Genomic DNA, 114453 nt, shown 5'->3' with positions numbered 1-114453 from the left:
CCGGCTGATGCCGAACATCGACTGCACATCGCCGGCAATGAAGGGGAAGCTCAGGGTGCCGTCCGCTTCGCGGCGGGCCTGGTAGACGATGGCAGGCAGGTTGTCGGTCACCTCGGCCAGGCGCTGCTCCAGCTCGCGACGGCCAGCCACTTCGCGGCGCAACCGCCAGTGCCCCAGCCCATGCATTGCCACAGCAGTGGTCAGCACCAGCAGCAGGGGAAGGCCCCAGCGCAGCAGGGTGCGCCAGTCCACTCCATCGCGGTATTCCACCGACAACCAATCGCCGCGCAGGGCCTCGCGCCGGCGCGGCCCCATCTGCAGCAGCAGGCGGTCGAAGGTGGTGGCCAATGCCGCATGGCGACGCTCCACCGCCAGCGCCAGCTGGTCGTTGAACCCGGCTGGCGCGGCCAGTTGCAGGCGCCCCGGGAAGCGGTTGCGCAGCAGCTGGTCGACCAGCGCCAGGTTGCCCACGTAGGCATCAGCCTCGCCATCTGCCAGGCGTTGCAGGGCCTGCTCGGCGCTGCGCGCGGCGACGATCTTCACCGACGGTGCCTGATGCTGCACGTAGCCACGGATGCGCTCGGGATCGGACAACAGCACGCGCTTGCCGTCCAGGTCCGACAGACCCAGCATCGACGGACTGTCAGTGCGGGTGACAATCACATTGGGAACGGTGATGAAGGGCTGGCTGAACACCCATTCCGGCCCGAGATAGTTCGAATCGGAGGGAATGCCGATCACCGCCTGCAGTTCTCCGCGACGCGCCTTCTCGCGCACCTCATACCAGTCATGGCTGTTTTCAACCTGCAGGTTGGCGCCGGCCTGCAGCAGGCGCTGCAGGTATTCGTTGGTCAGGCCACTGGGCTTGCCATTCCTGTCGGCAAACGACAGCGGCGCGGCGTTGGGCGCAAAGCCGATCTTCAAGGGTTGCTGCAGCACGCGTTTCTCGGCCTGGCTCAATGCCAGCTGCGCCGACGCCGACCACTGCGGCGGTGGCAGCCAGCGCTGCGCGAGGGCGTCACGCTGCGCTTCGCTGACGGCGGCAAGCGCCAGGTCCAGTGCTTCGGACAACGGCTGTTTGCTGTTGGGCACACCGAAATGCAACTGCTCCGGGGGCAGATCGCTGGGCCGCAGCAACGCCACACCCTTCAACCCGTTGGAGGCGATCAGTTCCGTCGCCACGTAGGCATTGCCGATGAAAATGTCGGCTTTGTCGTCTCTGACCATACGCAAGGCCGTCAGCGTGTTGTCTGCGACAAGTTGTCGTGCCCTTGGGAACCGCGCACGCACCTGCGGTCCGGTCATGAAGTCCTGCTCGACCACAACGCGCAGGCCATCCAGATCAGGTGCCTCCGAAGCACGCAGGTCCTGAGGACGTCCAACCATGGCCAGCGGTGCTTCGGCATAGGCGGCGGTATAGACCATGCAACGGGTACGCTCGGCGCTGAGCGCGATGTTCATCACCACGTCGATTTCGCCGCGACATGCCGCATCCAGCACGGAGGGCCAGTCCGCAAAACGGCGCGTCTCCACCTTCAGGCCAAGCTGCCGGGCCGAAAGCGTCAGGTAGTCCGGGCCGAGGCCCACCTGCTTCCCGTCCTGGATCGACTCAAAAGGAGGCCAGCCACTGTCATACTGTCCAACAACGACAACAGGATGTGCGGCCAGGTACTCGCGCTGCAGGGGGCTGAGCGGCAACGGCCCCGGCGTGGACGCAGGCTGGGCCAGCGCCGGCAGCGCCAGCAGGGTCGTCAACAGGATCAGTCCACGAGCCGCCCAGCTGCGCATCTGCAACGATCTCCTGGAAGTCCTGCCAGGGACCGCGACGGTCGCGGTCCGGCGTGCCGGTGGCCATACTAGAGCATGACCTTGCGCATCATCATCGCAGACGATCACCCCGTGGTCCGCATCGGTACCCGCGCCGTCATCGAATCCAGCGGCGTTGGCCGAGTCGTTGGCGAGGCCGACAACGCCCAGGCGCTGATGACCCTGCTGACGACCCAGCCCTGCGACCTGCTGGTCACCGACTACTCGATGCCTGGCAGCCCGCAGGCCGATGGCTTCGCCATGATCGGCATGATCCGCCGCCGCCATCCCGACCTGCCGGTGCTCATGCTCAGCGTCTCCAACAACCTGGCGATCCTGCGCATGGTGCTCGACAGCGGCGTGCTCGGCCTGGTCGACAAGAGTTCGTCGATGGAAGAACTGCCGCAGGCGATCCAGGCGGTCTATCGCGGCCAGTCCTACATCAGCCGCAGCCTGCGCGAGCGGGTGGAGGAAGCCGGCAGCTGGCGCATGCGCGAGGGTGACGGCAAGCCGTTGTCGCCGCGCGAAGTGGAGGTGCTGCGGCTGCTCGGCACCGGCATGACGGTCAAGGAAATCTCGCTGCAGCTGCACAAGAGCGTCAGCACCATCAGCCGCCAGAAGGGTGACGCCATGCTCAAGCTCGGGCTGAAGGGCGACGCGGAGCTGTTCGACTACCTGCGCGACGGCAGGATCTGAGACACCGTTCGCAGTTCTCTGACGGGAGGCTCCTCCCTGCCCCCTGTGATCGCCGTCGCATCTGTGCCATCATCCGCGTCGATGGGTTTTCCTATGCGAGGTCGAAGGAATCGACCGGCTCATCACGACGTTCCCCCTCATCGAGGGCGGGGCGTGTTCTGCGTTGGCCTTCCTGCCCGACGCCCGCAAACCATGGAGAGGTGCATGAAGATCCTTCCGGAATCCCGCTTGGCCCGTGTCCGCCCACGCCTGTGTGCGACGTTCGCCGGCCTGCTCGTTGCGCTGCTTGCCAGTGCCTGCACCCCCTCGCCTTCGACCGCGTCACCACAGGGCGCCACCGCGCCACGACAGGATGTTGCCCCGATGCAGAGCTCCGCCACACCCGCCACCACGGCCACCGCCACGCCCCCCGATGCCGGCAGCGTGCTGTATTTCATCTACGACGTCGACGGCGATGGCGCCGTTTCGTATGAAGTAGCCAATGGCAGTGTCGCCACCTTCTGGTTCGGCCATGCCTTCGAACTGGCCGGCACCCGCTATTACACCGGCTTTGCCTGGAACACACCGCAGAAGTACGGCAAGCCCGGCGAAGACGAAGCCGGTCCGGACAGCCAGGTCACCCTGACCGAGGCCACCTTCACCCTGACAGGCGACAAGCCGGATCGTCCCTGGGTGTTCAAGGGCGCCGAACCGTGGATCGGTACCGTCGGCGCCTATGGCACCGCGCCGGACATCGACAGCAAGCGCAAGCCGCTGGAATACCGCACTCCGGCCGGCAAGCTGGTGCTGGCGGTGCCGACCAGCACCTTCGCTACCGGTACCAGCATCGAAAGCTACACCGTGCTGGTATTCAACCCGGACTACGAGAAGTCCGAAGACGGCCAGGTCTGGGCCAGCGCGGGCACGGTGATCACCGGCGAAGACAATTCAGCCGCCTGCGACGAGGGCCAGGTGATGCCGTGCGTCAGCAACCGGGGCGCACTGGCCTTCAGCGCCGTCGCCGGCAGCGACCTGCCCACCATCACCGTCACCGCCACCGGCACCACCATTTCCGGCCCGGGCCAGACCCGTGCGCTGGGTGCGGCCGACGCGCGCCAGTACCACTACGACGCCGCCCGCAAGGCCTACGTCGAAAAGTAAGACGCACCACCCCGCAGCACCTGTTGACCGACATGTTGAAGACTCACGGATGAGTCCGGTTGGCGTATCGCGGCAAAGGCCGCTCCATCAACCCCAGAGGAAGTGTCATGGCACAACGTGACTACAGCAAAAAGGAAGTTCTCGACATCATCGAGCAGGTTGCACAGCGCAAGGGCATCGCCAGCGAGGACTTCCTGCGCTTTGCCCACATCGAGACCGGTGGCCGCTTCAACGAGCGCGCGCACAACGACAAGACCGATGCCAAGGGCCTGTTCCAGTTCCTGCCGTCGTCGGCCAGGCAGTACGGCCTGACCGGCCACGAGTACGACCCGACCCGCAACACCGAAGCGGCAGCGGAGATGTTCAAGCGCAACCTGGTGGACATGGAAAAGCGCCATGACCGCACCGGCCATCCCTACCTGTCCGGTGATGACAAGCCGAGCGGCCTTGACCTGTATCTGGCACACCAGCAGGGTGCCGCCGGCTACGGTTCGATCCAGACCGCGATCGCCACCGGCACGTTCGGCGTGGTGCGCGACGGCCACGGCGATCCGATCAACATGCGCCCGCGCATCATGGGCCAGATCGGCAGTGACGTCGAAGCGCTGACCGGGCATACGCGCGCCGAGATGCGCACGATGAATGATCGTGACCTGGCCAGCACCTTCGCCCAGTACTACGACCGCAAGTACGACGCGATCAGCATCCCGGAAAAGAACATCGCGCCGATCACCGAGGCCCAGGCGCGTCCGGCGCCGGTGCAGGCCGCACCGACGCAGACCGTGACCCCCGCCGCGCAGGCGGCCGTCGCCGCCGGTGCCGCAGCCATCGCCGCCACCGCCACGGCTGCTGCCGCCAAGCCCGATGCACCCGGCATTTCGCTGGATGCGGCCTACAACGCCGGCGTGAAGTACGACAACGTCAAGTACGCGATCAACATCGAATCCAGCCAGTACTACCGTGGCAAGGGTGTCACCGGCAAGAACGTCGAGCAAGGCTACATCGACTGCTCCGGCTGGGTCGGCACGATGCTCAACAAGACCCAAGATGAGATCAACCAGAAGGCCGGCCATGCGGTGTTCGCCGACGCCGACAAGATCAAGCTGGGCTTCGCCGGCTCCGGCGGTATCGTGCATGACGCCTACAAGGACTCCGGCGTGCTGCTCAAGCGCGACGACATCCTCAAGCCGGGTGCGCTGAAGGAAGGCATGGTGATCGGCCTGGATACGGCCAAGACCAAGCACGAGCACTGGAACGGCATCGACCACATCGTGATGGTGGTGCGAGACCCGAACACCGACAAGCTGCTGATCAGCCAGTCCACCGGCAAGCTGGGCGTGCATACCATGCCGGTGGAGGATTACCTCAAGCAGGTAAAGGACCACCCCAACTGGGAGCTGTTCGCCTCCGATCCGCTGCACCAGGCACGCGATCTGCTGGAAAACCGCAGCCAGGCGCACGAGCAGGCGCAGGCCAAGGGCGCCGCCGAGCCGAAGCCGTCCCCGCAGGAAAAGCCGCAGACCAGCAACGAAGTGCATAAGCAGGGTGCGCACGGCGAGGATGTGCGCAGGGCGCAGGAACAGCTGGGCCACCTGGGGTATGTGGGTGCCGACGGCAAGCCGCTGGTCGAGGATGGAAAGTTCGGTCGCAACACCGAGGCTGCCGTGCGCCAGCTGCAGAAGGACAACGGTCTGGCAGTGGACGGCATCATCGGCCCGAAGACGCTGGATGCGATCAAGGACGCGCGCGAGCGCCCGCTGCTCAATGACGGGCGCCATCCGCAGAACCCGATGTACAACCAGGCCGTGAAGGGCATGGAAGGCCTGCCGGCAGGCACCTTCAAGGACCGCCATGCACTGGAGGCCGCCGCCGCTGCACTGACCAAGGAAGCGCAGGCCAGCGGCATGCAGCGCATCGATTCGGTGGTGCCCAGCACCAACGGCGAGCGCATGTTTGCCGTACAGGGCACCGCCGGTGACCCGGCTGCCTGCCGCGCGGCGGTGGACACCCGTGCGGCCAGCGAGCAGAGCATGGCACTCAGCAGTGGTGCGGTGCACGGTGCACCGAATGTCCTGCAGCAGCAGGACGCCCAGCAGGAGCAGGTGAAGCAGGCCCAGCGCGCCATGGGCCACTGAGCCAGGCCAGGCAGGGGAAACCATGGGAAGGGCCGCGTACTGCGGCCCTTTTCCTTTCTGGCAGCTGAGCGGCCGCCGCGCTTTCAGCCTCGCTTCATGCCGCCTGACGCTAGATGAATGCGCAAGCCGCACGGGGATCGCGCGCAATGTTCCGGCAATGTCCGGGCACCAGCGTGGTCCCTACGGCAGCCGGGGCGCCCAGCGCCCTCCCTGCCCACCGTGGCATGCACCTCACAGGAGAACCCAACATGCTCAGCACTTCCGCACTCAGCTTCCGTGGTCTGGCGATGGCCCTGGCACTTCTTGCCGGCGTGGCCGTGGTCAGTGATGCCAGCGCGATGTCGAGGAAGGACAAGCGCACCGTGGTCGGTGCCGTCGTCGGCGGCGTGGCGGGTCACCTGATCTCCAACGGCGACCCGGCTGCCACCGTCGGCGGCGCGGTTGCCGGCGGCGCCATCGGCAACCTGACCACCTCCGACCGCCATGATCGACGCTACGACGGGCGCTATGACCGTCGCTACGATCGCCGTTATGACCGTGGCTACAACCGCGGCTATGGCTACGACCGCCGCGATGACCGTCGCTGGCAGCGCGAGCGCCATGACAACCGCTACTACCACGACCGCGGCCGTCATCGCGGCTGGTAAGCGCGCCGGCCACAGGCCGCACGTGGCGTCCCTGACGGGCGGGTCGATGACCCGCCCGTTTGCGTCTGTGGCGTCCATGGCGTTGAATGCGCAGCCTTGGATGTTCCTCTACTCACCAGCGGCCGTGGCATGACTTCTTCCCCCCATCGCGTGCAGGGCCTCAACAACGACGAGGTCGTCGCCGACTGGCCGGCGATCGACGCGCAGGAGATCACCTGGCTGCGTGGCCACTTTCCGCAGCTGGGCGCGGACAGCACGCTGCGCTGGCACAGCCCGCGTCCGTTGTCGGCCGCGGCCATCGTCGACGGCACCGGCGGTCCGGTCTTCATCAAGCGCCACCACCACAGTGTGCGCAGCGCTGGAAGCCTGGAAGAAGAACACCGTTTCATCGCGCATCTGGCAACTGCCGGCATGCCGGTGGTGCAGGTGCTGGCCAGCAACGACGGCCGCACCGCACTCGAACACGGCCCGTGGACCTACGAACTGCATGCGGTGGGCGCCGGCAAGGACCTGTATCGCGAACTGCCGTCATGGTCACCACTGACCGACATCGCCCAGGCACACCAGGCAGGAAGAATGCTGGCCACGCTGCACCGCGCGGCCGCCAGCTACCACRCCCCGCAGCGCGGCACCCATCTGCTGGTGGCACGCGACGACCTGATCCGCGCCGATGACCCGATCGCCGCGCTGAACGCCGACCTCGGCAACCGCCCCGGGTTGGCCCGCTACCTGGCGCGCATTCCCTGGGAAGAACAGCTGCGCCGCGATGTGCTGCCGTGGCACCACGGCCTGGCCGCGCGCCTGCAGGACGAACCGCGGCTGTGGGCGCACAACGACTGGCACGTCTCCAACCTGCTGTGGAACGACGACGGCACGATTGCCACGGTGCTCGATTTCGGCCTGGCCTCGCCCACCAGCGCGCTGTTCGACCTGGCCACCGCGATCGAACGCAACGCGGTGGCCTGGCTGCAGCTGGAGCGCGGCACCGATGCTGTTCGCATCGACATCGCCCTGGCCCTGCTGGACGGCTATCGGCAGGAACTGCCGCTGTCGCCCACCCGCGTGCACCTGCTGGCCGACCTGCTGCCGATGGTGCATTTCGACTTCGCTCTGTCCGAAGTGGAGTATTTCGAGGGCGTCACCGGATCGACCGCGAACGCCGATGTGGCCTGGCAGCCGTTCATGCTCGGGCATCCGGCGTGGTTCGCCACGGCCCCCGGCCAGGCCCTGCTGGCGGCCCTGCACGCCGCCGCGTGAGCCGCGAGCCACCAAACACCCGGGGTACTCAGTAGACCGACGCCATGCGTCGATGATGCGCTCGGCCGGGGTCAGATCCCTTTCCGCTGGAAAGGGATCTGACCCCGGCTGAAGGGCGGTAGCTCGCAAATCCGTACCATTTGTAGTGAAATGGTCACCTGAAGCGGGGGTGCCTGGATCTGCCAGGCTGAGAGAGTCCCTTGGAACCTGATCCGGTTTGCACCGGCGTAGGGAGCTTTGAGCCGCAGCCACACCCCCGTCATGGGCCGGTGCACCTGCGCGCCGTCGCTTCGTCTCCCTTGTTGTCTGAAGACGAATCGAATGAACCGCTGCCTGCGCCCCACCCTGCTCGCCCTCGCCCTCTGCGCCGCCCTGCCGCTGTACGCCAGCGAGGCAGGCACCGACGCTGCTGATGCGCCCTCCTCGCCCACCGAACTGGCGGCGGTGCGCGTGCAGGCCGGCAAACCGAAGGCCGACACCTCGCGCGTCAACGCCTTCGGCGGCGGCTCCTGGAAGGACACCCCCGCCTCGGTGAACGTGCTGGAGCGCGACTACCTCGACCGCCGCCAGGTGCGTTCGCTGTCCGAGCTGGCCAGCAATGATGCCTCGCTGGGCGATGCCTATGCGCCGGTGGGCTACTACCAGAACATCGCCATCCGCGGCTTCGCGCTGGATGCGGCCACCGGCTACCGCTTCAACGGCATGTCCATCGCCGGCGAGCAGCGCCTGGCGCTGGAGAACATCCAGGAAGTGCAGATCCTCAAGGGCGAAGCCGGCCTCGCGGCTGGCGTGATGGCACCCGGCGGCATCATCAACTACGTGGGCAAGCGCCCGGCGGAAGTGCGTACGGTCACCCTGGGCACCGATTCGGAAGGCTCACGCTATGCAGCCGTGGATGTCGGCCACTGGCTGACCCCGCGCTTCGGCGTGCGTCTGAACGCCGCCTGGGATGCCAGTGATTCCTACGTCGAGCATGCCGACGGTCGCCGCAACTTCTATTCGCTGGCCACCGACTGGCTGATCGGCGAACACGGCAAGCTGGAAGTGGATGCCAACTACCAGACCAGCGCGCAGCGCTCGGTGTCCGGCTTCCAGCTGCTGGGCGCGCGCGACCTGCCACGCGGCGTCGACCGCGAACGCCTGCTCGGCTACCAGCCGTGGCAGCGGCCGGTGGACATTGCCAGCACCAACATTACCGCGCTGCACACCTATGACTTCAACGATGCGTGGCAGTCGCGCGTCTCGGTCGGCCACAGCCGTTCGGTGATCGATGACAACGTCGCCTTCGCCTACGGCTGCTACTACACCGCAGGGTGCGCAGACGGCAGCGTGCCGGGCAACTACTTCGCCCCCAACGGCGACTACGACATCTACGACTACCGCAGCCCGGATGACACCCGCCGCAACCAGCAGGCCCGTGCCGAACTGCGCGGCAGTTTCGAGACCGGCAGCGTCGGCCACCAGCTGAGCGTCGGCGCCGACTACTTCCGCCGCACCATCGACAAGCGCCCGAGCGTCAACGAGTACGTCGGCACCAGCAACATCCACGACGTGCAGGTGCCGGTGTTCGAGCCCTCGCCGAAGATGCCGGGTGCATCGGCACGGCGCCTGGACAGCCGGCAGACCGCGTTCTTCGCGCTGGACCGGATGAGCTTCGGCGATGACTGGCAGTGGCTGGCCGGCGGCCGCTTCGTGCGCCTGGACGAGCGCGCCTACGACAAGCGCAGCACGCCGCAGCGCCACAGCCGCCTGTCGCGCTTCCTGCCGCAGACCGCGCTGGTGTGGAAGGCCACCGACCAGCTCAACGCCTACGCCAGCTACGTGCGCGGCATTTCGCTGGGCCAGGAAGCACCGTTCTGGACGTCCAACGCCGATACCTTCCTGCCGTCGATGCAGTCGCGGCAGCTGGAAGTGGGCGTGAAGTACGTGCCAGTGGACGCCCTCACCCTGGGCGCGGCCGTGTTCCGCACCTCCCAGCCCTACCAGTACGCAAAGCCCGACGGCAGCGACGTTGGCTACACCTTCGTCGAAGAAGGCCAGCAGACCCATACCGGCCTGGAACTGACCGCCAACGGCCAGCTGACCGACGCGCTGCAGATCGTCGCCAGCGCCAGCGTGCTGCAGGCGCGCGCACGCGATACCGGCACCCCGGCCTATGAAGGCCATCAGCTGGTGAACGTGCCCAAGGTGCGCGCCAGCGTGCACCTGGCCTACGCGCTGCCGTTCGTTGAAGGCCTGGATGTGACGGGTGGCTGGCGCTATGCCTCCTCCAACGTGGCCCGCGCCGACGGCGGTGTGCGCGCACCGGACTACTCGGTGTTCGACGCCGGCCTGCGCTTCCAGCACCGCCTGCACGACCGTGCGGTCAGCTGGAACCTGTCGGTGGACAACCTGTTCAACCGCTTCTACTGGCGCGACACCGGCAGCAGCGGCGGTGACTACTACCTGTTCCCGGGTGCGCCGCGACAGGCGCGCCTGTCGGTGACGTTCGCGCTGTGAGCGGCGTCGCGCTCGAGTGGACTGCCGCGCTCTTCAGCATCCTCGGGGTGTGGCTGATGGCAAAGCGACGGCTGGCCGCGTGGCCGGTCGGCCTGCTGTCGGTCGCGCTGTACGGCGTGGTGTTCGCCGAAGCCAAGCTGTACTCGGACACGCTGCTGCAGGTTGCCTTTGGTGGCTTCCTGGTCTACGGCTGGATCAACTGGCGCCAGCACGCCGCCGATGAAGGCAGCATCCGCATCGTGCCGCTGGCGCGCGGCAAGCTGCTGCGCGACCTGGCCATCGGCCTGTGTGGCGGCGTGGCGCTTGGCGCCGGCATGCACACCTTCACCGATGCAGCGTTGCCGTGGCTGGACGCGATGCTGACCGCACTGAGCCTGGTCGGGCAATGGTGGCAGGCACGCCGGCACACGGCCTGCTGGTGGGTGTGGATCGTGGTGGACGTGGTCTACGTGGGCGCCTATCTGTTCAAATCGCTGCACGTGACTGCTGCGTTGTACGTGTTCTTCCTGGGCCTGGCATTGTTCGGGCTGCGGGCGTGGCGCGCCGCCGCGCGCGAGCCGCAGGCAGTACCTGCGCAGTAGAGCCACGCCATGCGTGGCTGCGTTTGGTAGATGCCGACCTTGGTCGGCAGGTGAGCGCCAACCAAGGTTGGCGTCTACCGATGCCCGGCATCCACGCATGGCGTGGATCTACTGGGTAAGGGTCAGCCCCAATCGCAGTGGCTGTCGCATGTCCTTCGGCGGCGCCGCCGGCAACGGCGTGGCCTGCAGCGCCGCACGCAGATCGGCATCGACCCGTGCATCACCCAGGCTGTCGAATTCCAGTTTCGAGATGGCGCCATCGCCGGCGATCCACACGCTCACCACCAACGGCGCCGGCGCATCGGGATGCTCCTGCAGCCAGGCCAGCAGGCGCTGCGCGTGCGGATCCTGCTCCTGCTGCAGACGCTGCTGCAACTCGCCGCTGACGGAGGCGGCATAGGCCATCCAATGCGCAGGCGCGTCCTGTGCGGACACGCTGGCGCTCCCCAGCGCCAACAGGCCCAGCAACCATGCCAACGGGCGCCAGCCACGGCGCGAGGTGCGCTTGTTGCCTGCAGAAGCCATCACCCACGTCTCCACGTCCATCCCAACGCGTCATGGTCGGCGCCGTAGATGACAGGCAGATGGCGGCGCAGTAGAGCCACGCCATGCGTGGCTGTTCCGGGCAACCGGTTGATCCATCCACGCATGGCGTGGATCTACCTGGCTGCCCCCACCCGGCGTGATCAGTCGCCCAGGTCGGCCAGCACCTTGCGCGAGGGCGCAAAGAAGGTGACGCCGGTGGTCGCGGTGGAGAAATCGAGGATGCGGTCATGCAGCGGCGCGGGATTGCCGATGAACATCCGCTCCAGCATCTTCTCGATCACCCACAGCCGACGCGTGTAGCCGATGAAGTAGGTGCCGTACTCGCCGCGCCCCGGATTGGCGAAGGGCATGTTGTCGCGCAGGATCTCGTGCTCGCCGTCGGCATCCTCGATGGTGCACAGCGTCTTGTGCGACTTCTGCGCGTCGGCCGGCGCGTCGTCCAGCTCGATGTTGTCGTGCTTGGTGCGGCCGATGATCGCCTCCTGCGCCTCGGTCTTCTGCGCACGCCAGGCATCGAGGTTGTGCAGGTACTTCTGCACCACCACGTAGCTGCCACCGGCATGGTCGGGATCCTCGTCGCCGACGATGGTCGCCTCCGGCAGTGACAGGCCTTCGGGGTTGGCCGTGCCGTCGACGAAATCGAGCAGGTCGCGGCCGTCGAAGTAGCGGAAACCGGCCACGTCATCCACCGCGCCCACCGCATCGCCGAAGGCCATCATCAGGTTGCGCTCGAAGGCCACGATCAGATCCATCGTGCGTGCACGGATGTGGTACAGCAGGTCGCCCGGCGTGGAGACCGCCGTGTGGGTCGCACCCTTCACTTCCTGGAAGGGCTTCAACTCGCGCGGCGGCGTACTGCCCACCAGCGGCGCCCACACGCGGTGGCCGATGGCCACGTTGCAGGTGAAGGTGCGCTCGATCTCGCGGATGGCGGTGTTCTTGATCAGGTCATCGGTGCTGGCCAGCACCTCGCGTACTTTCGCCAGCGACGCCGCATCGTCCTTCACCGTCAGCACCAGGAACGCAGCCGAATGGGTCAGCGGCGCGGTGATCTGCTGCGGCTCGTTGTCGAGCGTGTGGTTGAGGGCGGTGATGGGTGCGGGCTGGGCGTTCACGATGGTTCCTGCTGGCTTGAGGCGGGCACATCGCCTGCGGCGATGTGCGGGCGATCATAGCGGAACGACCTTGCCGGCGACGGAGCGGTTCTCAGTTCGCGGTGGTCAGCCGACGGGCGCCAGCCACTCATCGGCAAGCACCTGTGCCTGCAGCCCGCTGTCGGTGATCGAGTGCTGCGGCTGCTGCAACCACCACTCTCCGTGCCACTGCGGCCGCATGTGTCCGCGCAGGAACCGCTCGACGCGAAAGCGCTGCCCGACACGAAGGATGCAGGCCAGCCGCATGCGGTCCTGCGAGACCACCGACGCCTGCAGCTGCCAGCCGTCCGCAGCATCGCGCAGCAGATTCGCTCCAGCGATCTCGATCACGTCCATGCTGTGGCTACGCCGTGGTCACGGTGAACTGCTGCGGCGTGCGCCACGCAACCCGCAGGTAGGGTCCCTCCAGCACACCGCCCTCGCGAAGATGCTCGAACACGTCGGCCGGACACCACTCCCTGCCCGCCGAGAAGGCCACGCCGAGATCACGCAGGCGGAGGAAGACGGCGGCCTTGGCTGCATCGTCGGGGACCGGCAGGGTGAGGGTGTCTTCTTCGCCAGCGGTGAATCCCAGCGCCTGCAGCGAGGCCCGCGAGCGGCCATTGAACAGCATCACCTTGATGCAGTTGCCGTCGGCCTGCCTCACATAGGCATCGATGTGCGTTTCCATTGGCGGATTGTAGAGGCAGACGGATCAGCTGGCGTCGCTCCACACCGCCAGCACGTAGCCGTCCAGATCGCGGAAATGGAAGCGACGGCCGCCGGGAAAGGCAAACACCGCCTGCACGATCTCGCCGCCAGCTGCGAGGATGCGCTGCTGCGCGTCGGCAAGGTCCACGCAGTACACGATGACCAGCGCGCCTCCTGAGGGCGTCACTGCCTGGCCGGCGACAAAGCCACCTTTGAGGCGGCCGTCATCGAACTCGGTATAGGCCGGGCCGTAGTCGGTGAAGGACCAGCCGAAGACCTGCCCATAGAACTGCTTGCTGCGGGCGATGTCGGCGACGTTGAATTCGATGTTGTCGATGCGGCGTTCGGCAGTGGTGGTGTCTGCGTGGCTCATGGTGCGGCTCTGTGGTTGGAGCGCCCAGCATCGGTCAGGGTCGGGCCCGGGTCTTGAACGAAACGGCCATCAACGTCCCCACTGCTGGCGCAGCGCGCTTGCCGTCAGGCCGGCAAGCTCGCGGGCGTCGCGGCTGAGGTGGGCCTGGTCGGCATAGCCCGCCTCCACGGCCAGCATCGCCAGACTGTGCGCGGGTTGGGTCTGGCTGCAGCGCAGGAACCGCTGCAGACGCAGGATCCGCTCCAGCGACTTTGCTCCGTAACCGAACTGCGTCTGGCTGAAGCGACGCAGGGTGCGCGGGCTCATGGCCAGTTGTGCGGCGAGTGCGTCGATGCTGGCATCGCCTCTGGCAGCGTGCGCGAACAGCGCATGCGCGCGGCGTGTGTGTTCGTCCAGCACGGCCGCCGGCATGTTCCGCTGCAGGCTGTCAGCCAGGCGCTGCAGGCGCTGGTCGGGCGCGGCGTCACCGATCCAGGCCGCAGCCTGAGTCGCCCAGCGGGTATTGAATTCGATCAGGGGCACGGCTTGGCCGACGATGCCGGACAAGTCGATGCCGAGCGCAGACGATGCCTGCCCAGGCCGGAACCGCGCGCCCAGCACCTGTGCACCGGGGGTCAGTTGCGGGTGTGCGGCGGTACGGTCCGGTCCCACCACGAACAGCGCACCATCACGCCAGAGAATGTCCACGCATCCATCGGGCAGCACGGTGATGCTGCCACTGGCATCAGCAGGCAACTGGCTCTGCCAGAGCTGGCCGAACTGGCCACGCAGCGGCGCAGGCGCCAGGTGTTCCTGGTAGGCCAAGCCGGTGCCAGCGGGAGTGGAGGGATCGCCCATGCCCCATTGTGGCAAAGCGATGCCGGAAAAAGAGAAGCCCGGCACGAGGCCGGGCTTCGCTGGCGTGTGGGAGAGAGATCACACGCCAGTTACACGCACTAACGACAGGCGTTTGTTACCAGCTGAAGCGCGGGCCCACGAACCACTCGCGGTCGCCGGCCTTGGCCAGCTTCACTTCGCCACTCAGGCCCCAGTTCTGGTTGAACTTGGCGGTAGCGCCGACACGGCCGTAGAACTCGCCGTCCGGGTTGATGCCGTGCTTCTTGCTGTAATCCTCGTAACCGGCCAGCGCATAGCCTTCCAGGTACGGGTTGAACGCGGTGCGCACGCCCACTTCAGTGGAGTAGCCGTTGAAGTCCAGGCCGTGCTTCATGTCGAACTTCTGGTACGCAACACGAGCCACCAGGTCGGTGTTCGGTGCGATGCCGTAGTTGTAGCCGGCGCCGATGCGCCACTGGTCGACATCGTTCTTGAAGGTGTCGGTTTCCTGCTTGCTGTAATCACCGAAGATGTGGAAGTTCGGATGCACGGCAACCGAGCCCTTCACGCCCCAGCCATCAGCGTCGCCGCCCTTGGCATCGGTGTTCACGTAGCCGCCTTCAACGTAGTTGTACGACAGGCCATCGGCAGCCGATGCGGCGAACGGCAGCGCGGCCAACAGACCCAGGGCAAGCAGCGAATTCTTGATCATCGGGATACACCTTTCATTATTTTGGTTTCGTCGAACGCCCCTCGGGAGGGGAGGGAGGAGAGGCGTTCGACAGGTGTGAATTATCCGTTTGTTGATGAAATCGGCCCTGAATATTGAACTGACCGGTACATGAATGAGGTTCCTGTTCAGGGAACTCTCGATGCGCCGTGTGGGGCGAACACCATAGTTTGTGCAGCTTTGGACAGACTATGGTGACAGCTGGGGGTGCCAAACTATGGTGTCGACTCGGTTGCCAAGCGCCATGTCTCCACCGGGAGAGTCGTCCCTCCTAGCGCGCCATGTCGCCCACCAAGGCTATGAGCCAATGCAGCCTCACAGTTCGAGCCTCCTTCGATCTACCTACAAGTTGCCGGGCGCGGCTTGCCCTTGAAGGGCGTCTGGCCAGACTTGAGCATCGTCATCTGCACAACGTAGGCCGCTAAGCCCTTGAAGCAAAAGGGCGCAGCTCGCTGGCTGGCTGATATGCGAGTATCCCCGTTTGGTCAGCCAGTTGTAATTGGCTTGACCGGGAGGACGCTCTCTGGATCGGAGTCGCCTGCGGGACATAGAACCTGCGGGACATCGAAAAGTTAGAAGCGCAGATTCCTAGCTTGGGAATGAGGGGATCTAGTGAAGCATCTAACTCTATCGAGACAACTTTACGCTTGACACAGCTTATTACCACAGGCGCACCAAGGACAGGAGCTGGCAGATGGACATCGACTTTGATTTCTACAATAAGAACGCGGTCTACAAGAGCTGGGCTGACCACCGTCTAGTCTTCAGAGTTGCGAACGCGGAGGCGGGCGTAACAGGATTCAGGTTGCCACAAAGGGCAGCTGCCTTCGCAGTCCTGTCTCATCTCGATATCTCGCCTTCAAAGCCAGCAACTGTCGTGATGCCAACAGGGACTGGTAAAACCGACACCATATTCGCGCTAATGCTGGCGGGACTGTTCAAGCGGACGCTTCTCGTTGTCCCATCGGACGCACTACGCTCGCAAATGAGCGAGCGTCTTGAGTCCTTGTCGACGCTAAGGCGGATCGAAGTAGTAACGGACCAGCTTCTGTCGCCTAAAGTTCATTTGGCGGCAGGTCTAAGCGGCGCGCTCGATCTAAGCGCGATAGAAGCAGCAAATGTCACTGTCGCAACTCCGGATACGCTTGCTCAACTGCAACCTGATCAACTGGGGCAAGTCATCGGGCTCTTCACACATGTCGTATTTGATGAAGCTCACCATGTGGTTGCCGATACCTGGGAGCGCATCAGGGCCGCGGCAGATGGCAAGCCGACGCTGTACTTCACTGCAACTCCGTTCCGGCTCGATGACCAGCGGATCAGCGGAAAAATCGTATTCAACTACACGCTAAGACAAGCCCAGCGCGACGGGTACTTCCAAGAAATTGAGTTTCATCCCATACGTGAGTATCGAGAGGAGATGGCTGACGAGGCTATCGCCAGAAAGGCCGTCGCTCTTCTTCAGCAGGACCTTGAGGATGGCTTTGATCACATCCTTCTAGCGAGATGTTCGGCGATAGAGAAGGCTAGAGCGGTCGCGGCGATCTACGCGAGACTGTCGGATGGGACAGACCTCAATCCCGTGCTTCTGCACAGCAAGCTTAAGGGCCTAGCCGAGAGAAGAAAGGATGTAATCGACCGTAAATGCAGGATCGTCATCTGTGTAAACATGCTAGGTGAAGGATTCGATCTACCCGAGCTGAAGCTAGCGGCAATCCATGATCAACACCGCAGTCCAGCAGTGACTCTGCAGTTCATTGGACGCCTAACGCGTGTCTCATCCAAGTTGGGGCCAGCAAAGTTCATAGCCAACATTGCCAACCAACGTATCGACGGAGAGATGCAGGGGCTCTATGCGTCCGATGCGGACTGGGGCATGATCATTCGCGAAGTAAGTGAGAATAAGATCGGAAGAGAAGTAGAACGCCAAGAGTTTGAGGCAAAGTTCGAAGGAAATGACGACGCGGAAAAGATCGTCTCGCTCAACCCGAAGCCAAACACCAGCGCCATTGCTTATCGCGTGAATCCTTCAGGATGGATGCCAAAAAACGTCGCAAAGCTAAGAGGGCGGGGCGAGGCGCTGGAACTAAGCTCGGTGGGTGGTGACGACTCTATCGTTATGGCCGTGACCAAGCAGACCACTCCGGTCGAGTGGACAGATAGCGCTTCCGTCATGACGACAACATGGAATCTCTACCTCGCCTACTACCGTTCCGCGGACAGGACGCTCTTCGCGACTTGCTCAGGCGATGAGACGCAGCTTGCGCGCTTTGTTAGCCTAATTGCTCCAAACGCGCCCAGAATTCGTGATGACGCGGTGTTCCGCATCCTCAGTGGAATTGATCTTCTCAAGCTGCAGAACGTCGGACTCATGCGAGGTGGTCGCGAAGTTCGATTCACAATGCACGTGGGCCAGGACGTCAACTCTGTCATGGAGGATCTTGAGAACGGGACTTCTGCCAAGACGAACGTGTTCGCGGTAGGACATGCCAATGGAGAGAGAACTACAGCGGGATGTTCGACTAAAGGAAAGCTGTGGAGGATGGATGACTCGGCGATTGACGAATGGGTTAGGTGGTGTGACCAAGTTTCAGTCAAGATAAATGATCAAAGCATAGACACATCTGACATTCTCAAGAATGTCCTCCGCAGCGAGAGAATTAAGGAAGCATGGCCTCTAGGACTGTTCTTTGCTGACTGGCCAGATCAGCTCCTGATCGAGACTGAGAACAAGAGCGCGATCACCGTCGACTCAATCTCGTACCCAATCACAGATCTAACACTTGGGGCTCCTGTCTACCAGTCTCCAGCGACCTTAGCAGTACCCCTGATTGCTTCGCAGGATGGCGAGCAAGAACAAGAATTGCTGAGAATAGAAATCAAGCTTGAGACAGACGGATACTCATACTCGGCGCCAAACGCCACCTTCACCGTGGGCAGCAAAGAACAGAGCCTCGAGGAGTACCTCGATAGAACGCGTCTTAGGCTGCTATCCGTTGACGGCTCAGTAGTCATTGGTAACTACCGGATCTACTCCCCTAGCAGTCTCAACGTAAAACTGCCACAGAATCTCTTGGAAAGCTGGCCATGGACTAACGTAGACATCAGCAGGGAGTCGATGCTGAGTCGGAGCGACCTTACGAGTGTTCAGGGATACACCTTTAGCAGAATTGAACATGACTACGACGTTGTTTTCGACGATGACGGTTCCGGTGAAGTGGCAGATCTCGTCGCCGTACGCGTCCTTGAATACTGTATAGAGGTTGACTTTTATCACTGCAAGTATTGCAAATCTGGCTACGCTCCAGGCGGTCGTATTGACGATGCCTACGTGGTGACCGGACAGGCAAGTCGATCTGTGAAATGGCACGGTAGGGGTCAAAAACTGTTCCAGCGCCTGCTAGATCGCTACAGCAAATCTGAAAGTAAGGGAAGGAATCGCATCCTAAAGGGGTCGCCCGAGGCCCTCGACTTGCTGCGTAGGAAGGCTCGAGACATGGAAGTTCGGATTGGCTTTGTCATTGTGCAGCCGGCAATCTCTCTTCGGAGCAATCTAGATGAAGTATTGACGGTGCTCGGCACGAGCTACGTGTACATAAAAAGCATTGTAAATACCAAGCTACGAGTGATCTGCAGTCCATAAATCAGGCTGGTCAATTCCTATCGACCTACGCTGGATCATTGAAGTCGGGGTCTGAGCGGCCGGTCGCGACCATTCACGCCGCACGAAGCGCGCTGGAATCAACCAGCGCGCGTGGTGTCGGCGCGACATCAGGACCGGATGCCTTGAGAACCACCTCTCCAAGTGAAAGGATGGATGATTCTAAAGGTGCATCCCTGAGTATTCCTGTCCATTACCGCTTCTGAGGGCGGCACCGGCGTGATCGCAACGATCACACCCCTGTAGCTCAATTAGCAGAGCAGCGGATTCATATCCCGTCAGCGCCAGATGGGTGGCAAATGCCGGTTCGAGCCGGGCCAGGGGCACCATTATTATGTGGAGGACCACATGGGTGACCTAGCGGGCTTCCTAGATTCGCACTATCGAGAGTGACATGGGTCACCCAATCAGCTGTCATCTCAAGATTTGCGCCCGTCGCGCCGATAGTAGTCAACAAACGACAGTTAGGAACGAGTGAATGACATACAGGACCGAACCCTTGCCAGTCCAGCCCCCCCCGGTAACACAGACGCCCCGAGAGGTAGAGGCCCTAGAGAAGAATGAGCGATTTTTCGTTAACATCAAAGACCAGATAGAACTGACCAAGGGAGTAACGCTGGGCTTGGCCGTCATTGCGGCCTCTCACGCTTTGCTGGGCAGCGGGCTGGACAATTTCACGAAAATCGCGGGCGCACTCGTCTGCATAATTTTGGGCTTCTGGACCATATATTGTGCGGTCGCCCTGTTCTGTCAACACAGGATGAAAATTCGAGGACTGCCAATTAAAGCCAAGATCGCGCGTGTAGCGCAATACACTTTTCTATGTGCTGCCTGCTTGTTCGCCGGCGACTTGGCTCTTCAGATTGGCAAGCACGCGTCTGCTAGTGAACTTCCCACTATCCGAGCGAGCACGCCGGAAGGTCGCACCGCGGGTTGAATGTCATCTGCGCCAGATGCTCTTGAGCGTCAGCCAGAGGCGGGTTGGCCGACTCTTCACTGCTTCTCCGGAAGCAAGCGTGAGCTCGCGCGTGCTGTAGAAATGGCCTACCGGTTCTCGATTGGGCCAGCCATGCTACTGAGTGAAAGAGGACGTAAGTTAGTGCAGCTCATGCCACCTGATGGCGTTCTGACCGAGACTGACGGGCCGTTCGTCCACCTTGATGGGAGAGCATTTCTCCCTGAGACGTCCATTCAGAGTATCCGGTGCTTTCCGACATATGGGCCTGCGAAGCTCGGGACGTAGATCAACGCATTGAATCTAACCTTAGGCGGTTTTCATCAATGATGAGTCACTCCTGATTTCGTGCCCGCGCCATATCACCTTCGCTCCTCGTAGTCCGCATCTAGGCGACCCGTCGCAACCATCCATGCCGCGCGAAGAGCGCTTGCATCTTCGACCTGATCGCCCTGCGCCATGAGGCCTGCACACACGAAACCGCGGTGCCCGCGTCGATGTTGTTGCGCCACGCTCATCGGCGCCCATCGAGAGGAACACCATGAGTCGGCTTCAGGCTTATGAATTGGGGAGATCGAAGTGGCACAAGGACATCAACCGATGCGGCAGAGCTCGCTTGTTCCCGCTTGTTAAGGATTGCTGATTGCCCGACCTTCACAGGCCATCCACGTCTTCCAACTGCAGCTGAAAGCACTTCGCAGCGGCGGGAACAAACGCCGCTATATTCCAGACTCCCCAGACGAAGGAGGGAGTGGAATGTTCCTGACCAAGCAGCAAATCAACGCGGCACGTGCCGTCACCGTAGCCATCGTTGCTACCGTAAGCCTCGGTGCTTGCGCCACCTACAAAGACGAATTTGCAACGATCAACTCGCGTCTCGACCAGCTCGACGTGAAGGTGCAGGGCGCGGCGCAGAGCGCCGAATCCGCCAACCAGTCTGCACAGCAGGCCAACCAGCGTCTGGATCAGATCGAAGGCCGCGTGCAGCAGCTCGAAAGGGTCCCCGGCCGCAAGCCGCGCGGGTAACCGCTCTCCACCCACTTTGATGAACGCTTGAACCAGACACCAGTGGCCTTCACCGGCCACTGGTGTCTTTCAGCCTCTCGGTCGTCATCCGAAGGAGCCGTCCCATTCGTACGTACTCACTCCCTGCACGCCGGGCCGTATCGGCCACGCTGGCCATCGCGCTGGCACTGGCAGGAACCGGCGCAGCCAGCGCCAGGAACGCCAAGGAAGCCAAGGACGCACCCACGGAAACGGCGACCGCCGCCGATGAACTTCCGCAGGGCCAGGAAGTGTCCGATACGGTGATTGAACTGGCCGGCTGGGTCGTGGCCAGCAAGGACAACCAGGGCTATCCGTTCGCGATCATGGACAAGGCGGCTGCGCAGGTCCTGGTCTTCGGCGGTGACGGCAAGCTGCGCGGCGCAGCGCCAGCGCTGTTTGGTTCGGCCATCGGCGATCACTCGGCACCCGGCGTCGCCAAGCTCGCACTGAGCGCGATTCCCGGCCACGACCGCACCACCCCGGCGGGTCGTTTCATTGGCGCCTATGGCCCGTCCGAGGACGCCGGACGCGTGCTGTGGGTGGACTACGATTCCGCCGTTTCAATGCACCCGCTTCCCCCGGGCACCCCGAAAGAGAAGCGCAGCGAACGACTGGCATCGGCCACGCCGGACGACAACCGTGTCACCCACGGCTGCATCAATGTCTCGCCCGGGTTCTACGAGCAGATCGTGCATCCCACGTTCGAGAAAGGCGGCGTGTTCTACGTGCTGCCGGACAAGGATTCGATCGAAGAAACGTTCCCGGAGTTCGCGCAGAGTCGCGCGGCTGCGAAGGACGTGGATGAAAAAGACGCGCGACACGCCCGCAAATGAAACCCGGTTGAAGGCTGCGGACGTGGTCGCGGCAGACCGCTACGGAAGCTCCAGCCTGGGCATCTTGAACGTGAACAAGGTGCCGGCGGCCGCACTGGACTCCACCTCCAACGTGCCGCCATGGGACCGCGCGATCTCCGACGCAATGTAGATGCCGAGGCCGAGACCCGGCCGCGGACGCTCACTCTTTTCACGTGAGAATGGGCTGAAAATCGCGTCCAACCTCGCTGATGGAATGTGTCCCTCGTTGTGTACGTCGAGCGTGAGCATTTCCGGCTCGGAGTGGACGGTCAGCGTAATCGGGGACGAGCGCTCTCCGTGTACCGCTGCATTGGTGAGCAGGTTGGCCAGGAGCTGTGCCAATCTGCTCGGGTCGCAGACCACGTCGTCGTCTATCTTTATGTGGACCTTGATGTCCTGGCGGCCAGTGGCGATTTCCACCTCTTCCACAACCCGCTTCAGGTCTTCTTCCAGCGTGCTTGTCAGCTGCAGCGCGATGGGAATGCCGCCGCCCAGACGTCCCCTGGCGAAATCAAGCACGTCGTTGATCAGTCCGTCCATTCTGGCAACGCCGGAGGTGATGTGCGCGAGCATCCGTTGCTGGCGCTCAGTGCCCGCCTCACATGCCAGCGAATCTGCGGCGATGCTGATGGCCTGCAGCGGACTGCGCAGGTCATGACCCAGCACGGCAATGAACTGGTCGCGCAGGTCGGCGACACGATGCGCGTCGGAGAGCGCCGTTTCCGCTCGCACAAGGCGATCTTCCTTGTCGAGGTAACTTCCTACCAGGTCGGCCAGCAGTTCCATGGAGCGTTGGACGTGGGCTATGTCGAAGTTGGCCGGTGCCGAATCAATCGCGCAGAGCGTGCCGAAGAAGCTCCCGTCTGGCCGATGGATGGGAACGGACGCATAGCTCTCAAGCCCGTAGATCCGTGGCGTGTGATGCTGGGAGTAAATCGGGTGCTCGCTTGCATGCGCAAATACAACTGACGTCGCCGACTGCCTGATCTCGTCACAGATGGTGGTCTCAAGCACCAGTTGGCCACCGGGAACCAGCCCGAACCCCAGGGTGTCGAAGGTGGCGCACGCGGTCCAGGTTGTCTGGGTCACGCGGGCAATGGCCGTGAATCGTGAGCCCGTGATGTGGGCGACGGTCTCCAGGATTCGCGGCACGGCCTGGATTCGACCAATCTCGGCGATGTCGTCCAGCAGATTGGGGTCCGTCAGCTTCTGCATGGTCGCTCGTCCGGTGGGCACCGCATCATCCCATGGAACCGTTGTGTAGGTTGATGCGAGGGTGATTGCGGCCTTTTCAGGCTTGGTCGTGGCGGACACTCGGGCCCCCTGCGGGAGGTGAACGACCGATCTGTCCGAATGCAGACATTGCGCAGGTCAGGCCATCTCCTTGGTCTCGTGGTCGCGCCGATCGTCGATGACCGTTCAGAGCTTGATTTCCAGCGTTGCCCGATACAACAGCGCCGTCTTGCGGCGCCGCTCGATATCCGTCGAGCCGCTCTCGTCGAAGTAGGCGTTCCCCGAAATGATCGCCTGCTGCAGCAGTTGCGCACGCTCACGCGGAGCTTGCTCTTCCTGCTGATGCTCCATCGCACGTCAGGTTGAAGACAGAGGGCACCGAAACCTCCACTGCGGCCGTGACCCAGCTGCTGAAAGGTCTTGTAGGTGCTGGCTACGTGGACAAGCAGGAGGCAACCGACGACCGGCGCAAGTGACGGCTGCCGGTCGAGCGCGCCACCGGCAGCGCGAAGCGAACATCCAGCAGTGGATGCAGCAGGCGCTGGCGCACTCTACGACGCGCTGTAGGCCGCCCAGAGGGCTTTACACCATCGCATCCATATTTATAATCGACCGGATGGTTAAATATGGAATCCGGTGATGGGCCGTCGCAAAAGTATTGATCCGCAGCAGCTCCTTGATGCTGCCGAGCGCGTTGTCGCCCAGGTGGGGGCGGCGCGCCTGACGTTGGATGCGGTGGCCGCCGAAGCCGGGGTCAGCAAGGCCTCGGTGGTCTACGACTTCCAGTCCAAGGCCGGTCTCATCCAGGCCGTGGTCGAACGTGCGGTGGCCCGCGACAACGCCTTCAACCGCGAGGCGGCCAAGGGGTTCAACCAGGATGCGCTGCTGCGCGGTCGTATTGCCGCAGCGGCCCAGCCCTTTCCCGAGGCATTCCAGCCGGTGGCCTTGGCGCTGTGCGCGGCCATGGCCCAAGATCCACAGCTGCGCGCACCCATCCAGCACAACCAGGCGCAGATCCTGGCCGAGATCCAGCAGCAGGCCACGCACCCACGCAGCGCGTTGCTGGCATACCTCGCGCTGGAGGGTATGAAGCTGCTGGAGTCGCTGGACTACGTGCAGTGGCCGGCCGCGCAGCGGCAGCAGCTGCTGCAGGACATTGGCGCGTTGATCGAGACGCCGCCGCGCTGAACCCGTTCTCTCCCCCGAGGTAACCCTGATGAGTTCTTCCACCCTCTTCCTGACCGGAGGAAGCGGCTACGTGGGCCGCAATCTGATTCGCCGCCTGTGTGCAGACGGTCACCACGTGCGTGCGCTGGTGCGCAGCCCCCAGGCGGCGGCGGTGGTACAGGCGCTGGGCGCCCAGCCGGTACACGGCGATCTGCTGGACCCCGACATCGCTTTGGCGATGGAGGGCTGCGCCGCGCTGATCCACGCGGCCGCCGACACCGACCACCGAAATGCTTCACCCAGCCAGTGGCAGACCAACGTGGAAGGCACCCGCAACGTGCTGACGGCCGCCCGTACTGCGGGTGTGTCGGTGGCGATCGTGCTGAGCAGCGAATCGGCACTGACCACCGGTGCGCCTTTGCATCAGGCGCGCGAGAACCATCAGTATCCGGCGCGCGCAGCAGGCATCTACGGCGCGAGCAAGGCTGAAGCAGAACGGGTGGCGATCGCGCTGTCCACACCGCATTTCGCAGTGAAGGTGCTGCGACCAAGATTTGTCTGGGGCCGCGACAACACGACCGCTATGCCCTACTTGCTGCAGGCCGTACGCAGCGGCCGCTTCGCCTGGATCGACGGCGGGCACTACCTCACCTCGTCCACCCACGTGGACAACCTGGCTGAAGCGGTCTGCTGCGCCTTGACGCGCGGTGCGGGCGGCCGTGTCTACCACATCTGCGATGGTGCGCCCGTGCCGTTCCGCCGTCTGATTGGCGCTCAGTTGCTGGCTTATGGCGTACAACCGCCTGAAAAACAGGTGCCGCGTGCGCTGCTGCGTGTTTTCATCGGACTGGATGACCTGTTCCGCAGACTGCGGCTGCCTCTGCGTGCGCCAATGACCCGCCAGGAGTTCGCATCTTCAGCGGTGGAGGTCACGCTGGATGACAGCCGTGCACGCAGCGAGCTTCGCTATCGGCCGGCGGTTACGCTGGAAGCCGGAATCGCGATGCTGCAGCGCCAAGTGGCCGAGCAAGGCTGATACTCATCGAGCGATCAGCGGGAGAGCCTCGCGCGGTGCGTGGCCGAACAGCCGACTGAACTCGCGGCTGAACTGAGAAGGGCTCTCGTAGCCCACGGCGAACGCGGTGGCGGAGATGCTGGTGCCGCCCCCCTGCAGCAGGCGACGTGCCTCGATCAGGCGCAGCTGCTTCTGGTACTGCAGCGGTGACAGGCCCGTTGCCGCACGGAAATGCCGATAGAACAGCGCGCTGCCCATGCCTGCACGGCTGGCCAGCGCGGCCGCATCAAGCGGTTGCCGGAAGCTGCGTTGCAGGGTGCGAATCGCGCCCGCCATCCGCCGTGCCAAGGGAGATGGCTGGGCCATCGCCAGCAGTGCTGGCCCTGCTTCACCCTGCAACAGACGAAACAGCAGCTCACGCTGCAGGGCAGGCCACAGCAGCCGCTGGGCGTCGGGCGTGTCGAGGGCCAGCTCCAGCAGACGCAGCAGACAGCTCAGTACGGGTGAATCCAGCGCTACCACACTGAATGGCGCAGGATGAGGCGCTTGGCCTGTCGGTGGGTTGCCCAACTGGCTCAGCAACTGTCGCAACAAGACGGTGTCCAACTCCACCACCAGCCCCAGAAAATGCGTCTGGTGGTTGCCCCGGGCGGCCATCCCGCGAGCGGGAACGGGCTGACGGGTGAGTAGTGCATCGCCGGCGCGATATTCCAGCACCGCATCGCCCACCCATACCTGTTTGGCCCCCTGTAGCACCGCCGCCACCGCGGGACGGTACAGAGCCGGGGCCGGAGCGCGCGTTGATCCTGTACGCGCCAGCCAAGCGCCGGGCAGAAGTTCCAGCAGCGGCTCCGCGTCCAGGCTGCGTGCGCGCAGCACCGCCTGCGCCTGCAGCGCTAATGCACGCAGCGGGGCTTGGCGATCACAGGTAGCAGGGAAATCGGGCAAGGATCGTGTGCAATTGGGCAAGTGCGGACGGCACCGTGGGCGCAGCATGTCACGCTCCGTTTCACGAGACAAAGCCACCATGAACAGCGTACACACTCCGCGCACCATCGCCCTGGTTACCGGCGGCAGCCGCGGCATTGGCCGCAGCATTGCCCTCCACTTGGCCAGGCAGGGTAGCGACGTGATGATTACCTACCAGCATCAGCAGGTTCAGGCCGCCGAAACCCTGCGCCAGATCGAAGCCTATGGCGTACGCGCCGCGATGCTGCCGCTGGATCTGGATGCGGTTGGATCACTGGAGACCTTCGTATCGGCTGTGCGGGCACAATTGCAGCGCTGGGGTGCATCGTACTTCCAACAGCTGGTGAACAATGCAGGGCTGCACGCACCATCGGCGTTCGGTGAGATCCGCGGCGATGACATCGACCTGCTGTACCGCGTGCATTTCAAAGCGCCACTGCTGCTGACCCAGTTGCTGGCGCCGCAGCTGGCCGATGGCGGCGCCATCATCAACATCTCCACCAGCCTTACCCGCCACGTGGCTGCGGGCAGCCTGGTGTACGCAGCAATGAAGAGCGCACTGGAAACCGCCACCCACTATCTCGCGCTCGAGCTGGGACCGAGGGGCATCGCGGTCAACGCCGTAGCCCCTGGCGCCACCGAGACCGACTTCTTCGGCGGTGCAGTGCGCGACGATGCCGCCGTGAACCACTATGTGGCACAGCACACGGCGATGGGACGTACGGGTCGCCCCGACGACATCGGCATGGCCGTGGCAAACCTGCTGGCGGGAGGCAGTCATTGGATTACCGGTCAGCGCATTGAGGCCTCAGGAGGAATGCTCCTGTAAGCGACTAGAGGGCCTCGCGATGTCAGCTTCTGGCCGAAAGTGGACGCTGGCGTGTGCATGCAATCCGAGCAGATATTCGTCAACCCGGCCGGGCGCTACAGGTTCTGGAAATGTCCGGATTACCTGGCAGGTCGCCTTCGGCAACTGCGCCGCCGAGCTGATGTGTAATCGCTGGTTGACAAGGTAGAACGATCGTTCTACCTTGGCGCCATGGATAAGACAACGACCGACACCCGACTGAAGATCCTGGACACGGCGGAGGCGCTGATTTACCAGAACGGAATACATGCGACCGGCATGGATCTGCTGGTGAAGACCTCTGGCGTTGCGCGCAAGAGCATTTACCGACACTTTGAAAACAAGGACCAGGTTGCCGCAGCCGCGCTGAGCGCGCGGGACGTGCGCTGGCTCAACTGGTTCAGGCAGGAATGCGACAAGGCCGGCAGCCCGGAAGCGCGCATCCTGGGCATGTTCACGGTGCTCAAAGGTTGGTTCAGGTCCGAGGGCTATCGCGGCTGTGCCTTCATCAACACGGCAGGCGAGGTCGGCGATTCTCACGACCCGATCCGCAGGATCGCCAAGCACCACAAGCAGAAACTGCTCGATTACACGCTGGAGCTCACCGGGCAACTGAACATCGCGCAGCCGGCCGTTCTGGCGCAGCAGCTCCTGCTTCTGATGGAAGGCGCCATCACCGTATCGCGCGTGATGGGTGACTACGACGCCGCAGACACCGCAAGGGACGTTGCGCAGTTGTTGTTGAAGCAAGCCACGCGCTAACGCCGCAGTAACCGAAATCCCGCCGCAGTACCCCGTTCATCCATTTCCACTGGAGGCCCCACCGTGTCCGCAGAAGCACCCCGTCCCCCCCTTCCCCCGTTCACTCTCGAAGCGGCGATCCAGAAGGTTCGCTTGGCAGAAGATGGCTGGAATTCCCGCGATGCCGACAAAGTGGCGCTTGCCTATTCGCTCGACACCCAGTGGCGAAACCGCGCCGAGTTCACCAACGGCCGCGAGGAAGCCCGGCAGTTCCTTGCCCGAAAGTGGAAGAAGGAGCTTGAGTACCGCCTGATCAAGGAATTGTGGGCATTCACCGGCAACCGCATCGCCGTGCGCTACGCCTATGAATGGCGCGACGACTCTGGAAACTGGTTCCGCTCCTATGGAAACGAGAACTGGGAGTTCGGCGCGGATGGTCTGATGGAGCGCCGCTTCTCGTGCATCAACGACATGCCCATCAAGGACAGCGAACGCAAGTTCCACTGGCCACTGGGGCGCCGCCCGGATGATCACCCGGGGCTGTCCGACCTGGGCATGTAAGCTGCGGAGCCAACGTGAGGAAGGCCTGCGGGCGTGAATGCGCCCGCGGGCTTTCCATGTCAGCGCGGGGTGCTCCTTCGCTTCAGGGTCCGGCTACGGCTGCACTTCAGCGCGGAACGCGATCTCGATCAACTGTTCGGGGAAGKCGAGCGCGGAAACCCCGATGAGGTTGCTGGCCACCTGGGGAACAGGCTGGCCATAGACGGCAGGCCTGACCTTGCTGCTGGCGGCGAACGCCGCAGGCACATCAATGACAAACAGGGTTTCCTCAACCACATCCGCCAACGATCCACCCAGCTCGGCCAACAACACCTGCGCGTTCTCGTAGGTGCGCTTCATCTGCGCTTCCATGGTGTCGAAGTTGGCAGGCTTTCCATCAGCGCCCAGAGCGGCCGGTGCCACCAGCTGTCCCTCCGGCGTGTGCGAGAGCTGGCCCGACACGAAGATCGAATTGTTCACGCGCACGGCCTGTACATACCCATAGGTCGATTCCCACGGCACGCCGAAGCTGGCCGTCTTGCGGTTGGAGGTACTCATTGCGTTGTCCTTCCAAGGATAAGGTCGCTGGTCTGCCGGCAGGCTCGGGTCCCCGCCTGCCCCGAACGGGTGAGGCAAGCGTGATCGTGAGCCTCGTGCGGCTGCTGCTGGCCGGAAGCAGACACAGCCTTCGGTTGCGCCATCCATGCGCCGTTTGTTCAATCCAGCGCGTGCTCGGCCAGACATGATCTATCGGTCCCAATGCAATCCCGCACCGATGACAGATTCCGATACGTGCCGTTCGCCAGTCCAAAGTACCTTCCGACGTTGTGTCATCGGTGGAGAACGAAAGGACAGATCGGCACCACCGCAGGTTACGGAGGGGGCGATAGCCTTCTCCACCCTGTCTTCCCTGGCCGCAGTATTGAGCGATGAGAACCGCCGGCTGTTGCGACTGCTGCGCGAACTTCAACCCAGGTCGCTCACCGAACTGTCCGAGCACTGCGGGCGCAAGGTTCCAAGCCTTTCTCGTACCCTTCGGATGATGGAAGGCTATGGGCTGGTTGAACTGAAGCGGGTCGGGGCGTCTGTGGTGCCATCTGCCATGGCCACGCGCTTTCTCATAGAGCTCGACTAGCACCACGTTGTATCGCCGCATCGCGGAGTTCTGTCGTTATTGCCTCGTTGACGTGTCAGCCCACTACGCTGGCAATCACGACCCATGTCGCATATTCCTCTATCGCCGAGGGCCCTTGCGCCATCGGCGTCTGGGGCGGCTTAACAGCATGCAAGAATGCCGAAAGCGTCTTGCATCAAGCATTGAATGCAACTCTTCTGATTGGCACTGCGCGTCGGCACAGGTACAGATGACGAGCCGCCTCATCTGGGGCGGCCGGGCCTCGAAAACCCGTATCGACAATGAAGTGATTGCGCTTGCCGGCCGACGCCACCTCGCGTGGCGTCGGTCGGCAATCCGTCTGCCGGCTGCGGCGGGCGGAGCGTGGAGGCCTTGTGCCTGCCGGTTCATTGTCCCGGTTTTCGAGCCACGTCTCCGCCCGCCACCTTTGTGTGGCGGCTACCGTCTGTCCTGCACGGAGCCCCAGCCATGACTGCACCGGAATTCCCCCGTCCCCATCCCTATCGCGCAGCTGACGATGCGTCATCAGAGCAAGCATCTGCGATCGATCCCAGAGCTTTCATCGCCACGCTGACGCGTATCGGCAACGGCGCAGCCGCCGACGGCCAGCCGTGGCCGGAGCGTCATCAGATGCCCGGCCGCCGCATGGCGCTGGCCGATGCGGACTGCGCACTGGCGGGCCTGCGCATCGCGCTGGAAATGCTGCTGGCGGCCGAGCGCGTCCGCCAGAACGGACCGGACGACGAATACGTGGGCGATCGGGTGATGGAGGGTTTGATGATGGCGTGCCTGGCGCTGACCGCGCAGGTCAGCGCGCGGATGCGGCCTGAGGCGTAACGCCGGAGAATCTTCCGGCGTTACCGCCGGTCATTCGCAGGAATCGCCTTCTTCCTTCAGCATCGCCTCGTCCACCGGCCGCTCGCGCTCGATCAGCGCGCGCTGCTCCGCGTTCGGCTCGCCCAGCCACCACACGTTGCAGCGGGTGGTAAGGCGGCCGACCATCTTCGAGTGCGTCGGCGAATACAGCATCGCCAGCGCGGTGGTCGAGCACTGGTGCGCCTGGCAGGCGGTGTAGAGCCACCACGGCTCGCCCTGCAGCACCATCAATTCGCCAGGCCCGCTGGGACCGCTCAGCAGGCGTTCGCGCAGGGAGGGGACGTTCTTGTCGGGCGATTCGGCCGTGGCAGTGTTCTTCATCAGGGCGTCGAACGCGGCCAGCACCTTCGGGTCCTTGCGGCCGCAGTCGTCCACGGTGTTGCCGCCGACCAGGGTGAAGAAATAAGTCGCCAGCGGATTGTCCGCGCAGGTGAGTTCGGCGCCGGGGGTCTCACCTTCCGGCTCGCCTTCGTTGTCCCACACCGACGGGTCCACGCCGTCTTCGACGGAAGGCGCGTTCTCGACCACCGTGGCCGTGGCGGCGGGGGCTTCCGTCGGCGCAGCAGTAGCGGCGGGTGCAGCTGCGGTGCCTGCTTCCGGTGCCGGTGCCTGCGTGCACGCGGCCAGCAACGCGACCAGCCCTGCCATTCCCATCATTCGAGACGTCATTCCCTGTCCTGTGTCCATTCGCCCAGCCGGCGACCGCGTGATTCTACCCGCCAGCCAAGGTGGATACTCTGGCAATCACGCCTTCCATCACTGCCAGGATGCAGACGTATGTGCCGTTCAAGACTTGCCGTGATTCTTCTCAGTGGCCTGTTGCTGGCCGGGCCTGTTGTTGCGCAGGAGCCCGCCGCACGCTCGCCCGCCGCGCGTCTTGCCGATGTCCCCCTGCCCGCCGCGCTGGATCGCGTGCTGCGCGATTACGAACAGGCGTGGCGCACCGGTGATGCGAAGGCGTTGGCGGGATTGTTCGCCGAGGATGGTTTCATCCTGCAGAGCAACCAGCCGCCCGTGCGCGGGCGCGCGGCGATCGAGGCGGCGTATGCCGGCCAGGGAAGCAGCCCGTTGCGGCTGCGTGCGCTGGCCTATGCCGCAGAGGAATCCACCGGTTACATCATTGGTGCCTACACCTACGGCAACAACGCAGGCGATACCGGGAAGTTCACGCTGACGTTGAAGCGGGTGGCGGGTGGGCCATGGATGATTTTTTCGGACATGGACAACACCAACGCGCCGCCGCAGTCGCGGTGATGGGCGCTGCGGGTTCCGCAGTAGATCCACGCCATGCGTGGATGGGTTTCGCGCACGCACAGAAAAAACCCCGGCGCTGGGCCGGGGTTTTTCGATTCACTTGAACAGCGTATCCGGATACTCCGGTTTCTGTTCGCGTGCCAACAGCGCACGCAATCCTTCTTCCGGGGTCTGCTCGCCATGCAGCACGGCGCGCACGCGGTCGGAGATGGGCAGGTCGATGCCATGACGGCGCGCCTGTCGCATCACCTCGTCGGCGGTCTGCACCGACTCGACCACCTGGCCGATTTCGCGGATGGCGTCCTGCAGCGTCTGCCCGCGGCCCAGGGCCAGGCCCAGGCGGCGGTTGCGCGACAGGTCGCCGGTGCAGGTCAGCACCAGGTCGCCCAGCCCCGCCAGGCCCATCAGCGTTTCCGGCTTGGCGCCGATCGCTGCCGCCAGGCGCAGCATCTCGTTGAGGCCACGGGTGATCAGGCCGGCACGGGCGTTCAGGCCCAGCTGCATGCCATCGGCCACGCCGGTGGCCACGGCCAGCACGTTCTTCATCGCACCGCCCAGCTCGGCACCGACCATGTCGTCGCCGGTGTAGGCGCGAAACGCCGGACCGTGCATCGCCTCGGCCACCGTCTGCGCGAACTCGGGCACGTCGCCGTGCACGGTGATCGCGGTCGGCAGGCCCAGAGTGACTTCCTTGGCGAACGACGGCCCGGTGACAACGGCCAGCGGCACGTCCTCGCCCAGCACTTCGCGCGCCACTTCATGCAGGAAGCGGCCAGAGCCGGGCTCGAAGCCCTTGGTGGCCCAGGCCACACCGGCACCGGCCGGACGCAGCGGTGCCAGCGCGCGCACGGTTTCACCGAATGCATGCGACGGGGTCACCACCAGGATCCAGGCGGCACCTTCCACCGCCGACGCGAGGTCGGTGGTGGCGCGCAGCGATTCCGGCAACGGAATGCCCGGCAGGTAACGCGGATTCTCGTGGCGCTGGTCGATGGCCTCGACCACGGCGGCATCGCGCCCCCACAGCACGGTCTGGCGACCGTGGCGGGCGAGCAGCGTCGCCAGCGCGGTTCCCCAGGAACCGGCGCCGAGTACGGCAACCTTGTCAGCGGTAGTGCTCATCCGTGACGTCGCGGCCGGGATCAGGCGTTGCCGGCCGGCTCGGAGTCAGCCAGCGACGGTGCGTCGCCCTGCTCCTGGCGCTGGCGCAGGGTTTCTGCGTACAGGCCTTCGAAGTTGATCGGCTGCAGGAAGAACGGCGGGAAGCCGCCGGCCTGGATCAGGTCGCTGACCAGCTGGCGCACGTACGGGAACAGGATGTTCGGGCACTGGGTGCCGAGGAGCACGTCGATCGACTGCGGGTCCAAGCCGACCAGGCCGAACACGCCAGCCTGCTTCACTTCGGCCACGTACGCGGTGCGCTCGCCGGCCTGGCAGGTCAGGGTCACGGCCAGCACGACTTCAAAGGCATTCTCGCCCAGACGCTGGACCTGCTGGTTCAGGTTGAGCTGCAGTTCCGGCTGCACCTGGTCGTTGAAGATCGACGGGGCATTCGGCGACTCGAAAGAAACGTCCTTGACGTAGATCTTCTCGACGGTGAACGCGGGGCCGGTGGCGGCATCGACCGGCGCGACAGCGCCGTTGGTGGTCTCTTCGGACATTTCCAGTAACTCCAGTGAATGCAATGAAAACGATGGTCGAATTACTGCGATGGGGGCGGCGGAGGGCGCAAACAAGGCCACATCCGCCACCGCCTGCGATCAGTTGCGGCCCTTGACCAGCGGCAGTTCTGCCTGCTGCCACGCGGGGATGCCGCCGTCGAGCACGAAGACCTTTTCGAAGCCGGCCTTCTTCAGCGCCTTGGCGGCGGTCTCGGACGCGTTGCCGCTGCGGCACACCAGTACCACCGGGGCCTGCTTGGCGTTGGCCACCAGCTTGTGCTCGGGGCCGAACGCGCTGGCCTGGGCACTGCGGCTGCCGGCGATGTGGCCCTTTTCGAAATCAGCGCTGGGCGACAGATCAACCACCACCGTGCCGCCCGCGTTGATCAGCTGGGTCAGTTCGGCGGGCTTGATGCCCTTGAAGCCCCGGAACAGGCGGCGGATTTCGGTGACGATGAGGGCCACGGTCAGGCCGACCAGGGCCGCGGACAGCATCGGGTTTCGGCCTGCGAAGGCCAGCAACTCTTCGTAATTCACTCAGGTCACGGGTCGATTAAGCGGGCGCCGATTGTCGCACAAGCCGGACGCGACCCGTCACTGCCCCTGCCAGAGGTCCGGCAGGCCCGCACTCTGCCACCAGCGCTTGGCTTCCGGATCCCAGCGCCAGCGCTCGGTCACCACCACGGTGCGCTCGGCCTGGGTGTTCTGGTTGATCACCCCGATTTCGACCCGGCGCTCGACCTGGCCGCCGTCCAGCGATGCGCTGCTGCGCTCGCGGTAGGACGACACGCGCAGCTGCGCATAGCGGTTGAGCTCGAACTCGGTCGGCGGCTTGGTCTTGCGCAGCTGCGGGTCCAGATAGGCGATGGCGTCGTCCATGCTGCCCCAGCGGATGGTGGCACCGTAGGCGATCTGGGTCTCTTCCAGCAGCTTGCGCTGCTTGCGGCTGAGGTCGTCGGCGGCAGCGCCGGCGGCGGCGCTGAGCAGCAGCAGGGAACACAGGAGGATCTGGATGAGGCGGCGCATCGGTGGGTTCCGCAGGGCGTCAGCCTGCCATCCTACCCTTTGGCGAAGGCAACGAAGCGACCGCTGAATTCGGCCGCGGCCTTGCCGTCGGCACCGGGCTGGGTGGCGACAATGCTGATGCGGGCCTTGCCGCGCTGGCGGAAGGTGGCCAGGAAGGTCTCCCAGGCGCCGCTTCCGGCCGCTTCGGCATGGGCATGCAGGTCTTCATAGACCGGTGCCAGGTAGCGCAGGTTGCTGTCGGCCACGTAGACCTCGGCGTCGTGGCCGGCCAGGCGCAGGCGCAGGCTGACCAGCGCCCAGCCGGACAGGGTCAGCACCGAGGCCAGGCTGCCGCCGAACGCATTGCCCTTGTCATTGACGTTGGCCACCAGCGGCGCGGTGATGCGCAGCACGCCGTCGGCATAGCCATCCAGGCGGATCTGCATCGCGCGGACCGCCGGCATGCAGTCCAGCACGTCCTGCAGGGCAGCCAGCGAAGAGGTCAGGGCATCAACAGCCATCAGCAGCAACCACGACAACGAAGGGCCCGCATAATGACGGTAATGGCCAACCATACGATACCCACTGGCTGGACCCTGATCTCGCTGCGCCCGCAGGGCCAGCAGGCGGCGCTGCGCCACGCCGCAGCAGGGCTGGGAGGCCGTACCGTCGCGCTTTCGCCCTGGCGGCTGCAGCGTCTGCAGGGCAGCGCCGCGCGCCAGCAACTGCAACGGGCGCTGACCAGCGATCGGGTGGTGTTCACCAGCCCGGCAGCCGTGGCCGCAGCGGCCAGCCTGCTACCGCTGGCGACGGCGCAGCGCAGCCCGTGGCTGACGGTGGGCGAAGGCACCGCGCGTGCCCTGCTGGCCCATGGCGTCGCTGACGTCCATGCGCCCCAGCGGATGGACAGCGAGGGCCTGCTGGCGATGCCGGTGCTGGGCGATGTGCGGGGCATGCAGATCGGGCTGGTGACCGCACCGGGAGGCCGGGGCCTGATTGCCGCTGAGTTGCAGGCCGCGGGCGCGCAGATCACCCGCGCTGATGTCTACCGACGGCTGCCACTGCGCTTGTCACGGCGCATGCTGGCGCGTTTGGCCCGTTCTCCGATGCCTTGGCTGCTGGCCATCAGCAGTGGCGAGGCATTGCAGCGTTTCTGGCAGCAGCTGCCTGGGCACTGGCAGCAGCGGCTGCGGGCGAACGCGATCGCGCTGGTCGCCAGCGACCGGCTGGGCGCGCAGGCGCAGGCCCTGGGGCTGACCCGGGTGGTGCGCAGCGAGGGCCCTACCAGCGTTCAGTTGATGGCCGCTGCACACACTGCGCTCACCGGCCCGGCAGCGACCTGAACAGGCGCCCGGCAGCGGCTTGCCGGTGTCGTCGGCAACAGTGATGCTGTGCACAACGCTGCCTGCCGGATCTGTTCCGGCATTGCCGCCGACAAGGAAGCCCGATGAACGACACTCTGCCGCCCGCTCCATCGCCCCATCGCCCCATGCGCTGGCTGCTGCCGCTTGCCGTGCTGGCGGTGCTGGGCGCGGGCGGCTATGCCGGCTACCACTATTGGCAGAAGCAGCAGAGCGACCAGCTGGCGCAGGCGCAGACCACCGCCGTGCAGCTGAAGGGGCTGGAGGCTACGGTCGAGGCCCTGCGCCGCGACCAGCGTGCTGCCAGCCAGCGCTTGCAGGATGCGGCCACCACCAACCGGGTGCTGCGCGACGAAGTGCTGGGCCTGTCGCAACGAAGTGCCCTGCTGGAAGAAAACCTGGCCAAGCTGGCCGACAGCGCCAACCAGGGCCGCCAGGCGGTCCAGCGCGATGAGGCCGAACTGCTGCTGACCCAGGCCGCACAGCGGCTGGCCTTCGCCGATGACGTGGAAGGCTCACGCCGGCTGTATGCGCTGGCCGCCACTGCATTGGCCGATCTGCCCGACAGCGACGGCCTGAACCTGCGCCAGGCACTGGTGCAGGAACGCAACGCGCTGGATGCGTTGGGCGCTGGCCCGCGCGTGCTGTCACTGCAACGCCTGGACGCGCTGGGCAAGGCCCTGCAGGGCCTGCCTTCGCAGATCGCGCAGACGCCGGCCAACAACACCGCAAAACCGTGGTGGCAGGCCGCGCTGGCGCCCTTCGTGGATATCACCCCGAGCCGCCTGAACGGCCCGCTGACGTCGGCCGAGCGCGCCACCATCGATACGGCGCTGCAGCTGGAACTGACCCTGGCCCGCGCAGCGATCGAGCGCGGCGACGGCAAAGGCCGCGATGCCGCGCTGAACAGAATCGATCACTGGGCGCAGCGGCGCTGGCCGGATTCACCGGACCTGCGCGCGCAACGTGCTGAACTCCATGCCCTGCGCTCGCTGCCATTGCAGGCCGATGACACCGTGCTTGGCAGCACCCTGCAACAACTGCGTACCCAGACCGACCGGAGGTAAGCCCGTATGAAACCCCTGCAATCACTGGTCGTGCTGTTGCTGGCCGTGGCCATTGGCGTAGTTGCCGCGCAATGGCTCGGCACCGATGACCTGAACCGCTACGGCGAAGTGACCCTGCGCTATGGCGGCTACGACTACCACAGCAACCTGCCGAAGGTAGCGCTGCTGTCGGTGATCGGCGTGCTGGTGCTGTGGCTGCTGTGGAGCCTGATCGCCGCACCGTTCCGTGCCTGGGGCCGCTACCGCCGCAAGCAGGGCCGGGTGCGCCTGATCGATGGTCTGCTGGCCTATGAGCATGGCCAGTGGCAGCGCGCCGAGAAGCTGCTGGATGGCGCCGCCAAGGATCCGGAAGTGAGCGGGGTTGCCCTGGCCAATGCCGTGCGCAGCGCGCAGGTGCGGGCCGATGCACCCGCTGCAGAGGCGCTGCTGCAGCGCCTGGGCGAAAGCGATGCGACCTTGCAGGCACTGCTGCGTGCCGAGCAGCTGTTGGCCAACGATCTGCCGGTGGATGCGATCAACGCATTGGATGTGGCGGCGATCCAGCCGCTGCCGCCGCGTGGTCTGTGGCTGCGTACCGAAGCGCTGGCACGTGCTGGCCGCGCGCACGAGGCTTACGGCCAGCTGGGCGCGCTGCGCCAGACCAAGGTGCTGCCGGCCGAGGCCAGCAGCGAGCTGGAAGCACGCCTGGCCGCGCAGGCACTGCTGGAAGCGGGCGACGTCAACGCCCTGGCTGCGCAGTGGGAAGCCACGCCGAAGGCGCTGCGACCGACCCCGGACGTGGTTGCCGCCTACGCCACCCGTGCAGTTGCACTGGACTGGGACGAACCGGCACTGCTGGCGCTTGAGCAGGCGCTGGACCACCGCTGGGATGACGAACTGGTGGCCGTGTATGGCCGTCTGCCGGCCGAACGTCTGGCCACGCGCCAGGCCAACCTGCAGCGCTGGCGCAACGTGCATGACGACTCGGCGGCCCTGCGCCTGGCCCAGGGCCGCATCGCGCTGGCGCAGCAACAGTGGGACGCGGCCGATGCGTTCCTGCATGAAGCCATCGCCGCGGGTGCCGGTGCCCCTGCATGGGAAGCGCTGGGCGAAGCCTTCGCGCAACGTGGCGAACACGTGCTGGCCGCGCAGTGCCTGGCCAACGCGCTGCGCCTGCAGCGTGGCGAAGACAGCGTGGCGCTGGTGCGTGCACCGGCAGCGGTGGTTGACCCGCCGCTGCATGCGACCGTCGAGGAGCAGTCGATTGCACCGCTGCCGCCGGTGTACGACGCCAATGAAGAGCGCGACGCGTTTGGCAACCCGCGGATGCCGTGACCCGCTTCGGTAGTCGCCAACCTTGGTTGGCGTGTGAGCCCGCCGGGATAACAAAAACGCCGCCCATCGGGCGGCGTTTTCAATTCCAACGTTGCCGGCCAGCGGCCGGCACTACCGTGGCGTTCAACGTTCGACGATCGCCACCACGCCCATGCCGCCGGCGGTGCAGATCGACACCAGCGCACGGCCACCGCCGCGCTCGGCCAGCTGCTTGGCCGCCGTGGCGATCACGCGTGCACCGGTGGCGGCGAACGGGTGGCCGGTGGCCAGCGACGAACCCAGCAGGTTGATCTTGTCCGGGTCGATGCGGCCCATCGGCGCATCCAGGCCGAGGCGGTTGCGGCAGTAATCCTCGCTCTCCCACGCACGCAGGGTGCACAGCACCTGTGCGGCGAAGGCTTCGTGGATCTCGTAGATGTCGAAGTCCTGCAGGGTCAGGCCGTTGCGCTTGAGCATCTCCGGCACGGCCACGGTCGGCGCCATCAACAGGCCTTCGCCGTGCACGAAATCGACGGCCGACACGTGTGCGTCGCGCAGGTAGGCCTGCGGCTCGTGGCCATGTGCGCGTGCCCATTCTTCGCTGGCCAGCAGCACGGCGGCGGCGCCATCGGTCAGCGGGGTGGAATTGGCTGCGGTCAGGGTGCCACGGCCGGATACCTTGTCGAAGGCCGGCTTCAGCGTGGCCAGCTTCTCCAGCGAGGTGTCGGCACGCAGGATGTTGTCGCGCTCGACGCCGCGGAACGGTGCGATCAGGTCGTTGAAGAAGCCGCGCTCATAGGCTGCGGCCAGCTTCTTGTGCGAAGACACCGCCCACTCGTCCTGCGAGTCGCGCGAGATGTTCCACTCCTTGGCCATGTCCTCGCAGTGGTCGCCCATGCTCTTGCCGGTACGCGGCTCGGCCACGCCCGGAAACTCCGGCTTGAGCTCGGCGAACTTGAAGCCGGAGGTCAGTGCGCGGATCTTGTCGCCGGTGCTCTTGGCACGGTTGGCAGCCAGCAGGCGCGCACGCAGCTTCTTGCCATACACGATCGGCACGTCGGACGTGGTGTCCGAACCACCGCCGATGCCGGACTCGATCTGGCCCAGGGCGATCTTGTTGGCAACGGTGATGATGCTGTCCAGCGAGGTGCCGCAGGCGCGCTGCAGGGTGATGCCGGGGGTCAACGGCGACAGGCCCGAGGACAGCGTGGCTTCGCGACCCAGGTTCCAGTCGCTGGAGTGCTTGATGACCGCACCCATCGCCACTTCGCCCAGCTGCTGGCCGTGCAGGCCGAAGCGCTCGACCAGCGCTCCCAGCGTACGCACCGACATGCCGAGGTTGCCGACATCCGAATACGCGGTGTTCTGCCGGCAGAACGGAATGCGGACGCCACCGAGGATGGCGACGGGACGAGCGTTGGGCATGGAGATACCTGGCATGGATGAGGGTGTCTGCAACATGGCCTGCACGACAGAGCAGGCATAATGGGGCCAAGTGTAGCTGCCGCCCTGTGATGGGCCAACCGTGGAACCATGAGCAAACCCGACCCTGCGATGAATGCCCTTGGCGTGCTGGCCCTGGAACTGGCCGGCGGCGAAATCCCCCGCCAGGCGGTGCTCAGCGCTGAACAGGCCGGTGAACTGGCCGAACGCGTCGGCCGCGACCTGTCCAAGCTGGTGCCACAGGTGGCCGAGCTGGACCTGGTGTTCGCCGCCGCCCATTTCGATCCGGCCGAAGTGCTTCGCCCCGGCTGGCCGATCCATCGCCGCCTGGAAGAACTGCAGATGCGCGCGCCCGGTAGCAACCAGGGCCCGCGCGTGCTGGCCTTCGGCGCCGATGCCAGCGGTGATGTGCCGCTGCCGTTCCAGGCCGACGCTACCTTGGTAGGCGGTGGCCTGCGGGTGGTGCCGTTCCTGCTGACCGGTACCGACGTGGCCACCACGACAGCCGTGGCCGATGCCCTGGAAGAGGTGCTGCTGGCCAATGGCATGGCCCATGCCGATACCGCGCTGATGGCACAGAACACGTTCGGTGCACGCGTGGAGCACGCACGCTATTTCACCGTGAACGATCTGGCCGCGATGATGTCGATGCAGTACGACAACCAGGGACTGGCCGCGCTGTGGCCGCTGATTGAAACCGCGATCATGGCCCCGGGCCAGGACGAGTGGCTGAGTGACGCGCCCGAGCCGTTGCTGCGCTATACGCAGGGCGAAGCGCGCATGGCGCTGTTCGACCCGGCCGGCTGGTGCGCGCATTACAACCACGGCAAGGGCGACTGCGAGCGCCTGCAGGGCATCTACGAGCAGTTCCTGATGCGCCAGCGGCAGATGGCCGCGGTGCTGGAAGCGCACGGTGTGCCGGTGCTGTTCGTGCATTGCGAAGCCGGCCAGGACGCGCGCGAGCTGCTGGCGCGCTGACGTCCAGGTAATGCCGCCGGGCATGGCCCGGCGCTACCCACGGAATACGGTAGCGCCGGGCCATGCCCGGCGGATCAACTGAAAAACGCCGGCTTGCGCCGGCGTTTTCGTTTTCTTACGGTGCCTTGTTGATTACCGCGCACGCCAGTCGCGCACCGGCGTTGCCGGTCGGCTGGGTCTTGTAGTCGTCCGCGTCGGCGTGGACGATCAGGCCGCGGCCGATGATGTCGAAATCATCACCCTTGCCGATGTTGACGTTGCTCGACACCGGGCTGTCGATGGTGGCTACGCCCTTGTCGTCGGCCTTGATGTTGGGCATGTCGCCACCGTGGTGCGGATCGGTGGCCACGTTGCCGTGGTCCTGCTTGCCCGGATTGAAGTGGCCGCCGGCGCTCATGCCGTCCGGCGCGCTGCAGTCACCCTTCTCGTGGATGTGGAAGCCGTGCTCGCTGCCCGGCTTCAGGCCACTGATCTGGCCGGATGCGTGCACCTTGCCGTCGACCAGCTTGAAGGTGATCGAGCCCTTGGTTTCATTGCCCTGGGTCGGTGCCAGTTCGGCAGTGGCCGAGGCATCGGCTGCCGGGGCCGCTGCGGTAGCCGGTGCAGTGGCCGGGTCGGCCGGCGCTGCCGAACCTTCGGCCGGGGTGGTGGCCGGGGCTTCGGCTGCCGGTGCTGCCGGCTGCTGGTTGCAGGCGGCAAGGCCCAGTGCAGCGATGGCCGCGAACAGCGAAGTGTGGATCAGACGCATGGAAACTCTCCTTGGGAAATGCCGGTGGTGTGATCAGCGGGTTACCCGGATCACGCCGCAGGCGATGCGGACGCCGGCATTGCCGGCGGGCTGGCTGCGATAGTCGTCGGCCCTGGCATGCACGACCAGTGCACGCCCGGCGATATCCGTGGCGGCGCCTCCGCCCAGGGTAACGCCCTTCAGATGCACATCGATGTTGGCGCGGCCCTGCGCGTCGGCCTGCAGGTTGTCGATGTCACCGAGGTGGTGCTTGCCGCTGCCTGCACGACCGTGCGCGACACCGGCGGGATTGAAGTGGTTGCCGGCGCTGCTGGCGTCCACCGCGCTGCAGTCACCGCGCTCGTGGATGTGGAAGCCGGCCTGCTGCATCGGCTGCAGGCCGCCAACCAGGCCGGTCAAGTGCACGCCACCGCTTTCGGTCTTCAACACCAGACGGCCGCTGACGATGCTGGCCGAGGCTGGCGCCAGGTTGGCTTCGGCCAGCTGGGCCACGGGCGTGGTGACCACCGGCGGCGGTGTGGGCTGCGGCTTCTTCGGTGCGCTGCCACAGGCAGACAGGAGCACGGCAGCGGACAGCGGCAGAAGGGCGAAGGACAAACGCATCGAGGACTCCTTGCAGGTAACACTACGGACGGCATCGTCCATGGAGGATCAACAGTTCAGCAAGCGGGTGCGAGGATCGCGTGCAGGCACCGTTCAATGGCCGCCGCGGCGGCGACCGGCGCCCAGCTTGCGGGTAAGCGTATTGCGGCCGAGGCCCAGGCGCGCGGCGGCTTCGGCGCGACGACCGTGGGTGACCTGCAGGGCGGCCTCCAACAGGGCGTGGTCGACCCGTTCGCGCACCTGCGCGTGCAGGCCTTCAGTGCCCTCGGCCAGCTGCCGGCGTGCCCATTCGGACAGCAGCGCTTCCCATTGGCCCGGGTCACCGGCGGCCGTGCTGCTGCGCCGGCTGCGGGCACGGTTGAGCGCGGTATCAACATCAGCCACGCCAATGGTGTCGGCGGCGGCCAGTGCGGCCATGCGCCAGCACACGTTTTCCAGTTCGCGGACGTTGCCCGGCCAGTCGTGCTCGCGCAGCGCCTGCAGGGCGGCGGCGGTCAGCCGCTTGGGCGGCGTATCGAGCCTGCGCGCGGCAGCGGCCAGGAACGTGGTGGCCAGTTGCGCGATGTCCTCGCGGCGCTCGCGCAGCGGCGGCAGCTGCAGGCGCACCACGTCCAGGCGGTGCAGCAGATCGGCTCGGAATTTTCCCTGCGCGACCAGCCCTTCCAGATCCTGGTGGGTGGCGGCGACCACGCGCACGTCGACGCGGATCAGTTCGCGTCCGCCCACGCGGAAGAATTCGCCCTGGGCGAGCACGCGCAGCAGGCGCGTCTGCAACGGCAACGGCATGTCACCGATTTCATCGAGGAACAGGGTGCCGCCGTTGGCCTGCTCGAAGCGGCCGATGTGGCGCCGCTGCGCGCCGGTGAACGCACCCGCTTCATGACCAAACAGCTCGCTTTCCAGCAGCTCGGCGGGAATGGCGGCGGTGTTCAGCGCGACGAACGGATGCTGCGCACGCGGTGATTCGCGGTGCAGCGCGTTGGCCACCAGCTCCTTGCCGGTACCGGTTTCGCCGATGATCAACACCGCCAATGGCGCCTGCGCGAGGCGGCCGATGGCGCGGAACAGCGCGCGCATCGGTGGCGTATCGCCCACCAGTTGCGGCGGCTGGTCGCTGGCGGCTTCTGCCGCGGGAGTCGGCGCGGCCATGGCCGGCGCCACCGCAGGCAGCACGCGCTGGGCCAGTGCCACCGCGTCGTCCAGATCGAACGGCTTGGACAGGAACTCGTGCGCACCGCCGCGGAACGCACCGGCGGTACTGGCGACGTCGGTGTAGGCCGACATCACCACCACCGGCAGCTGCGGCAGCGCGGCCTTCAGCTTGTCCAGCAGCACCAGGCCATCGTCGCCGGGCATGCGCACGTCGGTGAACAGCAGCGCAGGCGGCGGGCTATCGGCCAGCGCCTGCAGTGCGGGAGCGGCGCTGTCGAAGTCGACCACCTGGTAGCCGGCCTCGCGCAGCGCGGTGCATAGCACGAAGCGCACGGCGCGGTCATCGTCGACCACCCAGATGCACGGCGGGGACGCGGAAGACTCAGACATCGCGCGGGGCCTCCTCGGCGGCGGCGGTGCCGTTGCCGATCGGCAGCAGCAGGGTGAATACGGTATGGCCCGGGCGCGACCGGTAGGTCAGCGTGCCGCGATGCTCGCGCGCGACCTGCTGGGCCAGCGCCAGGCCCAGGCCGGTGCCTTCGGCGCGACCGCTGACCAGGGGCAGGAACAGATGTTCGGCCAGTTCTTCGGGCACGCCACGGCCGTCGTCGGCGATTTCCAGCCGCAACGCCAGGGTGTGCAGCTGCTCGGCGATGCGCACACCGTGTTCAACGCGGGTGCGCAGGGTGATGTTGCCGGCACCGGCCTGGATGGCATTGCGCACCAGGTTCCATACCGCCTGGGTGAGGCGATCGGCGTCGCCATCGAATTCGGGGATGCTGGGGTCATAGTCGCGCTGCAGGCGCACGGCCCAGCCGGCCTCGTTCTCGGCCAGGCGCAGCACCCGCTCCAACGCGGCGTGGATGTTCAGCGCCGCATGTGGCGCGGCGGGTGCTGGTGACAGCAGCTGCTCGAGCAAGCCATTGAGCCGCTCGATCTCCGAGCCGATCAGGTCGATCAGTTCGCGTTCGCTGGCATCGCGCTGCGCCGCGCGGCGGGCCAGCAGCTGTGCGGCGCCCTTCAACCCGGCCAGCGGATTGCGCAGTTCGTGCGCCAGGCCCTTCAGCGCTGCGCTGAGCGCGCTGGGCAGGGCCTGGGTCGGGTCGAGCCCGGGGAACTCATCGACCGGATGCGCCTCCAGCAGCCAGCCGCCATCGTCGCGGCGGCTCATCCAGCCTTCGGCAAAACGCGCGGCTTCGCCCGGCAACGCCAGCGCCAGCCGGTTCAGGCGCAGGCTGTCGCGCTCGTCGCGGGCCAGGAAATGGGCCAGCGCCTCACCCTGCACTTCCAGCGCGGCCAACGGCTGGCCGAGCAGGCGCCGGCCGCTGACGCCCAGCCAGCGCGCGAAGGCCGGGTTGCAGCCGGCGATGCGGCCATCGGGCCCGGCCCAGGCCAGCGGCGTGCCGAGGGCATCGAGGGACGGCGGGGGCGTGGGGTCGGACATTGCACCAATGTAGTGCAAAACGTGGGTGTGGGGTCAGAGCCCTTTCCTCGCGGAAAGGGATCTGACCCCTTGCGCTGCGGGGTCCGGGGTCGGATCCCTTTCCGTCAGGAAAGGGCTCTGCCCCCTGCAGGTCGAGCAAGCTCGACCACTACCGGCTTTGCGGTTACAGCTTCATGTTGAGGCCGACGAAGACCGCGCGGCCCGGGGCGGGCGAGAACATCGGCCGGGCGCTGTCCCAGAAGAAGCTGTCGTACCACGCGTAGGCATACTCGCGGCCGGTCACGTTCTTCAGCTGCAGGTCCACGCTCCAGGCCGGGGTGATCTGATACTTCGCGCTGAGGTCGAGCACGGCGAAGCCGCCGAACTTGCCAGTGGCGTTGCGCTCTTCCAGGTAGTAATCGCCCTGCGCGCGCGCCTGCAGGCCCAGTTGCAGGGCATCGCTGGCCTGGTAGTCCAGGCCGAGGTTGCTGATGTGGCGCGGGGTGGCGGCCACTTCGCGTCCCTGCAGGGTCACGCCAGCGGCGCGGTCGTCGCGGGTGATCTTCGCCTCCTGGTAGGCATGCGAGGCCCACAGCGTCCACGCGTCACCCAGCTGCGCGCTGATCTGCGCATCCACGCCTCGGCGGCGGGTCTTGCCCAGCGTGACCGTGGTGCCGGTGGCCGGCATGTTGGACACTTCGTTTTCCGCGTCCTGCTGCCATACCGCCAGCCGGGCCTGGCTGCCGGCGAAGGGCTGGAATTTCAGGCCCAGCTCCATGCCGGTGTTGGTGGAGGGCTGCATCGGTGCCTGCCCCGGGGTGAGGTAGGCCGGCGCGGTGGAACCGGTCAGCACCTGGAAGGTACGGCCCCAGTTGGCGTAGACGTGGGTGTGCTCACCCAGGCTGTGGATGACACTCAGCTTGGGCTGGCCGATGCTGCCGTAGTCCTGCAGGCGGCCGTTGGCGCCATTCATCAGCCGGGTGTGGCCGCTGAAACGGTCCACGCGGTAGGCCGGCACGATCTTCCACGCTTCGACCGGCTGGTAGATGGCCTGCACGTAGGCGCCCCAGTTGTCGAAGCTGTGGCGGTCGTTGTTCTGCACGCGTGCCGGTACCTGGCTGAAATCGGTGGGCTCGGCGTAGGCGTAGCGCTCGCGACGGTAGCCATTGTCCTGCTGCTCGTAGTTCAGCCCGCCTTCCACGGTAAGCATGGGGCTGGCCTGCCAGGCGAGCGTGCCGAGCAGGCCTGCCTGGCGCTCGTCCCAGACACGACGCTGGCGCGGCAGGTTACCGCTGGGCAGGTCACTGAAGGTCACACGACGGTCGTCTTCATAGCGGTTGTAGTACAGCCGCGTGCCGAAGGTCACCACGTCGGACAGCTTCATGTCCAGGTGCGCGGCGAACTGGCGCATGTCGCGGTCATCGCCGTCATTGGCGTTGCGCAGGTCGCTGCGGCGGCGGCCCGCATGCAGCTCTTCCGCCGTCATGAAACCGGGTTCGTCGGCCTCGTGATGGTAGGCGCGCGCGGTCAGGCCGATGCGCAGCCCCTCCTCCAGCGAGCCGAAGAACCACTTGCCGCCCAACGCGTATTTCTTCGAGCTGTCGTGGTCGCGGTAGCCGTCGCTGGCCTGGGTACCGACGAAGTAGTTCTGCGCGAAGCCGTCGGCTTCGCGGCCCACCGCCAGCTGCACATCGCGGGTGTTGTAGCTGCCATAGGCCAGTCGCCCGTCGGTGTAGGTGCCGCCCTGGCGCGTGCCGAAGTTCACGTTGCCGCCGATGTTGTGCAGGCCGTAGCGCGGATCGTTGGTACCGCGCACCACTTCGATGTAGCTGATTTCCAGCGGAAACAGCATGTCGATGAAGCGCTGGTTGCCACTGTTGACGTTGCTGGGGATACCGTCGATCAGCGTCTTGATGGCATTGAGGTAGCCCTCGCCGTTGAAGGCGCGGAAGCTGACCTTGCCCGACTCTGCACCCTGCCGGGTTTCGGTCAGCTGGATGCCGGGCATCTGCCCGAGCAGTTCCCAGCTGTGCGACACGTTGCGGTTTTCGATCTGGTCCGCGCCCAGCACGTCCACCGAGGTCAGCACCTGGTGTGCGCTCAGCTGCCCCTCGCTGTGCTGGTGCACATCGACCTTGCCCAGGGTGAGCGCGGCGTCGGCGGACTGGGCGAATGCTTCAGGGGCGAACGGGGCGGCCGCGAGCGCGGCCACCAGCGTGGGAGTCTTCATCAGGGGGCGGGCGGGAGGCTGGAAATGAAACTTTATAACATTTCGATTCCGCCAGCCATCCGATGACTGCAGCTCCCTCGACCTTAGACGGGGTAGCCGGTGGCTTCCCGGGCCTTCTTCCAGGCAATTTCAAACTCGCGCGCGCTGATCTCGTCGTCTTCGTCGAAGTCCATGAACGACACCGGCTGGTCGGCCAGCACGAAGCGGTCATCGCTATGGCCGGTTTCATCGGCCCACACGACCTTGGCCCCGTAGATTTCCACCTGGCGCACGATCTTCTCGCCACGGGCTTCCATCAGCACGTTGCCCTTGCCCAGGCCCGATTCGGCCCAGTGCTTGTAGTACTTCTTCGTGTTGGATTTTGCGTTGTTCTTTGCGTATTTCATTGCATGGGTCCTGGCCGCATGCGCGACCGGAAAGTTCGGAATGGCGCCATTATCAGGCATATGGGGGTCAGATCCCTTTCCTGCGGAGGGGGATCTGCCCCCTGCTGACCTACTGCGGCAACGCCACACCCTTCGGCCACAGCAGCCACAGGTTGCCCTGCTGCTTCATGTCGCCGGCCAGCTTGCCGGCGGCATCGCCGCTGCCCCAGTACAGATCGGCACGTACCTCGCCGGCAATGGCGCCACCGGTGTCCTGCGCGGCCACCGGGCGTACCACCGGCGTGCCGTCCGGGCGCGTGGTGGACAGCCACAGCAGGCTGCCCAGCGGCACCACGGTGCGGTCCACCGCCACGCTGTAGCCGGCGGTCAGCGGCACGTTCAACGAACCGCGCGGACCTTCCGGGCTGTCCGCGCTGCGCACGAAGAACACGTAGCTGGGATTGCTGCGCAGCAGTTCCGGTACCCGCGCCGGATGTGCCTTCGCCCACGCGCGGATCGCGTCCATGGTGACGTCTTCCTTCTTCAGCTCGCCCTGCTCCACCAGCCAGCGGCCGATCGCGCGATAGGGATGGCCGTTCTGTTCGGCATAGGCCAGCCGCACCTGCTTGCCATCGGCCAGGCGCACCCGCCCCGAACCCTGGATCTGCAGCAGCTGCAGGTCCATCGGATCGGTCAGCCAGGCCAGCACGGGCGCCTTGGCCCCCTTGCTGGCGATGCTGCCGGCATCGTCGTAGGGCTTGAGCACCTTGCCCTCCACGCGACCGCGCAGGCGCTTGCCCTTCAGTTCGGGATAGACACTGTCCAACTGCACCACCACCAGATCATCGGGTGTGCCGTACACCGGCACGGTGGCGGTGTCGGTACGGGTGAGGCTGCCCGGATAGATGGGCTCGTAATAGCCGGTGATCAGGCCGTCGGCGCGATGGCCGCCGGCGCGCAGGGAATAGACATCGAGATCGCGCTGCAGGAATGCGCGGATCGCGCTGGCGTCCTTGTCGGACACGGTGCTGGCGGTCGCGCAGGGCTTGGCCCAGGTCGCATCGTTCTTCAGGCGGGTGCAGCTGCTGCGCCAAGCGGCGAAGCCGGCCTGCAGGTCGGTATCGGATACGGCCGGCAACGTGTTCCAGTCGACCTTGGCGTAGGTGGCGGCAGCGGGCTTGGCAACGGCCGGCGCTTCAGGCCGGTTGCCCGTGGTGGCGCAGCCGGCAAGCAGGGCAACGGCCAAGAAAGTGAGGAGCGCGCGCGGCGACGTAACAGTGATCATCGTCGCAATGTAGTGGGGCCGATGGTGGCGCGGCAACCTTGGGTAGCGCCGGGCCATGCCCGGCGAGAAGCGGATCCCGCGCGGTGCGCTCGCCGGGCATGGCCCGGCGCTACCGGCTACGGGGTCTGCAGCAACAGCGAATGCAGGATGCGCGCGTCTTCGGCGTCGAGGACTTTCGGCAGGGTGTCGCTGCCACGGAAACGGCGGTGGAACGCCCGTACCGCTGCTTCGCGGTTGTCGAGCGGATAACCGAAGCGCGCCAGCGCGGCCCATGCATCGAATCCTTCCGGCGCAGCACCATCGGCAGCGCGCGGCCACACGCCGAAACCGGCTTCGGCCAACTGTTGCCACGGGAAGAAGCGGCTGGGATCTTCCTTGCGCGTCGGCGCCAGGTCGGCGTGACCGATCACCTGCCGCGGCGGAATATTCAGCCGTTCGGTGAGGTCGCGCAGCAGCACGATCAGCGATTCGATCTGCGCAGGGCTGAAGGGCGTACGACCGTCATTGTCCAGCTCGATGCCGATGGACGCGGAGTTCAGATCGGTGATGGTGCCCCAGCGCCCGGAACCGGCGTGCCAGGCGCGGCGCTCATCGGCCACCAGCTGGTAGCGATGGCCATCGGCGCCGATCAGGTAATGCGCACTGACCCGCCCGCCGCTGTTGGCGGTACGCAGCGTGTGCAGGCTCTGCTGCACCGATTTCTGCTCGGTGTGGTGGATGACGATGATGACCGGCGTGCGCGCGTTCTGGTTCGGCGACGGCACCCAGGTGGCAAGCGGGTTGCGGGTTTCCTGCGGCGTGGAGGCACAGGCGGCCAGCAGCAGGCAGGCCGAGAGCATCAGGGAAGTGCGGATCGGGTGCATGCCCCGATTGTGCGCGATAAGCCCGGACGATGCAGTAGAGCCACGCCATGCGTGGCTGGGCCACCGACCGTGCCGATCAACGGTCGGCACCCACCAGAGCGGGAGTAGTCCAGCGCAGGAGCAGTGCCAAGCAAGCTTGGCAACTACCAGAGCAGATGCAGTGCCGATCAACGGTCGGCATCCTCCAGAGCAGGAGCAATCCAGCGCAGGAGCAGTGCCAAGCAAGCTTGGCACCTACCAGAGCAGATGCAGTGCCGACCAACGGTCGGCACCCACCATGTAGATGCATCAGGCCTCGTAGGCCGATTCACCATGCGAGGTGACATCCAGGCCGGTACGCTCGGCCTCCTCGGTGACCCGCAGGCCGACCACCACCTTGACCAGCAGCAGGATGGCTGCGGTCACCACGGCCGACCACAGCACGGTGAGGCCGACGCTGACCACCTGCACCCACACCTGGTGGCCGATATCCAGATCGGCCTTGGTGCCGCCCAGCGACTGCGCGCTGAACACACCGGTGAGGATCGCACCGACGATGCCACCCACGCCATGCACACCGAACACGTCGGCGGTGTCGTCCACCTTCAGCAGGCGCTTGAGGCCGGTCACGCCCCACACGCAGACCACGCCGGCAACCAGGCCGATGACGATCGCGCCGAGCGGGCCGACGGTACCGCACGCCGGGGTGATGCCAACCAGGCCTGCCACCGCACCCGAGGCCGCGCCCAGTGCCGACGGCTTGCCCTTGCTGATCGCTTCAACCAGCGTCCAGCCCAGCACCGCTGCAGCAGTCGCCAGCACAGTGTTGAGGAAGGCCAGCGAGGCGACGGTGTCGGCGGCGGCGGCAGAACCGGCATTGAAGCCGAACCAGCCGACCCACAGCAGCATCGCGCCGATATAGGTGAACGGCACGTTGTGCGGCTTCAACGCGGTCTGCCCGTAGCCCAGCCGCTTGCCGACGAACCATGCAGCCACCAGACCGGCCACGCCGGCGTTGATGTGCACCACGGTGCCACCGGCGAAATCGATCGCGCCCAGTTCGCCCAGGTAGCCGCCGCCCCAGACGATGTGCGCCATCGGGATGTAGCTGAGGGTGAACCACAGCGCCGAGAACAGCAGCACCGCGCGGAACTTGATGCGCTCGGCGAAGGCACCGACGATCAGCGCGGTGGTGATGCCGGCGAAGGTCGACTGGAAGGCGACGAACAGGTAGTCCGGCAGTCCCTTGATCGGCGTGTTGCCCACCGACTCCGGGGCGAAGCCCTTGAGGAAGGCGAATTCGGTGAACGAGCCGAAGAACGGATTGCCGGCGCTGAACACTGCGCTGTAGCCATAGGCCACCCACAACAGCAGCACCAGCGAGAACACCACCAGGATCTGGCTGAGCACCGACAGCACGTTCTTCGAACGCACCAGGCCGCCGTAGAACAGGGCCAGGCCCGGTACCACCATCAGCAGCACCAGCAGGGTGGAGGTGAGCATCCAGGCGACGTCGCCATGGTCATAGGCGGGCGCGGCCACCGCTTCGGCAGCCGCAGGCGCAGCGGCGGTCGGGTCCTGCAAGGGCTCGACGGCCACGGCTTCGCTCTGCAGCGGCGTGACCTGGGCCTGGGCATGTGCACTGCCTGGCCAGACACCGGCGGCCAGCGCACTGAACAGAATCAGCAGGCACACCAGATGGAACCGGGCTTGCCACCCGGTGAGAAGGCGCATCTTCATGGGGGAGTCTCCGGAAGGGGGCTTACAGCGCGTCGGCGCCGATTTCGCCGGTGCGGATGCGGATGACCTGCTCGACAGCGGTCACGAAGATCTTGCCGTCGCCGATCTTGCCGGTGCCTGCAGACGACTGGATCGCTTCGATCACTGCGTCGGCACGTTCGTCGGTGACCACGGTTTCGATCTTGATCTTGGGCAGGAAGTCGACAACGTACTCGGCACCGCGATACAGCTCGGTGTGGCCCTTCTGGCGGCCGAAGCCTTTCACTTCGGTCACGGTGATGCCCGACACGCCGGCATCGGACAGGGCCTCGCGGACCTCGTCGAGCTTGAACGGTCGGATGATGGCGGAGATCAGTTTCATGCGCATGTCCCGATGGTGGATGGGGCCAGCGCGCGAACGCGCGATGGCATCAGGCAACCACGGGCCATCGTGGTGATGGCCGTGGCTGTTGCACCGGACACGAATCGGGCCGGGACAGCCGTGCCTCTCTCCTTGCACGGCCGACGCGGGAGGGAGGGCGGCCCATGTCGCGTGTCCGGTCTCTCTCTTGCCCCTGGATCTGCGGGCCAAGGGCCCGCGTTTCCAATGCAGCGGACCAACGGTCCGCTCTACCACGGCGGGCCGGAGCCCGCCCTGCGGCTCCCCAGCCGCAAAGACGGATGCGATGGCGGCGGGTGGGAGGGGTTACCCACCGCCATCGCAGCCGGTCAGCTGGCGTAGTACAGCTGGTATTCCAGCGGGTGGGTCGCCGCGCGGAACTTGGTCACTTCCTGCATCTTCAGCGCGATGTAACCGTCGATGAAGTCATCGCTCATCACGCCACCGGCCTTGAGGAACTCGCGGTCCTTGTCCAGCGCTTCCAGCGCCTGGTCCAGCGAGGAGCAGACCTGCGGGATCAGCTTCTCTTCTTCCGGCGGCAGGTCGTACAGATCCTTGTCGCTCGGTGCGCCCGGGTCGATCTGGTTCTTGATGCCGTCCAGGCCGGCCATCATCAGCGCGGTGAAGGTCAGGTAGCCCGACTGGATCGGATCGGGGAAGCGCATTTCAATGCGGCGCGCCTTCGGGTTGGACACCCACGGAATGCGGCACGAGGCCGAACGGTTGCGCGCCGAGTAGGCCAGCATCACCGGGGCTTCGAAGCCCGGCACCAGGCGCTTGTAGCTGTTGGTGCCCGAGTTGGCGAAGGCGTTGATGGCCTTGGCGTGCTTGAAGATGCCGCCGATGTACCACAGCGCCAGCTGGCTCAGGCCGCCGTAGCCGTCGCCGGAGAACAGGTTGGTGCCGCCCTTGGACAGCGACTGGTGCACGTGCATGCCGCTGCCGTTGTCGCCGACGATCGGCTTGGGCATGAAGGTGACGGTCTTGCCGTTGCGGTGGGCGACGTTCTTGATGACGTACTTCATCCGCAGCAGTTCGTCGGCCTTCTGCACCAGGGTGCTGAACTTGGTGCCGATCTCGCACTGGCCGGCGGTGGCCACTTCGTGGTGCTGCACTTCCACTTCGATGCCGACCTGTTCCAGGGTCTTGCACATCTCCGCACGCAGGTCGTGCAGGGTGTCGGTCGGCGGAACGGGGAAGTAACCGCCCTTCACGCCCGGACGGTAGCCGCTGTTGGCGCCGTCGTACTTGGCGCCGCTGTTCCAGGCGGCTTCTTCCGAATCGACCTTGAAGAAGGTATTGCCCATTTCATTGGCGAAACGGACCGAATCGAAGATGAAGAATTCCGGCTCCGGGCCGAAGAACKCGGTTTCGGCGATGCCCGAGGACTTCAGGTAGGCCTCGGCGCGCTTGGCGATGCCGCGCGGGCAGCGGCCGTACGGCTGCATGGTGGCCGGGTCGAGGATGTCGCAGCTGATCACGATGGTCGGATCGGCATAGAACGGGTCGACGTAGGCGCTGGCGGTATCGGGCAGCAGCACCATGTCCGATTCGTTGATGCCCTTCCAGCCGGCGATCGAGCTGCCATCGAACATCTTGCCTTCTTCGAACAGCGACGGCTCGATGATGCTGACCGGGAAGGTGACGTGCTGCTCGACGCCACGCATGTCGACGAAACGCAGATCGACGAACTCGATCTGGTTGTCCTTGATCAGCTTCTCAACGTTTTCCACGGACATCGGTACGACCTCGGATGGGAATGAATGCCTGCTGAGGTACAGCAACGACCGTGCCAACTTTTCGGCCTTCACAAGTTGTTGATTTCAAAGCGCCTGCCCCAGCGCGGTGCAGACGCACATGCACCAAACGGGTGCGCGGATTGCCGCACGCACCCGTTTGGTGCGGCATGGATCGTCTATTCTCTCGGGCTTCTTCCGCCGCCAGCGCCCGCACCGTCCATGTCCGACCTGCTCTCCGCCCTGCTGCTGGGCATCCTCGAAGGCTTGACCGAATTCCTGCCGATCTCCAGCACCGGCCACCTGCTGATCGCCCAGCACTGGCTGGGCGCGCGATCGGACTTCTTCAACATCATCATCCAGGCCGGTGCGATCCTGGCCGTGGTGCTGGTGTTCCGCCAGCGCCTGCTGCAGCTGGCCACCGGCTTCGGCCAGCGCGAGAACCGCGAGTACGTGTTCAAGCTCGGCGCGGCCTTCCTGGTAACCGCAGTAGTCGGCCTGGTGGTGCGCAAGGCCGGCTGGTCGCTGCCGGAAACCGTCAGCCCGGTGGCCTGGGCGCTGATCATCGGCGGCATCTGGATGCTGCTGGTGGAGGCCTATACCGCGCGCCTGCCCGATCGCGACCAGGTGACCTGGACGGTGGCCATCGGTGTTGGCCTGGCGCAGGTGGTGGCCGGCGTGTTCCCCGGTACCTCGCGCTCGGCCTCGGCGATCTTCCTGGCCATGCTGCTGGGCCTGAGCCGCCGCGCGGCCGCTGCCGAGTTCGTGTTCCTGGTCGGCATTCCCACCATGTTCGCCGCCAGCGCCTACACCTTCCTGGAACTGGCCAAGGAAGGGAACCTGGGCAGCGAGAACTGGACCGACGTTGGCGTGGCCTTCCTTGCCGCAGCCATCACCGGCTTCGTCGTAGTGAAGTGGTTGATGGGCTACATCAAGTCGCATCGCTTCACGGCGTTCGCGATTTACCGCATCGCCCTGGGCGCTGCATTGCTGCTGTGGTTGCCATCCGGCAGCTGAACAGCGCCGGGGCACGGCAACCCCGTTGCCGGCCCCGGTCCGTTTCCCCCTCGGTTCCCCAAGGAGAATCACCATGAACCGCAAGCTCACCCTGCTCCTCCCGCTGGCCCTGCTGGCCGCCTGCAGCCAGACCCCTGCCCCGGCCGGTACCGGCGGTGACGATCTGGCCCCGGCCGCGGCCAAGGCCGGCGACCAGAAGGCGCTGGCACACCTGGATGCGCAGCGCCTGCAGAGCCAGCACTGGCTGCTGCAGCAGGCCACCGCGGCCGATGGCAAGCGCATCGATGCGCTGTTTGCCCGCGCAGACAAGCCGGTCACCCTGGACTTCGTTGATGGCCGCCTGTCGGTCAGCAACACCTGCAACCGCATGGGCGGCGGTTACACCCTGGCCGATGGCAAGCTGAGCGTGAGCGCGATGGCCTCGACCATGATGGCCTGCACCGACAAAGCGCTGATGGCGCTGGACGAAGCCGTCTCCAGCCGTCTGCAGGGCGAACTGAAGGCCGAACAGGATGCCAACGGCGTGCTGACCCTGACCACCGCCAAGGGCGACGTGCTGGTGTTCAACCCGGAACCGACCGCTGAAACGCGCTATGGCGGCGCCGGCGAAACCGTGTTCCTGGAAGTGGCTGCGAAGACCGAGAAGTGCTCGCACCCGCTGATCCCGGATTACCAGTGCCTGCAGGTGCGCGAAGTGAAGTTCGACGACAAGGGCCTGAAGCAGGGCGAGCCGGGCAAGTTCGAGAACTTCTACGGCAACATCGAGGGTTACACCCACGAAGACGGCGTGCGCAACGTGGTGCGTGTGAAGCGCTACGAAGTGAAGAACCCGCCGGCCGATGCGCCGTCGCAGGCGTACGTGCTGGACATGGTGGTCGAGTCGGCCATCGAGAAGAAGTAATGCAGGAGGGCGGCCGCGAGGTCGCCCTTCTTCGTTGTGGGCAGGGCCGGCCTCTGGCCGGCGGCTGCACACAGCTCAGGCGACCTGCGGAACATGCCGGCCAGCGGTCGGCACTACCCACATGCATCAGGGAGATCGGCATGAAACGGACGTACATGCTCACACTGGCCTGGCTGGCCATCGGCATTGGCATTGGCATTGGCATTGGCAGCAGTGCACGCGCCGCCAGCACACCCACCACCGACCAGCTTGAAGCCCATCCGTGGCAGCTCACGCGCGCCACCGACGCGCAGGGCAAGCGTATCGACGCGTTGTTCGTCAGGGGCCGGGCGCCGTACACGCTGCGCTTCCAGCCCGGCTACATGAGCGAGTTGAACCTGTGCAACCAGGCCAGCAGTCATTACCACCTGCAGGACGACCGGCTGATCCTGGAGAGCGGCATCCGGACCACCGCGCTGTGCATCAATCCCAAGGTGGATGCGCAGGAACGGCGAGCCGAAACGCTGTTTCACGGTCGCGATACCGCACCCACCCTCGCGTTGGACGACACCGGTGCGTTGGTCGTGCGCAATGCCAAGGGCGAAGTGCTGGTGTTCAAACCCGCGCCGCTGCCGGCGAAATGAAGAGGGCGGCCACTGGCCGCCCTTCTTCGCTGGTGGGTAGAGCCGGCCGCTGGCCGGCTGCCACGTACAGCGGATGCCGGCCAGCGGCCGGCACTACCCGAAGGCTGTTATCAGGCCAACGCCGGGTTCAACGTGTAGGTGCCGTGCAGCGCCGCTTCGGCCAGTACGTGGCCGTGCATTGCACGGTACGCATCGGCGGCGGTGAAGCGTTCGGGCAACGACAGCGTGGTCACATCCAGCGCGAACACACGGAAGAAATAGCGGTGCACGCGCTCGTCGTTGAACGGCGGGTACGGGCCGTCGTAGCCGAGGTAATCACCGGCCATGTCCGGATTGCCGGCGAACCAGCCGGTGAAATCATTCAGGCCCTGGCGGCTGCCGGCCGGGCCGGCCGGCGCGGTCTTGCCCTTCACCACGAAACCATCGCTGCAGCTGCCAGCGGCGATCTCCTGCACCGAAGCCGGAATGTCGGCCATCACCCAGTGCACGAAATCGCAGCGCGGCTGATCGCGCGGCACGCTCATGTCATCGCGGCCGACCGTTTCCGGCACCGTTGGCACGTCCGGGTCCACGCACACCAGCAGGAACGAGCGGGTGCCATCGGGCACACCGCTCCAGGCCAGGTGCGGGTTGCGGTCGGGGGCGAAGCCGGCGGCATCGCCGGCGGCGAACTCACGGTCGATCGGCGCACCGTTGACCAGGCTGTGACTGCTCAGTTGCATCAGATGCTCCTCACTCTTCCGGGTAACCCAAGCGCACCGCGACCGGGGTGAGCTGGGCGAACGCGGCGCCCATCACGTCGCGATACCTGCGCCAGTGGCCGGCAGGCAGGCGCGGTGCACCCAGCTGTGCAGCCGGCGGCATCGGACGCCCGAACACGCGGCCCAGCAGGTCGGCCATCGCATGTGCATCGTTGCCGATGTCGTCGATGCGCAGCAGCACGTGCGGATACAGGTCTTCCTCGTGCAGCGCGGCGATCTGGGTCAGCGAACGCACCAGCCACTGGCTGGCTTCGGCCATCGAGGTCATCGCCAGCGGAGCGGCGGCACCATAGGCGATCCAGTCCAGCAGCATGTCGCGCGGGTCGCGCAGCACCAGCAGCAGGCGACCCTGCGGCAGCTGCGGGCGCAATGCCCACAACAGCGCGTTGTCCCACCACAGCAGCCAGTCGATCACGGTGTCACTTTCCAGGCCGCGGGCGGGCAGGTGCTCGCGCCAACGCTCGACCAGGCGTTCCGGGCTCAGCACGCCCGACGCCAGGTCCTGCAGCGTGTTGTAGTTCTGGAAGGCATCGTCCGGTGGCGTGGCGGTGTAACGATCACTGCGCAGCACCGGGCTGGCAGCGGCCAGGCCGGTTGCCACCCGCTCCACGCCCGAACCCGGGGCGCCCCACAGGAAGATCGGCGCCGAGCCGCTGTCGCGCGTCGCTTCGTCGATGCTGGCCATCTCCGGCCAGCTCGGCGGTGCCTTGGCCTGCGGCGGCAACGGCAGCCGCTGCGAAGCCTGGTCGGTCTGCAGCGCCATCCACGTACGCAGCGCTTCTTCCGGCTGCCCGGCGCGATCCTGGATCTCGCCCAGCCAGGTCCGCAGATCAGCGCGGTGTCCCTCCGGTGCCTGTGCGATCAGGGCCTGCACGCGCTCCACGGCGGCGGCCGGGTCACGCTGCAGCAGCCCCTCGACGCGACGGCTTTCACCGCTGACGCGGCCCGGTTCCAGGGTGGTGATGCGCTCGGCGATGGCTTCGCCCTGCTCATGCTCGCCGGCCATGTCATGCAGGCGCATGCGCGCTTCCAGCGCCGGCAGGTGGCCGGGCATCGCTGCCATCCAGCGCTCCACGACGGCTACGGCGCCGGCACTGCCGACGTCTTCCACGGCCAGTCGTGCCAGCCACAGGTCATGCAGCTGGTCATTGCTTTCCAGAGCGTCATCCAGGCGTGTGCGGGCTTCATCTTCGCGGCCCAGGCGCTGCCAGGACATCAGCAGCAGCTGCAGCACCTGGCGATCACCCTGCAGCGATTCCAGAAGCGGCAGCAGGTGCTCCAGCGCCTGCAGCGGCTGGCCACTGCGCAGTGCCAGTTCGCCGGCCAGGCGGCGCATCGGCGGCACGTCCAGCTCCGGCTCCTGCAGCGCCTGCTGCATTGCCTCGGCGGCGGCCTCCACGTTGCCCTGGCGCAAGGCCAGCTGCACCACCATGCCGTGCAGCGAGGACATCTTCGGGTTCAACGCCAGCACGCGACGGAACGCCTGCTCGGCAAACGCCAGCATGTCCTTGCCCAGATAGGCAAAGCCCAGTGCGTACAGCACGCGGGTATCGTCCGGCAGCGCCTGGCTGGCCGCCGACAACAGGGCCAGCGCACGGTCGGCGTCGCCGCGGCGCAGCGCGACCATGCCATCGATGGTCAGCAGTTCCGGATGGTCCGGCTCCAGCCGCGAGGCCAGGGTCGACAGCCGCTGGGCCTCGTCGAAATCATTGCGGCCCACCGCCAGGTGCGCCTGCATCAGGTAAGCCGGGAAGGCGTTGGGGTCCAGCCCGGTGGTGCGCAGCAGGGCTTCATCGGCACCGTCGAACTGGCGCAGTGCCAGCAGCAGGCCGGCGTGCTGCAGGTGCAGCTGCGCATCATCGGGGGCCAGCTGCAGCGCCTGCTGCAACGCCTCCATCGCGGCCTCGGCCTGGCCCTGCTGCTGCAGCGCAAGCGCCAGCCAGCGGTGGGCCTCGGCCTTGCCGGGTTCGTCACGGGTCCACGCCTGGGCCAGCTGCACGGCCTGGCCGGCATCGTTCTGGCGCAACGCTTGGAGGATCTGGTCTTGCATGGCCGTCCGGTTCAAGGTCAAACCCGCATTGTAGCGGGCCGCGCGCCGGTGCCGGTTCAGCCCGGCAGGACCCGCCGCAGGCGCTGTGCGACCCAGCGCTCGGAGAACCCATCGCCGCGCCAGTTTTCCAGGAAGCCACAGTGGCCGCCCCAGCAGGCGGTTTCCAGCCGCGCCTGCTGCGGCAGCTGCCAGTCGCGGAAGGTCGCGTAGGGGATCACCGGATCGTCCTGCGCCATCAGGATGTCAGCAGGTACCTGCAGCGTGGACAGGCGGTCGCCGGCGATGGAGTAGCCATCGAAATAGGCCTGCAACGAACCGAACGTGGTGTGCCGCTCGACCAGCCAGGCGGTCAGCGAACGGATGTCCATGTTCAGCACACGGTCGTCGCAGTCGCTCAGTTCGGGGAACAGATCGCGCTTGCGCCGCAGCGAGCCGGCCCACTTGCGGCGGAAGTACCAGTCGTACATCGCCGGGCCGTTCTCGATGTTCTCCATGGTCAGCCCGGGGTCGAGCACCGGGCAGACCGCGGCCACGTGCTGCAGCGGTACACCGGCGGCCGGTGCGCGCAGGGCCAGCCGCAGCACGAAGTTGCCACCCAGCGAGTAGCCGGCTGCAACCAGCGGCAGATCGGGCCAGCGCTGGGCGACATCGCCTGCGGCGTGCACCACTTCGTCGATGAGGTTGGAGTGGAAGATGCCGGGATTGAGATGATGGGTGTTGCCGTGGTCGCGGAAATTCAGCCGCACCACGTCGAACCCCTGCTCCAGCATGCGGGCAGCGGCCATGCGCATGTAGCTGGATTCGGCGCTGCCTTCCCAGCCGTGCAGCAGCAGGGCGATGCCGCGCGGTTCGCGCCCTTCGACATGGCTGTGCCAACCCTGCAGGCGCACACCTTCGCCACCATCGAGGATCAGCTCCTCGCTGACCGCGCCGGTGGCGGCCAGCAGCAGCAGGCCGCGCTGCAGGCGCATGCGGCTGGAGCTGAGCATCGACTGCAGGTGCGGATTGCGCAGCCAGCGCGGCGGCTGATAGTCGGACGCGGTGAGCATCGGCGCATCAGCGTCGAGGGTCGGTGGCGGAGACACGGCCACCCTCGCCTCAATCCCCGCTCATGGCCGCCACGATGCGCGCGCGCGAAGTTTCCGCGATGCGCCGACGGCCTTCCAGGTCCTGGGTGCCGATCGGCTCCAGGAAATGCACTTCGGTATGCCGCGCCGGCTCACCGAGCAGGCGCAGGAAATTGGCGAAGAAACTCTCGCCCGGGCCGAAGGCCACGATGGTCTGTGCATCCCCGCGCACGCCGTAGATCAGCGCCACCGGCTGCACCGGCACGCTGGTTTCGACGGCGGCCTGGAAGATGCGCGCATGGAACGGGCCAACGTCATGGCCGCCGCGGGTACGCCCTTCCGGGAACACGCCTACCGCCTTGCCGGCGCGCAGGCGGTCGGCCATCACCTGCATCACCCCACCGAGCGATTCGGTGTTGCCACGCTGGTGGAAAATGGTCTGGCCGCGCGCGGCAAGCCAACCGACCACCGGCCAGCTGGCGATCTCGCGCTTGGCGACAAAGCCCATCATGCGCTGGCTGTGCAGGATGGAGATATCGACCCAGCTGACATGGTTGGCGACGAACAGCACTGCGCCCGGCAGCGGCTGGCCGACGCGCGACAGGCGGAAGCCGAAGATCCACATCAGGCCGCCCTGCCACCAGTTCACTACCTTGGCGCCGAAGGTAGCATCGCCCACGCGCAGCTCGCCCCATGGCGGAAGCATGCCGATCAGGATCAGCGGCAGGAACACGGTGATGTGGACCAACAGCAGCGGTACGCGGTACAGGTAACGGCACACACGCGCCACGCCGCCGCGGGGGGCCGGAGTGGGGGAAGTCATCCACGCACGATACCGGAGGGCTGCCATCGCTGCCAGCCGAATTCGGCCATAAGTCTCATTGACGGCGGCCATCGGTGGGGAACGCTGGGTTCCGCCGCCGTCACCGATGCCGCGACGGCTCAACCGTGCCCGGCCGCCACCACGGCCAGGGTCAGCCGCGAGATGCAGACCAGCCGGCCCTGCTCGTCCTCGATGCGGATTTCCCACAGCTGGGTGCTGCGGCCCACGTGCACCGCGCGCGCGGTGCCGGTGACCGTACCCGAACGCACGGCGCGTACGTGGTTGGCGTTGATCTCCAGGCCCACGCAGACCTGCTTGGCGGTATCCACGCAGAGGTTGCCGGCGCTGCTGCCGAGGGTTTCGGCCAGCACCACCGAGGCGCCACCGTGCAGGATGCCGTACGGCTGGCGGGTGCGCTCATCCACCGGCATGGTCGCCTGCAGCCAGTCCTCGCCAGCGGCGCTGAAGACGATGCCGAGAGTATCGATGGCGGTATTGCGGCTGAGTGCGTTGAGCTGCTCGATGGAAACGGCTTCGCGGAATACCTGGGTCATGCGGCTACCTTCAGAGGATGGGAACGAGGCCGGCGCCGAATGCGGTCAGCATGCGCACCAGCAGCCACTTCGGCCCGACATTGACCTCGGGGAAGTCGCCCACCGCGACATAGCAGCGGTGGAAATCGGCGCTCTGCCGCGGCAGTGGCTGCGGGCAGTCCGGGCCGGGCTTGAACTCGTAGTCGGTGGCATAGCGCCACGGCCAGAAGTCGAGGATCGGCAGCGCCTCGGAGGCCTTGCCGACGCTGTAGTTCAGGCCGGACAGGACCGGCGGCTTGGCACGCGGCGCCACCGTCCAGGAGTTCTGCGGGTGGGTATCGCGCAGGATGCTCTGGGCCAGCTGCTCGGCGAAGGTCGGATCGTCGATGATCACCGCGCCTTCGGTGTTGTAGTTCTCGCTGCGCGGATCGAAGTTGTGGGTGCCGACCACGCCGATGCGGCGGTCGACCACCAGCGACTTGGCATGCAGGCCCATGCGCGCGCCCTTGCGGGTGACCGGCAGCGGCTTGTTGACCGCCTTGCTGCCCAGGAACGAGGGGCGCGTTTCGGTACGCAGCAGGCGGGTCTCGACTTCGCTGCCGGCAGCACGCCGGCGCGCACGGGCATTCTCATACGCACTGCCGGTACGCGGATGGATCACCCGCGCCGGCCGGTCGTCCACATCCGCAGCGGCCACCGCATCACCACCACTACCGCCACCGGCATTGCTGCCCGCCGCGCTGCCACCGAGCAGCGGATTGCGGCCGGTATCGCTGCCCGGCGCTGCGATCGGGTCGGGCAGCAGGTTGCGGTAATCGACCGGGGCATCCAGCGGGAACGGCTTGAATTCGAAGATGTTGAAGCCCAGCTCGCGCATGTTGCGCCGCTTGTACTTGTAGGACAGCGCATACACGATCGGGTTGTCGGTGGCGGCCAGGCTGTTGCTGGATACCACCACGCGCGGCGGCTGCGGGCGCTTGCGCAGCTCGCGGAACAGTTTCTGTGCCGGCTTGGACAGCACCAGGTAGGGCGTCTGCAGGATCACTTCGTGCTGCGCACTGGAGATCAGTGCATCCAGCTGCGGCTCGGTGACATGCTGCCCGGCCAGTGGGGCGTCGGCGCGCTCACGCCGGTGCTTGCGCGGCAGATCGGCCACATAGCGCACCGAGGCGACCGGCAGGGCGGTATCCACGAACGAACGGGTGACGAAGGCGACGTCGTTGGCTTCCTCGCTGACCCGCTCCACCCGCTCGGGCCTGCGGAACTGCGCCGGCGGCAGCAGCGGCACGCCCTGCTTGAGCAGGGTACGGCCGACATCGTTCAGGCGCTCGGCCGGCACGCTGCGCTGCGCGCGCCAGAAGGCATCGAAGTTGGCCGCCATCGCGCGTGCTTCGGGGCCGGCGATCAGCACGTCACGGTCGCGGAAGTTGTATTCGCGGTCCCAGTCGTAATAGTCGTCCTGGTAGTTGCGCCCACCGACCACGCCGATCGCATCGTCAACCACCAGCAGCTTGTTGTGCATGCGCTGGTTGAAGCGGCGGAAGCAGCACAGCACGCTGCCGGCATAGTCGAAGTAGTTCAGACGGGCCTTGCCGAAGGTCGGGTTGTAGACCCGCAGCTGGAAGTTCTCGTGGGCACCGGCCAGTGCGCCGAGGATCTGCAGGTCGGAGATCGCCGAAAGCTGGTCGATCAGCAGCCGCACCTTCACCCCGCGCCGCGACGCCGCCAGCAGCTCGTCGATGACCAGGCGGGCGCTGTCGTCCTTGTCGAAGATGTAGGTCTGCAGGTCGATGCTGCGGGTGGCGCTGCGCAGCAGGTTCAGGCGCGCGACCAGCGCACCTTCGCCCTCGTCCAGCAGGGTGGCGTAGTGCCGCGGCTGGTCCGGGGTCGATTCGCTGAACGCCCGGCCGGCCAGTGCCCGCAGGGGCGAATCCAGCGCGCAGCGGTCGGCCTGCTGGCAATCGACCTGGGTCGAGCGCGCCTGCACGGCAATCGCCTCGGCGCGATCACGCTGGGCATGCGACAGCGACGCGCAGCCGCTGCCCAGCAACACGGTTGCCAGCGCCAATACACGCAGCAAGGGATTCACGGTTTCGGCGCCTCGCTGAGGCGCGCACGCAATACGAAAGTCACTCGGTCACTCAAGGCAAGCTGCCAGCTGTCCATGCCATACCGACCTCGTTGCACGGTACCGCGGCTGACGACGTCGCAATCATAGCCGGGTCGGGCACATTCCGCTTTCTCGACCTTGAGCGTCTCCGGATGGCTGACCCCGCGCAGGGTCAGCCGGCCGTCGATACCGCCGCCCTCGGCAACCGTCTCCGGCCAGTACGGCAGCGAGTCGAACTCCACGAACGGGTAACGGCCGGCATCGAAGAACTCGGGGCCGCGCATCCAGCCGGTATAGCGGTCCTTGCCGGGAATCTCCACGGTGCGGGTGAACATCTTCAGGTGGACCTGGTGGCGGCCATCGGACAGCACCTCGATACGCCCCTCGAAACGGGGGAACACGCCCTCGATGCGCTGGCCGAAGCGGGTGCGGACTTCGAAACCGATCTGCGAGCGCACCACATCCAGCTGCAGCGTACGCGGCGGTTCGGCCACGACCGCCGGCAGCGCGGTCGGTGGCGGTGCGGCAGCCCAGGCCGGGCCGATGGCCAGAACGACTGGCAGCAGACAGCGGCCCGGCAACGCCAACCTCATCGGCTCACGGCCACCAGAAGGCGTTCAGGCTGGCCACGCCCGGCTCGATCGTCGCCTCGCGGGCGAACCCGAGCACGGCCACGCCGCCCGGCGGCATGCCACGGTAATCACTGCTGGTGCCATCGGTCATCAGCGCCACCAGCTGCTCCAGCCCGGGGTTGTGGCCGACGATCAGCACCCGGTCCAGGTCACGGCGCTCGTCCACCAGCGCGGCCAGGGTGCCGGGGGTGGCCTCGTAGATGCGGTCTTCCAGGCGCTTTTCGACATAGCCGATGGCTGCCATCACCGCTTCCAGGGTTTCGCGGGTCCGCCGCGACGGTGAACACAGCACGCAGTCCGGCAGCAGGTTGTTCTCCTTCAGCCACTTGCCGGCGGCTTCGGCTTCAGCGAGCCCCACCGGCGACAACGGCCGGTCGAGGTCGGCCTGGCCGGTGGTGGCCGGTTCGGCGTGGGCGTGGCGGAGCAGGATCAGTTCGCGCATTGCGGGATTCCAATGAAGGGATGGAGACCTACGGCTGTTACAGCTTCAGCCAGGACAACAGGGGTTCCCAGTCGGCCTGGTGCTCGCGCACCTGGGCGGAGCGGTAATCGAAAAGACTGCGGCCCAGGCCGGTCATGACCACATAGCTCTGGCTGTCGCGCAGCTGGGCGACCACCGGATAGGGCCAGTCAGCCAGCATCTGCAGGGCCTGCTGCGAGGTCTGGGTCCAGGGCTTGGTGCGGTTCAGCACCAGCCCGACCGGCAGCTTGCGGCTGTGCACGCGCGGTACCTGGGCCAGGCTGTTGAGGAAGCCGACGATGGCTTCGATGTCCAGTGCCGAGGGCAGCACCGGCACCACCACGGCATCGGCAGCGTCGAGGAAATGCGGGATATCGTCGGCCAGCGCGCCGGCCGGTGCATCGATCACCACGGTATCGGTACCATCGGGCAGCTTCTGCGCCCATTGCTTCTTGCGGTACACGTCGATCGGCAGTACCGCGCTTTCCAGCCCGGCCCGGCGCTGTGCCCAGCGGGTGCTGGAGCCCTGCGGGTCGGCATCGGCGATCACCGTGGCCTTGCCTTGCAATGCCGCGTACGCGGCCAGGTGGGTGGCGATGGTGGTCTTGCCCACCCCGCCCTTGGAACCGGCCACCAGGATCGTCTTCATGCCAGCCTCGCTTCCGGGTACGTGCCCCGAGCGTACACCGCCGATGGTGACGGAAGGTAGAGCCGTGCTGAACCAGTGCCCCCGGCCTTTGCTATCGTGGCGCCCCCGAAGGATCGAACCGCCATGAGCGAACTGCAGGACCTGAGCGCACTGATCCGCGCCAACACGCCGTTGATCGTGGTCGAGACCCAGGATGAGGGTCGCATCGTCGAGCTGTTCCGGCAGACGCTGATGCATGTCTGGCGGGCCCTGCACCGCTGGTCGATCACCGAAGGCCTGCGCCGCATCGACCTGGAGCGCGAGGACGAGCCGGTCGGTCCGCCCGATGCCAGTGCCGCATTGCAGATGATCCGCCAGGCCGACCAGCGCGGCGTGTACCTGCTGCTCGATTTCCACCCCTACCTGGGCTACGCCAGCCACCAGCGTGCCCTGCGCGACCTGATCCAGCGCCGCCACAGCGAACCGCACGTGCTGGTGCTGATCGGCGCCAAGGTGGAACTGCCCGCCGAACTGGAAGCCCTGGCGGTGCGCTTCAACCCGCGCCTGCCCGACGCCAATGCACTGCTGAAGATGCTGCGCGAGGAAGCCGATGCCTATGCACGCGAACACGGCGGGCGCCGGGTGGAAGTGGACAGCGAGGCGGTCAAGAAGATCCTGAAGAACCTGCAGGGCCTGAGCCTGGTCGATGCGCGGCGCATCGCGCGGCAGCTGATCTATGCCGATGGCGCGCTGCGCGACGACGACCTGCCGCAGTTGGCGCGGCTGAAGTTCGAGCTGCTCAACCGCAGCGGCCACCTGTTCTTTGAACATGACAGCGCGCGCTTCGGCGATGTGGCTGGCGCCAACCGGCTCAAGCGCTGGATCAACCAGCGTCGCGTCGCCTTCATCGCCGGCTCGGCACCGGCCGGGCTGGACCCGCCGCGCGGCATGCTGCTGCTGGGCGTGCAGGGCTGCGGCAAGTCGATGCTGGCCAAGGCCACCGCCGCCGGCTTCGGCGTGCCGCTGCTGCGCCTGGACGTGGGCGCGCTGTACAACAAGTACCACGGCGAGACCGAAGCCAACCTGCGCCAGGCACTGGCCTCGGCCGAGCAGCTGGCGCCGTGCGTGCTGTGGATGGATGAGATCGAAAAGGGCCTGGCCACCGGCACCGAGGATGGCGGCGTGTCGCGCCGCGTGCTCGGCTACCTGCTGACCTGGATGGCCGAGCGCAAGGCGCCGGTGTTCATCGTGGCCACCGCCAACCAGGTGCACGAGCTGCCGGCCGAGCTGCTGCGCAAGGGCCGCTTCGACGAGATCTTCTTCGTCGACCTGCCCTCGGCCGATGTGCGCGTGGAACTGCTGCGGCTGCACCTGGGACGGCGCCAGCTCAATGCCGACGACTTCGCGCTGCCCGCACTGGCCGCAGCGGCCAACGGGTTTTCCGGTGCGGAAATCGAGCAGGCGATCGTGGCCGGGCTGTATTCGGCGCATGCCGAAGGCCGGCCACTGGATACCGAACTGCTGATGGGCGAGATCCGCACGACACGGCCGTTGTCGGTGCTGATGGCCGAGCAGGTGGCGGCGTTGCGGGAATGGGCGTCGGGGCGCACGGTGTCCGCGGACGACTGAAGGTCGCCGCCACCGCGTCCATCCACGCAGGGCGTGGATTCCCTGTCGGTCAGGGTGCGGTGTCTGGGCTCCAGCCAGCGGGCGGGGTCAGCGGCAGACCGTTTTCCTGCAACAGGCGGCTGATGGCTGCCGTCGTGCCTTCGCGCGCGGCGCGCTGCAGGTAGCCGGCGGGCAGCCCCCGCCGCCGCGCACTCAGCTGTTGCCACTGCAGCCAGTCAAGTGCGCGCTGGGCATCAGGATCGGCGGGCACCAGCCGCAGTGCCAGTTCCTGCAGACCCAGATCGCCACTGGCTGTCATCTGCGTGGCCAGCCTCCTGCACGTTGCGCTGTGCTGTGCCTGCCCGCACAGCGCAATGCCGGCGAAGTCCCACAAGGTGCGTTCCTCCAGCGACCCCAGCAGGGCGTCTTCGACGATCTGCCGCGGGCTGCGGTCCGCCTCCTCCAGCGGCGTGTCGGACAACGACACCCCTGCCAGCGCCTGCAGCTGCATCGCCAGCAGCCGCCGCGTCCCATCACCGAACGGTTGCCGTTCCGCGGCGGCGCGCAGCTGCTGTGTCGCCATGCCGACTTCTTCCAACCGCCAGGCCACCTGCACCGCCTGCCACGCGCCCTCGCCGTTGTCCTGATCGTCCGCACGCTGCGCCTCCAGCAGTGCCGGCAACAGCCCGGCACCTGTGGGCGCAGCCGTGGGCAAGCCAAGATTGCGACCGACGGGGTCACCGCAGGTGAGCGTGCCCTGGCACAGCCGCAACAGGCGGTGGCGGTGGAAGCGGTGCGCTGGCGCGGCCTGCCAGGCGTCCAGGAAAACCGGCGTGAGTGCATCGGCATCGGTCAGGCGCTGGCCATCGGCCTTTACGCCCAATGCCAGCGACAACTCGGCCCCCTGCCAGCGCTCGGCCGGGACATCGCTGGCCTGCAGGGCGGCGATGCGGGTGACGACCGGCTGCAGCCAGTCCGGCACGGACCGGTCCTGAGCATTCAGCCCCCCTGGCAGCAGCAGCGACAGGAACAACAGCAAGGTAGCGCGTTGGCGCATCCGGAGCTCATGGCAGCGAAGGGCCAACCATTGTAGGCCCCCTTGCACGCCGCCAGCGGCCGGCCGCTGTCAGGGCCAGGCTGGAGGCGCGGCCAGCCAGGCCTGCTGTACTTCGGCCAACGTCGCGCGTTCGTCGTCGCGCCATTGCGGCAACAGCTGCGCGTAATGGCTGCTGTCGCGCCATTGCCCCGGCTCGGTCCGTACGGCGGCGGCATACCACTTCACCGCCTCCTGCTGCTGGCCGGCCCGCCACAGCGCCAACGCATAGCTCGGCGGTACCCAGCCCGGATTGCTGCGCAGGGTGCTGGCAGCGGCCTGCCACTGTTCCAGCGCGGCCAGCGCCTGGCCCTGCCGCAACAGGTCCCAGCCATAGTTCCAGCGTACGCTGCGGCCCAGCGCGCTCTGCACCGGCGCCTCGGCCAGTGCCTCGCGATAGAGCTTGTCGCCCAGTTCCGCGCGCCCCTGCGCGATGGCCACCGACGCCAGCTGCGCCGTGGCTTCCAGCCCCTTGCGGCCACGCTCGCGATGCTTCAGCAGCTGTGCCACCAGGTCTTCGCCTTCACCCTGCACCACCGTGATCGGCGCGGCAGCGGCGTCGCTGTCGAAATAGAACTCCTGCGGTGCCGGCAATGCCGGCGCGGCCCACACAGTGGCCGCTCCCGAAACCAGCAACACGCCGGCCAGGAACTGTCCTGCAACTGACATCCCAATTCCCCCAAGGTTGAAACACCAACCCTCCCTCTCTCTCCCCGATCCTAACCCCAGCACGGCCCCGGCGCGAGTGCCGGGGRCCCTGGCCCCCCACTGTTACAATTCGCGCCTTTCCCGCCGCGTGCACCTGCGCGGCCGGTGCCAGCCGATCCTGACAGGCCAGCCATGACCAGTACCGCGCAACTCACCTCGCCCGCTTCCGCCGACCTGCTCGACCGTGATTACACGCTCGACCACAAGTACACCCGCAACGAAGGGCGGATCTACCTGAGTGGCGTGCAGGCGCTGGTGCGGCTGCCGCTGATGCAGCGCCTGCGCGACGAAGCTGCGGGCATCGACAGCGCCGGTTTCATCAGTGGCTATCGCGGCAGCCCGCTGGGCGGCTTCGACCTGGAACTGTGGCGCGCGCGCAAGCACCTGGAAACGGCCAAGGTGAAGTTCACCCCGGGCCTCAACGAGGACCTGGGCGCCACCATGGTGTGGGGTACCCAGCAGACCAACCTGTTCCCCGGTGCCAACGTGCAGGGCGTGTTCGGCATGTGGTACGGCAAGGGCCCGGGCGTGGACCGCTGCGGCGACGTGTTCAAGCACGCCAATGCCGCCGGCACGTCGCGCCATGGTGGTGTGCTGGCACTGGCCGCCGATGACCATGCCTGCCGCAGCTCGACCCTGCCGCATGGCAGCGAGGACGAATTCGTCAGCGCGATGATGCCGGTGCTGAACCCGGCCGGCGTGCAGGACATCCTCGACATGGGCCTGCTCGGCTGGGCGATGAGCCGTTACACCGGGCGTTGGGTCGGCTTCAAGACGATCGCCGAGACGGTGGAATCGTCGGCCTCGGTCGAGGTTGATCCGCTGGCCCGGCGCATCGTGCTGCCGGAGGACTTCGACATGCCCGCCGGCGGCCTCAACATCCGCTGGCCCGATCCGCCACTGGACCAGGAGATGCGCCTGCACCGCTATGCGGTGAAAGCCGCGCAGGCCTTCGCGCGTGCCAACGGCATCGACAAGGTGGTGATGGACGCGCCGCGTGCGCGGCTGGGCATCGTCACCACCGGCAAGAGCTACCTGGACGTGCTGCAGGCCCTGGAATACCTGGGCCTGGACGAGCAGGCCTGCGCCGACATCGGCATCCGCGTGTACAAGGTCGGCATGACCTGGCCGCTGGAACCGGAAGGCATCGCGCGCTTTGCGCAGGGCCTGGAAGACATCATCGTGGTGGAGGAGAAGCGTGCCTTCATCGAGCGCCAGATGAAGGAGCAGTTCTTCAACTGGCCAGCCAGCTGGGGCCAGCGCCCGTCCATCGTCGGCAAGTACGACGAGGCCGGCGAGTGGATCCTGCCGTCCACCGGCGAACTGACCCCGGCCACCATCGCCGGCGTGATCGGTCGCCGCATCCAGAAGTTCTTCAACAACGAATCCATCGAGCAGCGCCTGCAGTGGATGCAGGAGAAGGAAGCCGAGCTTGCGTTGCCGCGCGCCAGCTTCCCGCGCGTGCCGCACTACTGCTCCGGCTGCCCGCACAACACCTCCACCACCGTGCCGGACGGCTCGCGTGCGCTGGCCGGCATCGGTTGCCATTACATGGTGACCTGGATGGACCGCAGCACCGACACCTTCACCCACATGGGTGGCGAAGGCGTGACGTGGGCCGGGCAGGCCGCGTTCACCGACACCCAGCATGTGTTCCAGAACCTGGGCGACGGCACCTATTTCCATAGCGGTTCGCTGGCCATCCGCCAGGCGATCGCCGCCGGCGTCAACATCACCTACAAGATCCTCTACAACGACGCGGTGGCGATGACCGGCGGGCAGCCGGTGGACGGCCCGTTGAGCGTGCCGGACATCGCAAAGCAGATGCGGGCCGAGGGCATCCACACCATCATGGTGTTGTCGGACAACATCGCCAAGTGGACGCGCCAGCGCGAGCATTTCCCCAGCGACGTGGAGTTCCACGACCGCAGCGAGCTGGATGCGGTGCAGAAGCGCCTGCGCGAAGTGAAGGGTGTTTCGATCCTGATCTACGAACAGACGTGCGCCACCGAGAAGCGCCGCCGCCGCAAGCGCGGCAAGCTGGAAGACCCGGCCAAGCGGGTGATGATCAATTCGCTGGTCTGCGAAGGCTGCGGCGACTGCGGCAAGAAGAGTTTCTGCGTGTCGGTGCTGCCGAAGGAGACCGAGTTCGGTCGCAAGCGCGACATCGACCAGTCCAACTGCAACAAGGACTATTCCTGCGTCAACGGCTTCTGCCCGAGCTTCGTCACCGTGCACGGTGGGCAACCGCGCAAGGGCAGCAAGCGCGATGCCTCCACGCTGCTGGACAACCTGCCGGCACCGGTGGTGCGCGGCACCCTGGAGCAACCCTGGAACATCCTGATCACCGGCGTTGGCGGTACCGGCGTGGTGACCATCGGCGCCCTGCTGGGCATGGCCGGTCACCTTGAAGGCAAGGGCGCCTCGGTGCTCGACCAGACCGGCCTGGCGCAGAAGGGTGGCGCAGTGACCACGCACATCCGCATCGCCCGCCGCCCGGACGACATCCATGCGGTGCGCATCGCCGCTGGTGAAGCCGATCTGGTGCTGGGCTGCGACATGGTGGTGGTCAACGACTACTGGGCACTGTCGAAGGTACGCGCCGGCCGTTCGCAGATGGTGCTCAATACCTACGAAGCGATGCCGGGCACCTTCACCACCCGCCCGGACATGCAGTTCCCCGCCGCCGACATCATCGCCGGCGTGCGCGTGGCCCTGGGTGGCGAGGAGCCGCTGCTGCTGGACGCAACCCAGCTGGCCACCGCGCTGCTCGGCGATGCGATCGCCGCCAACCTGTTCATCCTCGGCTACGCCTGGCAGCAGGGCCTGGTGCCGCTGTCGTTCGAGTCGCTGATGCGCGCCATCGAACTCAACGGCGCGGCCGTGGCGATGAACCAGCAGGCCTTCGCCTGGGGCCGCCTGGCCGCGGTCGATCCGCAGGCCGTGCAGCAGGCCGCCGGCCTGGTGCGCAACCGCCACACCGACACCGAGAACACGCCGGGCCCGCTGCAGGCGCTGCCGCCGGGCGAATGGGAAGGCAACGAATGGGGCGCTACCGCCGCACCGCGCAACACTGGTGACGAGCGCGAGCTGCGCGGGCTGCCGACGCACGGTGGCGATGTCGCCTTCCTGCCGCTGGACGATGCGCGCCTGTCGCGCTCGCTGGACGAGATGATCGAGCGCCGCTCGGCCTTCCTGACCGACTACCAGGATGCGGCCTACGCCAACCGCTACCGCAGCCTGATCGAGCGCGTACGCGCGGCCGAAGCCGAGCGCATCGGCGGCTCCACCGCGTTGACCGAAACCGTGGCCCGCTACCTGTTCAAGCTGATGGCGTACAAGGACGAGTACGAAGTGGCGCGCCTGTACACCAGCGGCGACTTCCAGCGGCGCCTGCAGCAGCAGTTCGAAGGCGATTACCAGCTGCGCTTCCATCTGGCACCGCCGCTGTTCGCCAGGAAGGACGAACAGGGCCGGCTGCAGAAGAAGGAATACGGCCCGTGGATGTTCAAGGCGTTCGGCCTGCTGGCGAAGCTGAAGTTCCTGCGCGGTGGTCGCCTGGATGTGTTCGGCCGCACCGAAGAGCGTCGCATGGAGCGCCAGCTGATCACCGATTACGAGGCGACGGTGCAGCAGCTGATCGACGGACTGGATGACGACCGCCTGGCGCTGGCGGTGGAGATTGCCAGCGTGCCCGAGCACATCCGCGGCTTCGGCCACGTCAAGGAAGCGCACTTCGAGAAGGCCAAGGCCCGCGAAGCAGTGCTGCTGGCGCAGTGGCGCAACCCGAAGGCGCTGCATATCGTGCAGGTGGCGTAATAGTGGCAGGTGGTAGTGCCGGCCGTTGGCCGGCATCTGCCCTTCCCGGACAATGTGTTGCCGGCCAGCGGCCGGCACTACCGGTGATTCACCCCAACCGCCACAGCAGCAGGCGGTTGTTGGACGGCATCGCCGCATCCCCCAGGCGGGTAAAGCCGTTGTCGGCGGCCAGCGCCTGCACCGCTTCGCTATCGCGGATGCCGCTGCGCGGATCACGCGCCTTCAGCCACGCATCGAACTGCGCATTGCTGTCGCTGGTGTAGCGACCGCCGTAGTTGAACGGTCCGTACACCGCCAGCAGCGCGCCGTGGCGCAGCAGGGGGGGAAGTGCGGCAAACAACGCCTGCACATGCTCCCAGCTCATGATGTGCAGGGTATTGGCACTGAAGGCAGCGTCGAACGTGCTGCCTTCCGGCAAGCTCAGGCCGGGCGCTGGCGGCAGTTCCACCTGCAGCGCCACCGGCGGCAGCAGGTTCAGCAGCGCCGCCTCCGCGCGCCAGGCCTCGATGCCGGGCAGATGATCCGGATGGTCGCTGGGCTGCCAGCGCAGCCATGGCCAGCGCTCGGCGAAGAAGGCAGCATGCTGGCCGGTGCCGCTACCGATCTCCAGCACCCGGTGGCGATCTCCCATCCACGGGTCGAGCGCAGCGGCGATCGGTTCGCGGTTGCGTTCGCAGGCTTCTGAATACGGCTTGCTCGACATCGAGACGGCGTCCAGGCGGGGTCGGCTTCATTGTGCACGAGGGGGGTATTGCTCGGCAGGGCTGCGCCCTGCACCTGCAGAGGCCGGAGCGAGAGCAACGTCAAAAGGCGGCATTCCGTGGGTCGGCGGGGTGGATCCGGTTGCGGGGGACGCCGTGAATCCGTCCATGGAGGCTCGGTCGCGCCATCCATGGCGCTCACGCCCCCGCAACCGGATCCACCCCGCCTTCGACAGTTTTCCGCGATCTGCTGGAACGGCTCTTGGGGTCAGATCCGTTTTCCTGCGGAAAACGGATCTGACCCCAGATTTATTTCGATATCTGACAGATGTGTCGACCAAGGTCGACACCTACCAACAGCCGCGGAGATCTGTCAGAGGTGGGGCGGTGTGGGGTGGCAGGACCGTTGGCGCCATGGATGGCGCCATCGAGCCCCCAATGGGTGAGGGCGCTTTGCTTGCGAAGCATTGCTTCGCAAGCGCCCGAACGCACAGCCGCCAGCGGCTGGGCCGGCCTGGGGTTTACGGCGTGTCCTGCCACCCCACACCGCCCCGCCCACCCACGGAATGCCCGCTTTTGACGTTGACGTTGCTGCTGAGGTTGCCGGCCAGCGGCCGGCACTACCGCAGGTGCAGGGCTGCAAGCCCTGCCGAAACCCTCCCCGACCATGACTGCAGTCACTTGCCCGAATGTCCGCCGCTGGCGAAAGTCGAGGAGTTGACGTGATCGGATCGGTCCTTTGCCGGCCGCACGGAAGTGAGAGAGAGACGCTGTGCAACGACGTGAGTTCCTGGCATTTTCCGCTCTGGGCCTGGCGGGCCTGGCCCTGCCGCATTCGCGGCTGATCGCCGCCGAGCAGTTGCTGGCCCCGGTCGACCCGGCCAAGCGCCGGCGCCTGGCCGAGGTCGCCCTCGCTGCCGCGCGTTCGGCCAAGGCCAGCTACTGCGACGTGCGCATCGGGCGCTACCTCAACCAGTCGGTGATTACCCGCGAGCACCAGGTCGGCAACGTGACCAACCGCGAATCATCCGGTGTGGGCGTGCGGGTGATCGTCAACGGTGCGTGGGGTTTCGCCGCCACCCACCAGCAGACCGAAGCGGCGGTGCGCACCGCCGTCGAACAGGCCACCGCCATCGCCCGCGCCAATGCCAGCATCCAGTCCCGCCCGGTGCAGCTGGCGCCCACCCCGGCCGTCGGCGAGGTGCGTTGGCAGACACCCATCCGCCGCAATGCGATGGAAGTGCCGATCCAGGACAAGGTCGAGCTGCTGCTGGCGCTCAATGCGGCCGCGCTGAATGCGGGCGCCGACTACATCAATTCCACCCTGTTCCTGGTCAACGAACAGAAGTACTTCGCCTCCAGCGACGGCTCGTTCATCGACCAGGACATCCATCGCATCTGGCTGCCGTTCACCGCCACTGCCATCGACAAGGCCAGCGGCAAGTTCCGCACCCGTGCCGGCCTGTCCTCGCCTATGGGCATGGGCTACGAGTTCCTTGATGGCGATGCACGCGGCAAGGTGCAGCTGCCCGGTGGCATCACTGCGTACCGTGATTCCTATGACCCGGTCGAGGACGCCATCGCCGCCGCCCGCCAGGCGCGCGAGAAGCTGAAGGCGCCCTCGGTGAAGCCCGGCAAGTACGACCTGGTGCTGGATCCGTCCAACCTGTTCCTCACCATCCACGAGAATGTCGGCCACCCGCTGGAACTGGACCGCGTGCTCGGCTACGAGGCCAACTACGCCGGCACCAGCTTCGCCACCCTGGACAAGCGCGATGCCGGTTTCCGCTGGGGCAGCGACATCGTCACCTTCTTCGCCGACAAGACCCAGCCGGGCAGCCTCGGCGCGGTCGGCTACGACGACGAAGGGGTGAAGACCCAGCGCTGGGACCTGGTGCGCGACGGCATCCTGGTCGACTACCAGGCGACGCGCGATGAGGCCCACATCCTCGGCCGCGATGCCTCGCATGGCTGCAGCTATGCCGACTCGTGGTCCAGCGTGCAGTTCCAGCGCATGGCCAATGTCTCGCTGGCGCCGGGCAGGACACCGCTCAGCGTGGAGGACATGATCAAGGACGTGGAAAACGGCATCTACATCCACGGCCGCGGCTCGTACTCCATCGACCAGCAGCGCTACAACGCGCAGTTTGGCGGCCAGCTGTACTACCAGATCAGGAACGGAAAGATCACCGGCATGGTCGAGGATGCGGCCTACCAGATCCGCACGCCGGAGTTCTGGAACGCCTGCACCGCCATCTGCGATGAACGCGACTTCCGCCTTGGCGGTTCGTTCTTCGACGGCAAGGGCCAGCCCGGCCAGGTGTCGGCGGTCTCGCACGGTTCGTCCACCACCCGTTTCAACGGCATCAACATCATCAACACCGCGCGCAGTCTCGGCGTTTGAGCCACCCGTCCTTCATGGAGAGCAGCCTTGCACAGACGTGACTTCCTGGCCCTGACCGGGCTTACCGCTGGCGGCCTGATCGTGCCGTCGTTCTTCGGCAAGGCGATCGCCGCCGAGCAACTGCAGTCCAGCCTCGACCCTGCGCTGAAGAAGCGCCTGGCCGACGCCGCCCTGCAGGCCGCGCGCAGCGCCGGCGCCACCTACTGCGACGTGCGCATCGGCCGCTACCTGCGGCAGTTCGTGATCACCCGCGAGGACAAGGTGCAGAACGTGGTCAACACCGAGTCCACCGGTGTGGGCATCCGCGTGATCGTCAACGGCGCCTGGGGCTTTGCCGCCACCAATGCGCTCAGCACCGCCGACGTGGTCCGTGCCGCGCAGCAGGCCGCGGCGATCGCCAAGGCCAACGCGGGCGTGCAGACCGCGCCGGTGCAGCTGGCCAAGGCGCCGGGCGTGGGCGAGGTCAGCTGGAAGACGCCGATCCGCAAGAACGCGATGGAGGTGCCGATCAAGGAGAAGGTCGACCTGCTGCTGGACGTCAACGCCGCGGCGATGGGCGCCGGCGCCAGCTTCGTCAACTCGATGCTGTTCCTGGTGAACGAGCAGAAGTACTTCGCCTCCACCGACGGTTCCTACATCGACCAGGACGTGCACCGCATCTGGGCACCGATGACGATCACCGCCATCGACAAGGCCAGCGGCAAGTTCCGCACCCGCGAAGGCCTGTCCGCACCGATGGGCCTGGGCTACGAGTACCTCGATGGCGCGGCTGCCGGCAAGGTGCTCACGCCCAATGGCGTGGTCAACTACGGCTCGTCCTACGACATGAAGGAAGATGCCATCGCGGCGGCCAAGCAGGCGCAGGAGAAGCTGAAGGCGCCGTCGGTGAAGCCCGGTAAGTACGACCTGATCCTGGATCCGTCGCACACCTGGCTGACCATCCACGAGTCGATCGGCCACCCGCTGGAGCTGGACCGCGTGCTCGGCTACGAAGCCAACTACGCCGGCACCAGCTTCGCCACCCTGGACAAGCGCGAGCAGCATTTCCAGTACGGCAGCGAGCACGTGAACATCTTTGCCGACAAGACCCAGCCGGGCAGCCTCGGCGCGGTCGCGTACGACGATGAAGGCGTGAAGTGCAAGCGCTGGGACCTGATCAGCAACGGCAAGCTGGTCGACTACCAGACCATCCGCGACCAGGCCCACATCCTCGGCAAGACCGAATCCGATGGCTGCTGCTATGCCGACTCGTGGTCCAGCGTGCAGTTCCAGCGCATGGCCAACGTGTCGATGGCGCCGGGCAAGTCGCCGCTGAGCGTGTCGGACATGATCAAGGACGTGGAGAACGGTATCTACATCATCGGGGATGGTTCGTTCTCGATCGACCAGCAGCGCTACAACGCGCAGTTCGGCGGCCAGCTGTTCTACGAGATCAAGAACGGAAAGATCACCCGCATGCTCGAAGACGTGGCCTACCAGATCCGAACCCCGGAATTCTGGAATGCCTGCAGTGCCGTGGCCGATGAACGCGACTACCGCCTGGGCGGTTCGTTCTTCGATGGCAAGGGCCAGCCCGGCCAGGTTTCGGCGGTCTCGCACGGTTCGTCCACCGCGCGCTTCAACGGCATCAACGTCATCAACACCGCACGCAGCCTCGGCTGACCGGTCAGGAGCCCTTACACCATGAGTATCTTCACCGAAGCCCAGGCCAAGGCCATCCTCGACAAGGTCATCGCCCTGTCCAAGGCCGATGAGTGCACGGCCGTACTGGCCGGTTCCATCAACGGCAACATCCGTTTCGCCCTGAACAACGTGTCCACCAGCGGCATCGTCGACAACACCGAACTGGCCGTCACCGTGGCCTTCGGCAAGCGCGTGGGTACCGCCTCGATCAACGAGTTCGACGACGCGGCGCTGCAGCGCGTGGTGCGTCGCGCCGAAGACCTGGCCCGCCTGGCCCCGGAAAACCCGGAGTTCATGCCGGCCATCGGCAAGCAGACCTACCGCCCCAGCCCGACCTTCAGCGAATCCACCGCCGCCATCGATCCGGCCTTCCGCGCCAAGGTCGCCGCCGATTCGATCGCGCCGTGCCGTGGCAACGGGCTGATCGCTGCAGGCTTCCTCGAAGACGGCCAGGGTTTCTACGCCACCGCCAACAGCAATGGCAACTTCGGCTACCAGCGCACCACCAACTTCGACTACACCTGCACCGTGCGCACCGAAGACGGCCGTGGTTCGGGCTGGGTGGGTCGCAACCTGAAGGACGCTGCCGACTTCAAGGCCGACCAGGACATCCGCATCGCCATGCGCAAGGCGACCGAGTCGCAGGAAGCCAAGGCACTGGAACCCGGCAAGTACACGGTGATCCTGGAGCCGGCAGCAGCCGCCGGCCTGATCAGCTTCATGATGAACTTCTTCAGCGCACGCTCGGCCGATGAAGGGCGCAGCTTCCTGTCGAAGAAGGGCGGTGGCAACAAGCTGGGCGAGCAGGTCTACGATCCGCGCGTGAACATGCATGCCGACCCGTGGCACCCGGACGCGCCGGTGCTGCCGTGGGACAACGAGGGCATGCCGCGTGAGCGCATCGCCATCATCGAGAACGGCAAGGTCGCCAACCTCGACTACTCGCGCTTCTGGGCACAGAAGCAGGGCAAGACCGCCAAGGCCACGCCCGGCAACCTGCTGATGAGCGGTGGCGAGAAGAGCACCGCCGAACTGGTGCGCGGCACTCAGAAGGGCATCCTGGTCACCCGTACCTGGTACATCCGCATGGTCGATCCGCAGACCGTGCTGCTGACCGGCCTGACCCGCGATGGCACCTTCTACATCGAGAACGGGCAGATCAAGCATCCGGTGAAGAACTTCCGCTTCAACGAATCGCCGGTGATCATGCTCAACAACATCGAAGAGCTGGGCAAGCCGGTGCGCGTGGCCGGTGACGAGTCCAACTTCGTGATGATGATTCCGCCGATGAAGCTGCGCGATTTCACCTTTACCTCGTTGTCCGACGCGGTCTGATGGATCGACGGGCCTGCCTGCGCTGGTTGGCCGCTGCCGCTTCGGCGGCGGCGCTGCCGGCATGGGCGCAGGCAGGCCCGCGCAGTTCGCGCTACGACTTCTGGTTCACCCGCCTGCAGTACGACTCCGGCGACTGGGACGTGGACGCGCGCATGCCGTCCAACCTGATCACCTCGCTGATCGACTACACCTCCCTGCGGGTGGACCCGCAGGAACGCGTGGTGGCGTTGGCCGATCCGCGCATGCTGGAAGCGCCGTTCTGCTACCTGGCCGGGCACACCCTGGTCGAGTTCAACGCGGCCGAACGGCAGAACTTCGTGCGCTACGTGCGCAATGGCGGCTTCGTCTTCGTCGACGACTGCAACCACGATATCGACGGCCTGTTCGCCACCTCGTTCGAAGCGCAGATGGGCCGGCTGTTCGGGCCGAAGGCGCTGCAGAAACTGCCCAACAGCCACGCGCTGTACCGCAGCTTCTTCCGCTTCCCCGACGGCCCGCCCGCGACCAGCTTCGAGCTCAACGGCTGGGGCGATGACCTGGTGCACGACTACCTGAAAGGCATCGAGGTCGATGGCCGGCTGGGTCTGCTCTACAGCAACAAGGATTACGGCTGCGAGTGGGACTACGACTGGCGCAACAAGCGTTTCCTGGCCGAAGACAACACCCGCTTCGGCGTCAACATCGTGATGTACGCATTGAACAATTGAACGGACCACGCCCATGACCTCCCCCGACCTCGATTCCCTGCTGCCGCGCCTGCACGCGCTGCGCAGCGCCCTGGCCCACGCCGTGGTCGGCCAGCACACCGTGGTCGAGCAGCTGCTGATCGGCCTGCTGGCCGGTGGCCACTGCCTGCTGGAAGGCGCGCCGGGGCTGGGCAAGACCCTGCTGGTGCGCTCGCTGGGGCAGGCACTGGAACTGCAGTTCCGGCGCGTGCAGTTCACCCCGGACCTGATGCCCAGCGACATCCTGGGCACCGAACTGCTGGAAGAAGACCACGGCACCGGTCATCGCCATTTCCGCTTCCAGCAGGGCCCGATCTTCACCAACCTGCTGCTGGCCGACGAGCTCAACCGCACCCCGCCCAAGACCCAGGCGGCGCTGCTGGAAGCGATGCAGGAGCGTACGGTCAGCTACGCCGGCACGACCTACACGTTGCCGGCGCCGTTCTTCGTGCTGGCCACGCAGAATCCGATCGAACAGGCCGGTACCTACCCCTTGCCCGAAGCACAGCTGGACCGCTTCCTGCTGCATGTGCTGGTCGATTACCCCAGCGAGGAAGAAGAGCGGCAGATCCTCGAACAGACCACCGGCGGTGCCACGGAAAGCGTGCCTAAGGTGATGGATGCCGAAGCGGTGATCGCGCTGCAGGCGGCGGTGCGCCAGGTGCATGTCAGCCCCGACGTGCTGGCCTGGATCACCCGCCTGGTCCGCGCCAGCCGCCCCGGCGATGGTGCACCGGCAGCGATCAACCAGTGGGTGAAATGGGGCGCGGGTCCGCGTGCCGGGCAGTCGCTGGTGCTGGCCGCCAAGGCGCGCGCCCTGCTGCAGGGACGCTTCGCCGCCACCCGCGAGGATGTGCAGGCGCTGGCGGCACCGGTGATGCGCCATCGCCTGCTGCTGTCCTTTGCCGCCGAAGCCGAGCAGAAGCGGGCCGACGATGTGGTCGCCGCACTGCTGCAGGCCGTTCCCTTCCCGGGTTGATCCACTGGTGACCGCAGGCACGCCGCTGCTGCTGCCACCCGACCTGCGTGCGCGCCTGCGTGCGCTGCGCCTGCGGCCACGCCTGGCCAGCGGTGCGAGCGGCATCGGCCAGCATGCCAGCCGCAGCCGCGGCGCCGGCCTGGAATTCGCCCAGTACCGCGCCTACGAGCCCGGTGACGAACTGCGCCAGATCGACTGGAAGCTGTATGCGCGCTCGGACCGCTTCTTCGTGCGCGAATCCGAGCGCGAGAGCCCGATCACCGTCTGGCTGCTGCTCGATGCCACAGCCTCGGCGGGCCAGTCCGACCATACAGCGCCCGGACGCAGCCGCCTGGATCACATGCGGCAGCTGGCTGCCTGCGTGGTCGAGCTGGCGCTGCAGCAGGGTGATCGCTTCGGCCTGCTGGCGATCAACGGCGAAGGCCTGCAGCTGGTGCCGGCCGCGCATGGCGCGCGCCAGCGCGACCGCGTGCATCTGCAGCTGCATGCCCTGCAGGCGCGCGGCGCATGGCCGGCCGCAGAGCGGCTGCGACCGCTGTGGGAGCGCGTGCGCCCCGGCGATCTGCTGCTGGCCATCGGCGATGGCTTCGACGACGCGGGCATCGTGCTGCTGGAGCAGCTGGCCAGCGCCCGCCGCGAGGTGATGCTGCTGCAGGTACTGACGGCCGACGAGCGCGATTTCCCCTTCGACGCAGGCCATCGTTTCCGCGATCCGGAAACGGGCGATGAACTTCTCGGCGATGGCGCCGCGATCCGCGCCGACTACCTGCAGCGCTTCACCCAGGCGCGCGCCGCGCTGCAGTCGCGCCTGCAGGCCAGTGGCATCGCCTGCGCGACCGGTTGGCTGGATCAGCCGCTGGACCAGCCGCTGCAGGCGCTGTTCGGCCGCAGGGGCGGCGCATGAGCCTGCTGTTTCCGCTGGGCCTGGCGGCGCTGGCCGCATGGTTGCTGCCACTGCTGATCCACCTCGCCCGCCGTCATCCCTACACGCCACTGGATTTCGCTGCGCTGCGCTGGCTGCGCGCCCAGGTGCGACCGCGGCAGCGCATCCGCTTCGATGATTGGCCGCTGTTGCTGGTGCGCTTGCTGTTGCTGGCCGCACTGGCCCTGCTGCTGGCGCGCCCGGCGCTGACCGGTCCTGCGCCCGTGCCAGCAGCGTGGACGGTGGTGGCACCGGGCCTGGACGCGACCGCGCTGCGCGGCAGCACCGATGCGCGCAACTGGCATTGGCTGGCGCCGGGCTTCCCCACCGTCGACCAGCCAGCGCCGGCCAACGCTGCTGCCCTGCCCAGCCTGCTGCGCGAGCTGGACGCGCAGTTGCCGGCCGGCACCGCGCTGACCGTACACGTACCCGATCCCTTGCCCGGCCTTGATGGTGCCCGCCTGCAGCTGTCGCGCGAGGTGCAGTGGCAGCCACACGCGCTGGCCGTCACCGCGCCGCCACACACTTCCCAGGCACCACGCCTGCGTACGCGCAGCGATGCACCGGCCGCTGCGCTGCAATGGCTGGGCGCGTTGCAGCGCGCGTGGAGCACGCAACCATTGGCGGCCCCCTTGGCCGACGACGCGTTGCCTGCCCGCGGCGAGATCGGCGTATGGACCGCCACCGATGCGCTGCCTGGCACCTGGCAGCGCTGGCTGCAGCAGGGCGGCACGGTGCTGACCGCTGCGAAACCGCCAGCGGGTGCACCCGTACTGCTGCGCGATGCAGACAATGCACCGCTGCTGTGGCAGCAGCGCATCGGCCAAGGCCGCCTGCTGCATCTGCCCGGCGAATGGAACGTGGCCCGCAACAGTGCACTGCGCGATGACGGCCTGCCGCGCGACCTGCTGCAGGCCCTGCAACCGCCATCAACGCCGCAGTTGGGTGATGCGCAGGACCAGACACCACGCCAGGCGCCCCTGCCCGCCGCAACGCCGCCCCTGCGCGAACCCACCGCCTGGCTGCTGCTGGTGATCGTGCTGCTGTTCGCGCTTGAGCGCTGGATGGCGAGCAGCGCGCGACGCAGGGCCGCACCATGAAGACGCTGCAACAGGCATGGCAGCGCGCACGTCGACGCCGCGCGGCGATCACCCTGCTGCTGGGCCTGCCGTGGGCGCTGGCGTCAGCGGCACTCGCGCTGCGCGTGTCCGGTTTCGATATCGCCTGCGTCGTGGCGACCGTGGCCCTGCTGATCATTGCGGCCGCCGCGACGATGCGCGCCCGGCAGCTGGACCGACGCTGGTTGCAGCGCAGGCTCGATGCCAGTGGCGCCAGCGAAGACAGCGCCGATCTGCTGTTTGCCGATGGCGCTGCGCTCAACCCATTGCAACAGCGCCAGCGCACCCACGTGCTGGCTGCACTTGAACACAACCTCCCCGAGCTGCGACCACGCTGGCCACGCAGGGCAGTGGCGCTGTGCTGGATCGGCGGCATCGCCGTCGCCGTGCTGGCACTGGGCTGGCCGCACAGCGGCGCACCGCGCCCCACGGCGCCTGCCTCGCCGCAAAGCAGCACCAAGGCCGGTCCATTGCGCCTGCAGTCCACTCGACTGCGCATCGACGCACCGGCCTACACCGGCCAACCCACGCGTACGCAGAACGCACTCGACGCCAAGGTCGCCGCCGACAGTCGCCTGTCCTGGTCACTGCGCTTCGACCGTGCACCCAGCAACGCCTGGCTACAGTTCCACGACGGTCGACGCCTGCCGTTGCGCGAGCGCAATGGTGAATGGCAGGCGCAGGACGTAGCGCGTACCCCGGTGCTGTATCGCGTGGTCAGCGAACCGGCGCTGGCCGAAACCCGCCTGCATCGGCTCGACGTGGTCGCCGACCGTGCGCCGACGGTGCGCGTGATCGAGCCTGCCACCAGCCTGGTGCTGGGCACCCCCGGGCAACGGCAGTGGACGCTGCGCTTCGAGGCCAGCGACGATCATAGCGTCTCCCCACAAGCGACGCTGTCGATCACCATCACCCAGGGCAGCGGCGAGAACATCACCTTCGTACGCCGCAGCGTGACGCTCAGCGGCAGCGGCGAGGCGAAGGCACGGCGCTTTGCCCATACCCTTGATCTGGCCGCGCTGGGCGCACAGCCCGGCAACGATGTGATCGCCCAGCTGGAAGTGCGCGACAACCACGCGCCGGCGGCACAAATCGGCCGCAGCAGCAGCGTGATCCTGCGCCTGCCAAGCGCCGAGGCCGTGCTCGGTGCCGAACTGGAAGGCCGCATCAAGAAGACCCTGCCCGCGTACTTCCGCAGCCAGCGGCAGATCATCATCGACGCCGAGGCGTTGATCCGCGAACGCCGGAGCGTAGCCGCCGATACCTTCATCAAGCGCAGCGATGCGATCGGCGTCGACCAGCGCATCCTGCGCCTGCGCTACGGCCAGTTCCTGGGCGAAGAAAGCGAGGGCGCACCGAAACCACCGCCGACCAGCGACCTGCCCACCAGCGATACGCCAGCGGCAGACGCACACGATGACGATCATGAGCACGGTCACGGCGCCGAGGCCGGCGCACACGACGAGCACGGCCACGACCACGGTGGCGCAGCCAGCGGCAATGACACGCCACCGGTGTTCGGCAGCGCCACCGACGTGCTGTCCGAGTACGGGCATACCCACGACCACGCCGAGGCGGCGACGCTGCTTGACCCGCAGACACGCGCCACCTTGAAGGCCGCGCTGGACCAGATGTGGTCGGCCGAAGGCGAGCTGCGCCAGGGCCGCCCCGAGCAGGCCCTGCCGTTTGCCTACAAGGCGCTGGCGTTCATCAAGCAGGTGCAGCAGGCCGAGCGCATCTATCTGGCGCGCGTCGGCCCGGAGCTGCCGCCGATCGACGAGAGCCGGCGCCTGAGCGGCGACCGTGCCGGGCTGGCCAGCCGCGACCTGCCGCTGGCCGCGCGCACGCCGCCCGATCCGGCCGTCGTCGAGGCCTGGCAGCGATTGGGCGACGAGGACGGCACTCCCGATCTGGACATGCTGGCCACCTGGCAGCAGCGCAACAACGCGTTCCTGCCCGATGCACTGGACCTGGCCGCCGCCATCGAACAACTACGCATCGACCCCGGCTGCACCGAGTGCCGGCAGCGCCTGCGCGCGCAGCTGTGGCGCGCACTGCAGCGGCCACTGCCGCAGGTGATGCGACGCCGTGCGGCAGATGCCATGGGGCAGCGCTACCTCGACGCTCTGGAAGCACAGCCATGAGCACATCGCCATTGAACGTGTGGGTCGCAGTGGCGCTGGCGCTGATCGTGCTCGTCGCCAGTGCACGCCAGCTGCGTTCGCCCACGCAGAGGCGCGGCCGTCTTATCGCCGTGCTCACGCTGCAGGCGGCCGCCGCTGCGCTGCTGTACGTCTGCCTGCTGCCGCCCTCACAGCGCGCCTCCCTGGCCGGCCTGGTGGTGATCGGCGCCGGGGCCGACAAGACCGGTGCACTGCCCACCGGCGGCACCCGGGTGCTGCTGCCGGAAGCAACCGATATGGCCGGTGCAGCGCGCGTGCCGGACCTGGCCACTGCACTGCGCCGCTATCCGTCCTCCACGGTGACACTGATCGGTGCCGGCCTGGCCGCGCGTGACCGCGATGCCGCACTGCCCGCCGACACGCGCTGGCAGGCACCCCCTGCAGCCAACGGATGGATCGCCCTGCAGCCACCCGCGGACGCCGCTCCCGGTGCGCGCTTCGACGTGCACGCACAGGCACGTGGGGTAGACCGCGCGCAGGCCGAACTGCTGGACCCGGCCGGTGCGGTGGTCGATCGTGCACCGCTGGCGGCGGACGGCCATGTGCAGCTCAGCGGCATCGCCCGCGCCGAGGGCCGCAGCGTGTTCCAGCTGCGCCTGCTGGATGCGCAGGGCCATGTGGCCGACAGCGTGCCGGTGCCGCAGCAGACGCTGGCCGCCGCTCCGCTGCGCGTGCTGGTGCGCTCGGCTGCCCCCGGCGCCGAACTGAAGTACCTGCGCCGCTGGGCCACCGATGCCGGCATCCGCGTGCAGGTGCAGGCCGAGACCGGCGCAGGCCTCAGCCTGGGCGACGGCAACGTGGCGTTGGACGCCTCCACGCTGGCGCGCAGCGATCTGCTGCTGCTCGACGAACGCAGCCTGGCTGCGCTCGGTGCCGCTCAGCTGGCGGCCGTGCGCCAGGCCCTGCGCGATGGCCTGGGCCTGCTGGTGCGCAGTACCGGCGCGCCATCAGCCAGCGCACGGCAACGCCTGCGCGATCTCGGCCTGCCCGTGCAGGGCGATGCCAGCAGCCAGGTTGCGGCAATGCCCGGCGAGGGTGACGCGACGATGTTGCAGGCACGTCGCGGGCCGCTTGCCGCCGGCACCCTGCCCACCACTGATGGCGAAGACGCCGACCGCGCGTCGCACGCCGCGGCGCTGCCGGCGCTGGAGTACCTGGCGCTGCAGGCAGCCGACAGCCGCCCCCTGCTGCAGGATCGCGACAGCAAGCCCATCGGTGGGTGGCGCGCCGTCGGCAAGGGGCGCATCGGGCTGCTGCCCATCACGGACAGCTGGCGCTGGGTACTGGCCGGTCGCGAGGATCGCCACGGTGAGTTGTGGAGCACAGTGTTCGCCTCCCTCGCTCGCGCGCAGCCCGGTACCGAAGGACCGTGGTCGACACAGGCACTGGCCTGGGCCGGCGAACGGCAGTCACTGTGCGGCGTGCAGGCACCGCTGCGGGCCTTCGACGGACGCGGCGATGGCGTGCCGCTGATCGTCGACAGCACCACCGGCACAACACGATGCGCGGGCTGGTGGCCGCGCCAGGCCGGTTGGCAGCGCCTGCAGCACGGCGACCGCACGCAGTGGCGCTACGTGTTCGATCCGAAGCAGGCCCCTGCCCTGCACCGGCAGGCGATGATGGATGCCACCGCGCAGCGGCTGGCCACTGCGGCGCCAGCAACCGCGCAGGCGAGCCAGCGTGTACCAGGGCCGCGCTGGCCGTGGTGGCTGGCGTTCGTGCTGTGCGCATCGCTGCTCTGGTGGCTTGAGCGCCGACGCTGATCCCGGGGTTGATCCCGGGGTCGGATCCCTTTCGCCTGCGAAAAGGCCCTGATCCCGCCGATTGGATCGCGAACACCATCCACGCATGGCGTGGATCTACTTGCGCCGATACACACCGTTGAAGCGCACGTTCATGCCGCCGCACTCGCTGTTGTCGGCCACGATCAGCACATCGCCCAGCAGCTGCGCGTGCACCGTGCAGGTGTCCTCCACGAAGTCGACCTGGGCACCACGCGGTACTGCCTGCGCGCTTACCGCGCCGATGTTCGGGCCGCCCGGGCGTTCTGCCGGCGTCGGGTTGGCCGAGGGCCAGTAGGCATCGCCTTCCACGTGCAGGCGGCCGTCACGCACGCGGATGCGCAGGCCGTTGTCACTGTCCTTCCAGTCTCCCGACCAGGCCTGCAGCGTCGGCGCGGGTACCGGCAACGCCTGCAGCTTGCTGCGATCCACCCAGCCTGCGCTGCCACCCACCTTGTTCGGGAAGAACGCGCAGCGGTAGCGACCAAGATCACGCCCGGTCACCACCGTGTCGCCACTCACCACGTAGCTGCGCTGGCGGCAGGCGGGTTCGCCCTTGGCCGGGCAGCCGTCCATGTCGCCCAGCAGGAACAGGCGCGGCGTGCCCACCACCTTGGCCAGGGCAAAGCCCGATTGTTCCGAAGGGAACGCGCCATTACGGCACGAACCGCCATCGGTCAGGTCGCTGGCGGACGCGGCAAGCGGGCTCAGCGTTGCAAGCAGGAACAGGGTACGCAGCGGCATCCAGGCAGCCTCGAAGGGAAGGCCCGCAGGATAACGCCTACTTCTCCGGCGGTGCGCCGCAACCATCCTGCTGGGCGCAGAACTGCAGCGCGCGCCGTTGCTGCTCGGCGCTCAGTTCCGGTGGCGGCCGCGCGATGGCCGACTGGATCTGGTCCGGGCCACCCGTGATCTTGTTCAGGCCCTTGGCCGCGGCCATCACGCCCTTGACCACGCCCATCATGATGTAGCCACCGCCCATGCTGACCTGCTCGGGCGACGGCGGCTCACTCCAGTCGCGGCTGAAGCGGTTGTTCTCCGCGCGCATCGGGTTCTTGAAGCGGTACAGGTCCAGCGGCTGGTCGTCTTCGGGCTTGAGCGCGCGCACTTCGCCCAGCGTGGTCACGTTCCCCTGCGCAGGCGGCAGGACCACGGGCGCGTCATCAGCAGCGGGCGGCACGGCAGGCGCCGGTACGGGTTCAGGCGTGGGCAAGGGTACGGCCGCCGGCGTCGTCTGCTGCGCGTGCGCGATGCCCGCCAGCAGCACCGCGGCCAGAAGTGCTCCCTGCATTCCACGTCGTGCCACAGCCATCCACCCTGTTGGTTGCGTCCAGCAACCAAGGATACGGATGCAGGCTTCAGATTTCGTTGGAAGCGCCGCCGGCGTTCAGCTTGTGCCCGTCCTCACGGTTCCGCGCAGCCGCCACGCACCTTGCAATGATTTGCATTGCGCACGCCGAAGCATGCCATGAGCCTGCAGGCCCCTCTGAGCACCTTCACGCCGATGAGCCTGCCACCGCCCCGCTGCTGCGATCACTCACGCCTGCTGGGATGCTGCTGATGTCGCCCGCTGCGACCCTCCTCCTGCTTGCGGTGCTGCTGGCGATGCTGGTGGCCTGCTACCTGCAGTGGGCGTCGGATGCACGCGCTGCCCTGCACCTGCTGCGGCGCAATCCCCCCTCACGTCCGCTCACCGAAGATGAAGATGCTGCACTTGCCACGCTGCGTGCGCTCAGCGGGCGGACGCACGACACACAGGTGCGCGTGCTGTCGGGGGCTTTCAGCGGACCGTCTGGCTTCGGCAACCGCCCCTTCCATTCGGCCTGGCTCGGTGACGTTGCCGTGCTGCTGCCATTCGATGCCTGGCAGCATGTTGCCGTAGACAATCACGCAGAGGTCGTCCTGGCTGGCGACGCCGCTCTGGTAGTCCGCTTGAATGGATTCCACATTGTCGGTGCCCGGCACCGGGTGGCTGCCGAGGAAGCCGAGCATGCGGCCGCCTTCGAGGGACCACTGCAACGCAAACGGCGCATCGTGCGGCCAATTGCTGCGTGCGCGGTCCACGGACAGCGGCTGGAGACGGCGGCCGAAGTGGCGATGCGCCGGGGTGATGGCGTTCGCTGGCCGGGCATTGTCATCGCGCTGCTTGCGCTGGCGGCGCTGCCCGCGCTGCAGATCGACGTCGCGCTGTGGTGGCGGCTGTTGCTGGGTCTTCCGCTGTGCGCCGTGGCCGGCACCGCCGTGTGGATGGCATGGCCACGCCAGCGTGGCCCAGGTGCGCCGCAACCGGTTCTGCAGCTCAGCGGCAGGCTCAACAAGCTCATGCTGCACCCACACCATCCGCCCTGCTGGCTACTGGGCAGCGACCACCGCGTGCAGCTGCCTGCGGAGTGGCTGGCGTCCAAGCGTTTCCGTAGTGGGCAGCACCTCACACTGGATATCCGCCAATGCGATGGCATGGTCCTGGGCGCGGGCCGGGAGTGGTCCCTGGCCGAGGACCGTGTCCGGTTTTCCTCCGCTGGGGCGACGTGGAGCCTGGCATGGCTGGGGTTGATGCTGTGCGTACTGCTGTTCGGCGGAATGTTCATCGAACTGCCGGCGGGCATCTCCCGGCAGCACACCCGTGATGCGCTCAGGCTGATGCATGGAGTGTGGTGGCCGCTCACCGCCGCCACCGGGCTGTGGCATCTGGTGCAGGCCATCCATCGGTGGCGCCGGCACCTGCGGTGCCACGCACGGCGCAGCGCGGCACTGGCTGCACGCATGCCACCAACGCGCTGAATGGTTCACGCCGCCCGCTGCGGATGTCTCACATCGTGAGACCCATTTGTGGTGCCATGTGATCCCCTGAAAACCCACTTCCCATGGCCTACGAACTCGCCAAGCGCACCGCCGATGCGGAGCAGCAGCTCGCCACCCGCGATGGCCTGCCCGCGCGCGATGGCGCACTGCTCAGTGCACGCCTGCAGCGCCGCTACCAGGATCGCATCACCGGCAGCTTCGCCATTCCCGGCCGCGAAGGCCGCTATGCGCCGATTCCTGATTCCGTGCCACCGGCCCTGACTGCGGCACTGAAGGCACGCGGCATCGAGCAGCTCTACAGCCACCAGGCCGAGGCATGGGAGGCCAGCCAGCGTGGCGACCACGTCGCCATCGTTACCCCCACCGCGAGCGGCAAGTCGCTGTGCTACACCCTGCCGGTGGTCAGCGCTGCCATGCAGGACAAGGCCAAGGCGCTGTACCTGTTCCCTACCAAGGCACTGGCACAGGACCAGGTGGCCGAACTGCTGGAGCTCAACCGCGCCGGCGACCTCGGGGTGAAGGCCTTCACCTTCGACGGCGACACCCCCGGCGACGCGCGGCAGGCGATCCGCCTGCATGGCGACATCGTGGTCTCCAACCCGGACATGCTGCACCAGGCGATCCTGCCGCATCACACCAAGTGGGCGCAGTTCTTCGAGAACCTGCGCTACATCGTCATCGACGAAGTACACACCTACCGCGGCGTGTTCGGCAGCCATGTCACCAACGTGCTGCGCCGGCTCAAGCGCATCTGCGCGTTCTACGGGGTGCAACCGCAGTTCATCCTGTGCTCGGCCACCATCGGCAACCCGCAGGCGCATGCCGAGGCGCTGATCGAAGCACCGGTCACCGCCATCACCGAATCCGGTGCACCCAGCGGGCCGAAGCAGGTGCTGCTGTGGAATCCGCCGGTGATCAACCCCGACCTGGGCCTGCGTGCCTCGGCGCGCTCGCAGAGCAACCGCATCGCCCGCATCGCGATCAAATCCGGGCTGAAGACGCTGGTGTTCGCGCAGACCCGGCTGATGGTGGAGGTGCTGACCAAGTACCTGAAGGACATCTTCGATCACGATCCGCGCAAGCCACCACGCATCCGCGCCTACCGCGGCGGCTACCTGCCCACCGAGCGCCGCGAGACCGAGCGTGCGATGCGTGCCGGCAACATCGACGGCATCGTCAGCACCTCGGCGCTGGAACTGGGCGTGGATATCGGCAGCCTGGACGTGGTGATCCTCAACGGTTACCCCGGCAGCGTGGCTGCCACTTGGCAGCGCTTCGGCCGCGCCGGACGCCGCCAGCAGCCCGCACTCGGCGTGATGGTGGCCAGTTCGCAGCCACTGGACCAGTACGTGGTGCGCCATCCGGACTTCTTCGCCGAGGCGTCGCCGGAACACGCACGCATCGCGCCCGACCAGCCGTTGATCCTGTTCGATCACATCCGCTGCGCGGCGTTCGAACTGCCGTTCCGGGTCGGCGATGGCTTCGGCCCGATCGATCCTGAGGTGTTCCTGGAAGCACTGGCCGAAACCGAGGTCATCCACCGCGAAGGCGAACGCTGGGAGTGGATCGCCGACAGCTATCCGGCCAACGCGGTCAGCCTGCGCGCGGTGGCCGATGGCAACTTCGTGGTGGTCGACCGCAGCGATGGCCGCCAGCAGATCATCGCCGAAGTGGACTACTCCGCTGCAGCGCTGACCCTGTACGAGGGCGCCATCCACATGGTGCAGTCCACGCCCTACCAGGTGGAAACGCTGGACTGGGAAGGCCGCAAGGCCTACGTCACCCGCACCCACGTGGACTACTACACCGACAGCATCGACTTCACCAAGCTCAAGGTGCTGGACCGTTTCGATGGCGGCGTGGCCGGCCGCGGTGATTCGCACCATGGCGAAGTGCACGTGGTGCGCCGCGTGGCCGGTTACAAGAAGATCCGCTACTACACCCACGAGAACATCGGCTACGGTCCGGTCAACCTGCCCGACCAGGAACTGCACACCACCGCGGTGTGGTGGCAGCTGCCGCAGGCGCTGCTGCTGCGCGCCTTCGCCAGCAAGCAGGATGCGCTGGATGGGTTCCTCGGCGCCGCCTATGCACTGCACATCGTAGCCACGGTGGCGGTGATGGCCGATGCGCGCGACCTGCAGAAGTCGGTGGGCAACGGCGATGGCACCTGGATCGCGATTGCCGACCAGAGCGGGCGCGGCCAGCTGCGGGGCAGCGATGGCGAGCCTGGCGCGGTGGAACTGCTGCAGGAATTCGTGCCGACCGTATACCTGTACGACAATTTCCCCGGTGGCGTCGGCCTGAGCGAGCCGCTGTGGCAGCGCCAGGCCGAGCTGGTGCAGCGCGCGCGCGAACTGGTACAGCGCTGCGACTGCAAGGCGGGTTGCCCGGCCTGCGTCGGCCCGGTGCTGGCCGCGCAGGAACAGGATGAAACCTCGCCGCGTGCGCTGGCGCTGCGCGTGCTCGACCTGTTCGATGCGCAGGCCTGCCAGCAGGTGGCCGATGTGGTGGTGAGCACGCGCGACCCGATGGAGCTGATCGCCCCGTGAGCCTGAGCCTGGACAAGCTGCGGCTGCTTCGCAAGCAGGCGGGTGACCCGAAAGCAGCCACGCCTGCCGCGCCGACGCAGCAGACGCCGCCGGCACTGATGGCCGCCAACGATGCGCGGCAGCCACCGGCCGAGCGTTCGGTGTTTGCCTGGGTGGAACAGGAGATCCGCCACAAGCCGACCGGCACCGCCACCACCACGCCTGCGCCGGCAACACTGCGACGGCCCGAGGTCGGCAGCCTGCATCGCCTGCTCGGCATGCGCTCGCGGGGTGGCCCTGCGCCGGCACGCGCCAGCGCGCAGGATCGCCAACTGCCCGGCAACGAGATTGCGCCCGGCCTGTTCCTGATCGAGTCACTGCTGCCGCAGCCGATTCCCGCCATGCCGCTGTCGCTGGCCTTCGCCAAGCGCGAGGGTGAGCACGTGGCTGCGCGCGACCTGCTGTTCTTCGATACCGAGACCACCGGCCTGGCCGGCGGCACCGGCACCCGCGCCTTCATGATCGGCGCCGCCGACTGGCATGTGTGCCCGCAGCGTGGCGAAGGCCTGCGCATCCGCCAGCTGCTGATGTCGACGATGGCTGCCGAGGAGGAGATGCTGGCCGCTTTCGCCAGCTGGCTGCAGCCGCATACCGTGTTCTGCAGCTACAACGGCCGCAGCTACGACGCCCCTCTGCTGAAGACGCGCTATCGGCTGGCCCGCCAGGCCGATCCCATCACCGCGCTGGACCATGTCGACCTGCTGTATCCCACTCGCCGCCGTTACCGCGGTACGTGGGAGAACTGCAAGCTGTCCACCATCGAGCGGCAACTGCTGCGCGTGGTGCGCGAAGATGACCTGCCCGGCTCGGAAGCCCCCGCCGCATGGCTGCGTTACCTGCGTGGCGGTGATGCGGTGAATCTGCGCCGGGTGGCCGACCACAACCACCAGGACGTGGTGACCCTGGCCCTGCTGCTGCAGCGGTTGGTGCGGGAAGAGCAGCGCGAACGGGAGACCCTGGCGCTGGTAAGCGGATGAACGGAGAGGGCGGATCCAGGCCGCGTTGACATCACTGACACAGGGCTCGGCGACACTGCCGCTACTGAACACCACCCAGGAGTACTGCCATGCGTCGATCCCCCCTGCTGCTGCTTGCGGCCATCCTGCCGCTGGCCGCCTGCAGCCATGCCGGTGGCAACGCCTCCGCCGATGCCGGCAGCCTGCCAGCCAAGGTGTCCGATGGTCCGCAGGAGTGCCGCCCCGAGGCGCTGGACGCATTCACCGGCAAGACCGCCGACGAAGCGACGATCAAGAAGCTGGTGGCCGACAGTGGCGCGCGCAACGCACGCGTGGTCAAACCGGGGATGGCGGTGACCATGGACTTCCGCCAGGACCGGGTGACCGTGCAGGTGGACGCACAGAACCGTATCGAGCGCGCCAGCTGCGGTTGATGGGGAGCGCCGGGCCCTGCCCGGCGGATTCCATTCGCATACGCGCAGCTGCGGGCGCCGGGCATGGCCCGGCGCTCCGCTCTGTCAGAGCCGCTCGGCCTTGCCGCTGGCCAGCGCACGCGCGATGACCTGCTCTGCCTGCTTCGCTGCCTGTGCCTGCAGCCGTGCCTGGCGCTCACCCAACGCGGCCTGTTGACTGCCCAGTGCCGCCTGCTGGCTTCCCAGCGCGGCCTGCTGGCTGGCGAGTCGGCTCATCTCGCGGCTACGCTCGGACTGCAGCGCCTGGTTGCGGGCAACCTGTGATGCGCGCTGTGCTTCGGCCGCAGCCTTGCGTGCAATCGCCGCATCATCCACCGCGCCGCGTGTAGCCCGCGCCGCTTCGGCTGCCGCTTCGCGATTGATGTCGCGATCATTGATCGCACTGCGTGCAGCCCGCGCGGCGGCGAGGGCGATCTCACGCGCCTCTTCGCCCTGCAGCCTGCCCAGCTCGCCCTGCTCGCGGCCGAGCTGGCCCTGCTGACGACCCAGCACACTCTGCTGGCGCCCCAGTTCACTCTGCTGGCGGCTCAGGTCGACAGCGCCGGCATAGGCACGCTGCAACGACTGGATCAGCATCGGATCGCGCACGACGTAGCGCTTGTCGCCCTGGCGAAACCACAGGGCGGGGCCGTCACCAAGCCGGCTGCGCGCCTGCATCACATCGTCCATGCCGGCATTGGCGAACGCCTGGCCGTGATCGACGAGAACGAAGGCCTGCTGTGGCGGCGTACCCAGATCCAGCTGGCCATGGGTGACGATGGTGGTCTGCGAGTGCGCATGGGTGCCTGCGTCCTGCTCCTCGTCTTCATTGACGTCGGCAGGTTCCTCAGGCTCGGCGGGTTCTGCCGGCTCGGCCCAGTCGGCCGGCTCTGCCGGTACCGCTGCGGCAGGCGGCGCTGCCGGTGCCGGGGGTGCTGCGGGCGGCGGCGGCGGCGCTGGCACAGCGCGCGGCGGTGCCGGCGGTGCAGGCGGGACCGGCGCGGCCACCAGCCGCATCGGCGCCACACCCACGGCCAATACAACCAGCGTCAAGCCGACGGCCAGCAGGCGCGGGCACGCCCGGTGCGACTGCAGCGACAGCAGGCGGCGCTTGAGGCTGGTGGTGCTGGGCGCTGCGCTGGCCACGCCGAGGTGTGGCTGCGGCGCCACACCCAGCTGCAGCAGCAACCGGCCATAGGCATGGCGGCTGGCACCGTGCTGGCCGACCACCGCCGCATCCACGGCTTCCTCGCGGGCCTGGGCGTATTCGCGCACGGCCAGGCGCAGCAGCGGATGGAAGAAGAACAGGTGCTGGGCCAAGGCAGGCAGCAGCCCCCACTGCAGGTCACGACGCTGCAGGTGTTGCAGCTCGTGGGTCAGCGCCAGGTCCAGCGCATCGCCCTGCAGCGCGTTCATTCCCGCCGGCAGCAGCAGCACCGGACGGAACGGCCCGACCAGCTGAGGCGCGTCCACCTGGTCGCTCATCCACAGGCGCGGCGCGCGGCGCAGGCCGTGCGCATCCGAGGCCAGCTGCAGCGCCTGCACCAGCGCCTGGTCCTCGCACGGATACGACGCCGCCAGCAGCGCACGGCAACGGCGCCATTCGCCGAAGGTCCGCAACGCCATCAGCAGTACACCGGACATCCACAGCGCTGCCAGGGCCAACGCCCACCAGGCCACCGGGGTGCTGCCGACATCACCCATCGGCGTGTTCGCCAGCAGGTGCGCCGATGCCTCCGGTGCCATCGTATATATCGCGTCCGCCGCAAGATCCACGGTCGTCACTGCCACCGCATCGGGTGCGGGCAACCAGGCCAGCTGCAGCGGTTGGCTCCACAACAGACCGACCACCGCCTGCAGCGACACCAGCCACCACAACCGGCAACGGGTGGCCGCCGCCAGTGCCGGCAGCGCGCGGCACAGCAGGTACACCAGCGCCACCAGCAGCACGGTCTGCAGGCTCGTCCAGCCCAGCCGTTCCAGCATCGGAATCAACATCGAGGTATCCATGGCTCAGTCCTCCTGGCGACGCGATTGCAGTTCGGCCACCAGCGCTTCCAGTTCGGCCAGTTCGTTGTCGCTGACCTTCTGCCGCTGCGACAGGTACGCCACGAATGGCGACACCGAGCCCTGCAGCGTGTTGTCGACGAACTGGGCAACGGCGCCCTGCAGCACGCTCTCCGGGCCACGGGTGGGCTGGTAACGGTAGACACCCTGCTGCTGCCTGCGCTGCAGGTAACCCTTGGCGCGCAGGCGCTCCATCATCGTCAACACGGTGGACCGGGCCAGTCCGCGCGGTTCGCCATAGCCGCTGGCGACCTCGCCGACGCTGGTCGGTGCCTGCTCATCCACATACTGCAGCAGGGCCAGTTCCTGGTCCCCGATGGTCTTGCCACGCATGACAACACTCCCTTGACTACACGTGTCGCTACTGTTGCCATGACGACACCTGTAGTCAACCCCCCGGAAGTCATGGGCCGACGAACGGTAGGGCGCGCAGCCGGCTTAAACCTTTTACGCCGGGCGCGCATCCGACCCATGGCCTGTCGCCTGCGGCAGCCGTCATCGCCGCCGATCTTTCCGCCCTCCGGGAACCCGCATGCCTCGCCAGACGCTACGAACCCTGCTCATGATCATCAGCCTGCTGCCCTTCGCCGCCGTCTCCGCCAACCAGGACCAGGCCAACGACCAGACCCGTCGTTTCATCCGCCAGACCATGCAGGAACAGCGCATCCCGGGCCTGCAGATCGCGGTGGTCAAGGATGGCCAGGTGGTGCTGTCGGAAACCTATGGGCTGGCCAACGTCGAGAACGGCGTGGTCGCCACCCGCAGCACCCGGTTCCCGCTCAACTCGGCCACCAAATCCTTCACCGGCGTCGCTCTGGCGCAGCTGGCACAGGACGGGCGGGTGGATCTGGACGCGCCCATCGCGCGCTATCTCGACGACCTGCCCGAAAGCTGGCGGGCGGTGCGGGTGCGCCAGCTGCTCGCCCACACTTCCGGCCTGCCCGACATCCTCGATGCTGAGGGATTGCTGGGTGGGGGCTCGGAACAGGATGCATGGCAGGCGGTTCGCGCGCTGCCGGCAGAGGCCAGGGCCGGCGAGCGCTTCCAGTACAACCAGACCAACTACCTGCTGCTGGCGCGGATCATCGCGCGGCAATCCGGCATGCCCTACGAACGCTTCCTGGCCACCGGCCAGTTCTCCACCGCGCGCATGGCACGCACCACGTTCGGCGACAGCTACGACCTGATCCCGGATACGGCGACGATGTACAGCTACCTGCCACGCGCCACCGATGCAAAGGATGCAACGCCGCGCCTGTCGCACTGGTTCTACGACATGCCGCCCAGCCTGTGGGCCGGCGGCGGCATCCTCACCACGGCTGATGACACCGCGCGCTGGTTGGTTGCATTGCAGGAGGGACGCCTGCTGGAGCAGCGCGCGATGCAGCAGATGTGGACGGCGGAACGCCTCAATGATGGCAGTGCCGGCGACTGGGCCGCAGGCTGGCCGGTGTTCAACACCGCACCCGACCTGCAGGTGGGTGGCATGGGCGGCGCGCGCTCGGCCTTCATCGTCTACCCAGAGCGCGAGCTCGCCGTTGTCGTGCTGACCAATCTGGTCGGCGCCAATCCGCAGCAGTTCATACCGCGCATCGCCGGTTTCTACACTGCCGCGCCCAAGGGCGTCGCCGCCGCGCGCTAGCCGCGCGGCCCGCCCATCACCGGCAGGATCACCCCGCTGATGTAGCTGGCGCAGGCCGGCGAGGCCAGGAACACATAGGCCGGCGACAGTTCTTCGGGCTGTGCCGGCCGCCCCATGTCACTGCCCTTGCCGAACTCGGCCACGTCCTTGGCCTGCTTGTCGGCCGGGTTCAACGGCGTCCACACCGGACCCGGCGCCACGCAGTTGACCCGGATGCCGCGTGGCAGCAACTGGCTGGCCAGCGCCTTGGTGAACGCATGGATCGCACCCTTGGTAGCCGAGTAATCGATCAGTGCCTTGCTGCCGAACAGGCCGGTTTCCGAGCCGGTGTTGATGATGCTGGCGCCCTCGCCCAGGTGTGGCAGCACTGCGCGTGCCATCTGGATGTAACCGCCGATGTTGGTCTGCAGGGTTTCCTGCAGGTGCGCATCTTCCAGGTCTTCCAGGCGCTCGCAGTGCAGCTGGAACGCCGCGTTGTTGACCAGGATGTCGATGCCACCAAACGCCTTGGCCACCTGTTTGACTGCCTTGTTGCAGAAGCGCGGGTCGCGCACGTCGCCGGCGATCACCACGCAGCGGCCGCCCTCTTTTTCCACGTGCTGACGCGTCAACTCGGCGTCCTTGGCTTCATCCAGATGCAGCACGGCAACGTCGGCGCCTTCGCGGGCGAACAGTACCGCCACCGCACGGCCGATGCCGGAATCACCACCGGTGACGATGGCTCGCATCCCTTGCAGCTTGCCGCTGCCGACGTAATCCGGCGCGAGGAAGCGCGGCGCCAGTTCCAGTGCGTGCTCATGGCCGGGCTTGGCCAGATGCTGCGCCGGCATCTTCTTCGGCTGATGGCGCGGTCCGGCCTGGGTGGCGGTCTTCTTTTTTGCCGCCTTCTTCGCCACGCGTACATCCTTCGCCTTTTCCTGGTCCTGCAGGCGCCGCTGCCGTGCTGCGACACGCGCCGCGCGCGGATCGGAAGCGGCGGCCTTGCGGGTGGCGGTCTTCACCACGCGCGGGCGCTCGGCCGTGGCTTCGGCGGCGGCGGGCGCTGCCTGGGTGCCTTTGCGTACCTTCGGCGATGCCTTGCGGCGGGTGGGGGTCTTCTTGGTGGTGGCCATGCAGGTCTCCTCGGGAGGATGGGGGTTGCCGGCCAGCGGCCGGCACTACCGGGGCGCGTGCGCCGCAGTACCGGGGGCGGCGTGCGCCGCTCGTGCAGTGTCTCCACGCAGGCTGTTGGCGGCAGTGAGCGCACTGTGTCCATCGCGTGCACGGCATTCATTCCGCCACCACGCGTGTCGTCGCACCCTGCAGGCCACAACACGAGGAACGTCCCCCATGAAACATGCCATTGCCACCGCCGCCGTCTGCTTCGCTCTCGCCGCCTGCAGCAGCAGCCCGGTCGCCCAGGTCCAGCCGATCGATGGGGTGATTTCAGGCCAGTGCCACACCGACAAGGTGCGCGGCGCAGTCGGCCTGGCCGCTTCGGGCATGACCATCGAACGTGCGCGCGTGGACAGCGACAGCCTGCACGTGCAGGTAACCCGCGGCAGCCGCGAGCGCAGCGGCAACACCGCCAGCGGCGCTGCCGATCCGGCCGCCGGCGCAGCGACGGAAGGTGGGGATCGCCTGACCATCGAAACCGGCCGCACCAACAACATCACCGCCATCTACTGCGGCTGACCTGCCTTGCGGCTGAGCCGCCGGGCCCGGCGCAGCACCTTCAGTGTCGCCTGCTCCCACTGCCGCGGGCCGCGCAGGCCCGCCAGTGCGGTCAGTTCGCCGCGTTCCCAACCGGCGAACACGCAGGGATCGATGTAGGCCTTGCGGCATACCGCTGGCGTATTGCCCAAGCGCGCAGCCACCTGGCACACCACCTCGCGTTGCGCCTTGGCCAGCGCGCGTTGGCTGGCCGGCTCGGGCAGCTCGGTGGCGGCGAAGGCCTGCACCGCCGCCATCGTGCCGCCCCAGGTGCGGAAGTCCTTGGCGGTGAAGTCCTCGCCCATCACCTCGCGCAGGTAGTCGTTCACCGCGCCCGAATCCACCGGCTGCACCTCGCCCGCGTCGTCGCGGTACTGGAACAGGGCCTGACCCGGCAGCTGCTGCACGCTGCGCACCAGCGCGCCCAGCCGACGGTCACCGACCACCACCTCCTGCAACTGCCCGGACTTGCCGCGGAAGCGCATGCGCACCCGGCCACCCCGAAGCAGGTCCAAGTGACGGTTGCGCAACGTTGTCAGGCCGTATGACTTGTTCTCCTGCGCATAGGTTTCATTGCCCACCCGCACCAGCGTGTCGGCCAGCAGCGCGACCACAACCGCCAGCACCTTCTCGCGCGGGAAACCGCTGCGCTTGAGGTCGCGGCCCAGGCGCCGCCGCAGCGCCGGCAACGCCTGGCCGAAGGCGATGGTGCGGTCGAACTTGCCGGCGTCGCGAACGGCCGCCCAGTCGGCGTGGTAGCGGTACTGCTTACGCCCACGCGCGTCGCGGCCGGTGGCCTGCAGGTGGCCATCGGCGCGGGCACAGATCCACACGGCGGTATAGGCCGGTGGAATGGCCAGCGCGCGGATGCGCTGCAGGGTGGCGGCATCGCGCACGACATGACCATCGGCATCGCGATAGGAAAAACCCTTGCCGGCGCGGACGCGGCTGAAACCGGGCTGGGTGTCATCGACGTAGCGCAGGCCGGCGGCGCGCGCGGCCTGGCGTTCGGGTGTGGGGGTCGCTGGCATGCCTGCAGTCTGCCGATCGGCGCGGCGTGGCCACGTCAATAACGCAAGACAAACACGTGAGGGCGGGTTCGCCGCTATGCTCGGCCTTTCACCGTCCCTTCCATTCCGGAGTCATGATGTCGTTCCCGATCCGCGCCCGTTCCCTCTCCGCCCTGCTGCTGCCGGCCGTGCTGGCCCTGACCGCCTGCCAGGCGCCGTCGCTGGATGAGCAGGATTCGGCCACCGCCCACGCACAGCAGGCCGCCGAGGCCGCCAAGGCGCCGGCCGACGAAGCCGGCAAGGCCACCGAAGCACCGCCGGTCGGCAACTGCGATGCCAGCCAGGTGCAGAGCCTGGTCGGCCAGCCCTACACCGAAGCGCTCGGCAAGCAGGCCCAGGAAGATGCCGCGGCCAAGCAGCTGCGCGTGCTGCACCCCAATGACGTCACCACGATGGAGTTCCTGGGCGACCGCCTGAACATCGAAGTGGACGCAAAGGACGTGGTAAGCGGCGTCCGCTGCGGCTGAGGAACCCCGCGCCGGCAAGCGTCTGCCGGCGCTTTGGTTGCGCCTGCAACCGTGTATTGCGGCGTTGCAGCAACCTGTGATCTAGTCGAGGCATCCGGTGGCCTCATGATGCGCTCCAGGAAGAGCACGGCGTGTGCGTCAGGGTGAGTGTGAAGACACTTGGCGTGCGGCCAGACAAGGCGCGCGCCGCCGCGCAGGCGAGTGCCTGCGCAAGGTGAGCAACGCCGTACGGGCGTGCGCCAAGCGGCTTCCCGACGGGCTGCGCCATGCGCGGCACACTCCACCATGACGTACAGGGCGTGCTCTACAGAGCGGGCAGGAGTGTCCCCGTTCATTTCAATCTGCATCGAGGTAGAGATGGCCCCCCGCAACCGCCAAGGGCTTTACGACCCGCGCTCCGAGCGCGATGCCTGTGGATTTGGCATGGTCGCCCAGCTCGACGACCAGCCTTCGCGCCTGCTGGTGGATACCGCCATCGCTGCGCTCTCGCGCATGACCCACCGTGGTGGTGTCGCCGCCGATGGGCTCACCGGCGATGGCTGTGGCCTGCTGCTGCGCCGCCCCGATGCCTTCCTGAAACTGCTGGCCAGTGAAGCCGGCATCGCCGTCGGCGCGCGCTTCACTGCGGGCCTGGTGTTCCTGCCGCACGATGCCGACGCCGCACAGGCCTGCCGCACACAGCTGCAGCAGCAGATCGAGGCCGTGGGCTGCAAGGTGGCCGGCTGGCGCGAGGTACCGACCGACGACAGCGTCTGCGGACAACTGGCACGCGACACCCTGCCGCGCATCGAGCAGGTGTTCGTCGATGCCGGCGTCGGCCAGGATGACGCCGGCTTCGGCCTGGCCCTGTTCCTGGCCCGCCGCCGCAGCGAACAGCAGCTGCGCGCGCACGCCGACTACTACGTCACCACGCTCAGTCCCAACGCCATCAGCTATAAGGGTATGGTGCTGCCGGACAAGCTCAGCCGCTTCTTCCCGGACCTGCAGCGGCGCGAACTGGCCTCCAGCGCCATCGTGTTCCACCAGCGCTTCTCCACCAATACGCTGCCGCGCTGGCCGCTGGCGCACCCGTTCCGGATGCTCGCCCACAACGGCGAGATCAATACCATCGAAGGCAACCGGCGCTGGGCACAGGCGCGCAGCAAGGTGTGGAAGACGCCCCGTTTCGACATCGGCGAGTTCGACCCGGTCATCTCCATGCACGGCTCCGATTCGCAGAGCCTGGACAACATGCTGGAACTGATGGTGTCCGCCGGCATGGAGCTGATCCAGGCCCTGCGCATCCTGGTGCCGCCGGCAACGCAGTCGCTGGAATTCAAGGACCCGGACCTGGCTGCGTTCTACGAGTTCCACGGCCTCAACAGCGAACCGTGGGACGGCCCGGCCGGCATCGTCGCCTGCGACAGCCGCTACGCGGTGTGCACCCTCGACCGCAACGGCTTGCGCCCGGCGCGCTGGATGCTGACCGCCGATCGTCACTTCCTGGTCGCCTCCGAAGCAGGCGTCTGGGAAGTACCGACCGAGCGCGTGGTGCGCAAGGGCAAGCTCGGCCCGGGCGAGATGATCGCCATCGACCTCAAGCGCGGTGACCTGCTCGATTCGGAGGCCATCGACCGCATCAACCGCGGCCGTGCACCGTACAAGCAGTGGCTGCAGCAGGGCGTCACCTACCTGCAGACCGAACTGATCGACCCGTCGCTGGTGGAAGAGCCGTTCGACGAAAGCACCCTGCGCAGCTACCACAAGCTGTACCAGCTCAGCAGCGAGGAAGTGGAACAGGTGCTGCGGCCGCTGGCCGAGACCGAGCAGGAAGCCACCGGCTCGATGGGCGATGACACGCCGATGGCCGTGCTCAGCCAGCGCAGCCGTCCGCTGTACGACTACTTCCGCCAGGCCTTCGCGCAGGTCACCAACCCGCCGATCGACCCGCTGCGCGAAGACTGCGCGATGTCCCTGTCCACCCAGCTCGGCAAGGAGACCAACATCTTCCATGCCGGCCCGGAGACGGTGAACCACGTCATCCTCAACTCGCCGGTGCTGAGCCAGCGCAAGCTGCGCCAGCTGCTGAAGATGGGCCAGTACGTGCAGGCCAACCGCCTGCTCGACCTGTCCTACAGCGAAGAGGAAGGCCTGCGTGCGGGCATTGAACGCATCTGCGTCGAGGCCGAACAGGCTGCGCGCGACGGCATGGTGATGCTGCTGCTGTCCGACCGCTACCCGGTGGCCGGGCGGCCGATGGTGCATGCGCTGCTGGCCACCAGCGCCATCCACCACCACCTGTCACGGCTGGGCCTGCGCTGCGACGTCAACCTGATCGTCGAGACCGGCACCGCGCGCGACGCGCACCACATGGCCTGCCTGCTCGGCTTCGGTGCCACGGCGGTGTATCCGTACCTGGCCTACCAGACCCTGTTCGATCTCGGCCGACGCGGCATCCTCAAGCTCAGCAAGGGCGGTGAGCAGTCGCAGATCGGCCGCCGCTACCGCAAGGGCATCTACAAGGGCCTGTCCAAGATCATCTCGAAGATGGGCATCTGTACCGTGGCCAGCTACCGCGGTGCGCAGCTGTTCGAGATCATCGGCCTGGAGCCGGAGGTCGTGGACCTGTGCTTCCCCGATACCGCGTCGCGCATCGGTGGCGCCGGCTTCGCGCGCCTGGATGCCGACGCGCGCGAACTGTGCGCGCAGGCCTGGGACGCCCAGCAGGGCGTGGATGTCGGCGGCCTGCTGAAGTACGTGCACGGCGGCGAGTACCACATGTACAACCCGGACGTGGTGACCACCCTGCAGCGCGCAGCGCGCAGCGGTGACCCGCGTGCGTGGCAGCAGTACTGCGATGCCGTGCATGCGCGCCCGCCGTCGGCGCTGCGCGATCTGCTGCAGCTGGTGCCGGCGGCAACGCCGACACCGCTGGACGAAGTGGCACCGGCCAGCGATCTGTTCCCGCGTTTCGATACCGCCGCGATCAGCCTCGGTGCGCTCTCTCCCGAGGCGCATGAAGCGCTGGCCATTGCGATGAACCGCCTCGGCGGCCGCAGCAATTCCGGCGAAGGTGGCGAAGACCCGGCGCGCTATGGCACCGACAAGCGCAGCAAGATCAAGCAGGTGGCCTCAGGCCGCTTCGGCGTCACCGCCGAATACCTGGTCAACGCCGAAGTGCTGCAGATCAAGGTTGCGCAGGGCGCCAAGCCCGGCGAAGGCGGCCAGCTGCCCGGGCACAAGGTCAATGAACTGATCGCACGCCTGCGCTATGCCAGGCCGGGCATCGGCCTGATCTCGCCGCCGCCGCACCACGACATCTACTCCATCGAAGACCTGGCGCAGCTGATCTACGACCTCAAGCAGGTCAACCCGACCGCGCTGGTGTCGGTGAAGCTGGTCAGCCATGCCGGCGTCGGCACGATCGCGGCGGGCGTGGTAAAGGCCGGTGCTGACCTGATCACCATTTCCGGCCATGACGGCGGTACCGGTGCTTCGCCGGTCAGCTCGATCCGCTACGCCGGCGTGCCGTGGGAACTGGGCATCGCCGAGGCGCACCAGGCGCTGGTGGCCAACGACCTGCGTGGGCGCACCCTGCTGCAGACCGATGGCGGCCTGAAGACCGGCCTGGACGTGGTCAAGGCAGCGCTGCTGGGCGCGGACAGCTTCGGCTTCGGCACCGCGCCGATGATCGTGCTGGGCTGCAAGTACCTGCGCATCTGCCACCTCAACAACTGCGCCACCGGCGTCGCCACCCAGGACGAACGCCTGCGCGAGAACCACTTCACCGGCCAGCCCGAGCGCGTGGAGAACTTCTTCCGCCTGCTGGCCGAGGAGGTGCGCGGCTGGCTGTCGGTGCTGGGCGCACGTTCGCTGCAGGAAATCGTCGGCCGCACCGACCTGCTGCGCCAGCTTGAGGTCTCGCCGCGCGAGGACGTGCGCGTGGACCTGTCGCGGCTGCTGGCCGACGCCAGTTACCCGGGCAGCCACTGCGCCGCACAGCGCCTGTATGAATCTCCGGACAGCCTGGCCACGCAGATGGACGGCCTGCTGGCCGAGGCCATCGAACACAAGCGCGGTGGCGAGCATCGCTTCCTGATCCACAACACCGACCGCAGCATCGGCACCCGCCTGGCCGGCGCCGTGGCGCGCGCGCACGGCAACCAGGGCATGGCCGAATCGCCGCTGGAACTGCGCTTCCGCGGCAGCGCCGGGCAGAGCTTCGGCGCCTTCAACGTCGGCGGCCTGCACCTGGAAGTGGAAGGTGAAGCCAACGACTACGTCGGCAAGGGCATGGCCGGTGGCCGCCTGGTGGTGCGTCCGCCGCGTGGCGCACGCTTCGAGGCACGCAGCACCGCCATCATCGGCAACACCTGCCTGTATGGCGCAACCGGTGGCGAGCTGTTCGCCGCCGGCCGTGCCGGTGAACGATTCGCCGTGCGCAACTCCGGCGCACTGGCGGTAGTGGAAGGCGCAGGCGATCACTGCTGCGAGTACATGACCGACGGCGTGGTGCTGGTGCTGGGCAAGGTCGGCCTCAACTTCGGTGCCGGCTTCACCGGTGGCCTGGCCTACGTGCTGGACGTGGACCGCGATTTCGTCGACCGCTACAACCACGAGCTGATCGACATCCATCGCGTCTCCGCCGAAGGATTCGAGAACTACCGCCAGCACCTGCACCGCCTGATCGGCCGTCATCGCGAACTGACCGGCAGCATCTGGGCGCAGCAGATCATGGACGAGTTCCGCGATTACATCGGCAAGTTCTGGCTGGTCAAACCCAAGGCCGCCAGCATCGAGTCGCTGACCGAAACCCTGCGCCGCGCGGCGTGACACACCGCACGTGACGGATGCGCCGCATGCACTGGGCGCACCGGCTTCCCCACCGCTGTAGTGCCGGCCGCTGGCCGGCATCCGGAAATCCACAGAGTCCGCCATGAGCCGCAAGCACGCCTTCCAGTTCCTCGACCTGCCCCGGACCATGCCGCAGCGCATCCCGGTTGAACTGCGCACCTCCGGCGACTGGGGTGAGCTGTACGGAAAGTTCGGCAAGGAGGATGCGCAGTACCAGGCCGGCCGTTGCCTGGACTGCGGCAACCCGTACTGCAGCTGGAAGTGCCCGGTGCACAACGCCATTCCGCAATGGCTGCAGCTGGTGCAGGAAAACCGCATCCACGAAGCAGCCACGCTGTGCCACAGCACCAACCCGTTGCCGGAAGTGTGCGGCCGGGTGTGCCCGCAGGATCGCCTGTGCGAGGGCAGCTGCACGCTGGAAGAGTTTGGTGCGGTCACCATCGGCGCGGTGGAGAAGTACATCGTCGATACCGCGCTGGCTACCGGCTGGCGGCCGGACATGACGGCGGTGCAGCCCACCGGCCACACGGTGGCGGTGATCGGTGCCGGCCCCGCGGGGCTGGCCTGTGCCGACCGCCTGGCGCATGCCGGCATCACCGCGGTGGTCTACGACCGTTACGAACAGGTCGGTGGCCTGCTGCAGTTCGGCATCCCCAGTTTCAAGCTGGACAAGGACGTGATCCGTCGTCGTCGCGACGTGCTGGAAGGCATGGGCGTGCAGTTCCGCCTCGGCGTGGAGATCGGCCGCGACATCAGCCTGCAGCAGCTGCTGGACACCCACGATGCGGTGTTCGTCGGTACCGGCGCGTATCGCTACACCGATGGTGGCCTCGACGGCCAGGACCTGAAGGGCGTGCTGCCGGCATTGCCGTTCCTGGTGCAGAACAGCCGCATCGTCGGCGGCGATGATCCGCAGGGCCGCCCGATCGCCGGCTGGGAAGACCAGATCGCCCTGCCCGACCTCAATGGCAAGCGCGTGGTGGTCCTCGGCGGTGGCGACACCGGCATGGACTGCGTGCGCAGCGCGGTGCGACTGGGCGCGGCCAAGGTCACCTGTGCCTACCGCCGCGACGAAGCCAACATGCCGGGCAGCGCGCGCGAAGTGGCCAACGCGCGCGAGGAAGGCGTGCGCTTCCTGTTCAACCGCCAGCCGCTGTCGATCGAAGCCGGCGCCGATGACGAAGTGATCGGCGTCACCGTCATCGAGACGCGCCTGGGCGAACCCGATGCCAACGGCCGCCAGAACGCGGTACAGATCGAGGGCAGCGAGTCGCTGCTGGAAGCGGACGTGGTGATCATCGCGTTCGGTTTCTCGCCCAGCGTGCCGTCGTGGCTGGCCGAGCATGGCGTGGAGGGCCAGGCCAACGGCCGCATCCTCGCCGGAGGCAAGGGCAAGCTGCCCTTCCAGACCGCACATCCCCGTCTGTTCGCAGGGGGTGACGCAGTGCGCGGTGCCGACCTGGTGGTGACCGCCGTGGCCGAAGGTCGCGACGCCGCCGCCAGCATCGCCCGGCTACTGGCGCACTGACAGATCGAGCGGCATCAGCACTGCGGCCAAGGTGGCATGCAGTGCCTGGCGGTCGACCGGCTTGGCGATGAAATGATCGATGCCAGCGTCGAGGCAGGTCTGGCGGGTACTGTCGAGCACGCTGGCGGTCAACGCGATGATCGGCACCCTTGCCGCGTCGGCACGGGGATCGGCGCGGATCGCGCGGGCCAGGGCAAAGCCGTCCATGCCCGGCATGTGGCAGTCGGTGATGACCAGCGCGAACCGTTGCGTCTGCCACGCCTGCCAGGCCTGCTCGCCATTGGCTGTGGCATGCACCTGCAGGCCCAGATCCCGCAGCTGTCGCACCAGCAGCTGCAGGTTGGTGGGATGGTCTTCGGCAACCAGTACCCGTACCGGCGGCAATTCGTGCAGGCCAGCCGCATCATCACGATGCTCCACCGATGGCGCCTCGCAGGCCGGCAGGTACAGGTCCAGCCACACCGTGGTGCCCACGCCCGGCGTACTGCACAGGTGCAGTTGCCCGCCCATCGATGCCGCCAGGTCCCGGCAGATCGCCAGGCCCAGGCCGCTGCCACCGAAGCGCCGGGTGGTGGAGGCGTCGGCCTGGGTAAATGCTGCAAATACCGCCCGCTGGCGCTCCCGGCTGATGCCCACGCCGGTATCGGTCACCTGCAGCCGCAGTTGCTGGCCGTGCGCGCGCTGCTGCAGCACCCGCACCTGCAGGTCCACCCCACCGTGCAGGGTGAATTTCAGCGCATTGCCTGCCAGGTTGAACAGGATCTGGCGCAGGCGCAGCGCATCGGCCAACGATCCACGCTGCAGCGCAGGATCCACCTCGCAGCGCAGATGCAGCCCTTTGCTTGCCGCCACCGGCACCAGCAGGCGCTGCACCGCACGCAGCAGTTCGGCCAGGTCGGTGGGCAGGCACTGCGGTGGCTGTGGGCCGGACTGCAGGCGTTGGCTGTGCAGGACGTCATCAAGGATCTGCCGCAGCATCTGCGCGGCATCATCGATGGTCGCCAGTACCTGGCGCTGGCGCGCATCGAGTGCGCCGCCGCCGAAGCGCTCCAGCATTCCCAGCAAGGTGCTCATCGGCGTGCGGATCTCGTGGCTCATGGTGGCCAGGAAATGGCTCTTGGCGGCAGCATCCTGCTCAGCATCACGCCGCGCATCGTTCAGTGCCTGCGTGCGTGCGCGCGCCTCGGTGACATCCATCCAGTATCCGCTCCATTCCACGCCGCTGTCGCTGCAGGCAATCGGGCGCCCGTGCGAACGTACCCAGCGCCAGCCGTTGGGGCCGCGCGTGCGGAAGGTGATGTCGATGGGCCCGCGCACCAGCGCGGCGGCATCAACGCAGGCCAGCACCGAGCGGCGGTCCTGCGGATGGACTGCTGCCAGCAGGCTTCCATGGTCGACCCGCGCGGTATCTACGCTGATCCCGAACAGGGCATGCACATCGCCGGCAATGTGGGGAACGCTGTACTCGCCGGTGCTGCTGCGCCGCGCCTGGTACACCACCGCCGGCAGGTTGGCGGTGACTTCCTGCAGCCGCTGCTCCAGCGCCTGCCTGCGCAGGCCTTCGCGGTGCAGTCGCCAGTAACCGAATGCATGCACCAGGCCCATTGTCAGCAGCATCAGCAGCACCGCGATCAAGCCGCGTAGGGGCGACACCGGCGGCACGTGGCCGCGGCGAGGGGATGTCGAGACCCAATGGGCCCGCAATGCCTCGCGCTGTTCCTCCGTCATGCCCGCCTGCAGTTGGTTGAAGCGATCCACCAAGTGCGCGCACGCCGGCAGCGCAGCCAGTACCAGTGCGTCGCTGAAGCCGGCCGGCGCCGCTACGTCCAGCGCGCCGCCAGGCTGATCGCGCAGCGCCGCTTCCACTTCCACCAGGTTGCCCACCACTGCATCGATCTGGCCGCTGATCAGCAGCTGCAGCGCCTTGTCCAATGCCGCCACCTGCAGCAGCGGCACATGCGCGCCCGACTCCTCCAGCACCCTGGCAAGCGGCACGGTGTCGAGGCTGGCCACGCCGCGACCGTGCAGTCCGTCCAGGCCGTGGATCGGCAGCGCGTCGGGGCGTCGCACGATCACCTGCGGCACCTGCAGGTAGGGCACGCTGGCCACCCAGCCTTTCGGCGTCTGCGCGCGCGGCCAGCCAAGCACGGCGTGGGTCCCGGCAGGCAGCGCGGCAGCGGCCAGCGCCGTCGCCGCGACCGGTGTGGCACGCAGCGTGGGCACCTGTTCCTGCAGCAGCGCCAGATAGGCGGCCACCAGCCCCTGTGGCGTGTCGTCCTGACTGGACGACAACGGCGCACGGTCAGCGGGATAGGCAAGCAGGATGGGGCCTTCGCACTGTCCGGCCCAGGCCGGCGCCGACAACAGCGACAGGGCGGCGATGCGGGCCAAAGGGCCAGCGACATTCACGGTGGACATCCTCATGTCGCAGGCAGGGGCATGGCCGCATCGCGGTGCGACCTCCTGCCACGCTAGCGACGCCCCTGCCAGCAACAATGAGGAAATTTGTAAAACCCTCCGAAACCGTCAATAGCGACATACACTGCCGCTTCTACCGATCCCGGAGCTTTCGATGCGCATCGGCCTGGCCGCCAACCGTCTCCATCACCACGACGCGCGCGCGGCACTGTTCCGCTGGCTGCGCGCCAGCGAACCCGGGCTGCGCGAACTGGGCGTGACACTGTGTGCGGTCGGCCGTACCCACGACGCGATCCAGCGCAACAGCTTCCTTGCCGGCTACGACGGCCTGCAGCGCTATCCCTACGGTCGCGACGGCGGCTTGATGAAACTGGTGGCCGAAGTGGTGGGCATGGGCGCCGAGCGTACGCTGGACGGTGCGGTCTATCTGATGGATCCGGTGGACCCTTCCTCGGTTTTCCCCGAGGCGACCGCGCTCAAGCGCCAGTGCGTGATCCACGGCAAGCCTTTCATTTCCACCGTGGCCACCGCCCGCGACTGGATCGAGGTGGAGCGCATCCATGCTGGCCTGGCTGCCGATACAGGCGCCAACGACCTGCATGCATTCGAAGGGCAGACGCTGGCGTTGATCGCGCACGATGCGATGAAGCCGGCGATGCTGGCCTTCGCCGATGAACACTTCGACGTACTGGCGCGCTTCGGCGAACGCGTCGCCACCGGTACCACCGGCCAGCGTTTGAACGAGTTGGCCTGGAGCCGCGGCTGGCCAGCGGATGCGGCATGGGTGACGCGCTACCAGAGCGGGCCGATGGGCGGCGATGCGCAGATTGCCGACCGCGTGCTGGAAGGCCGTTGCCAGCGCGCGATCTTCTTCGAAGATCCGCACGTGGCGCGCCAGCACGAAGCGGACATCCAGCTGCTGGAGCGGGCGGTGACCACGGTGACCGATCAGGCGGTGTGCATCACCGCGCCGCGCGTGGCTGCGCGGTGGGCGGAGGCGGCGGCCCTGCGCGCGGGTCGATGAGGTTTGCGGCCAACGGCTGAGCCGCTCGTGGTGGCCGTTCAGATCAAAAGCCGTGCTTGGCCGGGCGGGGTGGATTGCGCAGGGGTCGCTGCAAGTACGTCCATGTAAGCTCGGTCGCCGCATCCATGCGGCTCACGCCCCTGCGCAACCCACCCCGCCCGGCCACGGATGGTTTCCGTGCTGACCACGGAAGAGAAAAGGAAGAGCAGGAGCAAAGCGGGTCGCGCGCTGTGCGCGCTTCAGTAGAGCCGATTTTGCTCGACTGCGCCGCCGGCTCTATGGAGTGGAGCCCCTTCTGTTGAAGGGGCGCGCCGAAGGCGGGGGTAGAGGAGGAATGCGTGGGCAACTGCTGTAGCGCAGGCGCTACAGCAGTTGCCGGAGCATCGCTTTCAGGCGTCGCCCTTCCAGCTGGAAATAGTCGCGCTGCTCGCGCCAGTCGGGGAAGCGTTGTTCCACTTCGTGCCAGAACGCGGGCGAGTGGTTGGCCTGGATCAGGTGGCAGAGTTCGTGCACCAGCACGTACTCGAAGGCGGCGGGACGGCCCAGTACCAGTGCCAGGTCCAGCGCCATGCTGCCGTCGGGGGCCAGCGAGCCCCATTGCGAGGACATCACCTTCAACCGCAGGCGGCTGGGCGCGCGCGGCAGGCCGGGCAGGTACTTCGGCAACCAGCGGCCGACATCGGCGCGGGTCTGTGCTTCATAGAATTCGCGCAGCAGGCGGCGCAGGGTCGCATCGCCGCCACGGCTCGGCCACTGCACACAGGCACCGTGTTCGTCGATTTCCAGCCGTGCGTAGCGGCCTTCCTGCCAGCGCAGCGGCAACAACTCGCCGCGCAGCGGCAGCACCCCTTCAACGCCGGGCTGCAACGCGGCGGGCAGACCATGCCCCTGGTAGTGGCGCAGCTGCAGCCCCAGCCATTCGCGATGCAGTTCGAGGAAGCGCTCGCCCATCACCAGGCTGGCACGCGGCGGCAACGTCAGTCGTGCGCCGCGCTCATCGACGCTGAGCTTGATCCGGCGCGCGCGTGGATCACGCACGCGCAGTATCTCGATCTCGACATCCTCCAGGCGCAGGCGAACGGTATCGCGCTGCACGGTGGCGGGTGGGACCGGCGAGATCAGGCGGCGCAGCAGACGGCTCATGGTCCCAGCATAGCGCCGTGCGAGGCCGCCGGATGACCGGCGGCCGACGGCCTGCCTGTTCAGTCAGCCTTGCTGAGCTTGAAGGCTTCTTCAAGCAGCAGGAACAGGCGACGGATCTCCGCACTCTGCAGGGCGAAGCGGGCGTCGAACTCGGCACGGCGGCCGTCTTCGTCGGCATGTTCCAGCTGGTCCAGCGCGCCGTCCAGGAACTTCAGCTTGCGCACGATCAGGTCGTCGCCCAGCACGAAGGACAGGTTGTCCTCGAACACCAGGGCCAGCTTGGTGACCTGCTTGCCGGCATCCAGGTGCTTGTCGATCTCGTCGCAGCGCAGTTCCTGATGCTGGCACTTGACCACCGCGCCGCCTTCCACCGGGTCCTTCATCTCGCACTCCTCGCCCAGGCTGAAGCCGGTGGGCAGGGGCTCGCCGGCGATCCAGCCGGTCAGGATCGAACGCGGCGCGACTTCGGCGTTCAGCGGCATCGCCGGGAAGCTGCCAAGCAGGCCGCGGATGTCGGACATGAAGTATTCGCCGGTCTTGCGGCTGGAGGTGTCCACCGCCACATAGCCGTGCAGCTGGTCGATGAAGGCATCGTTGCGCGAGGACTTCACGAAGGCGCGCGGCAGCAGTTCATGCAGCAGGTCGTCCTTCATGCGCTTGCGCTCGCGGCCACCGGGGCGGCGGCCTTCCTTCTCTTCGATCTCCTCCAGCTTGCGCTCGAGCAGGTCGTTGACCACCGCGCCCGGCAGGATCTTGTCCTCGCCACCGACGGTCAGCCACAGGTGTTCGGCAATGCGGTGCGAGAGCACTTCCTTCTCTTCGCGGCCGAATGGCGAGATGAAACCACGCGAGTTCATTTCCAGTGCGCCCACCGGCTTGAGCAGGGCGTGCGGCAGCAGGGTATCGACTTCGGAAAAATCAGTGGCAGTCGGGAAGCGGAAGAACGTCAGGTTGCGAAAGAACATGGAATTCCGGTGTCTGAAGAAGAAGGGCGCCCGACCTTAAACGGCAGGCGTCTCGGGAACTGCGTCGGCCGGCCAGGCATCGGCATGCGCCGCATCGCCACGGCGGCCCAGGGACATGAAATCGAACAGGGCGGCATCGGCCAGCTGCGCAGGTCGCACGTCGGCCATTGCACGTGCAATCTGTTCAATGCGCCCCGGATGGTCCTGGTCCCACTGCTTGAGCATCAGGCCGACCTGCCGACGCTGCAGGTTTTCCTGGCTGCCACACAGGGTGCAGGGAATGATCGGGAAACGGCGCGCCTGCGCGTACTGCGCGATGTCGTGCTCGCGCACGTACGCCAGCGGGCGGATCACCACGTGCTGGCCATCGTCGCTGAGCAGCTTCGGTGGCATGGCGGCCAGCTTGGCGTGGTGGAACAGGTTCAGGAAGAACGTGGCCACCACATCATCGCAATGGTGGCCCAGTGCGATCTTGCTGAAGCCATGCGCCTTGGCGTGGTTGTACAGGGCGCCACGGCGCAGGCGCGAGCACAGCGAACACATCGTGCGGCCTTCCGGGATGACCCGGCTGACCACTGAATACGTGTCCTGCTCGATGATCTGGTACGGCACGCCCAGCCCGGCCAGGTACTCCGGCAGGACGTGCGCGGGGAAACCCGGCTGTTTCTGGTCCAGGTTCACCGCCACCAGTTCGAACGGCACCGGCGCCTTTTTCTGCAGCTGCAGCAGCAGGTCCAGCAGGGTGTAGCTGTCCTTGCCGCCGGACAGGCAGACCATGACCTTGTCGCCCGCTTCGATCATGCCGAAGTCGGCGATGGCCTGGCCGACCTGGCGGCGCAGGCGCTTGCCCAGCTTGTCCGCCCCGAGCCCGTCCACGCGCGGATCGCGCGGAACGCGCTGCGGGGGATCGGGCAGGGAGATCACGGCGGACATGGCGCCATTCTACCGGCTTGTGGCAGCCCGGACCCGGGGTCGGGATTCCCCTCTCCCGGCAGTCATCGTCGCTGTGTATGCTCGGAGACCGTGGACACCTACAACCCCGCCGAAATCGTCGAACACCTCGTCGCCCTGCGCGCCGAGCACCGGTCGCTGGATGAACAGATCGCGCGCATGGCCGCCAACGGCGAAGATGAGCTGGAGTTCAAGCGCCTGAAGCGGCGCAAGCTGCAGCTGAAGGACTGCATCACCAAGCTGGAAAGCCTGCAGATTCCGGACGAACCGGCGTAACCGGTGGCCCATCCACGCATGGCGTGGATCTACTGGCCTACGCCGCCCCGAACGCCGATGGCACAGCGGCAGCCTATGGATCCACGCCATGCGTGGATGGGGCCCTGCATCAACGCGGCAGCGCCAGCTCCGCACTCCAGGCCGCCTCACCGTCCACGGTCAGGTCGCAGCGGCGCACGTTGTCGGCACCGGAACAGCGCAGACCCAGCGGGTGCCCGTACCAGTCACCGGCAAGACCCTGGCGAGCGGCGGATTCATCACCGCTGATGCGCACCTCGCCGGCCAACCACAAGCGGTAGCGCACCGGTTGCCCGGCCTCGATACACAGGCGCACCGGCGCATCGGCCAGGCGCCCGGGCAGGTTGTCGTCCACGCAGGCTTCTGCAGCCTGCGCCGAAGTAGCCGCAAGGCCTCCGGCCGCGATCAACGCGGCCAGGCCCGACAGGCGCCGCAGGTTCAATCCTGCGGTGCCGGTTCGTCCGGGCGCGCCGCTTCCGGGCTGACCCGTTCGATGGTGTGGCGCAGTTCGCGGCCGAGGATGAACTTGGCATCCTTGGCCCAGGCGTCCAGGCGCTCGTCGAACAGCAGCTTGCTGTTCTCGTCCGGCCACACCAGGCGCAGCTCGCGCAGCTTCTGGATGAAGCCGCGGAACAGCGACTTGTCGAAGAACTCCGGCGCGGCCGGTGCATAGAGCAGGCTCAGGCGCTGTGCGGCCTGCTGGCACAGGCTTTCCAGCTCGGCGGCGCCGAGCGTGCCCGGGCCGTTCTTCACCAGCACCGAAATGGCGATGTAGTAGCGCTCGAATGCCTGCTGCAGCGAGTGACCGATCGCGCGCAGGCGGAACACTTCGTCGGTCTGCCCGGTGTTGCGGGCAAGGATGCCGCCGTCGTCTTCGTTGACGTTCTGCAGCAGGCCCTCACGCACGAACACGTCGATGGTCTGGTCGATGCGCTGGGCGAACTCGTCCTCGGTCCACGGCAGGAACAGTTCGGCCTGCAGGAACGGGTACACCGTGCGGCCCAGCTGCACCAGGCCGGTGCGGCTCATGCGGCGGTTGTTCTGGAAGCAGCAGGCCACCCACGACGATGCGGTGAACAGGTGCACCACGTTGTTGCGGAAGTAGCTCAGCAACACCGCGGTATCACCGCTGACGCTGAGCACGTCGCCCAGCGGGTGCTTGATGCGGGTGAGGACGTTGATTTCTTCGGCGTGGGCGATGATCCGCTCCGGCGAGTGCGGGGTCACCGTCACCCGGCCCGAATACGGCATCTCCACCAGCAGGGTCTTGCACAGCTCGATCTGCGCGATCAGGTCGGCCTCGCCCATCGCATGCTTGGGCGTGGACAGCAGCGCCAGCGCCAGCAGGTTGATCGGATTGACGTCGGCCGCGCCGTTGATGCGCACCTGGATGCGCTCGGCCAGGGTATCGACGGTGGTCGACAGCCACGAGGGCTTCTCGTCCTCGGACACCGCCTCGCCACCCCACTCCGGAGCCTTCTCGGCCAGCACATCGTTCAGCGCGATGGGTTCGCCGAAGTTCACCACCACCTGGCCGTAGTTCTGCTTGAGCACCTTGGGGATGCCCCACAGCAGCTGCCAGATCGATTCCTTCTCCTTGGGCCGCCCGGACAGTTCATCCAGGTAGCTGCCGCCTTCCATCAGCTTCTCGTAGCCGATGTAGATGGGCTGGAACAGCACCGGCTTGCGCGGCTGGCGCAGGAACGCACGCAGGGTCATCGAGATCATGCCGCCCTTGGGCTGCAGCAACCGGCCGGTACGCGAGCGCCCGCCCTCGACGAAGTACTCGATGGAATAGCCACCGGCGACCAGCTGCGCCACGTACTCGCTCAGCACCGCCGAATACAGCGCGTTGCCGCGGATCGAGCGACGGATGAAGAACGCACCGCCCTTGCGCAGCAGGGTGCCCACCACCGGCAGGTTCAGGTTGATGCCGGCCACGATGTGCGGCGGCACGATGCCGCGGTCGTACAGCAGGTAGGACAGCAGCAGGTAGTCCATGTGGCTGCGGTGGCTGGGCACGTAGACCACTTCGTGGCCCGGCGCTGCGGCCTTGAACTTGTCCAGGTGGTGCACCAGCACGCCGGCGTAGATGCGGTTCCACACATGGCTGAGCATGAAGCTGGCCGAGCGCACCACCGGGCTGGAATAGTCCGCGGCGATTTCCCAGGCGTAGGCGTGCGCCTTCTTCCAGGCATCGCTGGTTTTGCTGTTGTCGC

103 protein-coding genes and 1 riboswitch (2 of these 104 running past the window's edge) are annotated in these 114453 nt (G+C 66.9%); of the genes, 48 read left to right on the top strand and 55 right to left on the bottom strand.

The annotated features are described in order from the left end of the window. A protein-coding gene (locus AC1DCU_RS14935) for an ATP-binding protein (protein WP_442251520.1) crosses the window boundary here: on the bottom strand, positions 1-1788 show its 5' end (the start). Its footprint begins 1821 nt before the window's first position; the window shows 1788 of its 3609 coding nt (coding positions 1-1788); the start codon lies at positions 1786-1788; its stop codon lies beyond the left edge, outside the window. Between the two features lie 75 nt (positions 1789-1863). Between AC1DCU_RS14935 and AC1DCU_RS14930 the strand changes: the two genes are divergently transcribed. The 7 genes from AC1DCU_RS14930 to pnuC all read left to right on the top strand — a co-directional run bounded on the left by AC1DCU_RS14930 (position 1864) and on the right by pnuC (position 10761). Further along, positions 1864-2502 carry a response regulator gene (locus AC1DCU_RS14930; protein ID WP_442251519.1) on the top strand — a complete coding sequence of 213 codons (639 nt, stop codon included), beginning with the start codon at positions 1864-1866 and terminating at the stop codon, positions 2500-2502. 204 nt (positions 2503-2706) lie between these two features. Further along, a complete protein-coding gene (locus tag AC1DCU_RS14925; protein ID WP_032978087.1) occupies positions 2707-3642 on the top strand; it encodes a hypothetical protein in 936 nt (311 codons plus the stop codon). 107 nt (positions 3643-3749) lie between these two features. After that, the gene (locus tag AC1DCU_RS14920) at positions 3750-5777 is read left to right on the top strand and encodes an XVIPCD domain-containing protein (protein WP_442251518.1); all 2028 of its coding nucleotides are present in this window, start codon (positions 3750-3752) and stop codon (positions 5775-5777) included. 248 nt (positions 5778-6025) lie between these two features. Then, positions 6026-6424 (top strand): glycine zipper 2TM domain-containing protein, encoded by a 399-nt coding sequence (locus tag AC1DCU_RS14915; protein ID WP_025875877.1) that lies wholly within the window; start codon positions 6026-6028, stop codon positions 6422-6424. A gap of 129 nt (positions 6425-6553) precedes the next feature. Then, positions 6554-7681: a phosphotransferase enzyme family protein gene (locus AC1DCU_RS14910; protein ID WP_478014205.1), complete on the top strand. Its 1128-nt coding sequence runs from the start codon at positions 6554-6556 to the stop codon at positions 7679-7681. 155 nt (positions 7682-7836) lie between these two features. Further along, positions 7837-7932: riboswitch (TPP riboswitch) on the top strand. Positions 7933-8002: 70 nt separating this feature from the next. Continuing rightward, complete coding sequence (locus AC1DCU_RS14905; RefSeq protein WP_442251516.1) at positions 8003-10180, top strand: TonB-dependent siderophore receptor; 2178 nt, start codon at positions 8003-8005, stop codon at positions 10178-10180. After that, entirely contained in the window at positions 10177-10761 is a 585-nt protein-coding gene (gene pnuC, locus AC1DCU_RS14900; protein ID WP_313444015.1) for a nicotinamide riboside transporter PnuC, read from the top strand. Before AC1DCU_RS14905 ends, pnuC begins: the two co-directional genes overlap by 4 nt. Before the next feature lie 108 nt (positions 10762-10869). Here the strand turns inward: pnuC and AC1DCU_RS14895 are convergent, their stop codons facing one another. The 7 genes from AC1DCU_RS14895 to AC1DCU_RS14865 all read right to left on the bottom strand — a co-directional run bounded on the left by AC1DCU_RS14895 (position 10870) and on the right by AC1DCU_RS14865 (position 15049). Beyond that, a complete protein-coding gene (locus tag AC1DCU_RS14895; protein ID WP_088100877.1) occupies positions 10870-11286 on the bottom strand; it encodes a TonB C-terminal domain-containing protein in 417 nt (138 codons plus the stop codon). Between the two features lie 161 nt (positions 11287-11447). After that, on the bottom strand, positions 11448-12422 hold the full coding sequence (locus tag AC1DCU_RS14890) for a Dyp-type peroxidase (RefSeq protein ID WP_478013558.1): 975 nt from the start codon (positions 12420-12422) through the stop codon (positions 11448-11450). 105 nt (positions 12423-12527) lie between these two features. Then, on the bottom strand, positions 12528-12797 hold the full coding sequence (locus AC1DCU_RS14885) for a hypothetical protein (RefSeq protein WP_442251514.1): 270 nt from the start codon (positions 12795-12797) through the stop codon (positions 12528-12530). A gap of 7 nt (positions 12798-12804) precedes the next feature. Continuing rightward, positions 12805-13131 (bottom strand): hypothetical protein, encoded by a 327-nt coding sequence (locus AC1DCU_RS14880; RefSeq protein ID WP_442251513.1) that lies wholly within the window; start codon positions 13129-13131, stop codon positions 12805-12807. A 24-nt stretch (positions 13132-13155) separates the two neighbouring features. Further along, positions 13156-13524 (bottom strand): VOC family protein, encoded by a 369-nt coding sequence (locus AC1DCU_RS14875; RefSeq protein ID WP_088100798.1) that lies wholly within the window; start codon positions 13522-13524, stop codon positions 13156-13158. 69 nt (positions 13525-13593) lie between these two features. Continuing rightward, complete coding sequence (locus AC1DCU_RS14870) at positions 13594-14361, bottom strand: helix-turn-helix domain-containing protein (RefSeq protein ID WP_442251512.1); 768 nt, start codon at positions 14359-14361, stop codon at positions 13594-13596. 115 nt (positions 14362-14476) lie between these two features. Further along, complete coding sequence (locus tag AC1DCU_RS14865) at positions 14477-15049, bottom strand: OmpO family porin (RefSeq protein WP_025875896.1); 573 nt, start codon at positions 15047-15049, stop codon at positions 14477-14479. A 715-nt stretch (positions 15050-15764) separates the two neighbouring features. On the opposite strand from AC1DCU_RS14865, the gene AC1DCU_RS14860 reads away from it, so the two are divergent. After that, entirely contained in the window at positions 15765-18713 is a 2949-nt protein-coding gene (locus tag AC1DCU_RS14860; protein WP_478013557.1) for a DEAD/DEAH box helicase, read from the top strand. A gap of 568 nt (positions 18714-19281) precedes the next feature. Here AC1DCU_RS14860 and AC1DCU_RS14855 read toward each other — a convergent pair. Next, the gene (locus AC1DCU_RS14855; protein WP_442251510.1) at positions 19282-19542 is read right to left on the bottom strand and encodes a hypothetical protein; all 261 of its coding nucleotides are present in this window, start codon (positions 19540-19542) and stop codon (positions 19282-19284) included. A 126-nt stretch (positions 19543-19668) separates the two neighbouring features. Here AC1DCU_RS14855 and AC1DCU_RS14850 point away from each other — a divergent pair, with 126 nt between their 5' ends. The 3 genes from AC1DCU_RS14850 (at position 19669) to AC1DCU_RS14840 (ending at position 21566) form a co-directional block, all read left to right on the top strand. After that, positions 19669-19974, top strand: coding sequence for a TatD family hydrolase (locus AC1DCU_RS14850; RefSeq protein WP_442251509.1), 306 nt, complete (start codon positions 19669-19671; stop codon positions 19972-19974). A 468-nt stretch (positions 19975-20442) separates the two neighbouring features. Beyond that, positions 20443-20712 (top strand): hypothetical protein, encoded by a 270-nt coding sequence (locus AC1DCU_RS14845; RefSeq protein WP_025875897.1) that lies wholly within the window; start codon positions 20443-20445, stop codon positions 20710-20712. 155 nt (positions 20713-20867) lie between these two features. Continuing rightward, complete coding sequence (locus AC1DCU_RS14840) at positions 20868-21566, top strand: hypothetical protein (RefSeq protein ID WP_032978312.1); 699 nt, start codon at positions 20868-20870, stop codon at positions 21564-21566. Between the two features lie 39 nt (positions 21567-21605). On the opposite strand, the gene AC1DCU_RS14835 is transcribed toward AC1DCU_RS14840, so the two are convergent. Both AC1DCU_RS14835 and AC1DCU_RS14830 read right to left on the bottom strand, forming a co-directional pair. Continuing rightward, a complete protein-coding gene (locus AC1DCU_RS14835; RefSeq protein ID WP_442251508.1) occupies positions 21606-22901 on the bottom strand; it encodes a GAF domain-containing sensor histidine kinase in 1296 nt (431 codons plus the stop codon). Between the two features lie 105 nt (positions 22902-23006). Next, on the bottom strand, positions 23007-23171 hold the full coding sequence (locus AC1DCU_RS14830) for a hypothetical protein (RefSeq protein ID WP_442251507.1): 165 nt from the start codon (positions 23169-23171) through the stop codon (positions 23007-23009). Between the two features lie 288 nt (positions 23172-23459). On the opposite strand from AC1DCU_RS14830, the gene AC1DCU_RS14825 reads away from it, so the two are divergent. Beyond that, positions 23460-24008 (top strand): TetR/AcrR family transcriptional regulator, encoded by a 549-nt coding sequence (locus AC1DCU_RS14825; RefSeq protein ID WP_025875904.1) that lies wholly within the window; start codon positions 23460-23462, stop codon positions 24006-24008. Between the two features lie 28 nt (positions 24009-24036). Further along, positions 24037-25023, top strand: coding sequence for an NAD-dependent epimerase/dehydratase family protein (locus AC1DCU_RS14820; RefSeq protein WP_442251506.1), 987 nt, complete (start codon positions 24037-24039; stop codon positions 25021-25023). A 3-nt stretch (positions 25024-25026) separates the two neighbouring features. Here AC1DCU_RS14820 and AC1DCU_RS14815 read toward each other — a convergent pair whose 3' ends face one another. Continuing rightward, complete coding sequence (locus tag AC1DCU_RS14815) at positions 25027-26046, bottom strand: AraC family transcriptional regulator (protein WP_442251505.1); 1020 nt, start codon at positions 26044-26046, stop codon at positions 25027-25029. On the opposite strand from AC1DCU_RS14815, the gene AC1DCU_RS14810 reads away from it, so the two are divergent. From AC1DCU_RS14810 to AC1DCU_RS14800, 3 genes are all read left to right on the top strand, one after another. After that, positions 26030-26800, top strand: a complete 771-nt coding sequence (locus AC1DCU_RS14810; RefSeq protein ID WP_478013555.1) for an SDR family NAD(P)-dependent oxidoreductase — start codon at positions 26030-26032, stop codon at positions 26798-26800. The genes AC1DCU_RS14815 and AC1DCU_RS14810 overlap by 17 nt on opposite strands. A gap of 210 nt (positions 26801-27010) precedes the next feature. Further along, positions 27011-27580 carry a TetR/AcrR family transcriptional regulator gene (locus AC1DCU_RS14805; protein WP_442251503.1) on the top strand — a complete coding sequence of 190 codons (570 nt, stop codon included), beginning with the start codon at positions 27011-27013 and terminating at the stop codon, positions 27578-27580. A 63-nt stretch (positions 27581-27643) separates the two neighbouring features. Next, entirely contained in the window at positions 27644-28120 is a 477-nt protein-coding gene (locus AC1DCU_RS14800; protein WP_154879023.1) for a nuclear transport factor 2 family protein, read from the top strand. 93 nt (positions 28121-28213) lie between these two features. Here the strand turns inward: AC1DCU_RS14800 and AC1DCU_RS14795 are convergent, their stop codons facing one another. Next, the gene (locus AC1DCU_RS14795) at positions 28214-28657 is read right to left on the bottom strand and encodes a RidA family protein (RefSeq protein WP_478014202.1); all 444 of its coding nucleotides are present in this window, start codon (positions 28655-28657) and stop codon (positions 28214-28216) included. 145 nt (positions 28658-28802) lie between these two features. Here AC1DCU_RS14795 and AC1DCU_RS14790 point away from each other — a divergent pair, with 145 nt between their 5' ends. Further along, positions 28803-29234 carry an HVO_A0114 family putative DNA-binding protein gene (locus tag AC1DCU_RS14790; protein WP_309598830.1) on the top strand — a complete coding sequence of 144 codons (432 nt, stop codon included), beginning with the start codon at positions 28803-28805 and terminating at the stop codon, positions 29232-29234. A 468-nt stretch (positions 29235-29702) separates the two neighbouring features. Further along, positions 29703-30071, top strand: a complete 369-nt coding sequence (locus AC1DCU_RS14785) for a hypothetical protein (protein ID WP_442251501.1) — start codon at positions 29703-29705, stop codon at positions 30069-30071. Between the two features lie 30 nt (positions 30072-30101). Here AC1DCU_RS14785 and AC1DCU_RS14780 read toward each other — a convergent pair whose 3' ends face one another. Further along, entirely contained in the window at positions 30102-30779 is a 678-nt protein-coding gene (locus AC1DCU_RS14780; protein WP_442251500.1) for a hypothetical protein, read from the bottom strand. 129 nt (positions 30780-30908) lie between these two features. Between AC1DCU_RS14780 and AC1DCU_RS14775 the strand changes: the two genes are divergently transcribed. Continuing rightward, complete coding sequence (locus tag AC1DCU_RS14775) at positions 30909-31364, top strand: YybH family protein (RefSeq protein ID WP_442251499.1); 456 nt, start codon at positions 30909-30911, stop codon at positions 31362-31364. A gap of 96 nt (positions 31365-31460) precedes the next feature. On the opposite strand, the gene AC1DCU_RS14770 is transcribed toward AC1DCU_RS14775, so the two are convergent. From AC1DCU_RS14770 to AC1DCU_RS14750, 5 genes are all read right to left on the bottom strand, one after another. Beyond that, on the bottom strand, positions 31461-32486 hold the full coding sequence (locus AC1DCU_RS14770; RefSeq protein ID WP_032978039.1) for an NAD(P)H-dependent glycerol-3-phosphate dehydrogenase: 1026 nt from the start codon (positions 32484-32486) through the stop codon (positions 31461-31463). 20 nt (positions 32487-32506) lie between these two features. Continuing rightward, positions 32507-33025 (bottom strand): protein-export chaperone SecB, encoded by a 519-nt coding sequence (gene secB / locus AC1DCU_RS14765; RefSeq protein WP_025875931.1) that lies wholly within the window; start codon positions 33023-33025, stop codon positions 32507-32509. A gap of 99 nt (positions 33026-33124) precedes the next feature. Next, positions 33125-33562 carry a rhodanese-like domain-containing protein gene (locus tag AC1DCU_RS14760; protein WP_025875933.1) on the bottom strand — a complete coding sequence of 146 codons (438 nt, stop codon included), beginning with the start codon at positions 33560-33562 and terminating at the stop codon, positions 33125-33127. A 57-nt stretch (positions 33563-33619) separates the two neighbouring features. After that, positions 33620-34051 carry a hypothetical protein gene (locus AC1DCU_RS14755; RefSeq protein ID WP_080150286.1) on the bottom strand — a complete coding sequence of 144 codons (432 nt, stop codon included), beginning with the start codon at positions 34049-34051 and terminating at the stop codon, positions 33620-33622. A 32-nt stretch (positions 34052-34083) separates the two neighbouring features. After that, positions 34084-34551: a YiiD C-terminal domain-containing protein gene (locus AC1DCU_RS14750; protein ID WP_032951885.1), complete on the bottom strand. Its 468-nt coding sequence runs from the start codon at positions 34549-34551 to the stop codon at positions 34084-34086. A gap of 33 nt (positions 34552-34584) precedes the next feature. On the opposite strand from AC1DCU_RS14750, the gene AC1DCU_RS14745 reads away from it, so the two are divergent. From AC1DCU_RS14745 to AC1DCU_RS14735, 3 genes are all read left to right on the top strand, one after another. After that, positions 34585-35373 carry a uroporphyrinogen-III synthase gene (locus AC1DCU_RS14745; protein ID WP_032978034.1) on the top strand — a complete coding sequence of 263 codons (789 nt, stop codon included), beginning with the start codon at positions 34585-34587 and terminating at the stop codon, positions 35371-35373. 104 nt (positions 35374-35477) lie between these two features. Then, a complete protein-coding gene (locus AC1DCU_RS14740; protein WP_032978031.1) occupies positions 35478-36458 on the top strand; it encodes a uroporphyrinogen-III C-methyltransferase in 981 nt (326 codons plus the stop codon). 6 nt (positions 36459-36464) lie between these two features. Beyond that, a complete protein-coding gene (locus AC1DCU_RS14735; protein WP_032978029.1) occupies positions 36465-37772 on the top strand; it encodes a heme biosynthesis HemY N-terminal domain-containing protein in 1308 nt (435 codons plus the stop codon). Positions 37773-37895: 123 nt separating this feature from the next. On the opposite strand, the gene AC1DCU_RS14730 is transcribed toward AC1DCU_RS14735, so the two are convergent. Further along, positions 37896-39191, bottom strand: coding sequence for an acetyl-CoA C-acetyltransferase (locus AC1DCU_RS14730; protein ID WP_088100805.1), 1296 nt, complete (start codon positions 39189-39191; stop codon positions 37896-37898). Between the two features lie 93 nt (positions 39192-39284). Here AC1DCU_RS14730 and AC1DCU_RS14725 point away from each other — a divergent pair, with 93 nt between their 5' ends. After that, positions 39285-40172 carry a hypothetical protein gene (locus AC1DCU_RS14725; RefSeq protein ID WP_025875947.1) on the top strand — a complete coding sequence of 296 codons (888 nt, stop codon included), beginning with the start codon at positions 39285-39287 and terminating at the stop codon, positions 40170-40172. 115 nt (positions 40173-40287) lie between these two features. Here the strand turns inward: AC1DCU_RS14725 and AC1DCU_RS14720 are convergent, their stop codons facing one another. The 11 genes from AC1DCU_RS14720 to glnA form a co-directional block, all read right to left on the bottom strand. Then, positions 40288-40920 (bottom strand): superoxide dismutase family protein, encoded by a 633-nt coding sequence (locus AC1DCU_RS14720; RefSeq protein WP_080150281.1) that lies wholly within the window; start codon positions 40918-40920, stop codon positions 40288-40290. Positions 40921-40953: 33 nt separating this feature from the next. Beyond that, positions 40954-41523, bottom strand: coding sequence for a superoxide dismutase family protein (locus AC1DCU_RS14715; RefSeq protein ID WP_025875951.1), 570 nt, complete (start codon positions 41521-41523; stop codon positions 40954-40956). Positions 41524-41616: 93 nt separating this feature from the next. After that, complete coding sequence (ntrC, locus tag AC1DCU_RS14710) at positions 41617-43065, bottom strand: nitrogen regulation protein NR(I) (RefSeq protein WP_442252380.1); 1449 nt, start codon at positions 43063-43065, stop codon at positions 41617-41619. Then, complete coding sequence (locus AC1DCU_RS14705; protein ID WP_032978300.1) at positions 43058-44119, bottom strand: two-component system sensor histidine kinase NtrB; 1062 nt, start codon at positions 44117-44119, stop codon at positions 43058-43060. The genes ntrC and AC1DCU_RS14705 overlap by 8 nt, the downstream gene beginning before the upstream one ends. Before the next feature lie 163 nt (positions 44120-44282). Continuing rightward, the gene (locus tag AC1DCU_RS14700) at positions 44283-46328 is read right to left on the bottom strand and encodes a TonB-dependent receptor (protein ID WP_313116361.1); all 2046 of its coding nucleotides are present in this window, start codon (positions 46326-46328) and stop codon (positions 44283-44285) included. Positions 46329-46411: 83 nt separating this feature from the next. After that, complete coding sequence (locus AC1DCU_RS14695) at positions 46412-46714, bottom strand: hypothetical protein (RefSeq protein WP_025875959.1); 303 nt, start codon at positions 46712-46714, stop codon at positions 46412-46414. A gap of 109 nt (positions 46715-46823) precedes the next feature. After that, a complete protein-coding gene (mltA, locus tag AC1DCU_RS14690) occupies positions 46824-47978 on the bottom strand; it encodes a murein transglycosylase A (RefSeq protein ID WP_032978019.1) in 1155 nt (384 codons plus the stop codon). 116 nt (positions 47979-48094) lie between these two features. Further along, positions 48095-48841 (bottom strand): N-acetylmuramoyl-L-alanine amidase, encoded by a 747-nt coding sequence (locus AC1DCU_RS14685; RefSeq protein ID WP_032978016.1) that lies wholly within the window; start codon positions 48839-48841, stop codon positions 48095-48097. 288 nt (positions 48842-49129) lie between these two features. Beyond that, the gene (locus tag AC1DCU_RS14680; RefSeq protein ID WP_032978013.1) at positions 49130-50560 is read right to left on the bottom strand and encodes an ammonium transporter; all 1431 of its coding nucleotides are present in this window, start codon (positions 50558-50560) and stop codon (positions 49130-49132) included. A gap of 22 nt (positions 50561-50582) precedes the next feature. Continuing rightward, complete coding sequence (locus tag AC1DCU_RS14675) at positions 50583-50921, bottom strand: P-II family nitrogen regulator (protein WP_004134334.1); 339 nt, start codon at positions 50919-50921, stop codon at positions 50583-50585. Positions 50922-51268: 347 nt separating this feature from the next. Continuing rightward, a complete protein-coding gene (glnA, locus tag AC1DCU_RS14670) occupies positions 51269-52678 on the bottom strand; it encodes a type I glutamate--ammonia ligase (protein WP_478014200.1) in 1410 nt (469 codons plus the stop codon). Positions 52679-52897: 219 nt separating this feature from the next. On the opposite strand from glnA, the gene AC1DCU_RS14665 reads away from it, so the two are divergent. From AC1DCU_RS14665 to AC1DCU_RS14655, 3 genes are all read left to right on the top strand, one after another. Beyond that, positions 52898-53692, top strand: a complete 795-nt coding sequence (locus AC1DCU_RS14665) for an undecaprenyl-diphosphate phosphatase (protein ID WP_032978010.1) — start codon at positions 52898-52900, stop codon at positions 53690-53692. 73 nt (positions 53693-53765) lie between these two features. Further along, a complete protein-coding gene (locus tag AC1DCU_RS14660) occupies positions 53766-54593 on the top strand; it encodes an META and DUF4377 domain-containing protein (RefSeq protein WP_282280354.1) in 828 nt (275 codons plus the stop codon). After that, on the top strand, positions 54593-55216 hold the full coding sequence (locus AC1DCU_RS14655; RefSeq protein WP_282280355.1) for an META domain-containing protein: 624 nt from the start codon (positions 54593-54595) through the stop codon (positions 55214-55216). The genes AC1DCU_RS14660 and AC1DCU_RS14655 overlap by 1 nt, the downstream gene beginning before the upstream one ends. A 110-nt stretch (positions 55217-55326) precedes the next feature. Here the strand turns inward: AC1DCU_RS14655 and AC1DCU_RS14650 are convergent, their stop codons facing one another. The 9 genes from AC1DCU_RS14650 to AC1DCU_RS14610 form a co-directional block, all read right to left on the bottom strand. After that, the gene (locus tag AC1DCU_RS14650; protein WP_033832701.1) at positions 55327-55938 is read right to left on the bottom strand and encodes a YbhB/YbcL family Raf kinase inhibitor-like protein; all 612 of its coding nucleotides are present in this window, start codon (positions 55936-55938) and stop codon (positions 55327-55329) included. Positions 55939-55948: 10 nt separating this feature from the next. Further along, positions 55949-58027 carry a tetratricopeptide repeat protein gene (locus AC1DCU_RS14645; RefSeq protein ID WP_154878994.1) on the bottom strand — a complete coding sequence of 693 codons (2079 nt, stop codon included), beginning with the start codon at positions 58025-58027 and terminating at the stop codon, positions 55949-55951. A gap of 56 nt (positions 58028-58083) precedes the next feature. After that, positions 58084-59118, bottom strand: coding sequence for a YheT family hydrolase (locus tag AC1DCU_RS14640; RefSeq protein ID WP_025875982.1), 1035 nt, complete (start codon positions 59116-59118; stop codon positions 58084-58086). A gap of 7 nt (positions 59119-59125) precedes the next feature. Then, complete coding sequence (locus AC1DCU_RS14635) at positions 59126-59917, bottom strand: lysophospholipid acyltransferase family protein (RefSeq protein WP_025875984.1); 792 nt, start codon at positions 59915-59917, stop codon at positions 59126-59128. Between the two features lie 119 nt (positions 59918-60036). Continuing rightward, positions 60037-60471, bottom strand: a complete 435-nt coding sequence (locus AC1DCU_RS14630; protein WP_025875986.1) for a hotdog fold thioesterase — start codon at positions 60469-60471, stop codon at positions 60037-60039. Positions 60472-60481: 10 nt separating this feature from the next. Continuing rightward, on the bottom strand, positions 60482-62539 hold the full coding sequence (locus AC1DCU_RS14625; protein ID WP_032977998.1) for a phospholipase D family protein: 2058 nt from the start codon (positions 62537-62539) through the stop codon (positions 60482-60484). After that, entirely contained in the window at positions 62536-63153 is a 618-nt protein-coding gene (locus AC1DCU_RS14620; RefSeq protein WP_025875990.1) for a YceI family protein, read from the bottom strand. Before AC1DCU_RS14620 ends, AC1DCU_RS14625 begins: the two co-directional genes overlap by 4 nt. A gap of 4 nt (positions 63154-63157) precedes the next feature. Further along, on the bottom strand, positions 63158-63634 hold the full coding sequence (locus tag AC1DCU_RS14615; protein ID WP_032977995.1) for a SixA phosphatase family protein: 477 nt from the start codon (positions 63632-63634) through the stop codon (positions 63158-63160). A gap of 37 nt (positions 63635-63671) precedes the next feature. After that, positions 63672-64301 carry a ParA family protein gene (locus AC1DCU_RS14610; protein ID WP_025875994.1) on the bottom strand — a complete coding sequence of 210 codons (630 nt, stop codon included), beginning with the start codon at positions 64299-64301 and terminating at the stop codon, positions 63672-63674. 123 nt (positions 64302-64424) lie between these two features. On the opposite strand from AC1DCU_RS14610, the gene AC1DCU_RS14605 reads away from it, so the two are divergent. Then, positions 64425-65909, top strand: coding sequence for an AAA family ATPase (locus tag AC1DCU_RS14605; RefSeq protein ID WP_025875996.1), 1485 nt, complete (start codon positions 64425-64427; stop codon positions 65907-65909). 49 nt (positions 65910-65958) lie between these two features. Here the strand turns inward: AC1DCU_RS14605 and AC1DCU_RS14600 are convergent, their stop codons facing one another. Together AC1DCU_RS14600 and AC1DCU_RS14595 are read right to left on the bottom strand one after the other, a co-directional pair. Continuing rightward, positions 65959-66945, bottom strand: a complete 987-nt coding sequence (locus AC1DCU_RS14600) for a hypothetical protein (RefSeq protein WP_032977992.1) — start codon at positions 66943-66945, stop codon at positions 65959-65961. Between the two features lie 69 nt (positions 66946-67014). After that, positions 67015-67650 carry a tetratricopeptide repeat protein gene (locus AC1DCU_RS14595; protein ID WP_313443967.1) on the bottom strand — a complete coding sequence of 212 codons (636 nt, stop codon included), beginning with the start codon at positions 67648-67650 and terminating at the stop codon, positions 67015-67017. 171 nt (positions 67651-67821) lie between these two features. Here AC1DCU_RS14595 and AC1DCU_RS14590 point away from each other — a divergent pair, with 171 nt between their 5' ends. Further along, a complete protein-coding gene (locus AC1DCU_RS14590) occupies positions 67822-71508 on the top strand; it encodes an indolepyruvate ferredoxin oxidoreductase family protein (RefSeq protein WP_442251608.1) in 3687 nt (1228 codons plus the stop codon). 88 nt (positions 71509-71596) lie between these two features. Here AC1DCU_RS14590 and AC1DCU_RS14585 read toward each other — a convergent pair whose 3' ends face one another. Continuing rightward, positions 71597-72211 (bottom strand): DUF938 domain-containing protein, encoded by a 615-nt coding sequence (locus tag AC1DCU_RS14585; protein WP_442251607.1) that lies wholly within the window; start codon positions 72209-72211, stop codon positions 71597-71599. Between the two features lie 770 nt (positions 72212-72981). On the opposite strand from AC1DCU_RS14585, the gene AC1DCU_RS14580 reads away from it, so the two are divergent. The 9 genes from AC1DCU_RS14580 to AC1DCU_RS14540 are packed head-to-tail and all read left to right on the top strand — an operon-like array spanning position 72982 to position 85321. Then, positions 72982-74613 (top strand): TldD/PmbA family protein, encoded by a 1632-nt coding sequence (locus AC1DCU_RS14580; protein WP_442251735.1) that lies wholly within the window; start codon positions 72982-72984, stop codon positions 74611-74613. 27 nt (positions 74614-74640) lie between these two features. Then, positions 74641-76275: a TldD/PmbA family protein gene (locus AC1DCU_RS14575; protein WP_442251734.1), complete on the top strand. Its 1635-nt coding sequence runs from the start codon at positions 74641-74643 to the stop codon at positions 76273-76275. A 21-nt stretch (positions 76276-76296) separates the two neighbouring features. After that, the gene (locus AC1DCU_RS14570) at positions 76297-77631 is read left to right on the top strand and encodes a TldD/PmbA family protein (RefSeq protein WP_025876012.1); all 1335 of its coding nucleotides are present in this window, start codon (positions 76297-76299) and stop codon (positions 77629-77631) included. Further along, positions 77631-78338, top strand: a complete 708-nt coding sequence (locus AC1DCU_RS14565; protein ID WP_025876014.1) for a DUF4159 domain-containing protein — start codon at positions 77631-77633, stop codon at positions 78336-78338. The genes AC1DCU_RS14570 and AC1DCU_RS14565 overlap by 1 nt, the downstream gene beginning before the upstream one ends. Positions 78339-78351: 13 nt before the next feature. Further along, positions 78352-79335: an AAA family ATPase gene (locus AC1DCU_RS14560; RefSeq protein WP_025876016.1), complete on the top strand. Its 984-nt coding sequence runs from the start codon at positions 78352-78354 to the stop codon at positions 79333-79335. A 7-nt stretch (positions 79336-79342) separates the two neighbouring features. Beyond that, positions 79343-80239, top strand: a complete 897-nt coding sequence (locus AC1DCU_RS14555) for a DUF58 domain-containing protein (RefSeq protein ID WP_025876018.1) — start codon at positions 79343-79345, stop codon at positions 80237-80239. Continuing rightward, the gene (locus AC1DCU_RS14550; protein ID WP_032978383.1) at positions 80236-81357 is read left to right on the top strand and encodes a BatA domain-containing protein; all 1122 of its coding nucleotides are present in this window, start codon (positions 80236-80238) and stop codon (positions 81355-81357) included. Before AC1DCU_RS14555 ends, AC1DCU_RS14550 begins: the two co-directional genes overlap by 4 nt. Beyond that, the gene (locus AC1DCU_RS14545) at positions 81354-83519 is read left to right on the top strand and encodes a membrane protein (RefSeq protein ID WP_032978386.1); all 2166 of its coding nucleotides are present in this window, start codon (positions 81354-81356) and stop codon (positions 83517-83519) included. The genes AC1DCU_RS14550 and AC1DCU_RS14545 overlap by 4 nt, the downstream gene beginning before the upstream one ends. Continuing rightward, positions 83516-85321 carry a hypothetical protein gene (locus tag AC1DCU_RS14540; protein WP_032978389.1) on the top strand — a complete coding sequence of 602 codons (1806 nt, stop codon included), beginning with the start codon at positions 83516-83518 and terminating at the stop codon, positions 85319-85321. The genes AC1DCU_RS14545 and AC1DCU_RS14540 overlap by 4 nt, the downstream gene beginning before the upstream one ends. Positions 85322-85417: 96 nt before the next feature. Here AC1DCU_RS14540 and AC1DCU_RS14535 read toward each other — a convergent pair whose 3' ends face one another. Both AC1DCU_RS14535 and AC1DCU_RS14530 read right to left on the bottom strand, forming a co-directional pair. Next, positions 85418-86083 (bottom strand): hypothetical protein, encoded by a 666-nt coding sequence (locus AC1DCU_RS14535; protein WP_032978392.1) that lies wholly within the window; start codon positions 86081-86083, stop codon positions 85418-85420. Positions 86084-86120: 37 nt separating this feature from the next. Then, positions 86121-86651: a hypothetical protein gene (locus AC1DCU_RS14530; RefSeq protein WP_442251730.1), complete on the bottom strand. Its 531-nt coding sequence runs from the start codon at positions 86649-86651 to the stop codon at positions 86121-86123. 56 nt (positions 86652-86707) lie between these two features. Here AC1DCU_RS14530 and AC1DCU_RS14525 point away from each other — a divergent pair, with 56 nt between their 5' ends. From AC1DCU_RS14525 to AC1DCU_RS14510, 4 genes are all read left to right on the top strand, one after another. Further along, complete coding sequence (locus AC1DCU_RS14525; RefSeq protein ID WP_442251729.1) at positions 86708-88120, top strand: hypothetical protein; 1413 nt, start codon at positions 86708-86710, stop codon at positions 88118-88120. An 83-nt stretch (positions 88121-88203) separates the two neighbouring features. Next, positions 88204-90693: a DEAD/DEAH box helicase gene (locus AC1DCU_RS14520; protein WP_025876028.1), complete on the top strand. Its 2490-nt coding sequence runs from the start codon at positions 88204-88206 to the stop codon at positions 90691-90693. Further along, positions 90690-91709 carry a ribonuclease H-like domain-containing protein gene (locus tag AC1DCU_RS14515; protein ID WP_223497409.1) on the top strand — a complete coding sequence of 340 codons (1020 nt, stop codon included), beginning with the start codon at positions 90690-90692 and terminating at the stop codon, positions 91707-91709. The genes AC1DCU_RS14520 and AC1DCU_RS14515 overlap by 4 nt, the downstream gene beginning before the upstream one ends. Before the next feature lie 89 nt (positions 91710-91798). Further along, positions 91799-92122: an I78 family peptidase inhibitor gene (locus AC1DCU_RS14510; RefSeq protein WP_025876032.1), complete on the top strand. Its 324-nt coding sequence runs from the start codon at positions 91799-91801 to the stop codon at positions 92120-92122. A gap of 84 nt (positions 92123-92206) precedes the next feature. On the opposite strand, the gene AC1DCU_RS14505 is transcribed toward AC1DCU_RS14510, so the two are convergent. Next, a complete protein-coding gene (locus AC1DCU_RS14505) occupies positions 92207-94150 on the bottom strand; it encodes a M56 family metallopeptidase (RefSeq protein WP_478013552.1) in 1944 nt (647 codons plus the stop codon). A gap of 3 nt (positions 94151-94153) precedes the next feature. Beyond that, the gene (locus AC1DCU_RS14500) at positions 94154-94540 is read right to left on the bottom strand and encodes a BlaI/MecI/CopY family transcriptional regulator (RefSeq protein ID WP_442251726.1); all 387 of its coding nucleotides are present in this window, start codon (positions 94538-94540) and stop codon (positions 94154-94156) included. A gap of 229 nt (positions 94541-94769) precedes the next feature. Here AC1DCU_RS14500 and AC1DCU_RS14495 point away from each other — a divergent pair, with 229 nt between their 5' ends. Beyond that, positions 94770-95849: a serine hydrolase domain-containing protein gene (locus AC1DCU_RS14495; protein ID WP_442251725.1), complete on the top strand. Its 1080-nt coding sequence runs from the start codon at positions 94770-94772 to the stop codon at positions 95847-95849. On the opposite strand, the gene AC1DCU_RS14490 is transcribed toward AC1DCU_RS14495, so the two are convergent. Beyond that, positions 95846-96961: an SDR family oxidoreductase gene (locus AC1DCU_RS14490; protein WP_478013551.1), complete on the bottom strand. Its 1116-nt coding sequence runs from the start codon at positions 96959-96961 to the stop codon at positions 95846-95848. The genes AC1DCU_RS14495 and AC1DCU_RS14490 overlap by 4 nt on opposite strands. Positions 96962-97178: 217 nt before the next feature. Here AC1DCU_RS14490 and AC1DCU_RS14485 point away from each other — a divergent pair, with 217 nt between their 5' ends. Further along, entirely contained in the window at positions 97179-97523 is a 345-nt protein-coding gene (locus AC1DCU_RS14485; RefSeq protein WP_025876040.1) for a putative periplasmic lipoprotein, read from the top strand. Here the strand turns inward: AC1DCU_RS14485 and AC1DCU_RS14480 are convergent. After that, entirely contained in the window at positions 97511-98572 is a 1062-nt protein-coding gene (locus tag AC1DCU_RS14480) for a DNA topoisomerase IB (protein WP_105163208.1), read from the bottom strand. The two genes, AC1DCU_RS14485 and AC1DCU_RS14480, sit on opposite strands and share 13 nt — an antisense overlap. Positions 98573-98688: 116 nt before the next feature. Here AC1DCU_RS14480 and AC1DCU_RS14475 point away from each other — a divergent pair, with 116 nt between their 5' ends. The 3 genes from AC1DCU_RS14475 (at position 98689) to AC1DCU_RS14465 (ending at position 105439) form a co-directional block, all read left to right on the top strand. After that, positions 98689-99078: an I78 family peptidase inhibitor gene (locus AC1DCU_RS14475; RefSeq protein ID WP_025876043.1), complete on the top strand. Its 390-nt coding sequence runs from the start codon at positions 98689-98691 to the stop codon at positions 99076-99078. Between the two features lie 357 nt (positions 99079-99435). Next, entirely contained in the window at positions 99436-103890 is a 4455-nt protein-coding gene (gltB, locus tag AC1DCU_RS14470) for a glutamate synthase large subunit (protein ID WP_478013550.1), read from the top strand. A gap of 103 nt (positions 103891-103993) precedes the next feature. Further along, positions 103994-105439 (top strand): FAD-dependent oxidoreductase, encoded by a 1446-nt coding sequence (locus tag AC1DCU_RS14465; protein WP_025876048.1) that lies wholly within the window; start codon positions 103994-103996, stop codon positions 105437-105439. Here AC1DCU_RS14465 and AC1DCU_RS14460 read toward each other — a convergent pair. Continuing rightward, the gene (locus AC1DCU_RS14460) at positions 105425-107848 is read right to left on the bottom strand and encodes a response regulator (protein WP_442251722.1); all 2424 of its coding nucleotides are present in this window, start codon (positions 107846-107848) and stop codon (positions 105425-105427) included. The genes AC1DCU_RS14465 and AC1DCU_RS14460 overlap by 15 nt on opposite strands. Before the next feature lie 163 nt (positions 107849-108011). Here AC1DCU_RS14460 and AC1DCU_RS14455 point away from each other — a divergent pair, with 163 nt between their 5' ends. Continuing rightward, a complete protein-coding gene (locus AC1DCU_RS14455) occupies positions 108012-108881 on the top strand; it encodes a methylglyoxal synthase (protein ID WP_442251721.1) in 870 nt (289 codons plus the stop codon). 363 nt (positions 108882-109244) lie between these two features. Here AC1DCU_RS14455 and AC1DCU_RS14450 read toward each other — a convergent pair whose 3' ends face one another. Genes AC1DCU_RS14450 through ttcA form a run of 3 tightly spaced genes read right to left on the bottom strand, consistent with a single transcriptional unit; the run spans position 109245 to position 111922 of the window. Further along, positions 109245-110024, bottom strand: a complete 780-nt coding sequence (locus AC1DCU_RS14450) for a M48 family metallopeptidase (RefSeq protein ID WP_025875417.1) — start codon at positions 110022-110024, stop codon at positions 109245-109247. A 59-nt stretch (positions 110025-110083) separates the two neighbouring features. Further along, complete coding sequence (locus AC1DCU_RS14445) at positions 110084-110989, bottom strand: recombination-associated protein RdgC (RefSeq protein ID WP_025875418.1); 906 nt, start codon at positions 110987-110989, stop codon at positions 110084-110086. Between the two features lie 36 nt (positions 110990-111025). Continuing rightward, a complete protein-coding gene (gene ttcA, locus AC1DCU_RS14440) occupies positions 111026-111922 on the bottom strand; it encodes a tRNA 2-thiocytidine(32) synthetase TtcA (protein ID WP_032978410.1) in 897 nt (298 codons plus the stop codon). Positions 111923-112012: 90 nt separating this feature from the next. On the opposite strand from ttcA, the gene AC1DCU_RS14435 reads away from it, so the two are divergent. Next, entirely contained in the window at positions 112013-112216 is a 204-nt protein-coding gene (locus tag AC1DCU_RS14435) for a YdcH family protein (RefSeq protein WP_032978412.1), read from the top strand. Between the two features lie 109 nt (positions 112217-112325). Here AC1DCU_RS14435 and AC1DCU_RS14430 read toward each other — a convergent pair whose 3' ends face one another. Beyond that, positions 112326-112676, bottom strand: coding sequence for a hypothetical protein (locus AC1DCU_RS14430; RefSeq protein WP_032978415.1), 351 nt, complete (start codon positions 112674-112676; stop codon positions 112326-112328). Further along, a protein-coding gene (plsB, locus tag AC1DCU_RS14425; RefSeq protein ID WP_025875424.1) for a glycerol-3-phosphate 1-O-acyltransferase PlsB crosses the window boundary here: on the bottom strand, positions 112673-114453 show its 3' portion. 856 nt of this gene lie beyond the right edge of the window; the window shows 1781 of its 2637 coding nt (coding positions 857-2637); its start codon lies beyond the right edge, outside the window; its stop codon occupies positions 112673-112675. The genes AC1DCU_RS14430 and plsB overlap by 4 nt, the downstream gene beginning before the upstream one ends.

The organism is Stenotrophomonas sp. 10L48, from assembly GCF_056395105.1.
The sequence above is the reverse complement of the archived record's forward strand: the minus strand, read 5'-3'. Positions and strand labels throughout refer to the sequence as shown.

Bases quoted from the DNA above. Each gene is read 5' to 3' on its own strand.
- AC1DCU_RS14930 (WP_442251519.1), top strand. From the start codon at position 1,864: ATGACCTTGCGCATCATCATCGCAGACGATCACCCCGTGGTCCGCATC.
- AC1DCU_RS14925 (WP_032978087.1), top strand. From the start codon at position 2,707: ATGAAGATCCTTCCGGAATCCCGCTTGGCCCGTGTCCGCCCACGCCTG.
- AC1DCU_RS14920 (WP_442251518.1), top strand. From the start codon at position 3,750: ATGGCACAACGTGACTACAGCAAAAAGGAAGTTCTCGACATCATCGAG.
- AC1DCU_RS14915 (WP_025875877.1), top strand. From the start codon at position 6,026: ATGCTCAGCACTTCCGCACTCAGCTTCCGTGGTCTGGCGATGGCCCTG.
- AC1DCU_RS14905 (WP_442251516.1), top strand. From the start codon at position 8,003: ATGAACCGCTGCCTGCGCCCCACCCTGCTCGCCCTCGCCCTCTGCGCC.
- AC1DCU_RS14895 (WP_088100877.1), bottom strand. From the start codon at position 11,286: ATGGCTTCTGCAGGCAACAAGCGCACCTCGCGCCGTGGCTGGCGCCCG.
- AC1DCU_RS14885 (WP_442251514.1), bottom strand. From the start codon at position 12,797: ATGGACGTGATCGAGATCGCTGGAGCGAATCTGCTGCGCGATGCTGCG.
- AC1DCU_RS14880 (WP_442251513.1), bottom strand. From the start codon at position 13,131: ATGGAAACGCACATCGATGCCTATGTGAGGCAGGCCGACGGCAACTGC.
- AC1DCU_RS14875 (WP_088100798.1), bottom strand. From the start codon at position 13,524: ATGAGCCACGCAGACACCACCACTGCCGAACGCCGCATCGACAACATC.
- AC1DCU_RS14870 (WP_442251512.1), bottom strand. From the start codon at position 14,361: ATGGGCGATCCCTCCACTCCCGCTGGCACCGGCTTGGCCTACCAGGAA.
- AC1DCU_RS14860 (WP_478013557.1), top strand. From the start codon at position 15,765: ATGGACATCGACTTTGATTTCTACAATAAGAACGCGGTCTACAAGAGC.
- AC1DCU_RS14850 (WP_442251509.1), top strand. From the start codon at position 19,669: ATGTCATCTGCGCCAGATGCTCTTGAGCGTCAGCCAGAGGCGGGTTGG.
- AC1DCU_RS14845 (WP_025875897.1), top strand. From the start codon at position 20,443: ATGTTCCTGACCAAGCAGCAAATCAACGCGGCACGTGCCGTCACCGTA.
- AC1DCU_RS14830 (WP_442251507.1), bottom strand. From the start codon at position 23,171: ATGGAGCATCAGCAGGAAGAGCAAGCTCCGCGTGAGCGTGCGCAACTG.
- AC1DCU_RS14825 (WP_025875904.1), top strand. From the start codon at position 23,460: ATGGGCCGTCGCAAAAGTATTGATCCGCAGCAGCTCCTTGATGCTGCC.
- AC1DCU_RS14820 (WP_442251506.1), top strand. From the start codon at position 24,037: ATGAGTTCTTCCACCCTCTTCCTGACCGGAGGAAGCGGCTACGTGGGC.
- AC1DCU_RS14810 (WP_478013555.1), top strand. From the start codon at position 26,030: ATGAACAGCGTACACACTCCGCGCACCATCGCCCTGGTTACCGGCGGC.
- AC1DCU_RS14805 (WP_442251503.1), top strand. From the start codon at position 27,011: ATGGATAAGACAACGACCGACACCCGACTGAAGATCCTGGACACGGCG.
- AC1DCU_RS14790 (WP_309598830.1), top strand. From the start codon at position 28,803: ATGCGCCGTTTGTTCAATCCAGCGCGTGCTCGGCCAGACATGATCTAT.
- AC1DCU_RS14785 (WP_442251501.1), top strand. From the start codon at position 29,703: ATGACTGCACCGGAATTCCCCCGTCCCCATCCCTATCGCGCAGCTGAC.
- AC1DCU_RS14780 (WP_442251500.1), bottom strand. From the start codon at position 30,779: ATGACGTCTCGAATGATGGGAATGGCAGGGCTGGTCGCGTTGCTGGCC.
- AC1DCU_RS14770 (WP_032978039.1), bottom strand. From the start codon at position 32,486: ATGAGCACTACCGCTGACAAGGTTGCCGTACTCGGCGCCGGTTCCTGG.
- secB (WP_025875931.1), bottom strand. From the start codon at position 33,025: ATGTCCGAAGAGACCACCAACGGCGCTGTCGCGCCGGTCGATGCCGCC.
- AC1DCU_RS14755 (WP_080150286.1), bottom strand. From the start codon at position 34,051: ATGCGCCGCCTCATCCAGATCCTCCTGTGTTCCCTGCTGCTGCTCAGC.
- AC1DCU_RS14750 (WP_032951885.1), bottom strand. From the start codon at position 34,551: ATGGCTGTTGATGCCCTGACCTCTTCGCTGGCTGCCCTGCAGGACGTG.
- AC1DCU_RS14745 (WP_032978034.1), top strand. From the start codon at position 34,585: ATGACGGTAATGGCCAACCATACGATACCCACTGGCTGGACCCTGATC.
- AC1DCU_RS14740 (WP_032978031.1), top strand. From the start codon at position 35,478: ATGAACGACACTCTGCCGCCCGCTCCATCGCCCCATCGCCCCATGCGC.
- AC1DCU_RS14735 (WP_032978029.1), top strand. From the start codon at position 36,465: ATGAAACCCCTGCAATCACTGGTCGTGCTGTTGCTGGCCGTGGCCATT.
- AC1DCU_RS14730 (WP_088100805.1), bottom strand. From the start codon at position 39,191: ATGCCAGGTATCTCCATGCCCAACGCTCGTCCCGTCGCCATCCTCGGT.
- AC1DCU_RS14725 (WP_025875947.1), top strand. From the start codon at position 39,285: ATGAGCAAACCCGACCCTGCGATGAATGCCCTTGGCGTGCTGGCCCTG.
- AC1DCU_RS14720 (WP_080150281.1), bottom strand. From the start codon at position 40,920: ATGCGTCTGATCCACACTTCGCTGTTCGCGGCCATCGCTGCACTGGGC.
- AC1DCU_RS14715 (WP_025875951.1), bottom strand. From the start codon at position 41,523: ATGCGTTTGTCCTTCGCCCTTCTGCCGCTGTCCGCTGCCGTGCTCCTG.
- ntrC (WP_442252380.1), bottom strand. From the start codon at position 43,065: ATGTCTGAGTCTTCCGCGTCCCCGCCGTGCATCTGGGTGGTCGACGAT.
- AC1DCU_RS14705 (WP_032978300.1), bottom strand. From the start codon at position 44,119: ATGTCCGACCCCACGCCCCCGCCGTCCCTCGATGCCCTCGGCACGCCG.
- AC1DCU_RS14700 (WP_313116361.1), bottom strand. From the start codon at position 46,328: ATGAAGACTCCCACGCTGGTGGCCGCGCTCGCGGCCGCCCCGTTCGCC.
- AC1DCU_RS14695 (WP_025875959.1), bottom strand. From the start codon at position 46,714: ATGAAATACGCAAAGAACAACGCAAAATCCAACACGAAGAAGTACTAC.
- mltA (WP_032978019.1), bottom strand. From the start codon at position 47,978: ATGATCACTGTTACGTCGCCGCGCGCGCTCCTCACTTTCTTGGCCGTT.
- AC1DCU_RS14685 (WP_032978016.1), bottom strand. From the start codon at position 48,841: ATGCACCCGATCCGCACTTCCCTGATGCTCTCGGCCTGCCTGCTGCTG.
- AC1DCU_RS14680 (WP_032978013.1), bottom strand. From the start codon at position 50,560: ATGAAGATGCGCCTTCTCACCGGGTGGCAAGCCCGGTTCCATCTGGTG.
- AC1DCU_RS14675 (WP_004134334.1), bottom strand. From the start codon at position 50,921: ATGAAACTGATCTCCGCCATCATCCGACCGTTCAAGCTCGACGAGGTC.
- AC1DCU_RS14665 (WP_032978010.1), top strand. From the start codon at position 52,898: ATGTCCGACCTGCTCTCCGCCCTGCTGCTGGGCATCCTCGAAGGCTTG.
- AC1DCU_RS14660 (WP_282280354.1), top strand. From the start codon at position 53,766: ATGAACCGCAAGCTCACCCTGCTCCTCCCGCTGGCCCTGCTGGCCGCC.
- AC1DCU_RS14655 (WP_282280355.1), top strand. From the start codon at position 54,593: ATGCAGGAGGGCGGCCGCGAGGTCGCCCTTCTTCGTTGTGGGCAGGGC.
- AC1DCU_RS14650 (WP_033832701.1), bottom strand. From the start codon at position 55,938: ATGCAACTGAGCAGTCACAGCCTGGTCAACGGTGCGCCGATCGACCGT.
- AC1DCU_RS14645 (WP_154878994.1), bottom strand. From the start codon at position 58,027: ATGCAAGACCAGATCCTCCAAGCGTTGCGCCAGAACGATGCCGGCCAG.
- AC1DCU_RS14635 (WP_025875984.1), bottom strand. From the start codon at position 59,917: ATGACTTCCCCCACTCCGGCCCCCCGCGGCGGCGTGGCGCGTGTGTGC.
- AC1DCU_RS14630 (WP_025875986.1), bottom strand. From the start codon at position 60,471: ATGACCCAGGTATTCCGCGAAGCCGTTTCCATCGAGCAGCTCAACGCA.
- AC1DCU_RS14620 (WP_025875990.1), bottom strand. From the start codon at position 63,153: ATGAGGTTGGCGTTGCCGGGCCGCTGTCTGCTGCCAGTCGTTCTGGCC.
- AC1DCU_RS14615 (WP_032977995.1), bottom strand. From the start codon at position 63,634: ATGCGCGAACTGATCCTGCTCCGCCACGCCCACGCCGAACCGGCCACC.
- AC1DCU_RS14610 (WP_025875994.1), bottom strand. From the start codon at position 64,301: ATGAAGACGATCCTGGTGGCCGGTTCCAAGGGCGGGGTGGGCAAGACC.
- AC1DCU_RS14605 (WP_025875996.1), top strand. From the start codon at position 64,425: ATGAGCGAACTGCAGGACCTGAGCGCACTGATCCGCGCCAACACGCCG.
- AC1DCU_RS14600 (WP_032977992.1), bottom strand. From the start codon at position 66,945: ATGCGCCAACGCGCTACCTTGCTGTTGTTCCTGTCGCTGCTGCTGCCA.
- AC1DCU_RS14595 (WP_313443967.1), bottom strand. From the start codon at position 67,650: ATGTCAGTTGCAGGACAGTTCCTGGCCGGCGTGTTGCTGGTTTCGGGA.
- AC1DCU_RS14590 (WP_442251608.1), top strand. From the start codon at position 67,822: ATGACCAGTACCGCGCAACTCACCTCGCCCGCTTCCGCCGACCTGCTC.
- AC1DCU_RS14585 (WP_442251607.1), bottom strand. From the start codon at position 72,211: ATGTCGAGCAAGCCGTATTCAGAAGCCTGCGAACGCAACCGCGAACCG.
- AC1DCU_RS14570 (WP_025876012.1), top strand. From the start codon at position 76,297: ATGAGTATCTTCACCGAAGCCCAGGCCAAGGCCATCCTCGACAAGGTC.
- AC1DCU_RS14565 (WP_025876014.1), top strand. From the start codon at position 77,631: ATGGATCGACGGGCCTGCCTGCGCTGGTTGGCCGCTGCCGCTTCGGCG.
- AC1DCU_RS14560 (WP_025876016.1), top strand. From the start codon at position 78,352: ATGACCTCCCCCGACCTCGATTCCCTGCTGCCGCGCCTGCACGCGCTG.
- AC1DCU_RS14550 (WP_032978383.1), top strand. From the start codon at position 80,236: ATGAGCCTGCTGTTTCCGCTGGGCCTGGCGGCGCTGGCCGCATGGTTG.
- AC1DCU_RS14545 (WP_032978386.1), top strand. From the start codon at position 81,354: ATGAAGACGCTGCAACAGGCATGGCAGCGCGCACGTCGACGCCGCGCG.
- AC1DCU_RS14540 (WP_032978389.1), top strand. From the start codon at position 83,516: ATGAGCACATCGCCATTGAACGTGTGGGTCGCAGTGGCGCTGGCGCTG.
- AC1DCU_RS14535 (WP_032978392.1), bottom strand. From the start codon at position 86,083: ATGCCGCTGCGTACCCTGTTCCTGCTTGCAACGCTGAGCCCGCTTGCC.
- AC1DCU_RS14530 (WP_442251730.1), bottom strand. From the start codon at position 86,651: ATGGCTGTGGCACGACGTGGAATGCAGGGAGCACTTCTGGCCGCGGTG.
- AC1DCU_RS14520 (WP_025876028.1), top strand. From the start codon at position 88,204: ATGGCCTACGAACTCGCCAAGCGCACCGCCGATGCGGAGCAGCAGCTC.
- AC1DCU_RS14510 (WP_025876032.1), top strand. From the start codon at position 91,799: ATGCGTCGATCCCCCCTGCTGCTGCTTGCGGCCATCCTGCCGCTGGCC.
- AC1DCU_RS14505 (WP_478013552.1), bottom strand. From the start codon at position 94,150: ATGGATACCTCGATGTTGATTCCGATGCTGGAACGGCTGGGCTGGACG.
- AC1DCU_RS14500 (WP_442251726.1), bottom strand. From the start codon at position 94,540: ATGCGTGGCAAGACCATCGGGGACCAGGAACTGGCCCTGCTGCAGTAT.
- AC1DCU_RS14495 (WP_442251725.1), top strand. From the start codon at position 94,770: ATGATCATCAGCCTGCTGCCCTTCGCCGCCGTCTCCGCCAACCAGGAC.
- AC1DCU_RS14490 (WP_478013551.1), bottom strand. From the start codon at position 96,961: ATGGCCACCACCAAGAAGACCCCCACCCGCCGCAAGGCATCGCCGAAG.
- AC1DCU_RS14485 (WP_025876040.1), top strand. From the start codon at position 97,179: ATGAAACATGCCATTGCCACCGCCGCCGTCTGCTTCGCTCTCGCCGCC.
- AC1DCU_RS14480 (WP_105163208.1), bottom strand. From the start codon at position 98,572: ATGCCAGCGACCCCCACACCCGAACGCCAGGCCGCGCGCGCCGCCGGC.
- AC1DCU_RS14475 (WP_025876043.1), top strand. From the start codon at position 98,689: ATGTCGTTCCCGATCCGCGCCCGTTCCCTCTCCGCCCTGCTGCTGCCG.
- gltB (WP_478013550.1), top strand. From the start codon at position 99,436: ATGGCCCCCCGCAACCGCCAAGGGCTTTACGACCCGCGCTCCGAGCGC.
- AC1DCU_RS14465 (WP_025876048.1), top strand. From the start codon at position 103,994: ATGAGCCGCAAGCACGCCTTCCAGTTCCTCGACCTGCCCCGGACCATG.
- AC1DCU_RS14455 (WP_442251721.1), top strand. From the start codon at position 108,012: ATGCGCATCGGCCTGGCCGCCAACCGTCTCCATCACCACGACGCGCGC.
- AC1DCU_RS14450 (WP_025875417.1), bottom strand. From the start codon at position 110,024: ATGAGCCGTCTGCTGCGCCGCCTGATCTCGCCGGTCCCACCCGCCACC.
- AC1DCU_RS14445 (WP_025875418.1), bottom strand. From the start codon at position 110,989: ATGTTCTTTCGCAACCTGACGTTCTTCCGCTTCCCGACTGCCACTGAT.
- ttcA (WP_032978410.1), bottom strand. From the start codon at position 111,922: ATGTCCGCCGTGATCTCCCTGCCCGATCCCCCGCAGCGCGTTCCGCGC.